General features: G+C 45.2%; 66 protein-coding genes and 3 pseudogenes (2 of these 69 cut by a window edge). 52 read left to right on the forward strand and 17 right to left on the reverse strand.

Features of this window, described 5'->3' with window-relative positions; genetic code table 11:
* A protein-coding gene (gene lgt / locus BUC01_RS05300; protein ID WP_025830846.1) for a prolipoprotein diacylglyceryl transferase crosses the window boundary here: on the forward strand, window positions 1-476 show its 3' portion. 367 nt of this gene lie to the left of the window's left edge; only the last 476 of its 843 coding nucleotides appear in the window; the start codon falls outside the window, past its left edge; the stop codon is at window positions 474-476.
* A gap of 34 nt (window positions 477-510) precedes the next feature.
* Window positions 511-1,344, forward strand: a complete 834-nt coding sequence (lgt, locus tag BUC01_RS05305) for a prolipoprotein diacylglyceryl transferase (protein WP_369862861.1) — start codon at window positions 511-513, stop codon at window positions 1,342-1,344.
* A 51-nt stretch (window positions 1,345-1,395) separates the two neighbouring features.
* On the opposite strand, the gene BUC01_RS05310 is transcribed toward lgt (BUC01_RS05305), so the two are convergent.
* Window positions 1,396-2,937 (reverse strand): hypothetical protein, encoded by a 1,542-nt coding sequence (locus BUC01_RS05310; protein ID WP_073312947.1) that lies wholly within the window; start codon window positions 2,935-2,937, stop codon window positions 1,396-1,398.
* 298 nt (window positions 2,938-3,235) lie between these two features.
* Between BUC01_RS05310 and rbsK the strand changes: the two genes are divergently transcribed.
* The 17 genes from rbsK to BUC01_RS05400 all read left to right on the forward strand — a co-directional run bounded on the left by rbsK (window position 3,236) and on the right by BUC01_RS05400 (window position 31,437).
* A complete protein-coding gene (gene rbsK / locus BUC01_RS05315; protein WP_073312950.1) occupies window positions 3,236-4,144 on the forward strand; it encodes a ribokinase in 909 nt (302 codons plus the stop codon).
* A 24-nt stretch (window positions 4,145-4,168) separates the two neighbouring features.
* Complete coding sequence (locus BUC01_RS05320) at window positions 4,169-5,173, forward strand: GRP family sugar transporter (protein ID WP_025830845.1); 1,005 nt, start codon at window positions 4,169-4,171, stop codon at window positions 5,171-5,173.
* Window positions 5,174-5,289: 116 nt separating this feature from the next.
* Complete coding sequence (locus tag BUC01_RS05325) at window positions 5,290-8,301, forward strand: SusC/RagA family TonB-linked outer membrane protein (protein WP_073312952.1); 3,012 nt, start codon at window positions 5,290-5,292, stop codon at window positions 8,299-8,301.
* Window positions 8,302-8,312: 11 nt separating this feature from the next.
* Complete coding sequence (locus BUC01_RS05330) at window positions 8,313-9,881, forward strand: RagB/SusD family nutrient uptake outer membrane protein (protein ID WP_025830844.1); 1,569 nt, start codon at window positions 8,313-8,315, stop codon at window positions 9,879-9,881.
* A 17-nt stretch (window positions 9,882-9,898) separates the two neighbouring features.
* Window positions 9,899-10,888, forward strand: a complete 990-nt coding sequence (locus tag BUC01_RS05335; RefSeq protein WP_025830843.1) for a BACON domain-containing protein — start codon at window positions 9,899-9,901, stop codon at window positions 10,886-10,888.
* A gap of 37 nt (window positions 10,889-10,925) precedes the next feature.
* Window positions 10,926-11,960 carry a glycoside hydrolase family protein gene (locus BUC01_RS05340; protein WP_073312954.1) on the forward strand — a complete coding sequence of 345 codons (1,035 nt, stop codon included), beginning with the start codon at window positions 10,926-10,928 and terminating at the stop codon, window positions 11,958-11,960.
* On the forward strand, window positions 11,957-13,153 hold the full coding sequence (locus BUC01_RS05345; protein ID WP_073312956.1) for a nucleoside hydrolase: 1,197 nt from the start codon (window positions 11,957-11,959) through the stop codon (window positions 13,151-13,153). Before BUC01_RS05340 ends, BUC01_RS05345 begins: the two co-directional genes overlap by 4 nt.
* A gap of 18 nt (window positions 13,154-13,171) precedes the next feature.
* Complete coding sequence (locus tag BUC01_RS05350; protein ID WP_025830842.1) at window positions 13,172-14,224, forward strand: nucleoside hydrolase; 1,053 nt, start codon at window positions 13,172-13,174, stop codon at window positions 14,222-14,224.
* Between the two features lie 8 nt (window positions 14,225-14,232).
* Window positions 14,233-15,378 carry a glycoside hydrolase family protein gene (locus BUC01_RS05355; protein ID WP_025830841.1) on the forward strand — a complete coding sequence of 382 codons (1,146 nt, stop codon included), beginning with the start codon at window positions 14,233-14,235 and terminating at the stop codon, window positions 15,376-15,378.
* 1,135 nt (window positions 15,379-16,513) lie between these two features.
* On the forward strand, window positions 16,514-17,713 hold the full coding sequence (locus BUC01_RS05365; protein ID WP_025830839.1) for a glycoside hydrolase family 76 protein: 1,200 nt from the start codon (window positions 16,514-16,516) through the stop codon (window positions 17,711-17,713).
* A 31-nt stretch (window positions 17,714-17,744) separates the two neighbouring features.
* On the forward strand, window positions 17,745-19,211 hold the full coding sequence (locus tag BUC01_RS05370; protein WP_025830838.1) for a glycoside hydrolase family 125 protein: 1,467 nt from the start codon (window positions 17,745-17,747) through the stop codon (window positions 19,209-19,211).
* 14 nt (window positions 19,212-19,225) lie between these two features.
* A complete protein-coding gene (locus BUC01_RS05375) occupies window positions 19,226-20,347 on the forward strand; it encodes a glycoside hydrolase family 88/105 protein (RefSeq protein ID WP_025830837.1) in 1,122 nt (373 codons plus the stop codon).
* Between the two features lie 21 nt (window positions 20,348-20,368).
* Window positions 20,369-22,315, forward strand: a complete 1,947-nt coding sequence (locus tag BUC01_RS05380; RefSeq protein ID WP_034524015.1) for a glycoside hydrolase family 97 protein — start codon at window positions 20,369-20,371, stop codon at window positions 22,313-22,315.
* A 13-nt stretch (window positions 22,316-22,328) separates the two neighbouring features.
* A complete protein-coding gene (locus tag BUC01_RS05385; RefSeq protein ID WP_025830835.1) occupies window positions 22,329-24,479 on the forward strand; it encodes an alpha-glucuronidase family glycosyl hydrolase in 2,151 nt (716 codons plus the stop codon).
* Window positions 24,480-24,490: 11 nt separating this feature from the next.
* Window positions 24,491-26,419: a hypothetical protein gene (locus BUC01_RS05390; protein WP_073312958.1), complete on the forward strand. Its 1,929-nt coding sequence runs from the start codon at window positions 24,491-24,493 to the stop codon at window positions 26,417-26,419.
* Window positions 26,420-26,488: 69 nt separating this feature from the next.
* Window positions 26,489-29,599 (forward strand): SusC/RagA family TonB-linked outer membrane protein, encoded by a 3,111-nt coding sequence (locus tag BUC01_RS05395; RefSeq protein ID WP_073312960.1) that lies wholly within the window; start codon window positions 26,489-26,491, stop codon window positions 29,597-29,599.
* A gap of 29 nt (window positions 29,600-29,628) precedes the next feature.
* Complete coding sequence (locus BUC01_RS05400) at window positions 29,629-31,437, forward strand: RagB/SusD family nutrient uptake outer membrane protein (protein WP_244895733.1); 1,809 nt, start codon at window positions 29,629-29,631, stop codon at window positions 31,435-31,437.
* Between the two features lie 177 nt (window positions 31,438-31,614).
* Here BUC01_RS05400 and BUC01_RS05405 read toward each other — a convergent pair whose 3' ends face one another.
* Window positions 31,615-32,886, reverse strand: coding sequence for a VapE domain-containing protein (locus BUC01_RS05405; protein ID WP_073312964.1), 1,272 nt, complete (start codon window positions 32,884-32,886; stop codon window positions 31,615-31,617).
* Window positions 32,887-33,225: 339 nt separating this feature from the next.
* Here BUC01_RS05405 and BUC01_RS05410 point away from each other — a divergent pair, with 339 nt between their 5' ends.
* The 4 genes and pseudogenes from BUC01_RS05410 to BUC01_RS05420 all read left to right on the forward strand — a co-directional run.
* The gene (locus BUC01_RS05410) at window positions 33,226-33,864 is read left to right on the forward strand and encodes an HU family DNA-binding protein (RefSeq protein WP_073312966.1); all 639 of its coding nucleotides are present in this window, start codon (window positions 33,226-33,228) and stop codon (window positions 33,862-33,864) included.
* A gap of 120 nt (window positions 33,865-33,984) precedes the next feature.
* Window positions 33,985-34,185, forward strand: a pseudogene (locus BUC01_RS05415) (AAA family ATPase); the annotation flags it as partial.
* A 335-nt stretch (window positions 34,186-34,520) separates the two neighbouring features.
* Window positions 34,521-34,649: a hypothetical protein gene (locus BUC01_RS26070; RefSeq protein WP_262483980.1), complete on the forward strand. Its 129-nt coding sequence runs from the start codon at window positions 34,521-34,523 to the stop codon at window positions 34,647-34,649.
* A gap of 89 nt (window positions 34,650-34,738) precedes the next feature.
* A pseudogene (locus tag BUC01_RS05420) lies at window positions 34,739-34,944 on the forward strand (acyltransferase); the annotation flags it as partial.
* 94 nt (window positions 34,945-35,038) lie between these two features.
* Here the strand turns inward: BUC01_RS05420 and BUC01_RS05425 are convergent.
* The gene (locus tag BUC01_RS05425; protein ID WP_025830832.1) at window positions 35,039-36,067 is read right to left on the reverse strand and encodes a LacI family DNA-binding transcriptional regulator; all 1,029 of its coding nucleotides are present in this window, start codon (window positions 36,065-36,067) and stop codon (window positions 35,039-35,041) included.
* 219 nt (window positions 36,068-36,286) lie between these two features.
* On the opposite strand from BUC01_RS05425, the gene BUC01_RS05430 reads away from it, so the two are divergent.
* The 16 genes from BUC01_RS05430 to BUC01_RS05500 all read left to right on the forward strand — a co-directional run bounded on the left by BUC01_RS05430 (window position 36,287) and on the right by BUC01_RS05500 (window position 62,996).
* A complete protein-coding gene (locus tag BUC01_RS05430; RefSeq protein ID WP_073312968.1) occupies window positions 36,287-39,502 on the forward strand; it encodes a SusC/RagA family TonB-linked outer membrane protein in 3,216 nt (1,071 codons plus the stop codon).
* A gap of 31 nt (window positions 39,503-39,533) precedes the next feature.
* Window positions 39,534-41,573 (forward strand): RagB/SusD family nutrient uptake outer membrane protein, encoded by a 2,040-nt coding sequence (locus BUC01_RS05435; protein WP_243462293.1) that lies wholly within the window; start codon window positions 39,534-39,536, stop codon window positions 41,571-41,573.
* Between the two features lie 33 nt (window positions 41,574-41,606).
* Window positions 41,607-42,584 (forward strand): DUF5017 domain-containing protein, encoded by a 978-nt coding sequence (locus tag BUC01_RS05440; RefSeq protein WP_025830830.1) that lies wholly within the window; start codon window positions 41,607-41,609, stop codon window positions 42,582-42,584.
* Window positions 42,585-42,603: 19 nt separating this feature from the next.
* On the forward strand, window positions 42,604-45,039 hold the full coding sequence (locus BUC01_RS05445) for a glycoside hydrolase family protein (RefSeq protein WP_073312970.1): 2,436 nt from the start codon (window positions 42,604-42,606) through the stop codon (window positions 45,037-45,039).
* An 8-nt stretch (window positions 45,040-45,047) separates the two neighbouring features.
* Window positions 45,048-45,872: a sialate O-acetylesterase gene (locus BUC01_RS05450; RefSeq protein ID WP_025830829.1), complete on the forward strand. Its 825-nt coding sequence runs from the start codon at window positions 45,048-45,050 to the stop codon at window positions 45,870-45,872.
* A 10-nt stretch (window positions 45,873-45,882) separates the two neighbouring features.
* Window positions 45,883-47,295, forward strand: coding sequence for an alpha-L-fucosidase (locus BUC01_RS05455; protein ID WP_073312972.1), 1,413 nt, complete (start codon window positions 45,883-45,885; stop codon window positions 47,293-47,295).
* 29 nt (window positions 47,296-47,324) lie between these two features.
* The gene (locus tag BUC01_RS05460; RefSeq protein WP_244895734.1) at window positions 47,325-48,578 is read left to right on the forward strand and encodes an alpha/beta hydrolase; all 1,254 of its coding nucleotides are present in this window, start codon (window positions 47,325-47,327) and stop codon (window positions 48,576-48,578) included.
* Window positions 48,579-48,580: 2 nt separating this feature from the next.
* Window positions 48,581-49,537: a hypothetical protein gene (locus BUC01_RS25805; RefSeq protein ID WP_244895735.1), complete on the forward strand. Its 957-nt coding sequence runs from the start codon at window positions 48,581-48,583 to the stop codon at window positions 49,535-49,537.
* Window positions 49,459-50,526, forward strand: coding sequence for a beta-L-arabinofuranosidase domain-containing protein (locus BUC01_RS25810; RefSeq protein ID WP_243462288.1), 1,068 nt, complete (start codon window positions 49,459-49,461; stop codon window positions 50,524-50,526). The genes BUC01_RS25805 and BUC01_RS25810 overlap by 79 nt, the downstream gene beginning before the upstream one ends.
* Window positions 50,527-50,546: 20 nt before the next feature.
* The gene (locus BUC01_RS05470; RefSeq protein ID WP_073313035.1) at window positions 50,547-52,745 is read left to right on the forward strand and encodes a beta-glucosidase family protein; all 2,199 of its coding nucleotides are present in this window, start codon (window positions 50,547-50,549) and stop codon (window positions 52,743-52,745) included.
* A 1-nt stretch (window position 52,746) separates the two neighbouring features.
* A complete protein-coding gene (locus tag BUC01_RS05475; protein ID WP_073312974.1) occupies window positions 52,747-53,571 on the forward strand; it encodes an alpha/beta hydrolase in 825 nt (274 codons plus the stop codon).
* A gap of 12 nt (window positions 53,572-53,583) precedes the next feature.
* Entirely contained in the window at window positions 53,584-54,972 is a 1,389-nt protein-coding gene (locus BUC01_RS05480) for a GDSL-type esterase/lipase family protein (RefSeq protein ID WP_025830827.1), read from the forward strand.
* A 232-nt stretch (window positions 54,973-55,204) separates the two neighbouring features.
* Window positions 55,205-56,593 carry a hypothetical protein gene (locus BUC01_RS05485; RefSeq protein ID WP_073312977.1) on the forward strand — a complete coding sequence of 463 codons (1,389 nt, stop codon included), beginning with the start codon at window positions 55,205-55,207 and terminating at the stop codon, window positions 56,591-56,593.
* A complete protein-coding gene (locus BUC01_RS05490) occupies window positions 56,593-58,923 on the forward strand; it encodes a glycosyl hydrolase family 28-related protein (protein ID WP_025830826.1) in 2,331 nt (776 codons plus the stop codon). The genes BUC01_RS05485 and BUC01_RS05490 overlap by 1 nt, the downstream gene beginning before the upstream one ends.
* 77 nt (window positions 58,924-59,000) lie before the next feature.
* The gene (locus tag BUC01_RS05495) at window positions 59,001-61,289 is read left to right on the forward strand and encodes an FAD-dependent oxidoreductase (protein ID WP_025830825.1); all 2,289 of its coding nucleotides are present in this window, start codon (window positions 59,001-59,003) and stop codon (window positions 61,287-61,289) included.
* A gap of 42 nt (window positions 61,290-61,331) precedes the next feature.
* A complete protein-coding gene (locus BUC01_RS05500) occupies window positions 61,332-62,996 on the forward strand; it encodes a sodium:solute symporter family protein (protein WP_073312980.1) in 1,665 nt (554 codons plus the stop codon).
* 98 nt (window positions 62,997-63,094) lie between these two features.
* Here BUC01_RS05500 and BUC01_RS05505 read toward each other — a convergent pair whose 3' ends face one another.
* Entirely contained in the window at window positions 63,095-66,706 is a 3,612-nt protein-coding gene (locus BUC01_RS05505) for a glycoside hydrolase family 38 N-terminal domain-containing protein (protein ID WP_073312982.1), read from the reverse strand.
* A gap of 218 nt (window positions 66,707-66,924) precedes the next feature.
* Between BUC01_RS05505 and BUC01_RS05510 the strand changes: the two genes are divergently transcribed.
* Window positions 66,925-70,977, forward strand: coding sequence for a hybrid sensor histidine kinase/response regulator transcription factor (locus tag BUC01_RS05510; RefSeq protein ID WP_073312984.1), 4,053 nt, complete (start codon window positions 66,925-66,927; stop codon window positions 70,975-70,977).
* A gap of 85 nt (window positions 70,978-71,062) precedes the next feature.
* Here BUC01_RS05510 and mutS read toward each other — a convergent pair whose 3' ends face one another.
* A complete protein-coding gene (gene mutS / locus BUC01_RS05515) occupies window positions 71,063-73,678 on the reverse strand; it encodes a DNA mismatch repair protein MutS (protein WP_025830824.1) in 2,616 nt (871 codons plus the stop codon).
* Between the two features lie 460 nt (window positions 73,679-74,138).
* Here mutS and BUC01_RS05520 point away from each other — a divergent pair, with 460 nt between their 5' ends.
* Complete coding sequence (locus BUC01_RS05520) at window positions 74,139-75,620, forward strand: glycoside hydrolase family 30 protein (protein WP_073312986.1); 1,482 nt, start codon at window positions 74,139-74,141, stop codon at window positions 75,618-75,620.
* Window positions 75,621-75,772: 152 nt separating this feature from the next.
* Entirely contained in the window at window positions 75,773-76,207 is a 435-nt protein-coding gene (locus tag BUC01_RS05525; RefSeq protein ID WP_025830823.1) for a DUF6078 family protein, read from the forward strand.
* Between the two features lie 250 nt (window positions 76,208-76,457).
* Here the strand turns inward: BUC01_RS05525 and BUC01_RS05530 are convergent, their stop codons facing one another.
* Window positions 76,458-77,789 carry a hypothetical protein gene (locus BUC01_RS05530; RefSeq protein WP_139261812.1) on the reverse strand — a complete coding sequence of 444 codons (1,332 nt, stop codon included), beginning with the start codon at window positions 77,787-77,789 and terminating at the stop codon, window positions 76,458-76,460.
* 120 nt (window positions 77,790-77,909) lie between these two features.
* Entirely contained in the window at window positions 77,910-78,425 is a 516-nt protein-coding gene (locus BUC01_RS05535; protein WP_025830822.1) for a hypothetical protein, read from the reverse strand.
* Window positions 78,426-78,567: 142 nt separating this feature from the next.
* Here BUC01_RS05535 and BUC01_RS25815 point away from each other — a divergent pair.
* Window positions 78,568-78,862 (forward strand): annotated as a pseudogene (locus BUC01_RS25815) (IS982 family transposase); the annotation flags it as partial.
* A gap of 31 nt (window positions 78,863-78,893) precedes the next feature.
* On the opposite strand, the gene BUC01_RS05545 reads toward BUC01_RS25815, so the two are convergent.
* On the reverse strand, window positions 78,894-82,934 hold the full coding sequence (locus BUC01_RS05545) for a hybrid sensor histidine kinase/response regulator transcription factor (RefSeq protein WP_073312990.1): 4,041 nt from the start codon (window positions 82,932-82,934) through the stop codon (window positions 78,894-78,896).
* 201 nt (window positions 82,935-83,135) lie between these two features.
* Here BUC01_RS05545 and BUC01_RS05550 point away from each other — a divergent pair, with 201 nt between their 5' ends.
* The 6 genes from BUC01_RS05550 to BUC01_RS05575 all read left to right on the forward strand — a co-directional run bounded on the left by BUC01_RS05550 (window position 83,136) and on the right by BUC01_RS05575 (window position 95,148).
* The gene (locus BUC01_RS05550; RefSeq protein WP_025830817.1) at window positions 83,136-84,647 is read left to right on the forward strand and encodes a cadherin repeat domain-containing protein; all 1,512 of its coding nucleotides are present in this window, start codon (window positions 83,136-83,138) and stop codon (window positions 84,645-84,647) included.
* A gap of 19 nt (window positions 84,648-84,666) precedes the next feature.
* On the forward strand, window positions 84,667-87,717 hold the full coding sequence (locus BUC01_RS05555; protein WP_025830816.1) for a SusC/RagA family TonB-linked outer membrane protein: 3,051 nt from the start codon (window positions 84,667-84,669) through the stop codon (window positions 87,715-87,717).
* 13 nt (window positions 87,718-87,730) lie between these two features.
* Window positions 87,731-89,380 (forward strand): RagB/SusD family nutrient uptake outer membrane protein, encoded by a 1,650-nt coding sequence (locus tag BUC01_RS05560; RefSeq protein WP_025830815.1) that lies wholly within the window; start codon window positions 87,731-87,733, stop codon window positions 89,378-89,380.
* Between the two features lie 124 nt (window positions 89,381-89,504).
* Window positions 89,505-91,112, forward strand: coding sequence for a glycoside hydrolase (locus BUC01_RS05565; RefSeq protein WP_025830814.1), 1,608 nt, complete (start codon window positions 89,505-89,507; stop codon window positions 91,110-91,112).
* Between the two features lie 9 nt (window positions 91,113-91,121).
* Complete coding sequence (locus tag BUC01_RS05570) at window positions 91,122-93,557, forward strand: glycoside hydrolase family 2 TIM barrel-domain containing protein (protein WP_025830813.1); 2,436 nt, start codon at window positions 91,122-91,124, stop codon at window positions 93,555-93,557.
* A gap of 19 nt (window positions 93,558-93,576) precedes the next feature.
* On the forward strand, window positions 93,577-95,148 hold the full coding sequence (locus tag BUC01_RS05575) for a glycoside hydrolase (protein WP_025830812.1): 1,572 nt from the start codon (window positions 93,577-93,579) through the stop codon (window positions 95,146-95,148).
* A gap of 129 nt (window positions 95,149-95,277) precedes the next feature.
* Here BUC01_RS05575 and BUC01_RS05580 read toward each other — a convergent pair whose 3' ends face one another.
* From BUC01_RS05580 to BUC01_RS05610, 6 genes are all read right to left on the reverse strand, one after another.
* A complete protein-coding gene (locus tag BUC01_RS05580; RefSeq protein ID WP_073312992.1) occupies window positions 95,278-97,503 on the reverse strand; it encodes a suppressor of fused domain protein in 2,226 nt (741 codons plus the stop codon).
* 34 nt (window positions 97,504-97,537) lie between these two features.
* Entirely contained in the window at window positions 97,538-98,974 is a 1,437-nt protein-coding gene (locus tag BUC01_RS05585; RefSeq protein ID WP_025830809.1) for a tetratricopeptide repeat protein, read from the reverse strand.
* A gap of 711 nt (window positions 98,975-99,685) precedes the next feature.
* Window positions 99,686-99,880, reverse strand: a complete 195-nt coding sequence (locus BUC01_RS25820) for a helix-turn-helix domain-containing protein (RefSeq protein ID WP_081795746.1) — start codon at window positions 99,878-99,880, stop codon at window positions 99,686-99,688.
* A 192-nt stretch (window positions 99,881-100,072) separates the two neighbouring features.
* Window positions 100,073-100,498: a DUF3836 domain-containing protein gene (locus BUC01_RS05595; RefSeq protein WP_025830808.1), complete on the reverse strand. Its 426-nt coding sequence runs from the start codon at window positions 100,496-100,498 to the stop codon at window positions 100,073-100,075.
* Window positions 100,499-101,733: 1,235 nt separating this feature from the next.
* Entirely contained in the window at window positions 101,734-103,185 is a 1,452-nt protein-coding gene (locus BUC01_RS05605) for a TlpA family protein disulfide reductase (protein WP_025830806.1), read from the reverse strand.
* 364 nt (window positions 103,186-103,549) lie between these two features.
* Window positions 103,550-109,177, reverse strand: coding sequence for an alpha-2-macroglobulin family protein (locus BUC01_RS05610; protein WP_073313036.1), 5,628 nt, complete (start codon window positions 109,175-109,177; stop codon window positions 103,550-103,552).
* Between the two features lie 334 nt (window positions 109,178-109,511).
* Here BUC01_RS05610 and BUC01_RS05615 point away from each other — a divergent pair, with 334 nt between their 5' ends.
* The gene (locus tag BUC01_RS05615) at window positions 109,512-110,759 is read left to right on the forward strand and encodes a S41 family peptidase (RefSeq protein WP_139261814.1); all 1,248 of its coding nucleotides are present in this window, start codon (window positions 109,512-109,514) and stop codon (window positions 110,757-110,759) included.
* A gap of 107 nt (window positions 110,760-110,866) precedes the next feature.
* Here the strand turns inward: BUC01_RS05615 and BUC01_RS05620 are convergent, their stop codons facing one another.
* Complete coding sequence (locus tag BUC01_RS05620) at window positions 110,867-111,292, reverse strand: DUF3836 domain-containing protein (protein WP_025831431.1); 426 nt, start codon at window positions 111,290-111,292, stop codon at window positions 110,867-110,869.
* A gap of 258 nt (window positions 111,293-111,550) precedes the next feature.
* On the opposite strand from BUC01_RS05620, the gene BUC01_RS05625 reads away from it, so the two are divergent.
* Both BUC01_RS05625 and BUC01_RS05630 read left to right on the forward strand, forming a co-directional pair.
* Window positions 111,551-112,231, forward strand: a complete 681-nt coding sequence (locus tag BUC01_RS05625; protein ID WP_025831430.1) for an RNA polymerase sigma factor — start codon at window positions 111,551-111,553, stop codon at window positions 112,229-112,231.
* Between the two features lie 459 nt (window positions 112,232-112,690).
* Window positions 112,691-113,209, forward strand: coding sequence for a DinB family protein (locus BUC01_RS05630; protein ID WP_025831429.1), 519 nt, complete (start codon window positions 112,691-112,693; stop codon window positions 113,207-113,209).
* Between the two features lie 6 nt (window positions 113,210-113,215).
* On the opposite strand, the gene BUC01_RS05635 is transcribed toward BUC01_RS05630, so the two are convergent.
* Complete coding sequence (locus BUC01_RS05635; protein WP_025831428.1) at window positions 113,216-113,746, reverse strand: GNAT family N-acetyltransferase; 531 nt, start codon at window positions 113,744-113,746, stop codon at window positions 113,216-113,218.
* Between the two features lie 127 nt (window positions 113,747-113,873).
* Window positions 113,874-115,343: the 3' portion of a tetratricopeptide repeat protein gene (locus BUC01_RS05640; RefSeq protein WP_025831427.1), read on the reverse strand. Its footprint extends 171 nt past the window's final position; the window shows 1,470 of its 1,641 coding nt (coding positions 172-1,641); its start codon lies beyond the right edge, outside the window; the stop codon is at window positions 113,874-113,876.

The following is a 115,343-nucleotide window of genomic DNA, read 5'->3' on the forward strand; positions in this document are numbered from 1 at the left end:
CCTTGTGGCTCTATTGCCGCAAAACCAAGATGCACTACATGGACGTGCTGGACATGATAGCCGTAGCCACCCCCATCTGCGCCTGCTGCATCCGCCTTGCCAACCTGATGAACTCCGAAATCATCGGCAAGCCCACTGATATGCCTTGGGCTTTTGTGTTCGAACGGATAGACATGCTACCCCGCCATCCGGCACAGCTTTACGAAGCCATCGCCTACTTCATCTTCTTTCTGGGAATGGTTTACTTATATAAGAAATCAGATCACGGCACAAAGCTGTACCGCGGCTTCTTCTTCGGACTTTGCCTGACAGAGATATTCACCTTCCGCTTCTTCGTGGAATTCCTCAAGGAAAACCAAGTGAATTTTGAGAATACAATGACTCTCAACATGGGACAATGGCTCAGTGTTCCGTTCATTATCATCGGAATATACTTCATGCTCTTTTACGGGAGAAAGCAAACGATAAAAAAGTAAATAAACTTATCTATAAACCAATATAATTGAAAATATGCTCTCATTATTAACCATCAACTGGAACCCCAACCCCGAACTGTTCAACCTCTTCGGTCATGTACCCGTTCGTTACTACGGTCTGTTGTGGGTCATTGGCATCGCATGCTCCTATTTCGTAGTCCGCTACCAGTACAGAGACAAAAAAATCGGCGATGACAAGTTCGAACCGCTGTTCTTCTATTGCTTCTTCGGCATCCTCATCGGAGCACGCCTGGGACATTGCCTGTTCTATCAGCCGGAATACTATCTTCATCATTTCTGGGAGATGATATTGCCTATACAGTTCCTGCCCGATGGAGGCTGGAAATGGACCGGCTATGCAGGTCTCGCCAGTCATGGAGGCACGCTGGGGCTGATGATAGCCCTGTGGATGTACTGCCGCAAGATGAAAATGCACTATATGGACGTATTGGACATGATTGCCGTGGCAACTCCTATCTGCGCCTGCTTCATCCGTCTTGCCAATCTGATGAATTCTGAAATTATCGGTAAAGCAACCGATGTGCCTTGGGCATTTGTATTCGAACGGGTAGATATGCTTCCCCGGCATCCGGCACAGCTTTACGAGGCAATCGCCTACTTCATCTTCTTCCTGCTGATGATTTTCCTGTATAAGAATTACGGCAAGAAGCTACATCGTGGTTTCTTCTTCGGACTCTGTCTGACAGAAATATTTGTATTCCGCTTCTTCGTGGAGTTCTTGAAAGAGAACCAAGTAGATTTCGAGAATAGCATGTCACTGAATATGGGACAATGGCTCAGTGTTCCGTTTGTAATCATAGGAGTGTATTTCATGTTCTTCTACGGAAAGAAGAAAGCACAGAAATAAAAAGAAGAATGAGGATGTATCAGACACGATTCTGATGCATCCTCATTCACACTATTTACGTTGCCACTTACTCTTCGAGGCATGCTCCCGCTTCAGAATATCACTTAGGGGAACTTCAAATATCTTGGCCTCAACCCATGCCACAAAGTCAAACTTACGCAAAATCTGAGTCTCATATTTATCCGCATACAAAGCGTGAACTTCCTCCGCCATACTTTCCCATATTTTCGCTCGTTTTTTCCGGTCTGTATCAACAAAAGAGTAATTCAAGAATTTAAGCAGAAAAGATTCTACCTTCAGATTATACCCTTTATTTTTGGACATTTCCCGCTTGATAGAGCGAACTTCGGACTGGATATAGTCTACATCCCCCAACTCATAATGAATCATCACATTCACGATCCTAATGGTGCGAAACAGCGGCAGAGAATATAAGTGTCCTCGCCCGATAGTCGTACTCAACCGTTTCCGGGCTTTCCTGTACTCTCCGTTCCCCAAATGAATCAAGGCGACATACAAGGACATTTCCGCCTGTTGCTGTTCTTTTAATAAGGCCATTTTGTCAATCAGCGAAGCCTGATGTTCAGCAATCCATAAACCAGCCTGCTCAAACTCTCCCCTATCGATATAGGAGAATAACCTGTATATGAATATCACATAAGTTACATTCAACTGAAAACTCGATGACGGCGAAGACAGTTTCTCCAACTTCCCTATAAAGTAATCCATACCCTCATAATTGTGCATGATGCGAAGACTCTCTAACATTCCTTCCACCGCCATCAGATAATATACCGGAGGATTATTCCAAAGATGGGTGTTCTCTTCAAACAACTTGTTCAGTTCCACAAACGAATTGAACGCAGCTCTGTAATCTCCCACCGTCACAAAGTAATTGGCCTGGAAAAGCTGGTGATTCTTCTTTATCTCAAAGTTCTCGACGCCTGCACTGGCCACGATACTTATCTCACTGGTCACCAGGTCATCCAGTTTCTGAGTCTCCTCCAATGATCGTGAAGCTCCCCTATTAAGCATTCTCAACTTCAATAACTCATACAATGAAGACTGTTCATTCAGCTGCCTGATATTCTTTAGGGTATTATTCATCTTATATTGCTTGTTCAGGAGCTTCTTTTCATCCACCTCTTCAAAATCCAGTGTCAAGAGATAATTCAGTTCCAGCCTTTGCGCCACAAGCAGTGCAAAATGATTCTCATAATAGACAGCTTTTTCCTTCACTTTTTTCAGTACCTGGAAGCACTCCTGATACATTGATTTCTCATACAACACCCTGGCATGCAGCAGCTCATTGAACAGCAGATAATAGCTATCCTGCTCTGTCCGTAACTCCGTCAATATCTCTATCAGCAGATCGAACAGGTAAATAACCACTGTATTGAAAGAAGAAGTGGGCTTTGCCTTCAGGAAACACTGTTTCAGTTCTTCAGGGTCACTGATCTTCTTGTCATCAATCAATCTGAAAAGGAAGATATAGTCTTTCTCCGGCTTATTGGATATATAGATAGAGAATTCTTTCTTCTCTTGTTTCGTGAGACTATTTATCAGTTGGATAAGCGATTCGGACTTTAGCATAGCATTAGTAGATTTTGAAATAACGAAAGCAAGGTAGAGAAAAAAACAAAAGGAAACAATCTTTTCGCGGAATAATATAAGCTTTAGCTATATTACAAATATTAAAACTACGCATATACATATACACAAAATTCATTATATATCAATCAATTAACACTTACATCAACGATATTATATAAATTTACCAGTATTATATTTGTGCACATTTTGTTTGCTTATGAATTATCTATCGCATACATTTGGCGTAGAAAAAGAAAGCACAGTTCCGAATTATTTAATCTTAAACTAATTAATAGCCATGAGCAAGAATATCATTGTAATAGGTAGTTGTAATACAGATATGGTCATCAAAGCCGACCGCCTCCCCGTTCCCGGAGAAACAGTAATGGGCGGCAGTTTCATGATGAACCCCGGAGGTAAAGGGGCCAACCAGGCTGTAGCCGCTGCCCGATTAAAAGGAAATGTGTACTTCATAGCCAAGACCGGCAACGATCTATTCGGCAAACGTTCCATAGAGCAGTACGAAGACGAAGGAATCCACGTTGAAAATATCTATTCAGACCCCACCCTCCCTTCCGGAGTGGCACTGATTATGGTAGACGTGAACGGAGAAAACAGTATCGCTGTCGCCTCCGGAGCCAATGGTTCACTGAGTCCTGAAGATATCCGGAAAGCACAGCCCGTCATCGAGAAAGGAGATATCCTGCTGATGCAACTGGAAATTCCCATAGAAACAGTGGAATACGCAGCCCAGATAGCAAGCGAACAGGGCATCAAGGTTATCCTGAACCCGGCACCCGCCCGCGCGCTCTCTAACAAGCTGCTGCAAAACCTGTATATGATTATCCCCAACGAAACGGAAGCCGAAATCCTTTCGGGAATCAAAGTGACCGACTGGGAAAGCGCCCGGAAAGCTGCGGATATCATCAGTGCCAAAGGAGTGGACATTGTCGTGATTACAATGGGTTCCAAAGGAGCCCTGATTAAAGAAAACAACGAATACCACGAGGTTTCCGTCCCCAAAGTGAAAGCAGTGGATACCACGGCTGCCGGAGACACCTTCTGCGGGTCCCTGTGCGTTGCTTTATCCGAAGATATGAATGTGCTGGATGCCGTGAAGTTTGCCAACAAGTGCGCTTCCATCACAGTGACCCGCATGGGAGCACAGTCCGCCCTGCCCTATCGCAAAGAAATAGATGTTTTATAAATAATAACTTTAAATTCTGATACCATGTTTATTGTAGACAGTTACTCATTAGCCGTTATTTTCTGCGTTATCACGATGCTCTGTTGGGGTTCGTGGGGTAATACACAGAAACTTGCCGGGAAGACCTGGCGTTACGAATTGTTCTACTGGGATTACGTTATCGGTATCCTGGTCTTCTCCCTCCTTTTAGGATTCACGCTGGGCAGTACGGGAGATGCCGGACGCGGTTTCGTTGAAGATTTGAAACAGATCAGTATGGAGAACTATGCAAGCGCTTTTGCAGGAGGGGTTATATTCAACCTATCCAATATCCTGCTGTCAGCTTCCGTCTCGATGGCCGGGCTTACGGTAGCATTCCCTCTGGGAGTTGGCATAGCATTGGTATTAGGGGTTTTCGTCAACTACTTTGGCGAGCCCAAAGGTGATGCGGTAATCCTTTTCAGTGGTGTGGCGCTGGTGGTACTGGCCATTATTTTCAATGCCATAGCTGCCGGAAAGATGAATAAGAAAGGAAGCAGTACGAATAAGAAAGGAATTCTTATCGCCATCATAGCAGGTGTACTGATGTCCTTCTTCTACCGGTTCGTTGCCGCTGCCATGGACTTAAATAACTTTGAGTCGCCTACTCCCGCAATGGCTACTCCGTATTCGGCATTCTTTATATTCGCAATAGGTATCTTCATAAGCAATTTCATTATCAACACCATCGTGATGAAGAAGCCGTTTGTAGGTACTCCGGTAAGCTATAAAGAGTACTTCCAAGGCAAATTCAGCACACATATGGTCGGAGTGCTGGGAGGAGCCATCTGGGGATTAGGTACGGCTCTGAGTTACATTGCAGCAGGGAAAGCCGGGGCGGCCATCTCGTATGCACTGGGACAGGGAGCGCCTATGATTGCAGCTTTGTGGGGCATATTCATCTGGAAAGAGTTCAAAGGCTCTTCACGGACGGTAAATATCCTTCTGGCTTGCATGTTCGTTCTGTTTATATCCGGTTTAGGAGCAATTATCATCTCCGGAGCCAATTAATCCGGCTCTCACTCGATCTCATAAATTAATGCTTTCTTTTTCTACCTTTCATCGAGTGAAAGAGGAAATTGCCTGAACTAAATATACATTTTCGTTCAACCTAAAATTTTTAATACATGAGACTAATTAAAGCAATATTATTCTGTCTATGCATGTGTTCGTTCGACTTGTATGCACAAGTCAATGTCACAGGTATTGTAAATGATAACACCGGGGAGACACTTCCCGGAGTATCTATCCTGGCAAAAGACGGCGACCGTACTTACGGTACCACCACCGATATGAATGGCAAATACCAGATTAAAGTCAATCAAGGCACTACCCTTGAGTTCAGTTTCATCGGCTTTGCCACACAAAAGGTGAAAGTGGGCACCGGCAACGTCATCAACATCACTCTGGAGCCCGAAAACAAACTACTGGACGAAGTAGTGGTCATCGGTTACGGTACTGTAAAGAAGAAAGATTTGCTGGGTTCCATATCTACCGTCAAGGAAGATGCTCTGGCCGAACGCGTTTCGGGCAATGTAGTGGAATCTATGCGTGGTCTGACTTCCGGTGTAAAGATTACGAGCAGCGGTCAGCCCGGCTCCAATGCCAACATCACAATCCGCGGTTTAGGCAGTCTGACGAACAATAACCCGCTGTTCATCATCGACGGTGCCTATGGCGGCAGCGACTTGGGTGTCAATGTGGAAGATATCGAATCCATCCAGGTGTTGAAAGATGCCTCATCAGCGGCCATCTACGGATCGCGTGCAGCCAACGGCGTTGTAATCATCACCACCAAACAGGGTAAAGAAGGTGAGTTGAAGGTAAAATTCGACTCCCAACTGACGCTGAGCTGGCTGCCCCGTTACGACCTGATGGATGCCGAGACATATAAAATCTACAACGACCGCGCCTACGACGAAGCCATACTGGCAGGCGTCTCAGGCATTACCAAACGTCAGAACCACTACGACGGGAATACCGACTGGCAGGATGAAATGCTGAGCACCGGCGTTTTGCAGAACTACAACGTCTCTCTGTCCGGTGGTTCCAAAACGGTGAAGTACTACGCCTCACTGAACCGCATGGTCGACGACGGCGCCCTATTGAATACCAAGTATGACAAATACGGCTTCCGCATCAACACAAGCGGCCAGAAGGGTATCTTCTCCTATGGAGAGAACTTCTACTACACCAAGTCGGACCGGAAAAACCTGAATGGTAATCCATGGAGTGACTTTATCGGCATAGCCCCGACGATTCCGGTATATGATGAATCACATCCCGGAGGCTACGGATATGGTGACGTAGACCGCGCGAACACATACGGCCTCAACCCCGTAGCCATGCAAAACCTGTATGTGCAGAACAACGAAGAAGAGTACCTGACAGGAAATATCTACGGACAGATATCACTCTTCGGGATGTTCGACGCCAAACTGAATGTTGCCTACAAGAGTTATATGGGTATCACCAACTCATTGCGCAAGAAAGGAAGCTGGACAATGGGACAAGGAGACGATGCGGCACACTTAGGTTACGACAGTGCCAAGAATCATGACATACTGATTGAGCAAACCTATAACTTCAAGCATAAATTCGGTAAGCACGATGTGAATGCTCTGTTCGGTATCACCTACAACAAATTCCACGAAGAAAAGCGCTGGATAACGAAATTAGACCCGCTGATGGTAGGCGACAAATACATCACTTCACTCGACGCCGCCACCGGCAACACCACCGCAGGCGGTAATTATGGTGAATCTGCCCTGATTTCCTACCTCGGAAGAATCAACTATTCGTATGCCGACAAATATCTGGCACAGGTGACCGCCCGCCGCGACGGCACTTCTCGTCTGCCCAAAAACGACCGTTGGGGAAACTTCCTCTCCGTTTCACTGGGTTGGCGTATCAGTGGAGAGAAATTCTTCCAGGTGCCCTGGATTGACGATTTGAAGATACGTGCCAACTACGGTACACTCGGCAACAGCAGTATCGGCTACTGGGACTACCAATCGGTCATCAACACCGCTCCGCGTGCAGTGATCGGCAGCCCCGAAAACATCCTGATTGGTATGACGCAATCACAGTTGAGCAACAACGACCTTGTCTGGGAGAAGAAGACAACCGCCAACGTAGGTTTCGACTTAGTCGCCCTCAACAACCGCCTCCGCTTCACGGCCGAATATTTCTACTCCAAAAGCGAAGACCTGCTTGTCTACCTGCCCATCCTGATGAGTTCAGGTAACGAAGGCGGTGCACCGGCTGTCAATGCCGGCAGTCTGGAGAACAGAGGAGTCGAGTTTGAAGTAGGCTGGAATGATAAGGTCGGTGAATTTGAATACTCAGCCTCATTAAACATCTCCCACTTGAAGAACAAAGTTATCGATCTGGGATATGGGAAACAGAATAAGAAGATTCCTACATATACCACGCTCGCAATAACCGAAGTCGGACAGCCTCTCGGTATGTGGTACCTCTACAAGATGCTCGGCATCTTCCAGTCCGAAGAAGAGATACAGAACTATGTAAACTCCGAAGGCAAAGTCATTCAGCCGAATGCCCGCCCCGGTGATATCAAATACGATGATTACAACGGCGATGGAATCATTTCATCCGAAGACCGCCAGAAAGTGGGTAATCCGTGGCCTAAGCTCGAACTCGGCTTAAATCTTGGTGCTTCCTATAAAGGTTTCGACCTGAGCATCAGCGGTTACGGCCGCTTCGGACAGGAAGTATGGAACGGCTCGGCAGCCGCAGCCGGTGACTTCGCCAACAACCAGAACAACTTCAACGGCATTATTCCCTGGACACAGGAACACCCGGTGAACGACCGTCCGCGCATCGTATACGGAGATTCCCGCAACAGCCGAAGCGACCAGGACCGCTGGTTGGAGAACGGTTCGTTCTTCCGTCTGAGCGACATTACCTTAGGATATACGGTTCCTGCCCGTTACATCAAGAAAATCGGTCTGGAAAGACTCCGTGCGTCAGTCACCCTGCAGAACATGGTTACTTTCACCGGATATTCCGGACTTGACCCTGAATTTGCAGACAGCGGCATCTTCACTATGGGAGCAGACTATTGCTCGTTCCCCAACCCGCGTGCCGTACAGTTTGCCTTATCATTCACATTCTAAATACTGCCGATATGAAAAAGATAGCTCTATATATATTATGCGGCGCAGCAGCGCTGTTCACGTCGTGCGACCCTTCCCTGCTCGACCTGCAAAATGAGAACACCCTCAGTACGGGCGTATACTGGAAGACGGAATCCGACATTGAGGCCGGTGTAATATCCGTATATGGCATGTTCTATCGCCAGGGAACATGGACCCGCAATATCTATACACAGATGATAGGCATGGCCGACGAAGGCGTCAGCTATGCCGGATGGACGGAACTGAACGAGTACACCAAGTTCATCTTTACCGATTATAACTTCGGAGAGGCAAATACCAAGATCTACCGGGAACACTACACCGCCATCTTCCGTGCCAATCAGGTGCTGGACAACATCGATAATGTTACGTTTGCCGACGAAACGCACAAAAACGACCTGATAGGCCAGACCAAGTTTCTGCGTTCTTTCTACTACTTCTATCTGACCACCCTTTGGGATAACATTCCCATCGTCCTGAAGACTTCTTCAGCCGCCGACAAGCCCATGCAAGCCAGTGCGGACGAAATGCTCACCCAGATAGAAACCGACCTGGAAGATGCCGTCACCAAACTGCCCGCCACCCGCGACGCCAATAACTACGGCCGCCCGACAAAAGGTGCCGCCTACGGACTACTGGCGAAAGCCTATGCACAGCACCATAAATGGGAAGATGCCCGCAGATGTCTCGAATGGCTCATCGACGGTGAAGGAAAGCGGTACTACGACCTCGTCCCCAACTGGGCTGACAACTTCAGTAACCAGACGGAAGACAACAAGGAGTCGCTATATGAAATCCACTTCTCACTGACCAACCGGGTAGGCTTCGACCAAACAGACAACTACCTGGACCCGAACGCACAGTTGGGCACACAGATTGAGATGAACCAGGCCCCCACCGGAATCGGTTGGAACAACATCGAAGCAAGACGTTGGCTGGTGGACTACTACAAACGCGAACAAACCACAGACGGGAAGAATGACATCCGCCTGTTCTACACCCTTTGGTACGACGGAGCCGCATCCGACTTCCCCGAATATGCGAACCAGCTGATTTACGGCAAGCCCTGGAACAGCGATTGGGGTAACCGCGTGTTTATCAAAAAGTACAGCACCGATGCCTCCCCGCTGTATTACTGGAACGACAACAACTTCCGTTCATTGCGATATGCCGACATGCTGTTGCTTTACGCCGAAGCACTCAACGAACTGGGTGCCACCCCGTCTGCCAAAGCTATCGAATGCCTCAATCGCGTGCGCAACCGTGTAAACCTGCCCGACATAGAAGACAGTTCTTTCTACAATGGCAGCCAGATAACAGGCAATAAAGACGCTTTCCGCGAACATCTGAAGATTGAACGCGCCCTTGAGCTTGCCATGGAATGTGTACGCTGGGTTGACTTGAAACGCTGGGGCATCAATGACACCAACACTCTGAACGAGTTGAAAGCCCGCGACAGCGACTTCAACAACTTCATCATCGGCAAGTCCATCCGCATGCCTTTACCGCAAAGCGAAGTGGATAACAATCCGAATCTGAAACAAAATGACCAATATTAACCGAAGACATCTGAGTTATGACTAAAACAAGATATTTATTGATAGGAGCAGTCATATCACTGCTGACTTTATGGGGATGCGACGATAATTCCGACTATGTGATCGGAAGCAATCCCAATGAATTTGCCATCAATCCGGTAGCCATACCGGTAAGCGCGGATGGCGGAACCTACGAGCTGACAGTCACCGGCAATGAGTCCTGGACGGCCAAATTAACCGAATCCAACAGTTCGGCACAAGACTGGTGCACACTGAGTGCAACATCGGGCACAGGCAAGACGGTAATCACGCTCACCGTGAAGCCGAGTACCTCGTTCGTAAAAAACCGTTCCCTCCTCATCGAAGTAAGCGGCGGCAACAAGACGCTGAAGTCCAGAGTGCTGCAAGAAACGATGGTACTGGGCGAAGACGAAATACTGATAAACGGTATGGTATGGTCTACCAAGAACATAGGCTCTCCCGGAACATTCGTAAGCTCTCCCGACGAGATAGGACAGTTGTATCAGTTCAACCGCAAAGTGGGTTATCCCACCGGCCCGCAGGACGACCCCGCACCGGCCAACTGGCCCGCCGACTATACGAACGACAACACCAACTGGCTGACGGAGAACGATCCTTCACCCGAAGGCTGGCGCGTGCCCACCACACAAGAAATGGCAGCCCTATGGGAAAAAGGAGCAACATGGGTGACAGCCGCCCAAACCGGCTTCAAGGTTGACGGAATCATTATCGGAGTAGATGAAGCCACCGCCAAACGTGCCACCAAGGACAACCTGAAACAACTAGGCTGCCTCTTCCTGCCCCAAAGCGGCTGGAGAAGTGAAAGCGGAATGATGGACCGCACATGGCTCTGTGCCGTGCGCAGTGCCAATTCATTGAGCGCCACACATGGCGGAATGTCATTGGGAGACTCAGGCGGTTACCGGGACACATGGGGCTGGGGCGATGGTCAAAAGGCCCGCGCAGCCATGATACGCCCTGTCAAAAACATACAAGTTGAGGATTGATTTGTAACTCATTCATTAACAAACTAATTCTAAGAAGATGAACAGCTACAAGACCTATATATGCCTTGCCCTGCTCGCCCTTTCCGGCTGTAAGAACAATGACGGCAACAGCCCGCAGACACTCACACCGCAAATCCGGTATGAGTTCAGCGGTGGCGCAGGACACTATAATTATGCTCCGAGCATCATCCAGGACCAATACGGCATCCGCTACGGGTTCATTTGCGAGAACCGCGACCCGTTCAAGATAGTGGACTATGTTTATCTGTATAAAGGCATCCCTACGGAGAAAGGCTACGTATGGCAACCCGGCACACAGATTATCGAACCCTCTGAAAGCGGCTGGGACAACTGCCACATCTGCGACCCCGACGTCCGCGAATTCAAAACGACCTACAAAGGGGAAACCTACAACTGGATTATGACCTACCTCGGCGTAGACCGTTGGGACTGCAACCATAACCAGATAGGACTCGCCATCTCCAAGAACATTGAAGGCCCTTATATCAAGTTCGACAAAAACCCATTGGTTGCCTATCAGGACACCACCAAATGGGGTGTAGGACAAAGCACCACCATCGTCAAGGACTCCGCCACCATACAGTTGTTCTATCACTCCACCACGGAGAACGGCCCCTTTTGCATGCGCGAGATAAAGCTGAACGATCTGGATAACATCGTATTGGGCGAGGAACAGTCAATCCCCTTCCTGAGCGCCAACAGTTATCCCGCCATGTCCGACAAGTACATCTATATGGTGTCCGAAACCCGCGTATCTCCCATCAAGGAAATACCCACCTGGGTAGGCGATGTATGCCGTCTGGCGTACAAGCCGAGAACTGAAGACCTGGCCGGAGACAAGGACGGTTGGATAGAGATAGGACATGCCGGACCGGAAGAGACAGGATTCCCGCGAAACCACAACCCGGGCATCCTGACGGACACGAAAGGTTATATGCTCAGTGATGACGAACTGGTGATGTACTTCACCCCCGCCATGACAGGAGAGAACTGGTTATGGTCTTATGACCTGTATTCGGCTACGTTCAATCTGAAAAGTTACTTCAAATGAGAAAGACAGCGCTACAAACAGTATGGCTCGCCCTGCTGCTCCTTGCCCTCCCCTGCGGGCAAGCGGCAGGGCAGCAGCAGAAGACTCCCGTGATAGTAATCACCGACCTGTATCACCCCTACCAAGACCCGGGGGATAATATGGATCTGATTATGGGCTTCGGCCTGCCCGACGTAGATCTGAAAGCCGTACTTCTGGACATCACCGACGCTTTCCGTAAAGATACCGCCGATCACCCTACCCTATGGCGGGATTCGCGCGGACCGAGGGAGGCAGGTATCATCCCGGTGGAGCAATTGAGCTATATCTTCAACAAGAAAGTCCCCTACGGTATAGGACCATTGTCCATGATGAAATCGGAAGAGGACAAGATGGAATACCTTCCCGACTATGAACAGGAAGCCATCCGGTTGCTGGCTGACGTGCTGAAAGCAAGTAAAGAGCCGGTAGAAGTCCTCTCTTTCGGTTCGGCAAGGCTACTGGCGGTTGCCTACAACCGCAACCCCGCACTACTGAAAAAGAAGATACGCAAGATTCACCTCAGTGCAGGCACGGCAAGCAAGAACCACGAACTGGGAAGCGACGCCGGAGCCAACGCCATCCCCGGCGGAGAATGGAATGTAGCGCTGGATGTATTTGCCTTCACAAGAATACTGAAGTCGGACCTTCCGGTAGCCATCTATCCCTGCGCAGGCAAAGACGGTGGCTTCGTGAAGGACTGCAACAACACCTACTGGCAACTGCCCGATATGGAGTTTACGCGCAAAATGCATCCCCGGTTGCAGCGGTATCTGGATTTTGCCTTTAACCGGAAACTGCAATACGACTTCCTCCGCGCAATGGATGCCGGATATCCGGCAAATATGGACATCAGCCGCTACCCTAAACCTTTTCATGTATGGGAAAGCGCCATCTGGCTGAAAGCCACAGGAAGGGAGGTGGTCTGTACGCCCGAAGGGGAATACCGCCTCGTCAGAAAGGGAGAGACAAAACAAGGCGACCGGCTCATTAAGAACGAGTTGCGCCCTTGCCGTCTGGATGAGATAAGAGATGACGGGCGTTTTCAATTCTCATACACCGGAAAGCAGTCCGGCAATAAAGAGATATATTACCGCCCAGACCCCAATGAGAACGAGAAAGCACTTCAAGCAGTGATTCCCGAACTCTACATTTCCATTTCACCGAATAATTAACTTCTAAAACATAATGTTATGACCAAGAACAAACTTTATCTATTAGGCTTATTTCTACTGGCCTTGTCGAGCTGCACCTCCTCCGGGAAACAGCAGAAAACGGAAGTTGCTTCAAGCGCGGAAAAGATTATCCTGGAAACGGACATCGGCAATGATGTGGACGATGCCCTGGCACTGGATATGCTCTACAAATATCTGGATGCGGGAGACATCGACTTATTGGGTATCATGATAAACAAGGAGGGCACTTACCCGGCCGAATACACAGACATCATGAACACTTGGTACGGTTATCCCCAAATTCCCATCGGCATCCTGCACAATGGGGCGAACTGCGAGAATGACGCCACAAACTATGCCAAAGCCGTATGTCTGATACAGGATGAAAACAGCAAACCGACATTCAAACGTTCGCTGAAAGGTGGTTACGACCAACTGCCGGAAGCTCCCGCCCTCTATCGCAAGCTGCTGGCACAACAACCGGACAGTTCCGTCACGATCATCTCCGTAGGTTTCTCTACCAACCTTGTACGCCTGCTGGACACTCCGGCCGACGAATACTCATCGTTGACGGGCAAAGAGCTGGTTGCCAAGAAAGTGAAACTGCTATGCACTATGGCAGGATGTTTCAACAATCCCGAATTGTACGAATACAACGTTGTGAAAGATATTCCGGCAGCAAAGAAAGTGTTTACGGAATGGCCCACCACGCTGGTGACTTCGCCTTTCGAGGTAGGTATCGCCATCAACTATCCTGCCACCAGCATCGAGAACGATTTCCAATGGGCACCGATGCATCCGATGGTGGAAGCGTACAAGAGTTATCAAAAAATGCCATACGACCGTCCGACATGGGATTTGACCTCAGTACTCTATTCTGTTGAAGGACCTTCCTACTTCACGGTTTCGCCCGCAGGCAAGATAAGCGTAACGGACAAAGGGGCTACGGAATTTACTCCCGATGCAACCGGAAACCGCTACTACCTCACGGTAGATGCCGCCCAGGCTGAGAATATCAAACAACATTTTGTCAAACTGGTTAGCAAACAACCGGCTCACTTCACTAAATAATCAATGTCATGACTAAGTATCTATTCTATATTATCGGTTTATGCCTGTTCTGCTCCTGTTCGGACAGCACACCGGGAGAAGAACCGCCCGTTACCCCTCCCGAACCGACTCCTACCATAACCATCAGCAAACCGGAATTCGTCTTCGGTTTCACGGGAGAGAGTAAATATTCTTATTGTCCAAGCGCACTGAAACAAGAGGACGGCAGTGTGCACCTGTTCTTCTGCGGCAACCCGGAGAACCAGATTATGGTTGATAACATCTTCCATATAAAAATCAATCCGGACGGTTCGCAAACTGCTCCCAAAAGTGTGCTGCAACCGGGCATCGCAGGCACATGGGACGACCATCACACCTGCGACCCTTCCGTCATCGAGGGCAGTTTCAGCTGGAACAACGTGACTTACAAATATGCCATGTTCTTCCTGAGCAATATGTACGGAGTGTATTACAATGAAATCGGTGTGGCATTCAGTAACAGCCTGGATGCCGATAGTTGGGTGAAATATCCGAAACAGATTGTAAGAAAGACATGGTCGGACGACGGTGACCAGGAAATTGGCGGCGGTGGAAAATCGTGGGGAGTAGGCCAGCCATCCGTAGTATCTCTCGACAAGAAAGGGAAGGTACTGCTGACTTACACCATCGGTGACATTGGCGGCACGCGGATAGCGTGGGCCGAAGCTGACTTCAGCAACATGGATAGCTATACCATCAGCACTCCCATGACCATCGTTCAAAGCGGCTTGCTGGCTATTGACAACCAATCGAGGGATTATACCTGCAATTCCGAGTTCGCCATCAACCAGGATGCGGATAAAATAGTCATGATACGCCCTGTGCAACCTATGCCCAACGATTACCCCGCTTATCTGAACAGCGCGCTGGAAATAGACTACATGAACCTCTCCGACTTCATGAACCAAAGCGGCAGTTGGACACCCATATACCGGATTACTCCCGACGATACGGGTTACCCGAGAAATCATAACGCAACTTTATTACGGGATAACTTCGGGCACTTACAGGATTGGGAAGAACCGGCTTTCTACTTTACAGTCAGCAAGGCGGCACCTGACGTACAACCTTCGGGCAGCAGCCATGCCGAATGGACATATCATATCTGGAAGAGCAAGGTGGTGAAAAGCAAATAATGTCAATCTGACAATTTGATAATCCCATCACGCGAGAATGCCTTCTTTCCGCCCGAAGATAAGGAAGGAAGAAAAAAACGCAAGGATTTCATTTTGCAGAAACGCAGGAAGAAGGGGAAAAGCACTTTTGAAAGAACATCATGGAAAGATTTATCCTCTTTTAGTGTTTTAAAGCCCGATATCGGGCGGAATGCTGACAAAAGGTGGGATTGCCGGTTATCACGTCATCCGTTCAACCAGAAGAAAATAAAACATGTTTCCGGTAAGGCTACACCCTTTCATCCACATGGTATCACCCTTTCAGGGAAATGGCTACACCCTTTTTGGGAAAAGGTGTAGCCCTACCGAAAAACAGATGGTGTATTTTACCTGAATACATCATCTGTTTTGTCTGAAAAGACCATCCGTTCAAGGCAAATAGATGGTGTATTGCAGACAAAAAGATGATTTATCTCCCGAAAAGAGACGATGGATTGCGCTAAAAGGAGTAATTCAATCCAAAGCTACGTCAACAGAATATACGAAATTACATCTTTATGTCAGCAAAACAGCAATATCTTTATCCTTGAAGCAGACTGAAAAGCACTCAGCAATATTTCACAAGTCTTATTCTCTCAGCTACCCGGTTACCCCTACTTTATTACAAAATACCTGCAAAGTTACCCCCACTTTATTACAAATAACAGGGAATCATCCCCCCATTTCATTACAAAATCATTATCTTTATACTGAAAAATAAACACTTAAGCTTTTATGATAGAACGTAGACTTTTATCCTCCTTGACCGAATGGAAAAACAGTAAAAACAGAAAGCATGAGGAACAGCCCCGCAGAAACATAACGGGCTGTTCCTCTTCTTTTTACGGTTTTGTGACATATCTATCTGTATTTATGACATTGCCTGCATCCATACATTAATGTCGCGAATTCATATACCTCTTCCCACATTTGCGCATACCTTTGCAAGCAGAAAAAGATTTCATTTGTATCCTTGATTGAAGAGATAGGTAAGATAAAAACATAGGTAAGAAAGATTTCAGAACAGGAAAACAAAAACAGGTAGTCGCAGCTACTACCTGTTTTTCTAAAAGAGAAAAAAGAGAAACATACAATATAACAATCAAAATTAAGAATGATGAATTCAAAACAAGCGCTTTTCAGTCTATTAATATGCGTACTGGCAATAACAGGTTGTGATACGCAAAAACAAGCCCTCGTAGGCAATGAACTTGCCCTGACACGAGCCAAGCAAACGTTGGATTCCTTGTACCAGAATTATTCAGTCTCCGGCACATGCCTGTTGCGTGAAAATTATCCTTCCAACATAGGCGATTATACTGCAACCTACCTGGCATCCGAAGAGCAGAAGAATATGCCTAACCTGTATTCCTATTTATGGCCCTATTCCGGAACCTTCTCTGCCGTAAACGCTTTACTGGAGACAACAAGCGATGCAAACTACAAATCGCTGCTCGATAATAAAGTATTAGTAGGACTGGAAGAATATTTCGACACCCGGAGAACTCCCGAAGCCTACGCTTCATACATCAACAGCGCAGCGCAATCCGACCGTTTCTATGATGACAATGTCTGGTTGGGCATCGACTTTACCGATGTTTACACGCTTACCAAAGAAGCAAAATATCTCCAGAAAGCACAACTTATCTGGAACTTCATAGAAAGCGGTATGGACAGTAACCTGGGAGGCGGCATCTACTGGTGCGAGCAAAAGAAAGAATCCAAAAACACCTGCTCGAATGCTCCCGGTTCGGTCCTCGCACTGAAACTCTTCAAAGCCACAAAGGACAGCACCTATTTCGTAAAAGGGCAGCACCTTTATGAATGGACCAAAGCGAACCTGCAGGATTCCACCGATTACCTGTACTTCGATAACATCGCCCTAGACGGAAAAATAGGTAAAGCCAAATTTGCCTATAACAGTGGTCAGATGATGCAGTCAGCCGCCCTACTCTACCAACTGACAGGTGACAAAAACTATCTGACCGACGCTCAGAACATCGCCCGGGCATGTCACAACTATTTCTTCATGGATTATGCAACAGAGCAGGGCAAAACCATCAAACTCCTGAAGAAAGGCGATATCTGGTTCACCGCAGTCATGCTCAGAGGTTTTATCGAGCTGTACCAGGCAGACCGGAACAAAGCCTATCTGGATTCCTTCAACCAAAGTCTGGACTATGCCTGGGAACATGCACGGGATGAGAAAGGATTATTCAGCACCGATCTCAGCGGAAATACCCACGACAACCGGAAATGGTTGCTGACCCAAGCCGCCATGGTTGAAATGTATGCCCGCCTTGCGGCCGTCAAATAATAAATGAGAATATACTAATACCTTTTAAAACATGAAAAAGAGAAATATCGGTCTATGCGCCGTAGCCTTGTTATGTATGCACAACAATGCCAAAGCAATGGAACCAACTTTAAAACAAGACAACACCAAAGTTGTGAACCATGCCCAGGTGACTGCCGCTTACAAGACCAACCGCCCTGCCGTAAAAAACAGACTGTACGTTTCGAAAGCCGTAGAAGCCGAAATCCTGCGGGTAAAGAAACTGCTGACCAACCAGAAACTGGCGTGGATGTTCGAGAATTGTTTTCCGAACACGCTGGATACAACCGTACACTACCGATTGCTGGACGGCAAGCCCGACACATTTGTCTATACCGGTGATATTCATGCCATGTGGCTGCGCGATTCCGGTGCACAGGTTTGGCCCTACGTGCAACTGGCACACAAAGACCCTGAACTGAAAAAGATGCTGGAAGGTGTCATCCGCCGCCAGTTCCTATGTATCAACATCGACCCATACGCCAACGGCTATAACGATGGTCCCACAGGCGGCGACTGGATGTCTGACAATACAGATATGAAGCCCGAACTGCACGAACGTAAATGGGAGATAGACTCTCTCTGTTACCCTCTCCGACTGGCTTATCAATATTGGAAGGAAACCGGTGACGCCAGCGTCTTCGATGAAGCATGGCTGGAAGCTATCACAAACATACTGAAGACATTCAAAGAGCAACAACGTAAAGACGGTGTCGGCCCTTACAAATTCCAACGCAAGACGGAACGTGCTCTCGACACACTGAACAATAATGGTTTAGGTTCCCCTGTCAACCCTGTCGGACTGATTGTTTCCTGTTTCCGCCCTTCAGACGATGCAACGACATTTCAGTTCCTGATTCCATCGAACTTCTTTGCCGTATCTTCTTTAAGAAAAGCTGCGGAAATTCTTTCGACAGTGAATCAAAATGGAGCTCTGGCTCAAGAGTGCACAACACTGGCTGACGAGGTAGAGACTGCCCTACAGAAATACGCTACCTACAATCACCCGAAATACGGCACCATCTATGCTTTCGAAGTAGATGGTTTCGGCAACCACATGCTGATGGACGACGCCAACGTACCGAGCCTCCTCGCCATGCCTTATCTGGGAGATGTGGATGTAAACGATCCTATCTACCAGAATACCCGTCGCTTCGTATGGAGCCAGGACAATCCGTATTTCTTCAAAGGGAAAGCCGGTGAAGGAATAGGTGGCCCACATATCGGATATGATATGGTATGGCCCATGAGCATCATGATGAAAGCTTTCACCAGTCAGGATGATCAAGAGATTAAAGAATGTATCAAGATGCTGATGGATACGGATGCAGGAACCGGATTCATGCACGAATCTTTCCATAAAGATGATCCGGCAAACTTTACCCGCGCCTGGTTTGCCTGGCAAAACACACTATTCGGAGAGCTGATTCTGAAACTGGTGAATGAAGGGAAACTTGAATTATTGAACAACATCAAATAAGAGGAGAAACAAATATGCGTAAATTAATAATAGTGGGTTTAATGACTTTTGTACCCATCTGTCTGTCGGCACAAAAAGCTTTTAAGAATTGGCCTGAAGGCGTATCTCCTAAAGCAGTGGGTGAACTGGTTAGTAAGCGCTTTGTTGAAGTTCCGCACCCCAATTTTAATGGTAATCCGGCTCCCCCTAATGAAATCACTTATCCTGAAACATGTGCTTGGTTTGGTGCTTTGCGCTATGCGGACATAACCCATAATAAGAAACTACTCCGACTATTAGAAGAGCGCTTCTTGCCCATCTTCGGTCCGGAACGCCGTTTGCAGCCGTTACCCGACCATGTAGACCATACCGTATTCGGAACGATACCTTTGCAATTGTATGCACAGACGGGTAAGGAGATTTATTATCATATGGGAATCTGGTACGCCGACGAACAATGGAAAATGCCCCGTAACACCAAACATAAAGAAGAATATCAAGCCTTGCTGGACAAAGGTTTATCGTGGCAGACACGCTATTGGATTGACGATATGTTTATGATATCAGCCATTCAGTCTCAAGCCTTTTTCGTAACCAAAGACCGCCGGTATATAGACCGTGCTGCCGCGGAAATGGTGGTTTACCTTGATAAAATACAGCGACCGAACGGATTATTCTATCATGCAGAAGATGTTCCATTCTTCTGGGGGCGCGGTAATGGATGGATGGCAGCCGGAATGACGGAACTTCTCGGACTCTTGCCTGAGGACAATCCGAACCGGACCCGCATCTTGGAATCATACCGGAAAATGATGGATACCTTAAGCAAATATCAAAAAGAAGATGGCTTGTGGGGACAATTAGTAGATGATAAAACAACTTGGACGGAAACATCCGGTTCGGCCATGTTCATTTATGCAATGATAAAAGGCGTAAAACAGGGGTGGCTGGATGAGGCTGTCTACACTCCCATAGTTCGGAAAGCCTGGATTGCTTTAGTGGGACATATTGACGAAAAGGGAGATATTGCCGGCGTGTGCGAAGGCACCAACAAGACGAACGATCGTCAATTCTATTTGAACCGCCGTACTTTATCGGGCAATATGCATGGACAAGCTCCGGTATTGTGGTGTGTGAATGCATTTTTGGAAAAATAACCTTATAATGATAGAAAAACAATGATACATAAGTATTTTATGCATGTACTGATAGCACTGTTGTGCATGTACGGAGGAAAAGTTTCTGCCAAGGAAATCAGTGTACAGTCACCCGACGGCAAACTAAGAGTGAACATAGAATTAAAAGATAAGGTATATTACTCCGTATATTCAGGCAATGACTTATTACTGGATAATTGTTCTTTGACTATGACATTAGGCAATGAAGTACTAGGAGAGCAACCGAAACTGAGAAGTTTGAAACGTGGCAAGATTGATGAAAGCATAAGACGGGAAATCCCATTGAAAAATGCAATCGTTAAGAATCATTGCAATACGTTACGCATGAATATGGCAGGTAATTACGCCATCGAATTTCGGGTCTTTGATAATGGAATGGCGTACCGTTTTGTAACAGACAAGAAAGGTGAGGTTGAAGTAAAGGGAGAAGATTTCATAATCAATTTCCCGGCTGACTATATGGCTCACATGTCTCAGCCGAACAGCTTTAAAACGTCCTACGAATATCCATATACGCATATACAAACTAAAGAATACAAAGCAACAGACCGTATGACCTATCTGCCTGTACTATTAGAGACAGATAAACAATACAAGATATTAATATCGGAAGCCGATTTGCAGGATTATCCATGTATGTTCCTGAAAAGTACCGGTAACAATGGAATGCAATCGCTTTTCCCGAAGTGTCCGCTGGAATTTGGTGAGGACGGTGACCGTAGCATGAAAATATTGAAAGAGGCCGATTATATAGCCAAGACTTCCGGCAAAAGGAGTTTTCCGTGGCGTTTCTTTGTGATTTCCGATGATGACAGGGATATTATTTCCAATGAGATGGTATATAACCTTTCTTCTCCTTGCGAACTGGAAGACTATAGTTGGATTAAGCCGGGCCAGGTAAGCTGGGAGTGGTGGCATGATGCCCGTTTGTATGGAGTTGATTTCCGCTCCGGTTACAACATGGATTCCTACAAATATTATATTGATTTCGCTTCATCTTTTGGCATTCCTTACATCATCATGGACGAAGGCTGGGCAAAAAGCACCCGTGACCCGTTTACACCGAATCCTACGATTGACCTGCAAGAACTGATTAAATATGGCAAGGAACGTAATGTGAAAATTGTATTGTGGCTAACTTGGCTGACGGTAGAAAATCATTTTAACCTGTTCAAGACATTTGCCGATTGGGGAATTGCCGGAGTGAAGATAGACTTCATGGATCGTAGCGATCAATGGATGGTAAACTACTACGAGCGTGTTGCCAAGGAAGCTGCCAAATACAAATTATTTGTAGATTTCCATGGCTCATTCAAGCCGACAGGTTTGGAACGCAGATATCCGAATGTTCTTTCATATGAAGGAGTACTGGGTATGGAGCAAGGTGGCAACTGTAAACCGGCAAATTCAATATATCTGCCGTTCATGCGCAATGCCGTAGGCCCCATGGATTTTACCCCCGGCTCTATGCTTTCCGCCCAGCCCGAGGACAATCGTTCTACTCGCGCCAATGCAATGGGATCGGGAACTCGTGCTTACCAAATGGCTCTGTTTGTTGTGTTTGAGAGTGGCTTGCAGATGCTCGCCGACAACCCTGTGTATTATTACCGTGAACGTCCTTGTACAGAATTCATAGCCAGTGTTCCTGTTGTGTGGGATGAAACTAAAGTATTAGATGCCAAAGTAGGAGAATATGTTGTTATTGCCCGTCGTAGCGGAGAAAAATGGTTTATCGGCGCTATCACCAACAATACCGGACGTGAACTTGAGATAGATTTAAATTTCCTGCCGGAAAGCAAAAAACTACATCTTACTTATTTTGAAGATGGCATCAATGCAGACCGCCAGGCTATGGACTATAAAAAGAGAGAAGCAGAAGTTACAAATTCTACCAAATTGACGATGAGACTGGTTCGTAATGGTGGTTGGGCCGGTATTATCGAATAAGAAAAACAATACTATGAATTTGAAAAATATATACCTGATTTTCTTGCTGTGTTGTGCGCTAGGGCTACATGCAGAGAACGGTTATGAGCTATGGCTACGTTATAAGCCGGTAAACAAAGGAAATCTTTGCGAGTCCTACTGCTTGAAAAGCCGTAAAATTATGTTCCCGGGAGAAACAGAAAGCCTGATTGCTGCAAAGAAAGAACTACAGGTCGGTCTGTCCGGATTATTAAATATGCCTTATACAGAAGCGGAGACTTTAGAAGATAACATGCTGGTGGTTGGTACACCTCAGTCTGTATCATTGTTTAAGAAGCAAGATTTCTATGCCGAAATTAACGGATTGTCCGACGAAGGCTATCTAATTCTGGACTGTACCATAGAAGGGAAAAAGGCTATAGCTATAGCAGCCCGGACAGATGTCGGAGTACTATATGGCGTTTTCCATTATCTCAGGTTGATACAGACCAATCAGTCTTTGGATAAACTATATATTCAGGAAAATCCGAAACTGAAGTATCGTGTATTAAATCATTGGGATAACCTGAACGGAACAGTAGAACGTGGTTATGCAGGGTATAGTATCTGGAATTGGGAAAGGCTTCCATCTTATAAGGAACAGCGCTATACGGATTATGCACGTGCCAATGCCTCCATCGGTATCAACGGAACAGTACTCAACAATGTGAATGCACAAGCTAAAAGTTTGCGGACAGATTGGCTGGTAAAAGCTTCCGGACTGGCAGATGTATTCCGCCCTTATGGTATAAAAGTGTATCTGACAGCAAAGTTTAGCGCACCCAAAGAAATAGGCGGACTGAATACGGCTGACCCTAAAGATCCTCAGGTGCGAAAATGGTGGAAAGAGAAAGTGAAAGAAATATATTCTTTAATTCCCGATTTTGGTGGTTTTCTGGTAAAGGCAAACTCAGAAGGTCAACCCGGACCACAAGATTACGGCTGTTCTCATGCCGATGGTGCGAATATGCTTGCCGAGGCTTTGGAACCTTATGGGGGGATTGTATTTTGGAGAGCATTTGTCTATCAGAATGAACGTCATGTAGATCGTGTGATAAACGGGTACAATGAGTTTAAACCGCAGGATGGTAAATTTGCAAAAAATGTCTTTGTACAACCCAAGAACGGCCCCATAGACTTTCAGCCGCGTGAACCTTTTCACCCTTTATTCGGTGGTATGCCCGATACGCCGCTGTCTTTAGAGTTTCAGATAACACAGGAGAATCTTGGGCATGCAGGACATCTGGTATATTTGGGCACTCTGTTTGAAGAAACCCTTCAATCAGATACTTATGAGAATGGAAAAGGCTCTACCGTTTCAAAGGTTTTGCAAAACTACGGGGAATCTCATGGAATTTCAGCCATCGCCGGTGTTCCTAATATTGGTACAGACCTTAATTGGACAGGACATTTGTTCGGACAAGCCAACTGGTATGCCTTCGGTCGTCTGGCATGGAATCCGGATACAAGCTCAGGCGAAATAGCGGAAGACTGGGCGAGAATGACCTTCTCCAATGACAAAAGCGTAATCTCTCCGGTACTGAAAATTATGATGATATCCCGTGAAACCTATGTCAACTATACCATGCCCCTCGGATTGAATCATATCATGAACTATGATACACATAACGGGCCTGAACCTTGGCATAACGATCCGGTATGGACTGCTTTCGACTATCATAAAATAACCAGAGACAGTATCGGTGTAAACAGAACTGCCAAGGGGACGGGAGCTACCGGACAATATCATAATCCGATCAGTGAAATGTTTGATGATATCAGGAAGTGCCCTCAGGAATATCTTCTGTGGTTTCATCGGGTTCCTTGGAACTATAAGATGGCTTCGGGAAGGACTTTATGGGATGAACTAATTTATCATTACTACAAAGGCGTGGACGAAGTTCGGCAGATGCAGACAATTTGGAACGAACTGGATGGTAAGATAGACCGTGAACGTTTTAATCATGTCGCATCTCTATTGAAGTATCAGGAACAAGAAGCTATCTGGTGGCGAGACGGCTGTCTACTTTTCTTTCAGGACTATTCAAGATTGCCTATCCCTGCAAATCTGGAACAGCCCAAACATTCATTGAAATATTATAAAACCATTCCTTTCCCGCATGATTGGAAAGGACGCTACGAATAAATAAAGAATTTATGAAAAACATGATGCTTACAATGTTGTTGGTGTGGTTAGTTGCCATGCCAACCCAGGCACGTCAGCCTGATGAATATTGGAATTCTCCCCGTGGTACATATGAAGAACGCCGTGCTCTATTTTTAGATTACTACTCAGAGAATGGAGGCGGACACCCTCTTTACGGTGTCTTCCGCCAGGCAGCGCGTGCCGCTTCCGGTCGTCCTTTGGAGATGGACAAGATGAGGGAGGTGATTTCCGTTATCAAATCGAACCGTGATTGCAATGACTTTACACTCAATTGTCTGCTTCGCATGGTTTATCTGGACAAGAGGCAACCTTTCTTTCCGGAAGAAATAAAAGGAAGCATTGAAGAGTGTATTCTGGACTTTAAATATTGGTGGGACGACGGCCGCCGTGATACAACCTATCGTTGTTATCATACGGAAAACCATCAGGCACTTTATCATACCGCAGAATTACTGGCAGGTCAACTCTATAAAAAAACAAAATTCACCAATGGAATGAACGGCAAACAACACATGGCGCACGCCAAAGAAAGGCTGATGAAATGGCTGGAATACCGTTTCCGCTTCGGATTCAGTGAATGGATGTCCACCTATTACGAAGTGGAAGTATTGCTGCTGGCCAATTTATATGATTTTGCCGAGGACAAGGATATTCGTTCCAAAGCCGGCATGGTACTAGATTTACTCATGTTTGATGTAGCGCTGAATAATTATGAAGGTTTCCTTGGTTCGGCAAGTGGACGTAATTATGCCAATTCTATCATTATGGGAGCCCACAATACGGCTCCATTAGCCAAATTGGTATTCGGCGTGGGGACTTATGACCGGGATGAAGTGATAGCCCCCGTAGCTCTCTCTACCAGTTCGTACCGTTGCCCGGAAGTTATCCGAAAAATAGCAGTGGATTATAAGACTCCTTTATTAAACCGTCAACGGGTAAGTATAAACGTAGAAGATGCTCCCGCCTATGGCATTTCGTATGATAAGGAGCTGGATTGTCACCTCTTCTGGGGCATGCAGGAGTTCATACATCCTATGGCTATTCGTATGTCTAAACAGATTTCAGAAAAATACGACGTATGGCCCTATCGGAACTATGACGAGTACATTAAAAAATATGATGCGCAGATAGCCGAACATGGTAAACTTGTGGATATGCATCTGGATCGATTTGCACTTTCAGAGGCCAATATAGAGACCTACCGTACTAAGGACTATATGTTGAGTTGTGCGTTGGACTACCGAAAAGGTGCTCCGGGCTATCAGCAACATATATGGCAGGCAACATTGGGTAATAAAGCTTTGGTATATACCAATCACCCCGGTGGAAAGAATCTGCGTTGGTCGCCTAACTATTGGGCCGGTAACGAAATTCTGCCCCGTGCTGTTCAAAGCAAGAATGTGGTAATCTGCATCTATAACATACCGGTCAATCAAAAGAATGATTTTTCCCATGCTTATTTCCCAGTGAAAGCTTTTGATGAAGTACATATTTCCGGTTCCTGGATATTTGGACGTAAAGAAGATGGCTATGTGGCTTTATATTCAAGAAATACGGCAGATTTAAGAGCCGATGACAGAGGGGAAGTCTGTGACCTACTGGCAAAGGGCCGGCAGAATATCTGGATTTGTGAGACAGGTTCAAAATCACAATGGGGAAGCTTCTCAAAGTTTATAGAAGCCATATCTGCCGCATCGGTTCATGATAACGGATTAGACATCAGTTATGAATCTCCGTCCGAAGGTGCGATTTCATACGGTTGGGACAGTCCTTTCTATGTGAAAGGCAAGGAAATGCTATTGCGTTGGCAGTATAGATATGATAATCCTTATTGCAAAGCCCTGTTCAATTCTACCTGTATAGAGATAGAAAAGGATGGAGAAAAGATAATCCTGGATTACAATAAGACAAAAAGGTGACATTAGGTCAGGATATATAGAATATAAACTATAATTAAATAACAAATCGTTTAATTTAAATTGTATATTATGAAGTTACGAAAAACACATTTATTATGGATACCTTTAGTGGTATGCCTATTTCTCGTAAATAGTGTAAATGTCATGGCGGCTATAGAGCAAGCCATCCATGTAAGAGGGCAGGTTGTAGACTCTGCCGGTGAGCCCGTGATTGGAGCCAATATCGTAGTGAAAGGCACTACTACCGGAGTGATTTCGGATATAGACGGCAACTTTGCCATTGATGCGCCGAAGAATGCGGTACTGCTTATTTCCTTTATCGGATATAAGTCGGAAGAAGTGAAAGTGACAGGACCTTCGGTGAAAATAGTATTGAAGGATGATACCGAGATGCTGAACGAAGTGGTAGTTGTCGGTTACGGTTCGCAGAAGAAGTCGGACATCACCGGAGCGATGGTGAACGTAAAGAGCGAAGCACTGCAACAGGCACCCGTAGGAAACATCGGAACGGCATTGCAAGGTCTTGCTGCCGGTGTGGACGTGCAGATGGCAGGCGGAAATACGCATCCGGGAGCTTCTCCGCAGATTCGTGTGCGTGGAGAGCGTTCGCTCAATGGAGGTAATGATGTCTTGATTATTGTGGACGGGATTCCTTTCTCCGGCGGACTGAACGAAATCAATAACGATGACGTAGAAAGTATCAGTGTACTGAAAGATGCTTCGGCGACAGCCATTTATGGTTCCCGCGGTGCCAACGGCGTACTCCTAATCACGACCAAACGTGGAAACAAGGGAAAAATCAACGTTAGTTACAGCGGCTATTACGGTATCACAACTGCCATCAAGGAATATGATGTGATGAACAGTTCCGAATATATACAACTGAAAAAATGGGCTACCTATAATGCCAATCCGGATGCCTACACCGGAATTGATGATCCAAACCTGATGCGCGTGGGTGATGTCTTCCGTGACCAAGAAGAAATGGAAGGCTATTTGGCAGGAAACGATACGGACTGGCAGGGCATGATATTCCGAAACGGCATGACGACGAATCATCAGGTGGCTATCAATGGCGGTAATGACCGTACTACTTATAGTGCTTCCGTTGGTTACTATAAAGGACAGAATAACTATGAGGCACATAGTTTCGAACGTATGACGGCCAAGCTTTCTCTCGACACGGAGATAACCAGCTTCCTGAAAGTAGGTCTTTCTACTTTAAACACTTACATCATCAATAAAGGCCAGGACACCAATCCAATGGAAATGGCTTTACGTGCTTCTCCTTTCACCACTCCGTACAAAGAAGACGGTTCTCTGCGTACTTACTTGCCCGGTAGCGGACAAAATGTATGGAATCCCCTACTGGATACACAAAAGAATAGTGTGATAGACGACCGCAAAAGTCTGTCAACCTTCACGACCGGTTACATTGACGTGAAGTTGCCTTTCGGCATCAAGTATCGTTTCAACGGTGGTATAAACCTGAAATATTATTCAATCGGTCAATTCCAAGCCAGCAATACAACTAAGCGCATGGGAGCTCTCGATTGGTCGTTTGGAGAATACCAGCACAGCGTAGACTATACACTTGAAAATATCTTGACTTGGGACTACTCTTTCAACGACATTCATAATTTTAACGTAACCGGATTGTTTTCCGCACAAGAGAGAGAGTTCACAAAGAACAACGTGTCCGGCAATGATTATTACGATGACAATATCCAGTATTATAATCCGGGACTTGCACAAGGCAATGTGACTGGTGGCGGTAGCTACGAAAAATGGGGCTTGCTCTCTTATATGGGACGTCTGAACTATAATTACAAAGAGAAGTACCTGTTGACGGCAACCGTGAGATACGACGGCTCATCCCGCTTGGCCAAAGGCAACAAGTGGCATGCATTCCCCTCAGTTGCTTTGGGATGGAACTTGATGCGTGAAAACTTTATGCAGAATGTCAATACGGATGTTCTTTCTGGCATGAAACTTAGAGCCAGTTGGGGTAATGTGGGTAGTACGGCTATCAGTGCTTATCAGACAATGTCAAGACTGGATACCGGCAGCAAGTACTTGTTAGGAACAAACGGCGTGATGGGCGTTCGTCCGGGTTCTGTACCGGATAAATCCTTAGGATGGGAAAATACCGAAACCTGGAATGTGGGTGTAGACTTCGGCTTCTTGAATAATCGTATCACAGGTACTATCGAGTGGTATCAGCAGAATACTACGGATTTGTTGTTGGGCGTGAACCTGCCTTCTACTTCCGGTTACTCCAATTCTTACCTGACCAATCGCGGTGCTACCCGAAACCGTGGTCTGGAGTTCAATGTGACTACAGTGAATATCGAAGGCGACGGACAGGACAAGCTCTCTTGGTCAACCGACTTAAACATCTTCGGAAATCGCAACAAAATCATGGATCTTGGCGAAGGAGTAGAATTTGACAAGGATGCAGGATTCTTCCTGGGGCAAGACAGCTACGTGATTTACTCATACGAGCACGACGGCCTGTGGCAGGATACTCCCGAAGACCGTGCATTGGCCGAGTCATTCGGCTATGCGACTTCCGGTGCCAATTCCGTAATCGGTACTGTCAAGATCAAAAACCACCATATCGATTATGAGGAAGACGGTGTCACTCCGAAAGCCAAACAGATAATCAACGAAGATGACAAAGTATTCATCGGTCGCCGTGCCCCGAAGTTCGAGGGAGGTATCAACAACCGTTTTGCCTGGAAGGGCTTCGACCTTTCGTTCTTGTGGACATTCCGTTGTGGTGGAACTATTACCTCTGACATGCACAACGGCTGGATGAATACATTGCAGGGAGGTTACAACAACCTGAATGTGGATTACTGGACGCCGGACAATACAACAGCCCGCTGGCCGAAACCGACTACCGCTACAGTTTCCAACAAAGGACTGCTGGCCCGTTATGACGGCTCTTACCTGAAACTGAGAAATATCACGTTAGGATATAATATCCCCAAGACATTCCTTTCCAAATTAAACGTGCAAACAGCCCGCGTATATGCTACAGGCTCAAACCTCTTCACTTGGTTTAGCAAAGAATACCGTAAAGATGGCGGCATAGATCCGGAGACTACAAGTACCATCAACTTAAAGACTCCTCCTACACGCACATTTGTGTTTGGCTTGAATTTAACTTTCTAAATTAGTAATTGAATAATAGCAGAATGAATATGAAAAAGATATTATCAACACTTGCCTTGTCATCACTTGTTTTGTTGGCAACCGGTTGTTCCGATTTTCTGGAGGAAGAGAATCACTCGAATGTAATGCAGGATTTCATGGCAACACCTTCCGGCTTTGGCATGGCCCTAAACTCTGTTTATGCCAATGTACGTTCCACTTATAGTGCCGAAGAAGGCATTCACGGACTGATGAATCCGGGCACGGATGAATTGAAGAACAATATCGGAGGAAGCAACCGTTGCGCCGATCTTGCAAACTACGATTTAGAGAAATATAATGCAAACAATGAATACCCAAGGAAATTGTGGAACGATGCCTATATCCACATCAACACCTTGAACTATATGATTGAAAATGCCGATAAAGTAGATATTACCACCACTGTGCTGACTGCTGCAAAGCGTGACCAGTACTTGGGCGAAGCTTATTTTATGCGAGCTTACAATTACTTTCATTTGGTGGAACAATTCGGTGACGTTACACTGACTACCACCTATAATGCATCCCCAAGCACTTCGGCCGAACGCCATGATATGGTGCGTGTTTATGAAGAGGTCATTATCCCTGATTTATTGAATGCCATCAGGCTCTGTTCACCCAGTCCGCAACTCAATAATCTGGAGTCAGGCCGCGCTTCTGCCGCAGCTGCCCGCCACTTGTTGTCACGCGTTTATCTGACATTAGCCTGGGTATTCGATAAAGATCCTGCCAATCCATCTTATAAAGGAAATACGCAGACGAAGTACTATAACACCACCAAGGCTAAGGAATATTATCAGAAAGCGTTTGATATGGCAACCGGATTAATCACGGATGCCCCTTCTTTGGGATTGAAGCTGATGGATAATTATGCAGATGTTTTTGATGAAGCCAATGATGCCCCTTCAGGCAAGAACAAGGAAGAACTGTTTGTAGCCCGTATGGACTGGGATGATGACAACACTTTTGGCGGACGCAGCACGCTGAATCATTACTTTGTGAATGGTTATGACCAGTATTTGGGTGAGCGTAACATCAATGACGGACGTTGTTACTCTTGGATTAATCCTACCGGCTATACCTATAATGCTTTCAACAACCGTGATAAAGACACACGTTATAAAGCTACTTTCCAGACAGTGTGGTATGCCACTAAAACGCAAAAAGGTGGTGTTGTCAATTATGTCATTGACGGCAAGGACGAAAGCTTCAACTGGGACTATACCGTTGTTGGCGATACTGCCATGTACTATCCGGGATATTATATGTCCGCTGAGGAAATCAGAGCTAAAACTCAGAACCGTGAAGGTAATCACTATCTGATTTTTACCCCTGACGCTTACAATGGTCGCGCTATTTTCCCCACTATCATGAAGTTTCTGGACAGAACGCGTGCTATTCCTAATGACAATACAGATCGCTCTTACATCATTTATCGTTTAGCCGAAACTTATTTGCTGGCTGCTGAGGCCGCTTTCAAATTGGGTGACAATACGAATGCGGCTAAATATATAAATGTGATCAGGGAGCGTGCCCGTGATAAGCAAATCGGTGAAATTGGTGCATTGGACATCGCTCCAAGTGATGTTACGCTCGACTTCATTCTTGAAGAACGTACCCGTGAGTTACTTGCAGAACATTGCCGATGGGCAGATTTAGCCCGTACAGGGACATTAATAGACCGTATACGCAAGTATGACGATGGTAAAGCTAATACGAATATTACGGAAGACAGACATTGGTTGCGCCCTGTTCCACAACAAATGATTGACCGCGTGACAACCGGTGAACGTTATCCGCAGAATCAAGGATGGTAATAAATTTAAAAGTTTTTTAATAGAGGGCGGGTACGACACAACTTCAGTACATCTCAAATGCGTTCAGCTCTTTCAGTACCTGTCTTCTCCCCTATTCATCGGCTTTTACGCTGAAAGCATTCCTTCAGAGGATGCTTTCAGCTTTCAGCCATTACCATAGGAACATACCCCGCCTCATTACCTCCTCACCACCTGATACACATTCCCATACTCCGTGTGCCGACGCACCGCCCCTGCTTTCAGCAGCACCTGACCGAAGCGCATGGGATTGACACTGCGCATGGCAGCGGAATTCTTTTGCTGAAGCTCCCTGAAAATCTGGGCAGCCGTAAGGTCAAGACTCTTCTCACCGGGACTTGCCACACGAAAATAACTATGAAAAACATCCTCTGCGGGACAAACACGGTAGAACGCCGCATTCTGCGCCTGCAACACCTGCTCCTCTTCTTTGGTGAACCAATCACGCCTCCCCGCAAGCAGTTCCGCCTTCAGTTGCGCATAAATCTGGTCGTGCTCTATGTGGGTACAGTCTATCGTCCGCTTCACTTCCACACAAAGGAAACGACGGCTTCCCGTAGGATCGGTGAGCAAGTCGAAACGGTTGCTGGTACCGATGAACGAGGCAACACGGGGCAATTGGCGGAAACTCTGCTGATAAGCTTTACGAATATTCAAATCAGACATCTGCATCAGGTTTTTCAGCAACGGCATTTTATTCTCGGTATACTTGTCGAACTCATCCATGTTCAGCAAACCCATTTCCGCCAAAAGACGTTCCGCCTGCCCTTGCGAGGTAAGCTTCAGATTATCCAGATAATATCGCCGTAAGACCGTAGGCATCAACGATTTGCAAAATGTAGACTTCTGCCGCCCCTGCTCCTGACTGACAAGAACAGGTGCCACACTGTTAGCATGTATACCTGCCAGCCCCGACCACTGCGCAGCAAGCCCCAGCATCCAGGTGTGAAATCCCTGCACCCAGTGTGGACAATCGGAAACCCGCAAGGCAAGTTGTGTCAGGCGGTCAACACCGTCCCATTGTGGCAATTCCTCCATATAGAGATGGAAGGGGTGATAGTCGGAAATATAAGTGGAATAGACATAGCGGCTCAAGTCCTTATCCCAGCAAGGGATGCCCTCGGCGTGAGCTTCAATGCAGAAAGTATTCAGATTCCGTTTGCCGATGGGCATGAAAGCGACTTCACGCCGTCCGGCAGGACGGAATTCGGTCTCTTCCGTCAACAGATTATAGCGGAAATCATAACGTTTCGTCAGGAAATCCATGACCTGCCGCGTCAGTCGGACGGTCGTATTCGTGCTGTCACCGGACTCTGATCTATCCGGTGCCTTTTTCTGTTTCTTCGCTTTCTGTTTTTCCGAGAAAGCCAGCAACCGTTGCGCTTCGCACAGCAAGCGGTGTTGCTCCAATGTCATTAATCTCTTTTTCATAATTGTTTCTTCGTTCTAATAGTTAATTGGTTTCGTTTTGCAAGTACCGACGTCTCAAATTTACTATAGCGGGAAAGCGTTTTGCAAGCATCTCACCAACTATTTTTCCTAAAACATGGTTAGAAAGAAAGTAAGGGTTTTTATAGGTAAATCCTACTAATATCACTACCTTTGTGTGCTGACTTTGAAACGACCGACTGTAGTTGTTCATTCGAATGACTCCAGTCATTCATTCGACCAACTCCAGTCATTCGCCCGAACAACTCCAGTAGTTCATTTTCAAGACAGCACCTTCGGGCCAACAAGCATATACATTTAAAGCATTAAAATACAAGCATTATGGCAATAGTTTACGACTGGTACGAGAACCCCAACGCAGAAGGGGAACCGGAAGAAAGAGGGCTGCATCCCCGCCCGTTACTCAACGGCAAAGTAAGCATGGAGAAACTGTATTATCGGATACACGAACGCAGTTCGCTCACCGTAGGTGATGTAAAAAGTGCAATAGACACTTTGACCCAGCTTTGCGGTGAAGAATTGCGCGAAGGCCGGGAGGTACACATCGAGGGATTGGGCTACTTCGCCCCTACCCTGGAGGCCACGCAGAAAGTGACCCGCAAAACCAAGAACAAGCATTTGAAACTACGTCTGAAAGGCATCAGCTTCCGCCCGGACATCCGCCTGAAAGCTGCGCTGGCAGGCGTTACCGCCACCCAAAGCAAATACACGCGCCACTCCCTGCGACTCTCCGAAGTAGAGATCGATATGCGCCTGAAAGAGTATTTTGCGGAACATGACCTGCTGCTTCGCATCGACTTTCAGGAATTGTGCGGCATGGCTCGCACCACCGCCAACAACCATCTGCAACGGTTGCAGAAAGAAGGTAAACTGATGAACGTGGGAAGACGCGCACAACCCATCTATCGGCCTATGCCGGGATATTACGGAATGTCAAGGGATGCAGCACCCAAAAGATAAATCTGAAGTGCTTCTTAAAATATGAAGTAACTCATCATCCCTATAAGAACTTTTAGTATCGTTGTATGACAAGGCAACAGATTAAAAAATAATAGCAGGAGGGCAGAATATGGCTCCATTATTCTCCAAAGTCTGATGAGCCAGGGATACATCATCGGGGAGTTACAGGAAGGATTCTCTCCTACCAACATCACCAACCCGAATAATTTTGTGAACCTACTCTACTACTTCGGCATGCTTACCATCAGTGGCAAATATCAAGGAAGAATCAGGCTGACCATCCCTAACTTAGCGGTACAGGAACAACTTTATACCTTTCTACAGTCAGTTAACTATCCTATAATGGCGATTACGGCACAAGATTGTAGTGGTATATAAAGGGATGGAAATGCGGGTGTGCGAGGAAGTGATTTGATTCGCCTGAAAGAACTTCCTCGTCTTTCAGTCGGTAGTTTCAGCGGAAAAGCCGATAAATAAGACAAGTATGAAAGATGAAAGAACTTTGCAGATAATCAATGCATGCTGAATTATCTGCAAAGTTCTTTTAATTGTCACGCAAGAAGACATATACGTCACAAATACATAACACACAAATCGCTATAAACCACCATATTTGCAGAAAATATGATATCAACAAATCCAGTAACATGAAACATATGAAAAGAAAAAGAGCACTTTGGTTCATGTGCCTGCTGTTATGCGCGGGTACGCTTCTGGCACAAGAGTACAGAATGGATAAGACTATCAGTTATCGTCCCGATAGCAAAGATGAGTATGTACAGTAGCGTAGAAGAATCACTCACACCAGTAGTAGCCCTGAAATACTCTACCATATCTAACAATTACAACCAATTGCTATTAAAGTTCAAAGGAAATTATTCTACTGAATTTCGTACATTCAACGAAAAACTTTTACGGCGCCATTGGAGCTTCTGACATGGCAGGTCCGCAGTCTTATCTTGCAAGCGAGGCCGACCGACTTTGGGTATCCGTATACGACGGTTTCTCACGTATGGTAGTACCCTTATTTAGATTGTCTCCGCCTATCTTCTTGTACCGATGAAGAAAGAGCAAACCAGCTGACAATTCTACCGGCAGCGCTTTATCCGCAATCAATGGCGGTTTTCTTTTCAAAGAATGCTCAATCTCTCCTACGTCAAAAGCATTGCCTTTATCATAATTGTGTGTTTTTATGCGATGATTCCCTGATATTCAATTTGGCATCCAATACAATTTTTTTATTGAGCAGTCTATTTGTGCGAATCTTGTCCAGCATGTAGTTCGCTGAGATTTCTCCGATTTCGGCACGCGGCTGTTCTATGGACGTCAGATAAGGTTCGACGACAGTGGCCATATCCGATTCTGAGAAGCCGACAAAAGCGACATCATCCGGTATCTTCAATCCGTGTCGTTTCAGGGCTTTCATCGCTCCGATAGCGACAGGGTCGTTAAATGCAAATACAGCATCCGGTTTTTCACCGTTTCCGGACAGTATCTTTTCCATAATCTGTTCTCCATCACGAATAAAAATACCGGAATGAATGATGGCAGAGTCTGATATAGGGAGATTGGCATCCTGCATGGCCTCTATATATCCATTCATGCGTTCTTTCGTGATATCCAGCTTTTCCGGACCTGCAAAATGAAATATTTTCCGGTATCCCTCATCTATAAGATGAGTCACTGCCGAATAAGCCATTTTCTTATCATCAATAATGATTTTTGTAGTATCAATATTGGAAGGCACCCTGTTAAAAAACACAAGGGGAATCCCGTTATCCTGCAAGCTTTTATACACATCAGAGTTGACTAAACTGTCAGATGTCGTAGATATTATTATTCCATCCACCATGTGTTGTTCCAGAAGAATCAGATTGGCACGCTCTGTTTCAGCGGATTCATTGGATTGGGTGATAAGTATCTGATAGCCCTCATGCATCAGTATTTTTTGTATCCCGGATATAATCATTGGAAAAAATGAAGTGACCAATTCCGGCACAACGATTCCGATAGTATAACTTTTCTTTGTGACCAACCCCTTTGCCTGCGTGTTCGGATGATAGTTCAGTTCGGCAGCAGTCTTGATAACCAGTTCCTTGGTTTCTTTCTTTATTTCCCAACTATCCGATAATGCCCTGGAAACTGTGGACGTGGATAACCCAAGTTTTTTTGCTATGTCTTTTATTGTAATTGGCTTTTCCATAATATAAATGATTGCAGGTTTATCTGCAAACTTACAACTTTTTCGACATTCTGCAAAATTCAAACGTTCCCGGGAACGTTTCCGTTGATTTTTGAGGCATTATGCTATTAGAATTGATTGTAGTTATATAAATTTGCTCACGTTGAAGGCCACTATAATAGCCTGAATAGAAATATTTCTTTTCATACATTAACTCTAATCGTTTTATAATGCCAAAGTATGTTAACATTAAATCAAATTCAATCAAATTCAGGAAAACAGATTGCTTTTTTCCTGATGTGCCTGTTGATTTCATTTGCAGGCACCATGCCAGTTCGATCACAGGAAAAAACTGAGATGGTTACCGTTGAAGGAACTGTCGTTGATGAAACCGAAACTCCTGTCATAGGAGCTAACGTCTATATCAAAGGCAGTACCAAGGGTGTCTCCACGAATGTAGATGGAAATTTCAGTTTTACAGGAGTGCCTGTCGGACAGACTATTACTGTCTCTTTCATTGGTTACAAAGATTATCAAGTACGGGTCACAAAAGGAGGAAAGAAATTGAGAATCTCTCTTGAACCTGATGCGACAATGCTCGAGGAAGTGGTGGTAGTTCCATACGGTGGTCCGGTAGCAAGAAAGGATCTTACCGGTTCCGTTGCTTCTGTCAACGTTGAGGATATGAAAGCTCTTCAGGCAGTAACGTTTGAAAATGCTATTGCCGGCAAGGTCGCCGGTGTACAGGTCAATGTCGGGGACGGACAACCTGGAGGTCTCCCGGACATTCTGATCAGGGGTAGCAATTCCGTGACCCAGAGCAATGCTCCGCTTTATGTAGTAGACGGTATTCCGCTTGAGTCTCCCGACAACTCGTCAATCCCTACGCAGAACATTAAGAGTATCGAGATTCTCAAAGATGCATCGGCGACAGCCATATATGGTGCGCGCGGTGCCAATGGTGTGATTGTTATCACTACCGACTCCGGTTCGAAAGGTGCTCCGAAAATTAATTTCGAGTACCGCTATAGCTTGTCGAAAGACTATAACAGGTATGAAATGATGTCGCCTTATGAATTTGTCAGACTTCAGAACGAACTTGATGCGGCTTACGGATCCATGTATCTCGACGGTAGGGATCCTCATCCGGATGGAACTCCATGGACCCTCGATGACTACAAGAATGTGAAACCCATTGACTGGCAAGATAAGATTAGTCAACTCGGACAGATGCACGAATACAGCGTAAGCGCATCTGGTGGTAGTGAGAAGACCACATATATGGCTTCATTCAATTATGCCAATCAGAAGGGTATCATTCTCAATACCGGTATGAAAAATTATGTTGGCAGCATGAACATTACCCAGAAGATAGGTAATCGCATGCAGCTTGTCATGAGAGCGAATTATGCGGAGAAGGAAAGAACCGGTATGCAAGTCAACTATGGACAGGGATCTTCCGCTTATATGTATAAAGTGTGGTCATACAGACCTATTTCCACAAACGGTGTAGACTTGACCCATGAGCTTGAAGATCCTGAAAGACCGGAGAGCGGAGTACCGATGTTCAACCCATTGCTCCAGACCCAAAATACTGATCAGAAATATATCACAAGACAGTTGAGAACCAGTGCCATGTTCAATTGGAATATTCTCAAATGTCTGAAATTCACTACTTCGATTTCTTATACGAGCACTGAATCTCAGACTGATATATTCAATAACTCCAAAACAGAGGCCGGAAGTACACTTCCAGGGAGAAATGACGGAATTAACGGTTCAAGGAGAATAAGCAGGACCAGCAATATTTTGAATGAGAATACTTTGAATTTCAACAAAAAGTTTGATAATATTCATGACCTTGCCGTAACTGTCGGTTGTACCCAGCAGAAAAATGTTACGGATATCTTTGAAGCAAAAGCCACACAGATTCCTATTACGTCAGAGTGGAGAGGAATAGAGGCACTTGATGAAGGTCTGTCTCAGAAAATCATGTCCAAGAAGTTGACGGAATGGGCGATGCAGTCTGTCATTTTCAGATCGAATTACAACTATGACAGAAAATACTACCTCACGTTCACGGTACGTGCGGACGGTTCTTCAAAATTTGCACATGACAATAGGTGGGGCAAATTCTATTCAGGAGCTGTTCGGTGGAGATTCTCAGAGGAGGATTTTGTCAAGAACAATATCGGATCATGGTTTAGCGAAGGATCGCTTAACTTGAGCTATGGCTCTACAGGTAATAACGGTATCGGAGAATACGCTTATCTTCCGCAGATGGGATTTTCTTCCGGAGGGACATATTATGACTATTCATTCAATGATGAATATCCTACAACGGGAGCAATTGTCTCATCAATAGGTAATTCTAAATTAAAATGGGAGACCACATACACCTTTAATGCCAGAATGGATTTGGGCTTCTTCGACAACAGGATATACTTGACCGCCGAGTATTATAAAAAAGATACTAAGGATCTTCTGATCAATGCCACACTGCCTGCTCATATCGGCTATGGTTCAGCGTATAGGAATATAGGCCGGGTAGAGAACAAAGGTTTCGAATTGTCTCTCAACACTGTTAATATAAAGAAAAGGTATTTCAATTGGACTACCGACTTCAATATTTCATTTAACAGGAACAAGGTGCTTGCACTTGCCAACAACCAGAGTGTGCTTCCTGCTGATAATCTGAAGATTCCGAATGGAGCTGCATTGTACATTGCGAAGGTGGGCCAGCCTATCGGTATGATGTACGGAGCCCTTACAGACGGTCTTTACCAATATGAAGATTTCCGCAAGGGAAGTGATGGCAGCTGGATACTGAGAGATGACGTGGTTGCACAGTCAACTCATGCAAACAGAAAGGGAGTCTTTCCCGGATATCAGAAATTCAAGGATTTGAATGGCGATCTCCAGATAACCCAAGAAGACTTGACGATTATAGGTAACCCCAATCCTGATTTTACGGGCGGTATAACAAATACTTTCAGATTCTATAATTTCGATATGTCATTGTTCTTCACATTCAGTTACGGCAACGATATCCTTAATATGAACCGTTATTATCTGGAAGAAGGCAGATCATTGAGTTCCAATCAGTTCGCTTCGTATGCCGACAGATGGACCGTGGACAATCCAAATGGAAAACTTCCGCGTGCAAGATCCGCAAACAATACGGCTTGGGGTAGTGACCGTTATGTGGAAGACGGCTCATATTTGAGACTGAAAAACTTGAATATAGGATATACTCTGCCTATTAAGGTGAGCCAGAGATTTTTTGTTAGCAACATGAGGATTTATTTATCTGCCCAGAATCTGTTTACAGTGACAGGATATTCGGGACAGGACCCTACCGTCAGCACTATGTCGAATGCAAGAACTCCAGGTTATGACTATTCGGCATACCCTGTACCACGTACATTCATATTTGGTGCGCAAATTTCGTTTTAATGTGATATAATGTTTCTCAATTTATATGGATATGAATAAGATTATTAAAAATATATTGTTCGGAATCGCATTTTTTTCTCTAACAGGCTGCTTCTCTAACTTGGATTTGCATCCGATAGATTCGGACATTCCGAGTACATTTTTCAAGGATAGTGCGGCATGTGCAAAGGTTTTAGTGGGTTGTTATGACGCTCTTAGCGTACCGGGAGGCGGACTTTTCGATGGAAGCATGAACTCTCAGTTCGTTATTTGGAATGTGACGGATGAAATGTATAATGCAGCAGCCGGAACAGGTCCTAAGGTGTATAGCTATACTTCCGGATATGCTCCTAATGCTACTATGTACAAGAACCTTTATGCAGCGATTCAGCGTTGCTGCCAGTTCCTTCATTATCTTCCCGATGCCAAGATAGCAACAGAAACAAAGCTCGTCATGGAAGGTGAAGCGCAATTTATAAGGGCGTTCTGTTATTTCAATCTTGTGCAGAATTATGGAAGGGTCCCACTTATAACAGAGGCATCTTCGGATGTCAACAATACTTCTGCAAAGCAGGCAGAGGAAGCCGATATATACGATTTTGTAATTCGCGAAATGGAAGAAGCGGAGAGCAAAGTCTTCCCGATTACCAAATTCAACTTCGGAGGAAGAATCAACAAGTCTGCTATCAGGGGAGTATTGGCAAGGGTCTGCCTTTTCAATGCCGGATTCCCTTGCTACAATACCGAAAGGTACAAAGATGCATACAAGTGGGCAAAAATGGTCATTGACGATCCTACTCACAGTTTGATTCCTAATTTCGCAGAAGCATTCATTCCGCTTATTCAGGACAAGTATGATATACGTGAAAATCTATGGGAGATAGAAGCGTATTGTAAAAGTACGTCTGACGGACTGAAAGAATATTTTCCTTCATTGTCGACCACGCTCGGTACCAATTGCAGCAAAGCTGTAACAAACGTTTCCTTTATGGTTAATAATACAATGAAGATCACCAAGAGAATGTTCTCATATTATGAGCAAGACACTGAGGCATTGTTAGGTTCTTATGATGAAAGACGTAACTGGGCTATCGCTCCGTTCACCAATGCTCCTACGAAACTTGATGGTGCTGAGCGTCTTGTCCTTACTTATTTCGGTTCGCATAAGGATCCTGATAATGACAGATTGGTTTATGATCGTCAGATCAACAAGTTCAACCGTCAGTATGCAAAGATTTGGCCTGCATATCAAAGTAATGCAGGAACCAACCTTTGTATAGTACGCTATTCCGACGTATTGCTTATGGCAGCCGAAGCATTGTGTCAGATACATAACGGTCCGACACCTGAGGCTATAGGCTATGTCAACGCAGTGAGAAAAAGGGCATATGGACAGATGGATGGCCGTAAGTTTATTGACCATATAGAACTTACCAATCCGGGAGAAAATTACACCATCGGTGAAGTTTGTGTGGAAATTGTCGATGCCACCGACAATACTTCTTCTGTCACATGCACAACGGAAGAGGATAAATCTCCCAAGGCATATCGTGTCGGAGACGTCAAGGGCCCTCTCACAATTGCTACTGCCAAGTTGCCTGAGATTCTTGGTTCCGACGGAAAACCGGACACTAAAACCACCAGACCTATTGAGTCAATCGTATTGCTCGACAGAGGGCATGCCTACAGTGCGACTCCAAAGGTGGTAATCAGGTCACTTGAAGGCGGCAAAGGCCCCAAGGGCAGCGGTGCTACGGCAATCGCAGTAATGAAGGATGAGAATCCGTCTTATGAATTGTCTGCCGAAGCTACGGGCTCAAAGGAGGCATTCCTCCAAACTATTATGGATGAAAGAGCGAGAGAGTTGTGCTTTGAAGGCTGGAGACGTTTAGACCTCAAACGTTGGCACAATCTTGTGGAGATACTTCAGGCTACGAGGGATGACGGCAGAAATGCAAAAGGAGTCAATGGAGCGCAGCTTGATTATATCATGACTCCTGGAAACAACGTGTCCGATGTTCATTATTACCTTCCGATTCCTTCCGGAGAAATAATGCTTAATCCTGAATTAAAACAGAATGAAGGCTGGTAATTGTAGATTTAACATTATTAAAAGTATAAGACAATGAGAAAAAATATAATTAAAATCCTGTTTCCCGCTTTAGTCGCAGCTTCAGCCGTTGTGTCCTGTCAGGTTGACACCGTGACCGAGTCAACTGTCGTGACCACGCTTGAGAAGAATGTATATGAAGTTGGAGAGAATGTCCGTTTCCACTTTTCGGGAGAAGCAGATTTCGTGACGATTTTTACCGGAGTTGATAATTATGATGGCGGAACGATGGGAGGAACGATAAAAGGTTCGCGCTATATCTATAGAAATCGCGGAAGCGAAAATGGTTCTCCGATCCTGTCTTTCAATTGCAAAAAAGATGGAGACAACTTGGAGAAGTATGCTGAAATCAAGCTCCTTCTTTCTACTGACTTTGACGGTGATATCACCATGGAGGGAATAAAACGTGCCACTTGGTTGGATATCTCCGAAAAAGCAAAATGGCCTGTGGAGGGGACTAAAAAAGGTACTAATATTAATTCCGGAGCCATAGATTTGTCAGAATGGAACGGACAAGATATACATCTTGCTTTCCGTTATACCGCGAAAAAAGGACAAAAACAGGAAGGATATACAATATCCTCATTCAATCTTAAAAATACGGTTGAAACGGATGCTCTTCCTTATACGATATGGACAAATGCTTCTTTTGCAAAATGCGGTACGACTACGAATAAGCTGCAGGAAGATGGAACCGGTGCTATTTTCCCTGCTTATCAGTGGACACTCGGAACGTCGCTTACTTGTGCAGGCATGCCTGACGGTAAGGAGGATTTCGAAAGCTGGGTAATCACTTCCCCGGTCGATCCGAGCCAAGTGATTCCTGATTATGGTACGCTTATTAAGTCATACAGTGAGGTGGTTCCGAAATTCTATGATTACACATATTACAAACCAGGTAAGTTTACAGTGACTGTAGTGTCTCGTAATACTACCGCTTTCGGAACTGAAGAATCTGTGCAAAATATAGAACTAGAAATAGTTGAAAAATAATTTTCTAAAAAATACGTTTATGAAATATTTGTTTTCTACGTTACTCATTGCTTGTGTGAGTGTACTGATGTCCGCCCAGCCCAAACTGAATCTCAATACGGGCAGTGTCGATATTGAATGGCAACAGGAGGAGGATGGCTGGCATATCTCGTGCATTAAAATCGACGGGAAGCAGATTCCTTCCCCCAAGGGATATTACACGATTCTGTATCTGGATCGTAATCCGGCAAAGGATCTGGTCGATCAGGATCTTGAAGGAAAGGATTTTACATTCTATCCGTCAAAAGCAGAAATGCTTCCCGATGGTGCTTTGAAATTTTCTCACAGTCTACGTTTCGGGGACGTTGAAGCAATATGGAAGGTAGACCCATCATTTCCGTCTGATATAAAGGTCGATATGAAGGTCAGACTGTCGACGAACGGTTCCGTATCCATCGCCACCCCTACGATTGCCGTTTTCGAAGAGAACAATATATCATGGGCGATGATTCCGGGTAACTGGTATGGCAAGGAAATCCAGTATGATCTGAACATGGCAAAAACTTACAGCATGGGTATTCCTTGTGTCCCGATGCTTGCCCAAGAACGCAATACGATGACTCTGTGTCCGTTGTATTCATCGAAGGATGGCTATACCTTGGCTGTTGTTCCGGATCCGGGGACGGAAACTGACCCGATAGCCGGCAAAGCTCCGGATAAGAGTCCCAATTCCTTGGGATTGAGTTTAGCGAACAGACATAATGAACTTACTCCAGTGGTTTATCATCCTGTACTCGGGCAGGTGGGGGCCAAGAACAAAGCCGGAGATGAAGTGTCGTTCGGATTCCGTTACACTCTGAAGAATTCGGGCTGGTTCGATGTATTCCAGCATGCCGTGAACGATGTTTTCGCTTTGCCATCATCCCTGGATTTGCTTACCAACAAGATGTCTTTGTCCGAACGCGTGAACCGACTTCAGAAATTCCTGCGCAAAGATAAAGAGTCGAGTTGGAAAACATGGCAGAGCAGAGGCGAGACGATAGGTGCCAACGGCTCCAAGATTGCTGATGCTGGTACTATGTTCATGATCGCACGAAACGGGCAGGATTCCGTAATGAACAGCCGTCTTCACTATGTGAGGAATTATAAAATGATTCAGCAGCAGACAGAACCAGGATATTTTTGCGGTGCTGCTCTCGGAGAATACGCGGATATAGACGGTGTGGAGTCGGAAAGGGGCAATTGGATAGAACCTTTACACACGACCTATTATACTATGGTCGATTTCGGAAATATGCTTCTATTCAATCCTGACGACAAGGAATTGCTCGAAAGGTTGAGGATGGCAGGTGACAGATTGCTTGCATGGCAGAAAGGTGACGGAAGTTTTGAGGTCGGCTATGACAGATTTTCCATGAAACCATCTTTCCCGGATCTTAAGGATTACAGACCAACCTGGTATGGATTGTACATAGCATATAAGCACTTGAATGACAAGAAATACCTTGATGCAGCATGTAAGGGCGCAGACTGGCAACAGAAAAACGGAGTAGATAAAGGATATTATCTCGGTGTATGTGGCGATGGACGCAATATCTGGGATTTCTGTACGGCACAGACATCTCGTGCCTATATGGACTTATATGAAATAACGGGTAACGAGGCATATAAACAGGCGTCTATAGATGCCGCAATGATTTACGCGACGTCTATATTCACCAATCCGGTAATGACTGATAAAACGAAATACATCGGCGAACAGGCATATAAAGACTGGGAACTAAATCAGACAGGTCTTGGTGTAGAGCATATACGAGGTACAGCAGTAAACGGACCGATTCTGATATCAAGTTACGCAGGTTTGTTCGTGAAGATGTACGAATGGACGAAAGAACCGGTCTTCCTTACCATGGCAAGAGCCGCGTCAATTGGAAGAAATGCTTTTGTCGATCAGGAAAGCGGATGTGCAGTCTATTACTGGCACGGAATGAATGAGTTGAAAAAATATTCCACAATGTTCCCGTGGCATGCATACTGGCAGATTGGCTGGATTGTAGATTACCTGATTGCGGAAGCTGATTTACGTTCGGACAGCAATATTTCGTTCCCATATGGCTACATGACTCCTAAGGTCGGTCCACATGTCACATATGGATTTGCACCCGGTAATATTTACGGCAAAAAAGCGGATCTTCTGTTCAGACCAGATATGGTCAGTTGCGACAATCCGGAGATTGAATTCCTTACCGCTTTGTCGGAGAACGGCAAGAAGTTGTACCTGATTGCAATGTGTCAGTCCAATGACAGCCATTCATGTACTGTGACTTTGGATTTGTCGCAGTTAGTTGCAAATAAGACAGGTTTCCGTTCTGCCAAGGCTCTTCAAGGTAAAATTATCAGATCGGTAGGAAAGAAAGGGCAGATCAATCTTGATTTTGCTCCATGGGGTATGAATGTTATTGAAATTTCACTGTAAACGATTATATGGAACGTTTTTATATATTGTTGATTTTAGCGGGGCTGTCCATTTCAGGATTTGCCCAAAAGAGTATGTGGCTCATAGCGGGACAGAGCAATGCTTCCGGAATGGGTGATAGGAGAACTTCGATGAAATACTATAGCAAAGAATGTTTCGACTATGTACAGTCCGGAGATTCGTTGAAAATACTGCAGGACCCAGTAGGTGAGAACGGCAAGTATTTCGGCAAGGCGAACAGCGGCAGCATCTGCCCTTCGTTTGCGTGGAACCTCAATAAAATGACAGGTGATTCGGTTGTAGTGGTATCTGCGGCGAGGGGAGGAAGCGCATGCTCCACTACTGGAGAGACAATCTACGGTACTTGGGCGGAAAAGGGCGTCTTGCCCTTGCTCGATGCAGCGATAACTAAATGCAATTCTGCGATTGCCGTTACAGGATTGAAATTCAGTGGGGTGATCTGGCTTCAAGGAGAACGTGACGCAAATGCTATCAATGACGGGAAAATGAATGGTGAGGATTACGAAGCGGCGCTTCGTAACCTCATACTCCGGTTCAGAAAGCATCTCCATGATGCCGACCTTCCTTTCTATATAGTCCTCACAGGACAGTATGTCGACCGTCCGCAAAAGGGCTATCATCAAGTCCGTGCGGCACAGCGCAGACTGTCTGAAAAAATGCGTGGAGTTCATCTTGTAGCTGCGGACCCTTGGCTTTTTCCACAGATGAATATGATGACGGATGACATCCATTACAGCCAGTATGCATACAATCTTATCGGGGAGACTATAGCCCGCCAGATTTACGAAGCAAGAAGTATTGATTCTAAGTAAAATAAGAAAAATGAAAAAAAAAGTAATAGCAGCGCTTTTCGCCATGTTTATCGGAGGAATTACGGCATCTGCACAGGATCCGATGGTAGAAAAAAAGAATACCGACCGTAAGCCCCCTTATATCTATCCGGAGGAAAGCATCGTAAGGGACAATATAGAAAAATGGCAGGATATGAAATTCGGTATGTTTATTCATTGGGGAACATACAGCCAGTGGGGTATAGTGGAGTCCTGGTCCATTTGTCCGGAAGCATACAAATTCTGTATGGTGAGACCGGAAGGAATGAACTATTTTGACTATGTGCGGAAGTATGAAGATTTGAAAAAAACATTCAATCCTGTGAAATTCAACCCTGAAAAATGGGCTGAAGCGGCAGAATATGCTGGAATGAAATATATGGTTTTCACAACCAAGCATCATGACGGATTCAACATGTACGATACTCAGTACAGCAATTATAAGATAACCGATGCCGAGTGTCCGTTCCATACAGATACAAATGCTGACATTGCAAAGGGAATTTTCGACGCATTTCGTGGCAAAGGTATGATGGCAGGTGCTTACTATTCCATAGCGGATTGGAACAATAACGACTATTGGTGGGATTATTTCCCTCCAAAAGACAGGAATGTAAACTATCCTCCTGAAATGTTTCCGGAAAAATGGCAGAATCTGAATGATTTTATCAACAATCAGTTGGATGAGCTGACCGGAGGAAAGTACGGTAAGCTCGGCATGCTGTGGTTCGACCTGTGCGATGCTTCTCCTGAAAAACACCCGCAATGGGAAAGATTCGCAAAGACGGTAAGGACCAATCAACCTGGAATCATGATGGTGGCAAGACATACGAATAGCATCTATGAAAATTACAGGACTCCGGAACAGAAAATACCGGATCGTGCTTTAGACTATCCTTGGGAGGCTTGTATGACTATGGCCACTCAATGGTCATACAAACCGGATGATATTTACAAATCCACCCATGATATCCTGACCACCCTTGTACAGATTGTTTCACGTGGAGGGAACTTTCTGCTGAATGTCGGACCGGGTCCTGACGGAGAACTTGCTCCGGAGGCATATCAGCGACTTAAGGAAATCGGAGACTGGATGCAGGTCAACTCAGAAGGTATCTATGGAACGAAAGCGATTGCTCCTTACAAAGAGGACAGGATAGCGTTTACTTCAAAAGATAACAACGTATATGCCTTTTACCTGAATGCCAAGGGTGAGCATATGCCATCTGTGGTGAAAATCAAATCATTCGTTCCGGTTTCTGCCAAATCGGTATTTTTGATGGGATATAATCGCCCCCTCAAATGGAAAAAAACCGGAGATGGAATAGAAATCGTCATACCGGAGTCTGTCAGAAAGAATCCTCCTTGCGATTTGGTCTGGGGTTTTAAATTGAAGGTCAAATAGAGTATTTCGAATATTAATTCCATTTTGAGATGAAAATTCTTTTCTTTGTTATTTGGGCTGCAATGACTTTCTGCCCGGTATGGTCTAGTACCGGGAAACTGCCGGATGTGCCGTCCGTGCTGTTTCTCGGAGTAGATTTCCCTGAAGAAAATGCCACCTATATTGAAAACCAAATCGCTTCCGGGCTGAAAATACTGGATTTAACAGACAGCCCGGAAGTAGCCTACCGTCGTGTAGGGGGAATAAAGGAAGCAGCGGAGGTCATATCTACGGAGAAAACGGGAAGATATAGAGTGTTTGTCATACAATGCAGAGATTTGAAAACTAATGAAAATACTTTCCGTAAGATTTGCTTAATGGCTGCCAGACAAAATACCGACATATTATGGATGACATCTGATACAGTCCAAATCGTTTCCAAGAATTGTGATTTTGCCGATTATGAGGGCTTTTGTGCCAATCTGAAAAGTTATGACTGGAAGCGGTGCACATCATATATCGCAGATGCCGTGTCTCAATGGTGGACTGGCATGGCAAAAGGAAATAGAGGAATTGAAAGGCTGCCTGTATGGCAGGGCAAAATTCCCGATTATGAATATTCCGGGCCGGAATATATCAACTCAATAGCACGTATTGACAGGATTTCCGAACCGGAATTGGAAGTCTTCCTTCCTCGGCAGTCGAAGAAGTCCCCGGTGGTAATCTTTTTCCCGGGAGGAGGATTGAGTTATACCGGTTTTATCAGAAATGCACGTGAGGCGGCAGAACTGCTGAGGCCATATGGAGTTGCGGTAATCGGTGTAAAATACAGGGTGAAACGTGGACTTGACGTAGCTTTGGAAGATGCAAAACAAGCCGTAAGGACAGTCAGAGAAAGAGCCTTCGAGTGGAATATAGATGAAAATGCAATCGGAGTAGCAGGACAGTCGGCAGGCGCACTGATTGTATTGAAGTTGGCTTCAGCCGATTGCCCAGACACCTCTTCGCGCCCTGACTATGTGATTCCACTTACGAGCTGGTACTACGGGAAACAGAAATGCCCGTTCAGATTCGATGCCGAGACTCCTCCTTTTTTTATGCGTCATGCAACTAATGACAGTGGTTACGGTCTTGCACTTAGTGTCAGGGAAAAACTCTTGGAAGCTGGAGTCTCGTTAGATTGGAAGACTGTCGATGACGGAGGACACGGGGCCTTTGAAATCACTGTCGACGGCTATGGACACAACTGGACCGCCGAACTCGTAGAATGGATGAGAAAAAATGAAATATTGAAAAACCGATAATCATGAAAAAGAAGTTGATTAAATTGTTTATTACGGTTGGTCTTGTCTTGGAGCTTGGCTCATGTACGGATGTGACTGACACTCCTGAATATTACGGAGTATATAAAGAAGCGGATATAGAAAATATACAGCCGTCCTCGTGGTTAAGAGAAATATTGCAGAGGCAGAGAGACGGACTCGGACTTAACCGTAAGGAGTCAGGTTATCCTTATAACACATGTCTGTGGAATGGAATAATCCCGAAGGGAGGAAATCTGATCGCGAAAGGCTGGTGGCCTTATGAACAATCGGGATATATGACTGACGGTCTGTATAGGTGTGGAATATTCTTAAGAGACAGTGTACTTATGCAACTCGGTTGCGACAATGCCAGATATGTCTTATCCCATCCCCGGGCGAACGGAATGCTGGGTCCGGAAACCCTCGGTGAGAGCCAGTGGGCATTTTCGGTATTTGCGCGGACGCTACTTGCGTATTACGACTATACTGGAGACGACAGGGTTCCGGTTCTGCTGAAAAAACATTTTTCCGCACTAAATGATACTCTGACTAACAGACAGACTTGTATCATAGAAAGCATGTGCAAAATATATTCATATACGGGCAACAAGGAAATCCTGCAGAAAGCCAGACATATTTGGGATCTGTTCAGTATGAACGGAGGAACAAAAGACAATGAAGTGTTCATCCATGAAGATATGGTCTCTTCAAAGCCGATTGACGTACATGGGGTGACAGCCGCCGAAGTTTCCAAACAGCCGCTGATTCTGTATCTCTACACCGGCAAGCAGGAATATCTCGATGCCGCACTTGGTTTTTACTCTTCCGTGGAGCGGGAAAACGAACTTCCGGATGGGGGATACCGGCTTCATATGAAAGCTTGTTTCCTAAGCATGCAGAAGCGCTGCATGAGACCTGTGATATCAGTGACTTCATATGGAGTTACGGTTACATGCTGATGGCAACCGGAGATGTCAAGTGGGCGGATAAGATGGAATCGGCTGTGTACAATGCAGCCTTGGGAGCTATTAATAAGGATTTCAAGGCTCTGCAATACTTCTCGTCTCCGAATCAGTTGTTGGCAACTGAAAAAAGTTCCATGGCTCCATACGGTGAAGAAGGCTTGTCACGTCAGGCTTACAGACCGGGATTTGATGTCGAATGTTGTTCCGGCAATGTCCACAGGATGTTCCCGAACTATATCTCAAGGATGTGGATGAATGGTGACGAGCATGAGATAGTTGCCGCTTTGTACGGTCCATCGGAATATAGGACAGAGATTAATGGCACAAACGTATGCATAACGGAAGATACTTCTTATCCTTTCTCCGGGAAAATAACATTCAGGTTTGCTCTCGATGGCGCTCCAGTCAAAATACCGTTTACAGTGAGAATTCCATCATGGGCAGTGAATGCGAAGCTGACTGTCAATGCGGAGCAGCCGAAAGAATATCATGCAGGAGGATTCAGTACGATAGAAAGACGGTTTAAGGATGGGGATGTCGTAGAGTTGGACATCGATATGAAACCGAGGACAGAGAAAAGAGCTGATACCGAAATGAATGTATATATGGGGCCGCTACTGTATTCTGTAAATATCGATGAGAATGTCGAGATCATAAAGGACCAGTTCAAGACATCAGTAGCTTTTCCTGCATATAACGTGACTCCTGCTTCTAAGTGGAATTTCGGTCTGCCTGAAAATCCTGAAATAACTGTGGTTAGCACAGGGAAGAATGGATTCCCGTGGACACCAGATTCAACCCCTGTCAAGCTTAAAGTAACTGCATTTGAAATTCCGGAATGGCGACTTCTGGGCAATACGACTCCCGGACTACCCGGCGAGAAAATTCAGGTTTCATCAAAATGTGAAGAAATAGAAATGGTACCGTCCGGATGTACAAGGATAAGAATGACGACACTTCCGATAGTGGAATCTTGCAAATGAAATTTAAAATTAAATTAATTATGAGTAGAATTACGATGACTGTACTGTCTGTCCTTGTTTTGATGTCTGCGTGTACATCAGGACCCAAAACGAGAACAGACAGACAATTGCCCGTTTATCTTGATGAATCAAAAACGATAGACGAGAGAGTGGAAGATATTATCCCACGTCTTACACTGGAAGAAAAGGTGGCATTGTGTCATGCCCAGTCCAAATTCAGTTCTCCCGGAGTGCAACGACTCGGTATTCCTGAGTTGTGGATGAATGACGGGCCGTTCGGTGTAAGGAGCGAAGTCCTTTACAACAGTTGGACAAAAGCGGAAACTACCAATGATTCCTGCACAGCATTTCCAGCTCTTACGGTTCTTGCATCCAGCTGGAATACGGAACTTGCGTCTCAATATGGACAGGCTCTCAGTGAAGAGGCGAACTATCGGGAGAAAGACGTTCAGCTTGCTCCGGGAGTAAATATCGCAAGGACACCTCTTAACGGAAGAAACTTCGAGTATATGGGTGAAGATCCTTTTTTGGTCTCGAAAATTGCTGTTCCGTATATCAAAGCCATTCAGGATAACGGTATTGCCGTATGCGTGAAGCACTTTGCACTTAATAATCAGGAGTATCAGAGAGATACTGTTAATGTAGAAGTGTCCGAAAGGGCATTGCGAGAGATTTATCTTCCTGCCTTTAAGGCTGCAGTAACAGAGGCCGGGGCATGGTCTGTAATGGGAGCATATAATAAACTCAGAGGACAATACTGCTGCCACAATAGTTATCTCATCAACGATATTCTTAAAGGAGAATGGAAATTTGACGGGGCAGTCATCTCGGACTGGAGTGGAACAAAGAATGCGTATGAGGCTGCAATGAACGGACTTGATATAGAAATGGGAACTTTAAAACCGTATAATAAATATTATATGGCCGATTCTCTCCTATATTTTGTCCGTAACGGCAAAGTACCTATGGAAAAACTTGACGATAAGGTCAGACGTGTTCTTAAACTTAATCTAAGAACGGCAATGAACCGCAATCGTCCTTGGGGAAGTTTCAATACGAAAGAACATACTGACTTGGCACGCCATATCGCAGAGCAAGGGATTGTATTGTTGAAAAATCGCAATAATATTCTTCCTGTAAATACTGAAAAATGCAGGAAAATAGCTGTAATAGGAGAAAATGCCGTCAGAACCCATGCCAGCAATGGAGGTGCTGCTGCTCTTAAACCAAGATATGAAATTACTCCGCTTGCGGGCATCGAATCGCGTTTCGGAAAAGAAGTGGAAGTGTCTTTTGCAAGGGGATACAGCGCTTACACTCCAACGATAGACGGAAAGATCGCTCCTCCGGCTTATGACAACACACGATTGGCGACAGAAGCAGTAAAACTTGCTGGAGAAAGTGATCTTGTTATATTTGTGGGAGGTCTTAATCATAACTGGAGGCAGGACAGCGAAGGATATGACAGAGAATCGTACAGTCTTCCTTATGGACAGCCGGAACTCATACGTAGAATCCTCGAAGTGAACAGCAATGTCGTGTTGGTTCTTGTTTCCGGAAATGCCGTGGATTTGCGTTTTGCTGAAAATGTCCCATCCATTGTACAAGCATGGTACTGCGGTTCCGAGTCTGGCCATGCCATAGCTTCCGTGTTGTCCGGAGATGTCAATCCGTCCGGCAAATTACCTATCTCATTCCCTGCGGCTCTTGAAGACTGCGGAGCGCATGCATTTGGCCCCGAAACATATCCGGGAGTTAATGAAACCGTGACATATTCAGAAGGTATCTATGTCGGATACAGATGGTTTGATTCAAAGAATATTACCCCTATGTATGCTTTTGGACATGGTTTGAGCTATACTTCCTATGAATATTCAAATGCAAAAACCGATAGGTCCGTTTACAGCCCTGGTGACAAAGTAAAAGTGTCGTTCTGTGTGAAAAATACGGGAGCACGTGACGGTGATGAAATATCTCAGGTTTATGTTTCTCAAATCAATCCGTCTTCTGAACGCCCGGTAAAGGAACTTAAAGGATTTGCACGCACCTCTTTGAAATCAGGTGAGTCCAAAGTAGTTGAAGTGGAACTTCCTGTTGATGACTGGGCATTTTGGGATGAACAGTTGGATGGATGGAAATTGGAAAAGGGCAAATATAACATAAGCATAGCAGCCGCTTCCGATGATATCAAATATGTAGTTAGTGTTGAAATCAAATAGTATGCGAAAATTATTCTTAATCATTTTAATAATACTGAGTTCTATGCTTGTCAATGCACAGAACTTGGTTCTACCACTATATGGCAAAGCCGAATTTGAGACGATTGCTTCTCTTGATGATGAAATGCCTGAATTACATGTGTACCTTACGGACAGACCGAGTAGACAGGCAGTCGTGGTTTGTCCCGGTGGTGGATACAAAGGACTTTCTTTCGGTTCGGAAGGAGTCGCTGTAGCAAAATGGCTAAACAAAAACGGCATTGCAGCCTTTGTCGTCAAATACAGGATGCCAGCAGGAAGGCAAGAAGTGCCTGTCAAAGACTTGACAAGAGCTTTTGAAATCGTGATGGCCAATGCAGGTAAATGGAATCTTGATTCCTGCAAAATCGGCCTGATGGGCTTTTCCGCAGGAGGACATCTTGCGGCAACAGCTCTTGTGACGTTGAGGGGTGAATTGAAACCTGATTTCGGAATCTTGGTCTATCCGGTAATATCTATGAAAAAAGATATTACTCACCAGTTCTCAAGATTTAATCTTATAGGGAAAAAACCATCCGAAGATACTGTAATTAAATTCTCTACGGAAGAGCAAGTTGCTGAAGATACCCCTGCAACCATTCTTTTTCACTGTTCAGATGACCCAGCGGTAAAACCGGAAAATTCCATCGTATTCTATCAGGCGTTACTGAAGAATGCCGTTCCTGCTGAAATGCACATCTATCCGAAAGGCAGACATGGTTGGGGCTTTATCGAGGGGGCTCCTTTTCCTTATTTCAATGAATTCAAAACTACTGTTCTGAGGTGGATTGCAGAACAGAACAACTAAATATTTATAAATATGATTAGAACTCTGTTATTGGCAGTTTGGCTTATGTTTATGATTGCCCCTGCCGGTCTTGCAGTAGAAAAAGGAAAAATCAAGGTTGCCTGTATTGGCAACAGCATCACTTTCGGTGCAGGTCTATCCAATCAGGCAAGAGACAGCTATCCTGCGGTGCTAGGGCAAATGCTCGGTTCCGGCTATGACGTGAGAAACTTCGGAGTTAGTGGCACTACTGTGCTTTCTTCCGGAGACAACCCCTACATAAAAACCCGCGTGTATAAACAGGTGTTTGAATTTCAGCCAGATATAATATTTATTAAATTCGGCACCAATGATTCAAAGGGTGGTAATTGGAAACATAAGGATGAGTTTAAGGGAGATATGCAGGCTATGATTGACGTGTTCTCGGGTATGGATTCTAAACCCAAAATTTATTTGTGCCTCCCGGCTACATGTTATATTGAAAAAGGCCCTATTAAAGATAGTGTTATAGTTCACGGTGTAATCCCTCGCATCAGGGAGGTTGCAGAGAAAAACCGTCTTGAAATAGTCGACATGCATGCCGCTACTTCCGGAATGCGAGAACATTTCCCTGATAAACTACATCCGGACAGAGTAGCATCTTTGGAGATGGCAAAGTGTGCGTATGGGGTGATGAACGGAAATTCCAAAGAATTCCAACTTCAAGATTTCCCCGGAGTCAAGACCAAATGGAAAGGTTATGATAAATATGATTTCGAGTTCAACGGGAGAAAGGCTAATATAGTAGCTCCCTCCAAGCCTCTTCCTGGTAAGCCTTGGATTTGGAGACCTGCTTTTTTCGGGGCTTTCCCTGCTGTAGATATCGCAATGCTGGCATTGGGCTACCATGTAGTGCATTATGACCTGGCATTCCTTTATGGCAGCCCGAGGTCTCAGGAACTCGGAACCCAGTTTTACAATGCCATGATTAAGTATTATGGCTTCTCGGAAAAAGTTGTCCTGGAGGGATTCAGTAGAGGCGGACTCTTTGCAGTCGATTGGGCAGCGGCAAATCCGGAGAAAGTATCGTGTATCTATCTTGATGCCCCGGTATGCGATATTACGAGCTGGCCCGGTCGTGAAAGGGCTGACTTATGGCAGGAGTTTCTGCAGGAGTGGAATATCAAAGAAGAGGATATGAAAAATTTCAAGGGCAATCCTATCGACAATCTGAAACCTTTGGCAAAAGCAAAGATTCCGATTATAGCTGTAGCAGGAGACAGTGATAAAACCGTGCCGTATGACGAGAATCTTGAAATCTTGGCGGCACGTTATAAAAAACTTCGGGGAGAGATTGAGGTAATCGTCAAAGAAGGCTGCGATCATCATCCTCACAGTCTTGACGCGCCAGCTCCTGTTATCAAATTTATATTGAATCACTAAAAAATTGTCCCACGTTGCATGTAAGCGGAATCTGGTCGTTCCCGACTAGATTCCGCTTATTTGTAAACCAGTATATTTCTGTTCTTTACGTATTAAAACGTTCCCGGGAACGTTTGCGATGATTTATACTATAAAATGCTTGTGTATTGATACTTATGAGCATATATTTGTACGTGCTCAGTGAGTGCAAAAGACATAATATATAACCAATCATTAATAATTAAACCCCAAAATGACATTGATTAACATTACATGGAAACAGCTTATCATGCTTACAGCCTTAACCTTTGTCGGAACTCTGCACGCAGCGGATAAGACCGGACAGGATGAATGGCGATTTGCAAGCTACGGAAAAGATGCTAAGGGATCCATTACCGTGGATTCCAACACTATGACAATTAAGACAGAGAACACAAAAAATGCCTTTTTTGAATCTGATGAGTACAGTTTTGCATATAAAGAACAGCCATTTTTGCATGACGATTGTTCAAAATCTGTGATAACGGTGAAAATTGACGATATAAAGAAAGGTTCTGCTGGTATTATGATGAGATCCACTGATAGCCAAAGCTCACCGAATGTACATCTTGAAGCAACTGCTACCGGAGATTTGTTCGTTTTTTTTAGACAGCAGGAAGGAGGCAGTACCTCTTACAGACGAGTGGGGTATATCGGTTTTCCTGTTGAGATAAGGCTTACGAGACAAGGAAATTCTTTTTTGAGTCATTATAAAAATGCCGCTGATGAGTGGGTTAAAGGCCCTGCTGTTTTTGTCAATCTTGGAGAAAAGCATTTGTCCGGTTTTTATGCCTGCTCCGGAAATGACAATCAAATAGGCTATGATGTGAATTCTTTTCGTAAAATGCAGGTGACATTCAGAGATTGGGCTATCGAATACAGCGATAATTTTATCCCTGCGGAAGATAATTTTGTCGACAAGGAACCGATTGCGCCGAATACCCTTTTGAGAGAGAATTTTGCAGACGGCAGTTTATGCAATGTACCTGCAAGTATTGTGAATCCGATATGGAACGGCATCAAATTTGCAGAATTGCCTTATGCAGAAGACGGCAGCAGATATTGGAGAAAACGCGGTGATGGCATATACTATTTAGGAGACAAGAAATGGGCTGACTATGAAATTGCCGTCCGTCTTTCTTTTCCAGAGCCGACTGTGAGCACTTCTGAATTTTCAGTGCAGATGCGCTATCAGAATATAGCAATGTATTCAAAAATGCTGAAATATTACGGGGTAAGCCTGAAAAACGGTAATGAAATCACTCTGAATAAATACAAGTCGGGTGGAAATACTATAGAGCCGCTCCAAAAAGTGAAAGTAGATTCGTATAATGATAGAAACATACACGAACTCAAAATCCGTGTAATGGATAAGAATTACGAAGTTTTGTGGGACGGCGAAAGCATCATAAAAGGAACAGATACCAAAGAACCTATAACCTATGGGAATATAGGCTTGAAATTCACGGACTGTGATATAAACATATACCGCATAGAAGTGATTGAGATAAAAGATGAAATCAACGGAAATCTCGATAACTATTTGCTGGATTATTACGACACGAAAATCCCCGATTATATTATTAAACAATATTTGAAATAATGGAATTGAATAAAATATTATTATTTGGATTAACCTTTTTATGGGTTTGTTCCAGCAATGGTTATTCTGCCGATAGGCAAGATGGTAAATTCGAACCTAAGTTGTTTCAGGTAACAACTGCAGAGACAAGGCCTAATGATGCGGTACTTATCAGGGGTGAATATCTTGACAAGATAAAGACAATAAAAGTTTTTACTCTGGATAATGGAAACGTCGGCAATGCCGAACCTGCGTATGTTCCGCTCCCTGCAGAGGACAGGCTGCCCGATACAAATGGTACCGACCTTCGTACCGGGCCGTTGGCATCCTATAAGGCTAAAACGGTGGACTTGCTACAGCAAAAGGAACAGTCTCTTAAGTTTATTGTGCCCGAGGATTTGAAGAATGGGGTTTTCAGTGTTGAAATGACAGATGTCAATAATGAAAAGGCTTATTTTTATCTGAACGTTCCGATTGTCCGTTGGGCTTTGAGCGAGGATGGTGAATGTGCGGTTGCCGGAGATTATCTCAGGGTTCAAGGAAAGAATCTTTTACGGGATAAGGACAAGGCGCATGCTGTACTTGTTCCGCTAAAAGGCGGAAAAAATGTAAGATGCAAGGTTACGGATTTTTTCGACGACTTTTCCGTTAGTGTTGATATTCCGGACAACACGCCATTAGGCACATATTATTTGTATTACCATAACGGAATGGGAGGAAAGACAGCATGGAGCGAACCTTTGCGGATAGATGTGGTGTCCAAATCTCCTGACTGGTGGGGTGTGAAAGTATTCAATGTGATGGACTACGGTGCCGTGGGCGATGGCGTCCATAATGAAACCGCAGCTTTCCGTGCAGCTCTTCATGCTGCCGAACAAAATGGTGGCGGTAAGGTATATGTGCCGAGAGGCAGATATATGCTTACGGGTGAGCTCATTCTTTCTCCAAATACATTGATCGAGGGAGAATCAAAAGAATTAACTCATATATTCTGGAATCCTCTCAATTGGGATTTGTATGAATTGCCTAACAGCCTTATTAGCGGAACTCACCACTTCGGCTTGAGAAATTTAGTAATGTGGTCTTCACGTGCATGGGGTGTCATCATGTCTACGGGACCCGTGGAAGAACAAGGAACGGTATTGCTCGAAAACCTAATTGTACGCCAGACAGGACAGCTCAGTGGTATGATATATCAAGTGAAGTCGAATAGGGATCAAGTCGAAGCGGAATTTCACAGCAGATGGAGCAAAACAGGTATCATTCTTCGTGGTAAGAATCTTAAAATAAGGAATTGCGTCTTCAATTCAGCCGGCATGTACACTTTCTATGCGGCGGGAGGATTTGTCCAAAATTGTCGTTTCGAGAGACATACCACAGGTACTAATCAGCCATATATGCTGGTACATCCAAAGGGGCTGATATTCGAGGATTGTTACAAGCAGGGAGATGGTTTCGGGTATGCCTCAAGTATCGATGAAAGCAGGAATCTTTATGAAGCGCGTAATTATATTCCGTTCGATTATACCAATGACCGCGAGTGTATGACCCTTGATGGCGGCAGCGGCGGATATTACGGACCGATAAAATCTGTCGAAGGTAATATAATTACTATCCCGGAAGATGCGGAAACAAACCAATGGACTGAAAACCACTGGAACGGTGGAGGAGTCTATATTATCAACGGGACGGGAGCAGGACAGTTCAGACGTATCCGCAGCCATACTCTGACAAAAATTGAGTTGGATCAGCCGTTTCTTGTGCAACCGGATGCCACATCTGAAATAAGTATTACCACCGTAAGGCATCATTTGTATTTCATCAATAACGAGGCAGTCGACGTAGGAGCTTATCAGTTGTATGGTTCTGTACAGAATTGTGTGATTTCCGGCATGACGATGACACGGTGTAACGGAATTGTAGGCAGAGGTTCGCTACTGTATCGGGGAAAACAGCCTGAATGGTATATCGATATCGTCAATTGCCGTCTTAAAGAGGGTAATTATAGTCATTGGTTCGGTATTGATGACAGAGGGCATTCCGGTCACCAGAGTATAAATCTTATCGGCAGTGGAGGAACTGGCATGAGCATAGGCACTGTTATCAGGAGGAATATGCTTAGTGAATATAGCTATATCCGTACTTCCCCGGGGGCCAATCCGGATGCGGTAACGGATGTTATAATCGAAGACAACTCGTTTGATATTGCCAAGAATGCCGTATTGTTGGGTGGAAACGCCACTAACACGTCTGGCGTTCTGATTCATAACAACAGATACAATGAGGTAGATAAAAGGTTAGAAACTAATGTAGCCAAAGATAGTTACCTTGTCATCGATGACAACCCTTGAGGATATTTTTCCGATACAGACACGTTTGAGGATAACAAAGTTTCTAATCGGGGTCCGATAATACGAAAATATAGATTATGATAACAAAGAATATAGAGAAAAACAGAGCTTTTACAAAAGTCGTATTGAATGCGGACTATGTCGTAGCTGGAGGTGGACTTACGGGTGTATGCAGCGCAATTGCTGCCGCCCGTGAAGGACTCCGGGCTGTCCTTATACAGGATCGTCCTGTACTTGGAGGCAATGCTTCCAGCGAAGTTCGTCTTTGGGCATTAGGTGCCACTTCACACATGGGTAACAACAACCGGTGGTCGCGTGAAGGAGGAATCATCGATGAAATCCTTGTGGAAAATGTCTACCGCAATAAGGAGGGGAATCCTGTGCTTTTTGACATGGTGCTGATGGATAAGGTGTTGGCAGAGAAAAATATCACCTTGCTTCTTAACACGACCTTGTATAAGGTTGATAAAGGCAATGATCGGAACATATCTTCTGTCACAGCTATAAACTCGCAGAACGGAACTGAATATTCTATTTCAGGGCAGATGTTTGCAGACTGTACCGGAGATGGTACGCTAGGTTATCTTGCCGGGGCATCATTCAGAATGGGGGCGGAAGGCAGAGCCGTGTACGGTGAAGAATTTGCACCGGACAAGCAAGAGTATGGAGAATTGCTCGGACACAGCATATTGTTCTATACTAAGGACATTGGCAAGCCAGTGGAATATATCGCTCCAAATTTTGCGTTAAAGAATGTCGAAACATTAATACCAAAGTTACAGAATCCCAATTATTTCAATGTCAATCAATTGGGGTGTAAATATTGGTGGCTTGAGTACGGCGGACGCCTCAATACTATTTTAGATACAGAAGAAATCAAATACGAATTATGGAAAGTTGTCTATGGCGTCTGGGACTATATAAAGAATTCTGGAAAATTTCCTCAGGCAAAGACTTTGACACTTGAATGGGTAGGACTTTTTCCGGGTAAACGCGAAAGCCGCAGGTTCAACGGTCTTTATACTCTGACGCAGCAGGATGTTATCAATCAGTCAACCCACTATGATGCAGTAGCATATGGTGGATGGGCAATCGATCTTCATCCTGCCGATGGTGTGTATGCTGAAGGAAATGGCTGTCATCAGTGGCACAGCAAAGGTGTCTATCAGATTCCTTACCGTTGCTATGTAACTCCGGATCTTGACAATCTTTTCGTGGGCGGGCGTATCATTTCCTCAAGCCACGTGGCAAACGGTACTACCCGTGTCATGTGTACGGCAGCTCTCGGTGGAGAAGTCATTGGACGTGCCGCATCGATTTGCCTTTCAAAAGGATATAAGCCGATAGACCTCGTTGATAAAGACAAGATAGGTCTGTTGCAATCCCTCCTTGTTAAAAATGGGAATTTTATACCGGGTATTGCTGTTGCGATTGAGGATAATCTTGTCTACTCTGCGGAAATATCAGTGTCATCTGTGCTCGAACTTGACGATTTGCCGGCCGATGGAACCTGGTTCGGATTAGACTATCCTGTTGCTCAACTCATACCGGTAAATGGTAAAGTACCGGTGATCAGGATGAATATAAAGGCTAATAACGCAACAAGACTTGTAATGGAGTTGAGAAGTTCATCCAAGAGTGAGAACTACACTCCTGACACTGTTGATGCAGTTATAGAATTCGATTTAAAAAAAGGTGAAAATGAGATTATTGCAGATTTTTCCTACTCATACACGGCTCCGCGTTACGCTTTTATCTGTCTGATGAAAAATTCTGAAATTTCAGTGCCGATGAGCGGGCGGCTGGTTACAGGATTGACTACTGTGTATAATTACATCAACCCTGCAGTGTCGAATTTTGGGAAGCAGATTCCGCCTGAAGGAATAGGTGTGGAGGAATTTGAATTTTGGTGTCCGAAACGCCGTCCGGAAAACAAGAATATAGCAATGTCATTTGTCCCAGCCCTTACACCTTTCGGCTCGAAAAATTTAAGGAGTTCTTATTATCGCCCATATATAGGTACTAATGCCTGGGTAGCAGCTTTCGATGATGCAAGACCTGAAGTATGTCTCAAGTGGAATGAGAGGAAACAAATTAAATCAATTATCCTGTATTTCGATACCGATACAGATCAGGCAATGGAGACCGTCCAGATGGGACATTTCGATGCCTGTGTTCCGACTTGCTACAGAGAGTACATAGTCCGTGATTCAGAGGGCAAGGAACTTTGTCATATTACTGACAATCATCAGACGGTCAATGTGCTCGAACTAGATAAGCCAGTGATGACCGATACCATTTATGTCAACTTTGCTCGTCCTTACGACAATGTATGTCCAGGACTTATGGGAATATATGTATGTTAAGGTAACGGAACCAGTATAAATATTGATAATAAACAAACTGAAATGAATATACTTGATTACATAACCATCATCCTATTTTCAATAGGAGTGTTGATTACAGGAGTGTCTTTTTCTAAGACAGGAAAGGATATGAAAAGTTTTTTCTCAGGTGGCGGCAACGTACCATGGGGAATGAGTGGACTTTCATTGTTCATGGGATTTTTCTCGGCAGGTACTTTCGTCGTGTGGGGGTCAATAGCTTATTCGTATGGAATGGTATCAATCGTTATCCAGCTTACAATGGCTATTGCCGGATATGCCGTAGGCACATGGATTGCTCCCCGATGGCATCGTACCCACAGTCTCACGGCTGCCGAATACATTACGAACCGTCTTGGCGTCAAGACACAAAAGACATATACTTATATTTTTTTGGCCGTGTCGATTTTCACTATGGGTTCATTTCTTTATCCCGTAGCTAAAATAGTCGAAGTTACTACGGGTATTCCTCTAACCACAGCTATCCTCGTTTTAGGAGCATTCAGCATGGTTTATGTTGCTCTCGGAGGTTTGAGAGGAGTGGTTGTGACTGATGTCCTTCAGTTCGTAATTCTTTTTGCGGCAGTAGTGATAGCTGTTCCGCTTGCTTTCGACAAGATTGGTGGAGTCGGTGCATTTTTCGAAAAGGCGCCGGACAGATTTTTCGGACTCTTTGAAGGAGAGTATACTCCCGGATTCGTGATAGCCTTTGCTGTCTATAATATGTTTTTCCTCGGAGGTAACTGGGCATATGTTCAGAGATATACTTCTGTAAAGACGGAAAGGGATTCAAGAAAAACAGGTTGGCTTTTCGGTGTGCTCTACACAATCAGTCCGATTCTGTGGATGTTGATACCCATGATTTACCGAATCTATAATCCATCATTACCAGGCCTTGAAAACGAAGGAGCCTATCTTCTTATGTGCAAGGAGGCTATGCCTGACGGATTACTTGGTCTAATGCTCGGGGGAATGATTTTCGCAACGGCAAGTTCTCTCAATGCCACTCTGAACATATCGGCAGGTGTGGTTACCAACGACATATTCAAAAGAATGCGCCCTAATACTTCTGAAAAGACATTAATGAATGTGGCAAGGATTTCCACATGGGGGTTCGGAATAACAGCTATTATTATAGCGCTTCTGATACGTTCTATGGGAGGTATTGTAAACGTTGTAATCAGTGTGGCGGCATTGACGGGAGTTCCGATTTACCTTCCTGTTATATGGTCTTTGTTCTCAAAGCGGCAAACTGCGCGCACGATACTTTCAGTGACATTTATAAGCCTTACCATCAACTTGATATTCAAGTTTGTGACTCCACATTTAGGATTGGCTCTTGATAGGGCATGGGAAATGATAGTCGGTACCGCCGTTCCTGTGATACTGCTTGCCGGGATTGAGATGGTGCTGAAAGCAAAAGAATTCATCGCTCCGGAATATATAGCCTATATTTCAGGACGGAATGCAAGGATGCGTCAGGAAGACGCAGGCGATACTGAAGAATCTAGACAGACTAACAGATTTACACAGAAAGTGTTGGGCATTGGTCTCGGACTGTCCGGTGTGCTTATCACAGTTCTCGGTTTCATCGCGAAAGAAAACATTGTCGTACCTGTCGCTGTCGGATTAGTTGTGACATTGATAGGAATATATTTGCTTATTTTATCATTACGCCGTCCGCTTTAGAAGCCTTTTAGTACTTCTTCCTTAATAACGTGAGTTCGATGAAAATCACTTCGTTTAATTCATCGAACTTACGTTAGTTAGATTACTATTAAATAAGTTTATTCGTAAACAGCAAACTCATAAATCCGCGTATCTTTCCCATTAGGAGCCTGTACCGGCTGAGTAACCAGCAGACGTAAATAACGTACCTTCTCAGTCTTACCCAAAGAACGGTTAATTACATTCTGCTTATTTCCGGTTACAAAATCCAGTGTACACCATGCCTCATTCGGGTTGTTCCGACCTTGCAGGAAGCAGTTGCTTGTTATATAAGAGTGACTTTCCTGAGCAGCATTCACCATCTTCCAGCCACTTATCTCCTTTTCCGTTCCCAGGTCGAAATCAACGTAATTAGGAAGCATGGAGATGTCACACCATTTTGTGTTCTCTTTTCCGTCGACAAGGAATGCAGGCTTCTCATTATCATTGGTATATCCCGACCAGGCAACGATCTGTTCCGGTTTCAGCAGATTAACCTTCGGCTCCGCTATTTCTTGCAGACAAGCATTATCTTTATTGGCAGTACGGAACAAGGTAGACACAGCCTCAACAGGCGCATAAGGTTCCTCTACAAGCGTAGCGGCAAAGATGACCACATCCTTATTGTCCGGCAGAACAATTTCAGTGGCTTTAGCCGGAATATCAATGGCCAACTTGAACATATAAGTAAACTCATAAGCATGATCTCCCTCGGCAGAGTGGCGATGTGTACCGGTATAGGCTACTTCTGCATCCTTCAAATAGCCTTGCGTATGTCCCGTATGTCCCCACTGACCGATAAAACCGGTATAAGACGGAACAACAAGCTCCTGCAAACTCTTACCGGCGCGGAATGTTCCCTTCGCATCTTTCTCGGAAGTAGCCGCTGCAGCAAGGATGTACAAACGATTATAAGTATGTCCGGCAGGCAATTGCAAAGTCCCCCCGGTACATGACATACCATTCTTCTCTTCTTTCGTTTCCAGACGGAAAGGAATGCGATTAACAGTCAGCTCCGCAGGAATCAGCTCTGCAGCGTATGAATAACCGGACTCAAAGTCAGCTTCCCAACGGAATTCATTCCAGCTAAAGCATTTCCGGTCATAATTCAGAGGCAGCTGTTCATACTTCAGCTTCTCTTCTCCGGTAGTATTCAGGCGGATTTTATAGGTTTTGATACTATTGGGTTGTACGGAAACCTCTAATTGACGACCTTTGAAAGCCGCACTACCGATACTCTTTTCCGTACCGTCCGCTTCATTAGCGCTCAGAATGTTCCCGGCAAATGTCAGCACAGCATTTTGCAAGGCTTTACCACCGGTCTCATATACACGCACCACATACTCATCAGAGCTTTCTGCTTTCTTCAAAGCCTTAATTACTACATTATTGTTGTTTGAAGAAACCAAAGAAAAAGTCTTACCCAACGTTCCTGTATGCTTCTCCGTTCTGAAAGCTTTCACACGCTGGTTCAGCACTTCAGCATCCATAGCGGCCTGCGCCTTATCCAAAGCACCGGCATGTGGAACCAAACTATAGGTAAATGTATGATAACCTAAGTCCTGACGGTCCTGATAGGAATAATTGTTCTTTGTGGCCGGCGTATGGAGTAAAGTCAGGCGGAGGGTATTGTTATCCGGTTTATCCCAGCCATATTTACTGTCATTCAGAATAGAAACACCATAGCTGCCGCTGCGGTCGGTCAGGTCTGCCCATTGTTGGGCGTAAACTTCATAAGCAGTCAGTACATTATTACCTCTCTGGACGCTGCCGATACCAAGGTCGTATGTAGCTTTCTCGTTATCAAGATTCAAAGGGAACTCGGCTTTCAGAAGGGCATTGGTAGACTGCCAGTCTATTTCATTATAGAAATCGATACGTCCGGCCAACTCACCTTCGTAAAGGCGGATATACTGACGGAACAATGACTTGCCATGACGTTTTTCCACGCAAATGGTTTTGCGCAGTTCTCCGTCTTCATTCAAAGTCATTCTGACATCTTCCGTGATGGAAACAGGCGTACTGTCAACCGTCTTCTTCATAATCTCCCAGGCAGGCCAGTTGTAAGAGGGATTGTCAGTAAAGAGGGCCAAACGGATCTGCCTACCGCTTTTAACAAGTTCCTTATCGTTTATCTTATCATACAGAGAGGTGATGTCGCCCTGTTCATTCAACGAAATCTTATACACGGAATTCTCTATTGTCGCCTTTGCAACGGATGAGGCCGTTTGTTGTTGATTTCCGGAGAGACGGATATCATAAACCGCATATCCCGCAGCAGGCACAGTAGCTTCTACCAGCAAGTGTACCTTCCCGTCTTTATAAGACAGGATTTGAGAAGCTACTTTTTTCCCTTCCGCATTGTATGCGCTAATACCCCTGGGAAATTTGGGAGCTTCAACCGCAATTTCCACTACATCCGTTACCGGAAAACCCAACGCATTGTAGAATACAACAGGGATTCCCTTGACACGAGTATCCAATTTCTCGGAAACCGCCCCGACAGAAGCAGTCAATATACCGGAGAATTGCTTCAATGAAAGAAGTTCGTCATTCCATGAAAATTCGTATGCACGCGGAATACTGGTACCGGTAAGGTCATCGTGGAACTGATGGAAGATAAAACGCTGCCATGACTCTGTCAGACTTTTACCCGGATAACTGGCCGCACCCATCCAATCCGCCGCAACAGCAGCCCGTTCGGCAGCATCGCCCAACAGTTCATTCTGCCGGTTGTAGAGTTTCATGGCAGCTTGTGAAGTATAGCACCCTGTTCCATGCACATCCATCAGAAGTTCACCGTTGAATACGGGCAATTCGGGATGTTTGTCGTATGGCAGATAATCCTTAAACAACTGGTCGCTTGTAGCACTGATAATCTTCAACGGCCCGTTTCCTTTGATACCTTTCTCCACAGAGCTGACAGAACCCAGAGTAGGGGAACCTCCCGTATCACCCGTACCGTAATAGCGATATACGGTATTCAACGGAGTGCGTTTAGCCAGTTCCTGCAATTCTTTATCTTCCGACAGGTCGATGTTTTTCCAACGCTTACCATAATCATAACCGTGGGCAAGCATAATGGAGGAACCGTCTACTCCTTGCCATAATCCAATTGTGAAAGGATGCTTGCTTTTACCGTAAAAAGGATTGGTACGCCAGTCCAGTTTTTGTGAAGAAAAGCCGATGAGACCGCAGTGTTTGGCAATTGTAGGCAATGTCCAGCCAAAACCGAAGCAATCGGGAAGGAAGATATCGGTACTCTCCACTCCGAATTCCTGCCTGTAGTATTCCTGCCCAAGCAAGATGTTACGGATGGAAGATTCGACAGAAGGGACCAGCACGTCCGAGGCTTCCCAACTGCTGCCGCTAATGTGCCAGCGTCCCGAACGGACAAATGCTTTAAGCTGCTCATATTCGCTGGGATAATATTCCTTCATCCATGCATATTTGACACCTCCCTCAAAATTGAAAACATAGTCGGGATACTTCTTCAGCAAAAGCAGGTTGCGTGACAGGGTATTCCAGACATACTCCTTAATGGTGGTCTGTATATCCCAGTTCCATTGGGTATCCAAGTGGGCATCCGCCACCGCATAAACTTTCGCTTGTTTCTCTTGCTCCGTATTTTGTGCGTATGAACCACCCGAGCAAAACAGCATAGATGCTAATAAGATAATCGGTAATTTCATGGTTAACTATTTAAGTGAATAATCAAGATAGACACAAAAGTAAGCATATTTACCTGAAAGCTTATACACATTTACGACATAAGAGTCCCACAATGCAGTCATGGCAGGAGAATGAACAAAAAAGTCAGAAAAGTATTACTCTATTTTTTAAGTATTCCTGCCATATCCTCCCATTATTCTCTATCTTTGCAATAACCAATTAGTCCGATATATAGAATATGAAAAACAGACACTACCTTTTCGGAATTTCATTACTGACCTGCATCTTATGCTGCCTTTCACATCAGGCCCGCGCATACAGCTTACGACAATTCTCCAATAAGGATGGACTGTCCAACAGCGCCATCCTGTCTCTTTATCAAGATCACCAAGGCATCATCTGGATTGGTTCGTGTGACGGTCTGAACGTCTTCGACGGCAAAAGCCTGCATGTATACAGCCCTGTCAACTCTTCTAAAACATTGCTGTCCGGCAACCTGATCAACAGCATCATGGAAACCGAAAGAGACGTATTGTGGATCCAGACCAACTACGGACTCGACCGGCTGGACACCAAGCAGCAGACCTGCCGGAGTTTCGCCGAGTTCAAGGACAAAAACTACATGGCTAAAAGTGACGATAATGACCTGTTCATCGTAAAAGATGACGGATATCTCTACTACTTTCAGCGGGAAAAACAAGCTTTTCAGAAGTTGGACGTTCCCCAGATCTCATTCGGGCATGTGCTGTCCGTCACCGTCGATGCGAATAATATATTGTGGGTTTTCACCTCCGATAATGACACCCGCAGCTATCAGATAAACAAGACGGCAGAAAGCGTAACCTTAACCTCCAACAACCTCTTCAAGCACCAGGAGAAACTGTTATGGGCCTTCTCGGAAGAACGTTTAGTGTATTTCATTGATGAAACCTACTCACTCTACGAATATGATTTCAACAACCAGCAGCAATACTTCATCGCAGATCTCAAAGCGGAAATCGAAGCGCGCGGTGAAGTCTCTTCCATCATCAAACAGCAGAACGATTACTACATCGGCTTCAAAAGCAGCGGTTTAATCGTACTCAAATACATGTCCGACCAAAAAATCAAATACCAGATACAGCCCACTGAGATTCATTCCGGCATCTTCTGCCTGATGCAAGACAAATTCCAGGACATTGTCTGGATAGGAACGGACGGGCAAGGAGTATATATGTATTTCAACGATGCTTTTTCCATCACCAATACCTTGCTGGATACCCCGGTATATCAGATAAACAATCCTGTACGCGCCCTGTACTATGACCAGGAGCAGACACTATGGATAGGAACCAAAGGGGGAGGAATACTGCGTATCCGGAATTATTCTCCCGAAAGCAGTGCACCGGAATCTTTCGACCGTATTTCCGTCAGCAACAGTACACTGACTGATAACTCTGTCTACTGCTTTGCTCCCGGTTCCACTGACAAACTATGGATAGGTACGGAAAATGGACTCAACTACTATTCCTATAAAAGTAAACAGGTAAGAGAGTTCCCGGTGACAGCCAACGGAGAAAAGCTGAAATATGTACATTCCATTAACGAACTGAATGATTCTACCCTATGGGTGGCTACTGTAGGTGAAGGTATTGTGAAGATTGTTCTGGGTGGGAACAGTGCTTCTCCTACCGTAAAATCAGCCACCAGGATAGTATTGGATGACGGACGCATGGCTTCCAACTATTTCTTTACCTCTTTCCAGGAAAATGATTCTGTCTTGTGGTTTGGAAACCGTGGCTACGGAGCTTACAAGCTGAATACCCATACCGGTAAACTAACTCCATATAGTTTCGATGACGTAGTGAACAGCCAGACAGCCAATGATATTTTTGCCATTTACAAGAATAAAAAGGGGTATTGGCTGGGAACCAGTTCGGGGCTGCTTCATTTCAACCAGGATAATTCGCACTATCATGACAGGGCTGACCTGTTTTTGAACAACACCGTACATGGCATTCTGGAAGACCAGCAGGCTAATCTCTGGATCAGCACCAATCAAGGACTGGTAAGATTCAATCCCCAAACCAATACCGGGCAAACCTATAACCGGGAAAACGGACTGGCCGTTACCGAATTCAGCGATGGCGCTTTCTACCAGGACAAACGGACGGGCACATTGCTTTTTGGTGGTACAAACGGGTTTGTGACCGTTAAGTCCAATACATACACTATGGAAGATTATATGCCCCAGATACACCTGAAAGGCCTGACCATCTTCGGAAAGGATCACAATATCTACGATTTCTTCTCAGAGGAGAAAGGGACGCCTGCACTTCAACTGGATTACAGCCAGAACTTCTTCTGTATCAACTTTATGGCTGTCGACTACATCAACGGCAATAACTACTCCTACTCTTATAAACTGGAAGAAGTAAGTGAGCATTGGATAGAGAGCGGAACGTCGGCCAGCGCCATATTCTCCAACCTCTCACCCGGAAAGTACACTTTGTTAGTGAAATACAAGAATAACATTAACGGACAGGAAAGCCAGCCTCAGACCTTGTTCATCTACATCACTCCGCCCTGGTATCTGAGTTACTGGGCTTACGGAATTTATTTCATCCTGTTCGCTTCTCTCTGCATCCTGCTGGTTTATCAGTTCATTCAAAGATATCGCCGCAAGCAACACCACATGATTGAGAAAATGAACCGGGAGAAGAAAGAGGAAATCTACGAATCGAAACTACGCTTCTTCACTAACATTACGCATGAATTCTGTACTCCCCTGACACTGATTTATGGTCCGTGTGAGAAGATACTGGCTTACCCGAATGCCGATTCATACATTCGCAAATACGGACAAATGATACGGCAGAATACGGAAAGGTTGAATAGCTTGATTTTAGAATTACTTGAATTCCGCAGACTGGAAACCGGCAACAAGGCTCTGTCAATCCAGCGGCTATCCGTATCGGATAAGATAAGGAATATAGCAGAGTCATTCGGTGAATTGGCTGAAAATCGCAATTTGGACTACCGTTTGGACATACAGCCTGACGTTTTATGGAACACGGATATCAGTTGTTTTAATAAGATAACCAACAATCTGGTATCTAATGCTTTCAAGTATACACCGGAAAAAGGGAGTATCACCGTTGAACTGAAAACAGAAGACAAACACCTTACTCTCCGTATCTCCAATTCCGGTAAGGGAATAGCCAAAGAGAACCTTGCAAAGATATTCGACCGCTACAAGATACTGGATTCTTTCGAGATGAACGGAACCAATTCGCGGAACGGTCTCGGACTGGCTATATGCAAGAGCATGACCAATCTGCTGAATGGACAGATCAGCGTTGACAGTGTGCCCAACGAGTTAACGACATTCACAGTTACTTTACCGGAACTAACACTGACAGAGCAGGAAACACCGCAGGAAGTGTATGAAAACACTCCATTGAATATCCATGAGGAACCCATAGAACTGGAAAAGACTGTTGCGGATTTCGATGTGTCCAAAGAAACAATCATGATTATCGACGATGACCCTTCCATGTTGTGGTTCGTTTCGGAAATATTTGTAGAGAAGTATAATGTATTATCCTTCAACAATGTCAGGGAGGCTTTAGACAGTCTGGAGCTAAAGCAACCGGATTTAATCATCTCCGATGTGATGATGCCCGAAATCGACGGACTCTCTTTCGCCCAACAGATAAAGCAGAATAAATTGTGGAGCCACATACCGTTGATTCTATTGTCCGCCCTCCACAATGAGGACGAGCAGGTGAAGGGTATCGAATCGGGGGCGGAAGCTTACGTCACCAAGCCTTTCAATGTGAAATATCTGGAGAAGATAGTCTACCGGCTGATAAAACGGAAATTAGACTTAAAAGAGTATTATAGCTCCATATTCAGTTCCTTCAAGATAGAAAACGGCAATTGCATACATAAAGAAGAACAGGAGTTTCTGGATAAGGTAATAGAGACCATAGAGAAGAACATCAGTAATCCCGACTTATCCGTCGAACTATTGAGCAGCGACTTAGGTTATAGTACCCGCCAGTTCTACCGGAAACTGAAGCCAATAACCGAAAAGTCACCGGCCGACATCATCAAGGAGTATCGCCTTACCATGGCAGAACGGTTACTGTTGACCAAGAATCTCACCATTGATGAGATTATGGACCAGACAGGGTTCAATAACCGAGGTACCTTCTACAAGCTGTTTACTGCACGCTTCGGTATGCCGCCGCGGCAGTATAGGGAACAGCAAAAGGATAACGTCATGATAGAGAAGTCTTTATTATAAAAGCACAATCTAAAATTTATCCTGATCGTTTTCCTGATATCAGGAAAACGATCAGAAAGTTATTCTAAAGCGTACCGGAAAATATCTATTTCCCTTTCACAATCCGCTTGATGTCATTCAGCTTATTCAGTGCTTCCAGCGGCGTCAGGTTATTCACATCCAGCGTCAGTATCTCGTCACGTATCTGACAGAGTACCGGATCTTCCAACTGGAAGAAACTGAGCTGCATACCGCCGCGTGTCTCTCCCACTTCCACCATTGGCTTACTGGCGATGCCTTGCTGGCGATTATCCGTTTCCAGTTGCTTCAGGATGTCATTCGCACGTTTTACGATACTTTTCGGCATACCCGCCATCTTCGCCACATGAATACCGAAAGAGTGCTCACTGCCGCCACGCTCCAACTTACGCAGGAAGATGACTTTGTTTTCCACTTCCTTGACGGAAACATTATAGTTCTTGATACGCTTGAAGCTTTTCTCCATTTCGTTCAGTTCGTGGTAGTGCGTGGCAAACAATGTACGCGCCTTTGCCCTGGGGTGCTCATGGATATGCTCTACAATCGCCCAGGCGATGGAAATACCGTCATAGGTAGAAGTTCCCCGTCCCAGCTCATCAAAAAGCACCAGACTGCGCGGTGACAGGTTGTTCAGAATATCAGCCGCCTCATTCATTTCCACCATAAAGGTAGATTCACCGACGGAGATATTATCGCTGGCACCCACACGGGTAAATATCTTATCCACCAATCCGATATGCGCACTCTCGGCAGGCACGAAGCTGCCAATCTGTGCCAGCAACGTTATCAGTGCCGTCTGCCTCAACAATGCGGACTTACCTGCCATGTTCGGACCGGTAATAATAATAATCTGTTGCGAACTGCTATCCAGCATCACATCGTTGGCGATATACTTCTCGCCTATCGGCAACTGTTTCTCGATTACCGGATGACGCCCCTGACGGATATCCAGCACATCATTATCTTCAATAACAGGACGGATATAATTATTCTCACGCGCCACATTGGCAAAGGAAAGCAGACAGTCCAGGCGGGCTATCTGGGTCGCATTGACCTGAATGGCGGGAATGAACTCACTTAAAGCCTGCACCAGCTCCGTATAAAGCTGCGTTTCCAGTATCAATATCTTGTCTTCGGCACCCAGGATTTTCTCTTCATATTCTTTAAGTTCCTGCGTGATGTACCTTTCGGCATTTGCCAAAGTCTGCTTACGTATCCACTCCTGCGGCACTTTATCCTTATGCGTATTGCGCACCTCGATATAATAGCCGAATACATTGTTGTAACCGATCTTCAAGCTGGGGATTTCCGTCAGTTCACTTTCGCGCTGCTGTATTTGCAGCAGGTAATCCTTACCGGAGTAAGCAATCTGCCGCAGTTCGTCCAGTTCGGCATTAACGCCCGATTTGATGACACCGCCTTTATTTATCAGCAGCGGAGGGTCATTATTGATTTCTTTGGCTATGCGGTCACGTACAGACTGGCAGATGTTCAGTTGCTCACCGATACGGCTCAGACTGGCATTGTCCGCTTCCATACAAGCCTCCTTGATGGGCTCAATAGCTTGAAGCGCCACTTTCAGCGCTACCACTTCACGCGGAGAGACACGTCCTACGGCTACTTTGGAAATGATACGTTCCAAGTCGCCTATCAGATGTAACTGTTCCTCAATCAACTCCTTGAAGTCCGGCTGACGGAAAAAATACTCCACCACGTTAAGGCGCTCGTTGATAGGCAACACATCCTTCAACGGAAACACCAGCCAGCGTTTCAGCAAACGGGCTCCCATAGGGCTGATGGTCTTATCAATCACATTTAGCAGACTACTGCCGCCATCGTTCATGCTGCCTATCAGTTCAAGACTGCGTACGGTGAACTTATCGAGACGGACATACTTATCCTCTTCAATACGTGCCAGCGAAGTGATGTGCCCTATCTGGGTGTGCTGCGTCATGATGAGATATTGCAGGATAGCACCCGAAGCAATGATACCATTCTTAAGGTGTTCCACACCGAATCCCTTCAGGTTTTTCGTTTCAAAATGCTTCAAAAGCTTTTCACGGGCTGTGGTCTCTGTAAACACCCAGTCGTCCAGTTCGAAAGTAAAGAACTTGTTTCCGAAGTTCCCCTCGAACATGCCGCGCTTGCCACGCTCAAAAAGCACTTCTTTGGGGGCGAAGTTATTCAAGAGCTTATCCACATAGTCGAAAGGACCTTCCGCCGTAAGGAATTCACCCGTGGAGATATCGAGAAACGCCACACCGCACATTCCCTTGCCGAAATGAACTGCGGCGAGAAAGTTATTTTCCCGGTAGTTCAGTATGTTGTCGTTAATGGAAACACCGGGAGTCACCAGTTCCGTGATACCGCGCTTCACTAATTTTTTGGTCAGTTTGGGGTCCTCCAACTGGTCGCAGATAGCCACGCGCTTGCCTGCACGTACCAGCTTGGGCAGATATGTATCCAGCGCATGATGAGGGAAACCGGCCATTTCAACGGTTTTTCCTTTACCGTTGGCACGCTTGGTCAGAGTGATTCCCAGGATTTCGGCCGCAACGACAGCATCGGTAGAATAAGTTTCGTAGAAGTCACCGCAACGAAACAGCATAACGGCATCCGGATGCTTGGCTTTCAAGTCCAGGAACTGCTTCATCATCGGGGTGAGGACAATATCTTCGTTCATGCAGATTTATCTTTATCGAACACAGAGGCACGGAGGTACAGAGTATTTCACTGATATAAAAATTATAAAAGAGAACTCTATGTCTCTGTGCCTCTGTGTTCATTAATTAATGAGACAAAGATAATTCTTTTTTAGAAAATAAGCGTGGAGAGGGTTCAAATCCTTAGTAAGCCTTAACAAAAGCGTTCGTTTCGCTAAAACATGTTATAAAACACACTTTTTTATTTGTTTTATTTGGAGATATCCCGAAAGTCCGTACCTTTGCAATGTGTTTTTCATAGTATTAGATTTAAGGTTAACAAAGGTTGGAGTACAGCGGTACTCCTTTTTTTATGCCCATACGTAACGTCATACAGTAAAATAATCTCCATTTGAACTGATTTGTCCCCTTTTTTGCGCCTTTTGTACACCTGGTAATAGCAACTATTTCGCTTAATTTGCATCCAAAAGACATATTACCATGAAAAACAAGAAAATGAAAAAAGTACTCCTTTATTGCCTGGCAACCATCTTTGCCACCGGAGCCTATGCCCAAACTTACAACTGGGTGAGCAGCACGGAAGACAACATCTGGCAACAGTCCAAAGTAAAGTTACAACCGAACACCGCTCAGACCCCGCTCTTAGAAGTCAGCGGAACCGAAGAAGGCACTACCTTCAAAGCATGGGGCACCACCTTCAACGAACTGTGCTGGGATGCCCTGAACATGCTCACCCGCGATGAACAGGATGACCTTCTGGAAAGAATGTTTTCTCCACAAGGAGATTTACGCTTCACAAGAGGAAGAATTTCGATGAATGCGAACGATTATGCACGCGACTGGTACAGTTGCGACGAAGTATCGGGCGACTTCCAGTTGAAGTATTTCAACATCAACCGTGATAAGCTGGCAATCATTCCTTTCGTCCGTGCGGCACAAAAGTATAATCCTGAAATGACATTCTGGATTTCCCCCTGGTCTCCTCCCAGCTGGATGAAAATCAACCACGATTACCCGGTGCGTAGCGACAAGACCAATAAAATGTCTCCGGAATCGAGCATAGCCCTCTACGAAGACCATACCGAGAAACGTGAAGACGTCTTCCCCAAACAGCTGGCCGTGAACGACTATATGATACAAGACCCCCGCTATCTGCAGACGTATGCCAACTATTTCTGCAAATTCATTGATGCCTACAAAGAACAGGGAATTCCCGTCGATATGGTCATGTATCAGAACGAAGCATACAGCTACACTCCCTATCCCGGTTGTGCCTGGACCGCCGAAGGCACCGTGCGCTTCAATGTAGAATATCTGGCTCCTACGCTGAAAAAGCATCACCCGGAAGTGAAACTATACCTCGGCACCTTCAACACGAACCGCTACGACTACGTCGACAAGATACTCTCCGACCCGCGTATGCCGCAAAGCATCGAAGGCATAGGTTTCCAGTGGGAAGGCGGACAGATATTGCCGAAAATCCGCGGGAAATATCCCCAATATAAGTATGTACAGAGTGAAAGCGAATGTGGCTGGGGCAGTTTCGACTGGAAGGCCGGAGAACATACTTTCCATCTGATCAACCATTACCTGGGCAATGGTTGCGAAGAATACACTTTCTGGAACAATACGCTCTGCGATAACGGCGAGAGTCCCTGGGGCTGGAAGCAGAATGCGCTGATACATGTGGACTCTAAAACCCGCAAGGCAACGCTGACGCCCGAGTATTACGCCGTGAAGCATTACAGCCAATTCGTCTCTCCCGGCTCACGCATCATAGCCTATAAACCGCAGAAAGAAGATAAAACGCCCGTCATGGTAGTGGAAACCCCACAAAAGAAGAAGATAGTCATAGCCGGCAATTTCAACAATGAAGCCAAAGAAATAACCCTGAAATTGGGCAACCGCTATCTGAATGTAGAGCTCCGGCCACATTCGTTCAATACGTTCGAAGAGAAATAAATTGATAAAAGTAATCGTTATCCGGACAATCATATCCGAATAATGATTACTTTTGCCGTGAAATTCAATCGTAGTCATCGCAAAAGAAACACTGAGCTTCTATTTTGAATAAGGATAACTGCCTTGGAAACAACAACAAACAACCCACAGTCATGAAAGAAGAACATTATTTTCCGAACGTACCCCACAACTATCCCTTATGCCTCAACCGCCAATGTCCCAAAGCATCTACCTGCCTGCGGCAACTGGTAGAGCAAGAAGTGGCGGATAACGTGGAATACTGGGTAATCATCAGCCCCAAATACCAGGCCAAACTGAAGGGTGCATGTCCCCACTATCGCTCCAGTAAAAAAGTGCAATACGCCAAAGGCTGCATAAATATCCTTGATAACCTGCCCCACAGACAAAGGCAACATGCCATGAGCGGTCTGGTGGAATACTTCAGCCGAAGAACCTATTACCGCGTCCGCAAAGGCGAACGCCTTCTCAGCCCTGCCGAACAAAGGGACGTACAGAAGATTTTCAAACAGTGCGGTGCAACCGGGAAACAGGAGTTTGACGCTTACGTAGAAGACTACGAATGGTAACAATCACCCCCATCTACAGGTTAGCTACATCCCATCTATAGATCCATGCTTTTGCCATGCCTATGGCACAACTTTGCCATCGCATTGGCACAACATTGCCATGCCTATGGCACGACTGTGCCAAAGCGATGGCAAGAATCGGGCATAACTCTACGGTTTCGGCAACGCCGCAGTCCCGGCAGATTAAAGCTGCAAGGCAGCAAAATGATCAGGCAGCTAAGATTATTCTGATATTATATCGAACTCACTCTTAAATAAGAGTATCTCTGGAAACAGAGGTTTCTGGTGACCAATTCCACGGTTCCATAATTCCAGTCTGTTTATTGACTAAACGTTCATCCTGTTTTATCTTCTGAATTAGTCTGGTTAAATTCGGCAAGTTATAACAATCATTTGCTTCAATGTCTTTGAGTAATTCATGATCGTCAAAAAAAGCACTCCAAAAACAATCTACAATTCCAATATTATATTTATCCAAATGCCCATAACCATCCTGCCCATTATATTTTTCATACAGAGGTTGAAGCGTATTGACTACATAAGCAATCATTTTATGACGTTCTTCAAGCGTCATACCTTCCAGCTGAGAATATTCTTTTTGCTTCTCATCTTCACGTTCAAGAATATATGCAATTTGTTCCACAAATGTACTTGCTTTTACAAAATAGTCACTATGATTTTCGTCAGATAACCGCTCTACGAAGCGTAGTATTCCTTCATGAATTTTGGGCTTTCCATAAATGTCACGTCCCATGAATTTATCCATTATAGACAGATTGTCATCGTTCAATACCAATTCATTTATTTTATCATCCTTGTCATATCCAAAATTGACTAGCAAATCTTTCAATTCCTTTTCTTTTCCATTATTTAACAACCAGGCTAAACTAATCTTATTGTCATTCAGCACATAATTATTCCAGTGATAATCAATAGAATCTCCGCAAACATTTATATTATCTTTATTTGTATTCTCGTCCATTTCTATTAATAGAACAGATGGCATCTGCACAGTGCAGAGATTGAACTTCTTAAAAAAATACAGATGCTCTCTGTATGGATAAAACTCTTTGCTTAGTATATTGTCCTCGCTATCAATATTAGACATTGGATTTAAAGCTACAATGTAGTCTTTATAGCTTATAAATTTGTTTTTATTTAAAGTATCAAGATGATTATAATCAATTCCAAAAACATATTTTATGCGTTCTACATATTCATTGTCCGGTAAAAACTGATAGCCTTGCTGCTTCAATTTATAATATAGCATCATTCCTCCCAACGAAACATCATTAGACGTTGCTATTCCGGATAGGTTTACATATAGACTACCTTCGTAATCATCTCCACTCATTATTTCATCCAAAGCATTCACTAACTTATCATAACTCGACTTTACCTCCAGCCACTCTTTATCCGTCAATTTCATGGCCGTAAGCATAAGTGTGTCACTTCTTACGTCTTCCACTTGTTGCATCTCTTCTTTTGTAGACACAACATCTTCTTTTGTTTTCTTCGCATTTTCACAACCCACAATAATAATGGCTATAAATAATAATTTGATAAAAGTTTGCCGTTTCATTTTCATTCGTTTTTATTTCTTAATATTACAGAGAAAGGTATTGAATATTCGCTCACTTTACAATCGTCCAATATCTTATTTATCATTTATAATAATATATGCATCCGCAGCTTAAATTTTCTACCTTTGTTCTTTTTCAATTAATCCAAAGAGTTTGGATATCGATATTGCATCCTTATCAACACCGGTAAGAGGTACTTTACAACGTTTATCAAAGAAATCGACATAAACGGTGTCATTTACTATTCGCCATTCAAATGACAGAATGCGTTTATCAAAATGGTCGTATATAATATCCGAGCCATTTGCTTCTTCCCGATAGTCTTTATTAAGGATTATACTTCTTCTGAAAAAGCTTCGGCAATAGCTATCAGGATATTTTTTTATTGAGTCTAACCGGATAGTTCTATCATTGAAAGCAATGATACTATCTATAAGGGTTTGTTCACTTTTACATAAGTGATTATAAACTACATAATTTTCCTCTTTCTGTGTGGAACTGGGACCCATCCATATTTTACGTTCCCAAGCATCTATCGGCATTAAGTAAAATCTTACTGGCATAAAATAGAATCCCAAATAAATAGCTGTACATATAATCAGCGTACAAACCAATATATGCTTTGTTTTCTTCATAATATCCTATATGAATCATCCTTTATGGATTCTGTTTAAACCGTATTTAACGTGAGTTCGATATAAGTGATAACTTGCGATTAGCAATAAAAGCAGTAAATTTATAGTACTAAAATATAACATTCACTAGACTTTTACCGCTATGTTCACCAAAAGCAAAATTACAGAAATATATTGTTTGGCAAATGATTTCTGCAAAGAATTTACCAAGCAACAAGAAAAATATATGTTGGAAGACCAAGTTGAAGGTCATAACCACCGAAATGAGCCTAATCGTATATGTGTGTAAGCATTCATCCCATTGGTTTCCGGTCCGAGTTTCCTATAACCGCTTTGTGGAATTAGAAAAGGAGATTCTTCTCCCATTGACTATCTTTATCAGACAGGTACTCTTGGGGCAATGTACAGGAATTAGTTTTGCAAATCAAACTTGTTTGATAACATTATATCATTACCACCTGCACCCCTTTACGGCTGTTTCAGATAATCCGAAGGCAACACTCCGAACTCCTCTTTAAAGCATTGCCGGAAGTAAACCACGCTATTTATACCTACTTTGAACGCAACCTCGGATATATTATACCTGCCCTCCAGCAACAACCGTTCGGCATACCGCATCTTTATCTTACGGACATACTCATTAGTGGAAAGTCCCGTCAGCGCTTTCATCTTACGGTAAAGCGTAGATTTACTCATATACATATTGTCAGACAAGTAGCCGATATCAATCTTCTCGGACGACAGCCGGTCTTCTATCAGCTTGTTTATCTTCTCAAGAAATTCATTATCCAGCTTATTCATGGACTCTGCCAACTGGGCACGCTTCTCATCCAGACTGTGATGAGACGTCGAACCGGCAAAGCGTTCCGCCAGCAGCTTGCGCGATTCAAGCAGATTATTGATGCGGCTATGCAGGAGGGTAGCGCTGAAAGGCTTGGTCAGATAAGAGTCCGCTCCCACCTGATACCCTTCTTCTTTATCTTGCAGAGAGTCTTTAGCAGTCAGCAGGATGATGGGGATATGACTGGTGCGCACGTCTTCTTTCAGCTGCTTACACATCGTTATTCCGTTCATCACGGGCATCATGATATCGCTCACGATGATGTCGGGGATGCAACTCAACGCTTGCTCTATTCCCAGTTCGCCGTTGGCGGCGGTCTTCACTTCAAAATCGTCGGAGAAGGACTCGACGATATAGTTGCAAATGTCCTCATTGTCCTCCACAATCAGCAGAATACGCTTTCCGCCGGACACTGATTCCGGAATCTCTTCCTTTTCCTCCTTTTCATCGGCCGGTTTCTCCGGTGAGTCGGTATGCAACACGTGGGGATAAGTATTGTCCGTCAGCAAGCTGAAGTAGAACGTGCTGCCTACGCCCAAAGTGCTTTCCGCCCTTATCTCCCCTTCATGAAGGGCAACCAGATTCTTCACCAACGCCAGACCGATGCCCGTACCGGAAGCCTGGTGGTCGCCGCCCTCCTGATAATAACGGTTAAAGATATGGGGCAATGAATCGGGAGTGATACCATAACCGGTATCACTGACCTTAATCTCGGTATAGTCGATGTTGTTCCGCACCACGTGATACAGGCCCAGTGTAATGATACCCTTTTCGGTATATTTAATCGCATTGGAGATCAGATTGTCCAGGATAATGGTCACCACTTCCTTGTCAAAGTACAGGGACATATCCTCCCTTTCCAGTTCGATGTGGAACTCTATATCCGGTTTGCGGTTCAGTTCCTTGTATTTGAGGCCGACTTCATGCACCAGATTAGCGATATTGTCATGAGCCACACAGAGTTTCTTATTCTGCGTTTCCGTCTTTCTGAATTCCAGTATCTGATTTATCAGGTTCAGCAACCGGATGGCACTCTGATGAATCACCGATATCTTCTGGGAATCTTTGTTTGACAATGAGTTGCTTTTCTGCATATCTTCCAATGGTCCCAGTATCAGTGTCAGCGGTGTGCGGAGTTCATGCGTGATGTTAGTGTAGAAACGAAGACGCTCCTGATTCAGTTCCTGCTCCTGCTCATGGTTCTTCTTTTCCAGGTCGTAGAGAACTTCCACATCGAGCTTCCTCTTATAGGCATGGAGAATAAGAAACAGGATTACCGCACTCAGCAATATATAGGACAGTTTGGCCCACCAGGTCAGCCACAAGGGAGGTACGATGTGAATGTCCAGTGCAGTCACGTTGTCCGACCATTCCTGGTTTCTGATACGGGTCTTTATCTGGAAGCGGTAGTCGCCGGGAGGAATATTACGGAAAGTGACGTTATTAACGTCCTTCACCGTGTACCAGGCGTCTTCCAGACCTTTCAGCATATAGGCATACTCTACTTGGTTGGCCAGTGCATAGTTCCGGATGTTGAAGGTGATACCAAAGCTGTTCTGCATATATCCCAGCTTCACCTTCGACTGGCTGTCGATACTGACCACTTCCTCGTTACTACCCGGACTGCCCAAAGGGGCGAATATCTTCATTTCCGTGATAACGGCCGCAGGAGACTCACGCTTTGCCAGAACAAAATCCGGATTGAAATGGCACAAACCATTGATGGAACCGAAGTATATCTCTCCATCCTGTCCCTTAGCCACACTCCCGCTCATGAAGTTTCCCATCGGCACCCGGTCCCAATGGTCGTAATTGTAGAAAATGCCTTTATCCCTTACCAGGCAACTGATTCCCTTGTTCGTACTCACCCAGATATTACCGTTACCGTCTTCGGTTATCGCGCGTATATGCGTATTGTTCAGCCCCTCCTCGCGGCGGTATGCCTTGTAAGTCCATTCAGGGAATGAGGAAAAGCACACTAATCCCTCTCCCGTACCGACCCATACGTTTTTCCGGCTATCTTCATAGATAGCATTCACGGTGTTGGAAGGGAACTGATTTTCAATATTGAAAAGCTTGATATCCTGCAAGTTTCCGTTACCTACACCCAGTCCGCTGCCAAACGAGCCAATCCACAGATATCCCCGTGAGTCTTTCAAAACGCATCTCACCAGGTTGTTTTCAAACTCATAATGCCCGGCAAGTTTCTTCGTGGCAAGGTCAACCTTATAAATACCGTTGCTGGTACCAATCCATAATATACGCTGATTATCCTCATAGAAGGAGCGTACATCCTCATGTTCTATCTCTTTCAGAAAATTCCGGTGAAACACTTTTCTTCTGGTATCATAGTAATTCACTCCATCCATGAACAGACCGAACCACAGATTACCTTCCGAATCACGCAACGAAGCCTGCACGGAGTTTCCTCCCATATCTTCAGTCTCTTCCTGATAGACAGCTACCCGCGTACCATTGTCAAAGACATTGATTCCTCCTCCATCCGTACCAATCCACAACCTGCCCCGGCCGTCTACACAAACGCTGCTTGCAGTCTTATTATTCAAACGGCTCATGGAGTCATGGTTCGACGAATAGTAATAGCCGCTGAACAAGGGAGGTTCGTAACTGAGAAAGTTTATGCCGCCACCCCAGACCCCCGCCCAGATGTTCTTGAATGAATCCTGAAAAATACATCTTGTACTCGAATTTGACAGACTATATCCGTCATCCCCTTCCTTTATATAATGGAACTGGGTCTGTTCCGGCAACAGAAACAGCCGTTGGGACAAATCCATGATAGCTACTCCACCGAATTCCATCGCTATCCATAGCTTATTCCCGTCGAGCTGACGGATATCATAGATGTAATGCGAAAGATTGCCATCTGAATTAAACTGAATGAAGTTCATTGATTCCGGATTGAACAGGGCCAGTCCCTTATTTGTCCCTACCCAAATGTTATCGTTCGTATCCTTATACACGCATCTTACTTCATTACCCGGCAGGCTGTTCTTGTCATCAGGGTCATGGACAAAATTTTTCACCCGCTTGTCTTTAATGGAAAGGATGCTGAAACCGTGATGCACATGCCCGATATATAACTTGCCATTTCCTCCGTCGGCCACTGTCCAGATATTGTCACTTGCCAGACCGGGTATATTTTCTGTATTATAATGGAAAAAGTGCCCGGACTTCTTATCAAAATATTCTATTCCTTTCCAATAAGTAGTGACCCAAAGGTTGCCGTCGGCGGCAGCCACGATATTGGTCACATCATCGGTTATGATACTTTCCGGAACCGAATCATTATGCCGGTAAAACGTAAAGGTGTCATTCGCATAGTCATAAGCATTCAGTCCGGCCCTCTGCGTACCAATCCACAGAACAGAGTCTTCCGGGTCATCCAGCAAGCAATTCAGTTCGTTTCCCGTGATTCCATATCCGTTTTCAGTCTCATTCTTATAATAAGTGATAAAACGGGTTCCATCAAACTTATTCAGGCCTTCTTCCGTAGCAAACCAAAGAAATCCCTGCTTATCCTGAGCAATACTGACCACATAATTGTTGGATAGTCCCTTCTCAATACTGAGTTGCCTGACAGCATATGGTTGTGCCGACAAAAGGAAAGGTAACCACAAGAAGTAAAGTAAAAATCTGCTTTTCATTATATCAGTTTTTTATTCTAATCCAAAAATACGAATAAATTCTGTATTCAAGGTACACAAATCATTCAATGCATGATTTGTATACCTTCACTGCACGATTTACACAGTCCTCGAATGCCAATATAGCATACATTTGCATTGACTAAAAGTGATATTTTAGTAAAGAGTGTATCTAATTGTTTAACTTTAAAAGTAATATTTATGAAGAAGCATTTCTTTAATGCCACCTTACTCTGGGCATTTTTATCGCTGGCTTTATGGACTACAGGATGTAGCGACGACGATGGCTATCCTGATGTGGATGGACAAGCTCCTTCGATAGCATTAACTGCCGACCACATTCAGACTGCAGCAGGTCGCACGTTCACGCTTGAAGGAACCATCACCGATGCTGATGGCATTTCAACCATTCAGCTACAGTGTGCCGACCTGTACCTCAACAAAACAATCGATTTAATCGAGATTTACGACAAGCCGCTGGAGACTTACAAGTTGAGTTACAACTTCGAAATCCAACCTAACGAAATCGGTGAACAATTCACAGTGAAAGTAACGGTGACAGACGTAGGCGGACGTAGCGTTTCACAAGACGTGCGCATAACGCTGGACGGAGACTTCGAGAATCCCATTTTCGTCATTGCCCCTACTAATGGAAGCATGGTCACTGCATTGTTGAGAGAAGGCGAAATTCCTAAATTCACCATGAACATTTCAGTAACTGACGACCGCGCATTGGATTATCTTATTCTTAATATTGAAGGTATCGAAGAATACACAAATCTGAGAGTGGATGCCGATGGCGGCAAAGCCTTTGAACAAGCATTCGACATCACAATGCCTGCCGAAAAGAAAGACTATCCCATGACTATCAGCGTTTACGACAAGACGGGCAAAAGCTCAACTATCGAGTGCACCGTATCCGTAACCGATGTTCAGGACTTTGAAAAGATGTATCTTGCTGACGTAGCAACCGAAGCGGAACTGAACAGCGACGTATTCGGCGTGCCGATGCGAATCGATCATGTGGGCGAATACCAATACCAGGCTCTCTATTACTGCCGGAACGCCAATACGGAAATCTTCTTCCTGCCGCAGAAGACAAGCTTCTCTCCTGTTTGTTATGGTCTCGACCCCGAAAATGAAGACATGCTTACTGACGATCCGTCAACAGCCAAACCTATTGTACTGACCCATGCAAATGTGTACTACAAAATCAATTTCAACATCTTACAGAAGACATACGAAATAGACTTCTATTCGGTTGAAGACGCCATAGATCCCTGGCCTGCAAGCATGACATACGGACTTCCGACTATGGATAAATGGAATGACGGCGGTTCTACAATGATGGACTTTACCTTTGGTATGACATCAACTAATCCGACTGAAGTTGTTTCCTTAAAGCAAGATGCCACCAACCCGCATCTCTTCTATTATGATCCGATGTCGCTGACGGGAGGAGAATCCATGAACTTCATCATCCACAATTATCACACAGACCAGTGGTGGAACTTTGTACGCTGGTGCAGCGATACAGAGGATAATCCCGAAGTCTTCGGTTATTATAACGGAAGTTCAATGAAGAATGCGGCTTACACCGGACCTACAACAACGCAAGATGTTTGGTCTAAACCCAGAGTAACGGCTACCGGTTCCTACCAGTTCTGGTTTGATTCCCACTTGGGTAGAGCAAAATTAGTAAGAGTAAATTAACCTGATAATAGTCTGACAAATGAGAAAGCAACTATTAATAGCATGTCTTTTGTTACTGTCAATATGCAGTTATGCACAACAGATAACAATAAAAGGTATAGTGACTTCTGCTACCGACAAGGAACCCCTGATCGGAGCAACAGTTCAAGTGAAAGGTACCGGTAGTGGTACGATTACCGGCATTAACGGTGATTATTCACTATCCAATGTAGAAAAGAATGCCGTATTGGTATTCTCTTCCATCGGTTTTGAATCTCAAGAAATTGCAGTAGGAAGCCAAACCACAATCAATGTAGTACTGAAAGAAGCTACCGAACTGTTGGATGAAGTGGTAGTTATCGGTTATGGTGCTGTAAAGAAGAGCGACTTAACCAGCTCCATCGCTACAGTAAAAGGTGAAGAAATCACCGAAACCGTGACAGGTAATGCCATGGATGCCTTGCAAGGCAAGGTAAATGGCGTGCAAGTTACCAGCGGCGGTGGCCCGGGCGCCAGTCCGAAGGTGTTGATTCGTGGTGTAACTACAGCCAATGGTACAAACCCGCTGTATGTTGTAGACGGCATGCCGGTGGGTGACAATATCAACTTCCTGAACAGCAACGACATCGCTTCCATGGAAGTGTTGAAGGATGCTTCGGCTGCCGCTATCTACGGTACACGTGCATCAAACGGTGTTATCCTGATTACCACAAAGAAAGGCAAGACGGGCAAAGCCCGCATCAACTGGACTACCTCCGTAGGTTTCCAAACCGTAGCCAAACCTGATATTGCCGGTCCGGCCGAATATAAGGAAGTGTTTAATACCCGCTACACAAACGATAACGCGGGTTCCATTTGGAAGGATAACGGTGCAACAACCAATCCGGGTGGTACAGACTGGTGGGACACCGTGGTCAATAAAACCGCCTTGGTGCAGAACCACTCACTCAGTGTGGCCGGTGGCTCCGAACAGTTTGTCTATAATTTCAGCGTGGGCTACTATCGCAACAACTCCCAATTTGATGTGGGTTACTGGGACAAAATCAATATCCGCCTGAATACCGAATACACATTCAATAAGTATGTGAAGCTGGGCGTTGACATTGCTCCGCGTGTAGAATCGTGGGATGATACTCCGAATGTCTTTTCGGCAGCGATGGCTATGGACCCTACAACTCCGGTATTCCGTCCTCAGGATCAATGGGAAGACAATGAATTCAACAACTACCAACGTTCCTATAACAATCAGGAATGGAATCCGGCAGGTACGGTAGCCCGTCAAAACGCGCACTCCCGCGAAATGGGGGCTATCTTGAATACTTACTTGCAGGTGAATCCGATAGAAAAGCTGACCTTGCGTACCCAGTTTGGTGCCAATGCGCACTATCGTCGTTCCGACACGTTCATTCCTGAATTTAGCATGGACCCGCTGGAACAACAAACATTGAGCGAAATTACCCGTCGTAATCAGGAATGGTTTGACTGGAACTGGACGAATACAGCCACTTATATGGATACGTTTGCCGGGAAGCACAACCTGAACGTTATGGCCGGTTTTACCGCTGAACGTTTTGCATGGTACAACACGCAAGCCCGACGTGACAATGTTCCCAACAATCTGGACCAGATGCAAGAGGTGAATGCCGGACAGCAGGGTACGGACGAGGCCAACGGTGAGACTACTTATAATACATTAGTCTCTTTCCTGGGACGCGTCATGTATAACTATGATAATCGTTACTACATCTCTGCCTCTCTTCGTGCCGATGGCTCTTCCCGTTTCCCGAAAGGTAACAAGTACGCCCTCTTCCCTTCCGTATCTGCTTCCTGGCGTGTCATCAGCGAAGGATTCATGCAGGATCAGGAAATCTTCAGCGACTTGAAACTCCGTGGCGGCTGGGGACGCGTAGGTAACCAGAGCATCGACAACAATGCTACCCTAACCTTATTGAGCGAAACTCAATATTATTTTGGCAATACGCTGACAAACGGTTATTACGTGTCTACAGTAGGCAACAAAGAATTGAAGTGGGAGACCGTAGAAGACTGGAACGTGGGTGTGGATATGTCCTTCCTTAATTCACGTCTGGGCGTGACATTCGAATACTTCCAAAAAAAGTCCATGGATATGCTCTATCAGAAACAGAACATCCTGGCTCTGGGTTATAACAACTGGAACAGCCAGATTTGGATGAACATCGGCAGCATGCAGGCCCGCGGTTGGGAATTGGGACTTACCTGGCGCGATGAAATCGGCAAGGACTTCTCTTATGATCTTGGTCTGAATCTTTCTGCCGTGCGCAATAAGGCTATCAAATTCTCAGGTGACGGTCCTATGAGCGTCGGTGGCTTCAACAGCGATCAGATTATCCGCAATGAAGACGGTGGCCTCATCTCCCGCTTCTATGGTTATGTAGCCGACGGCTTGTTCCAGAACTGGGAAGAAGTATATGCACATACCGATGAACACGGAACAAAGATTCAGCCTGACGCGAAGCCGGGAGATATCCGCTTCAAAGACTTAGACCACAACGGTGTGCTTGATGCCAATGACAAAGCTTATATCGGTAATCCTTATCCCGACCTGATGATGGGTCTGAACATCGGCATGCGTTATAAGAATATTGACTTTGCCGCCAACTTCTATGGTACGTTCGGTAATGATATCTACAATATTACCAAAGGCAGATATTCCGGTGCCGGCGGACAGAATGTCTGGGCAGGTACATTGGAAAAAGCATGGCATGGCGAAGGCACCAGCAACGATATTCCCCGCTTGTCGAGCAACGATTTGAATTTGAACTATAACCGTGTATCCAGCTTCTACGTGGAAGACGGTTCTTACATGCGCTGCAAGTTATTACAAATAGGTTATACACTTCCTAAAAAATGGGTCGGTGGTGCCGATTTACGTCTCTCTTTCTCCGCGCAGAACCCGTTTACCATTACCGGCTATTCCGGTATGGATCCTGAGCGTCCGATGGTTGACGGTACTACCGACCAATCTGGTAGTGCTATCAATACCGGTATCGACAACGTGGCTTATCCTAATCCGAGAACATTCCTATTCGGCATTGACTTTAAATTTTAATCCTTGATTACTCATGAAACGAATATTTACAATAGTAGTTTTGATTGCTTCGCTGATGTTTACCTCTTGTGAGGACTTCCTGACCGAAGACGCACGCGGGCAGTTGAACGTGGACACTTATTACAAGTCCATAGAAGAATGTGAATCCGCCGTTACGAGCTGCTATCAGGCTCTTACTTATGGAGGATGGTGGCAAATAAATACAGTGTGGCTGCTTTCTGAAATGTGCAGTGACGATGCCTGGATGGGCAATACGACACAAAGCCAGAGTGACTATATTTCATTAGCCCACTATCAGGGAAACGGTGCCAGCAACGGTCCTATTTCCAACTTCTGGCAATACCGTTACAAAGGTATCTTGCGATGCAACATTGCCATAGACCGTATTTCGGCTCTTGAAACTCCGGATACTGAATCCCGGGACCGTCTGGTAGCAGAAGCTCGTTTCCTGCGTGCTTACTATTACTTCGAACTGGTGAGAAATTTTGGAGGGGTACCTTTGATGACCAGTTTCCAGATGCCGGAAGAAGTGGCAGGAACCGAACGTGCAACAGAAGAAGCTGTCTACAAATTTATTGAAGACGACTTGGTGGCTGCTGCCGGAGTATTGCCACGACGCAATGCAGCTGAAGTAGGGCATGCCACCCGTGGTACTGCTCTGGGACTATTGGGTAAGGTTTATCTCTATCAAGAGAAGTGGCAGGATGCCCGTGAAGCATTGAAGACCGTGATTGACGAAGGAGAATATAAATTGCTCCCTGACTTTGGTGATGTATGGAGTTTGGCTTATGACAACAGTGAAGAGAGCCTTTTTGAAATCCAATACGAGTATCATGCAACATTAGGCTTAGGTGGTTCGCTTGCTACCATCACCGGTGCCCGTAACGGCCCGGGCGACGGTTGGAGCTGGTGCCAACCTACAGCCAATCTGGAACAGGCTTATATTGATGCCGGTGATACGGAGCGGTTGAAGTGGACTATCATTAAATCCGGTTGTACGGAAATTGCCGGAGAAGATCAATTCACAGAGTTTGTAGAAACAAGTAAAGCCTTGAACAAATATCAGGAATACATTGATAAGTATGGTTGGGACCCCGATTGTTATATCGTTGATCCTGCGCAGCACAAATCTGCCCGTCTCATCCGCAAGTATTTCCTGCCGCTGAAAGATCGCCCGGCAATATACAATACGGACAAGAGCCCTTTGAACCATCGTATTTTGCGTTATGCCGATGTCCTTCTGATGTATGCTGAGGCTTGCAACGAATTGAATGATGATGAATCTGCACGCGATGCCCTCAACCAAGTACGTAAACGCGCAAAGCTGGATAACATTACAGCAAGCGGAACAGAGTTACAGAATGCCATTCGACTGGAACGGCGCCTTGAACTGGCATTTGAGCAAAACCGCCTGTACGACATCCGTCGCTGGAACGATGACAACGGAAAGAAAGTTATTTGCAACCTAATGGGTTCGAACGGAACATTCGTGAAATGGAATACCGATGAAGCAACCCGCGATGCCCTCGAATGGGAAAACCAGGGTGAAGCAAGCAACAAAGGTATCAGCTTTAATGAAAACCGTGACATGGTATTCCCGATTCCTTTATATGAAATTACAATGTCTAACGGTTCTATCACTCAGAATCCAGGTTGGAATTAACCCGGCCCGGACTCAGGTAACAGATTGTTATAGAAGTTAATCACTCAATAGGTTAATACTATATTTTCTGCCGCGGGTAGTCCACAGGATTATTCGCGGCAGTTTTTTTATAAATACGAATATCATGAAATTCAAGCATTATCTTTTTTCTTCCCTGTTACTCGCCCTTGCGGCTTGCAGTGACGACAATGCCCCCGACTCTCCGGGCACCGAACCGGAACAGCCCGGCACAAGCGTAGAGAAATTAGTTACCATCAACGCCGGACGCACTTACCAGACCATTGCCGGATTCGGAGCATCCGACTGTTGGACACCGTCCTACGTAGGCAAATACTGGACCGGAAGCCGTGACCGAATCACCGAACTGCTCTTCTCGTCCGAAATAGAAGCAGGTAGTCCCAAAGGCATCGGTCTTTCGATGTGGCGCGTGAATCTGGGCGGCGGAAGTGCCGGACAAGGTGACGCAAGCGGGATCACCGACAAGTCACGCCGTGCAGAATCCTATCTGACCGACGACTTACAACTCGACTGGACGCGATGTGAAGGACAACGCTATTTCCTGAACCGCGCCAAAGGATTCGGTTGCGAGAGTATCGTACTCTTCAGCAATACCCCACCCGTACAATACACCTACAACGGCAAAGGCTTCTCCAACCGAGGAGGAGTATCCAACCTGAAAACAGAACATTATACCGACTTCGCCGACTACATGGCCGACGTAGCGCAACATTACATCACCGAAGGATATCCCGTGACACACATCTCTCCCGTCAACGAACCGCAGTACAACTGGGACGGCGGACAGGAGGGAAGCGGATGGACCAACGATGAAGTAGCCGCACTGGCACGCGAACTGAACCGGTCACTCACCGAAAGAAATCTGACCACCGACATCTTGCTCGGTGAATCGGGTGACTGGGAATACCTCTACAAAGCCAAAGATGATGCCAACCGGAGCAATGTGATATCGGCTTTCTTCACTCCCGGAACCTCCTCCTATGTGGGAGACCTGAATCACGTAAAAAATCTCATCTGCGGACACAGTTATTGGACTGACGGCACTTGGGATGGCATGCGCAGTGTTCGCAGACAAGTGGCACAGGCCGCACAGAAACAGGGTGTCGATGTATGGCAAAGTGAATGGAGCATGCTGGGAGACAACTATAGTAACACCGAATTTGTAGGATACGACAACGCCACTGAAATGGATATCGCATTCTATATGTCCAGAGTAATACACAACGATCTCACCGTGGCGGGAGTGTCTTCGTGGAGCTACTGGACTTCTATGGATGTAACCCGCTGGGGACACAAGAACCGTTTTCTGCTGATATCTCTGGTACCGGGCGGCGGAGTCGATGATAATAACGCTAATATTGAACAGGAAGGTACCTTCCAGCCTACCGCCACGCTTTGGGTGCTGGGCAACTATAGCCGTTTTATCCGTCCCGGATACCAACGCATCAACATGACGCTGACAGAATCCCTCAACTTCTTCGGGTCAGCATGGATTTCACCACAAGGCGATAAAATAGTAGCCGTCTTCACCAATATGTCCGATAAGAACGTCCGCCTGAGCGAAACTCATGAAGGATGGAGCAGCGAGGCCACCTCTATCAATACCTACACCACCACCGGAAGCAAAAACTTAGTAGAAACTACTATATCCGGCGGAGAATCTGTAATTTTGGAGGCAAAGAGTGTAACCACAGTCGTGTATAATCTAAAATAACATGTCTATATGAAGAACGCTATACTTGTAACAGTCATTTTCATAACAACCTTGTTCACCGCTATCCCGATAAAAGCACAGGTTTCGTTTGGTGATGCCGTGAAGTTCAATGACGGATGGTTATTCCGTCTGGATGATGATTCCGCCGCCACTGAGGCATCTTATGATGACAGCCAATGGCGCAAACTGACATTGCCGCACGACTGGTCTATAGAAGGGCAATTATCACCTTCGTTGGCCAGCTGCACCGGTTATCTGCCGGGAGGCATAGGCTGGTATCGTAAACATTTCAATATTACGGATGACGCGGCACGCCATTATATCTATTTCGAAGGAGTATATAACCGCAGTGAGGTCTATCTGAACGGGCATCTGCTCGGCAAGCGTCCCAATGGCTACATATCATTCCTTTATGACATGACTCCCTATCTGAAAGAGGGTGACAATGTACTGAGCGTACGCGTAGACCATAGCCGTTACGCCGATTCACGCTGGTATACAGGATCGGGCATCTATCGCGATGTATGGTTGGTGGCCGCTCCCGAAGTACATTTTGCCCAATGGGGCATAGGATGGAAAGCAACTTCGCTCACCAACCGGCAGGCTACTGTGTCCGTCGATATGGAAGTGCAAAAACATCTGCCTGCCACCGATAAGATTGAACTGACCGCCGCATTGTTCAATGCCGAAGGGAAACAGGTAGCACAGCGCCGCGTTCGTCTCTCGGATGGCAAGGAAGGGATTAGCAAAGAAAATCTCACCTTAAAGTTAACCAATCCCCAGCGTTGGAGTCTTGACAACCCCTATCTATATACCCTGAAAACCGAACTGATCAGTAACGGGCAACGCCTGGATGGTTGCGAGACCAAAGTGGGACTTCGTACACTGGACTTCAACCCCGACAAAGGGTTCGCGCTCAATGGCAAATGGATGAAAATCAAAGGGGTATGCCTGCATCACGATGCCGGTGTGCTGGGTGCAGTGGTTCCTCCCGAGGTATGGGAACGCCGCCTGAAAAATCTGAAAGAAATCGGAGTTAATGCCATCCGCATGAGCCACAATCCGCAAGCTCCGGTCGTTTATGATTTGTGCGACCGCCTGGGACTGCTCGTCATGGATGAAGCCTCCGACGAATGGGAGTTCCCGAAACGTAAGTGGGTGAAAGGCTGGAACAAAGGCGAGCCAAGCTTCGACGGTACTTTTGACTTCTTCGAAGAATGGATTGAACGGGATGTAACCGACATGGTGCGCCGTGACCGCAATCACCCCTCCATCTTCCTGTGGAGTATCGGCAATGAGGTGGATTATCCGAATGATCCCTATTCCCATCCCATCCTCGACGGTTCCACTATCAACCAGCCGATGTTCGGCGGTTATAAACCGGATGCTCCCGATGCCATGCGCATCGGAAAGATAGCCAAACGCCTGGCTGCCTGTGTGCGCGCCGTAGATACTTCACGCCCGGTGACCGGTGCCCTGGCAGGCGTGGTAATGTCCAACCAGACAGAATATCCCGAAGCCGTTGACGTGGTAGGATATAACTATACGGAAGACCGCTATGACGAAGACCATGCCACCTATCCCAAACGTGTAATTTACGGAAGTGAAAACGGTTCGGGACTTGATGCATGGTATGCAGTGAAAAACAAAGAGTTTATCTTCGGCCAGTTCATATGGACGGGCACAGACTACCTGGGCGAATCGGGAGCATGGCCTTCGCGCGGGCTCTACACCGGCTTACTTGATTTCGGCAGTTTTCCCAAGCCTCGCGGACATTTCCGTGCCTCGCTGTGGAGTGAGAAACCTGTCACTTATCTGGGTACCTATCCGGTACAGCCCAGATTTAAAAACTCCAAACGCCTCTATCTGTCACCCGATGCATGGGACATCTGGAATTATGAGCCAGGACAGGAGATACGTATAGTTTGCTACACCAATGCCCCGCAGGCACGTCTGTTATTGGACGGGAAAGTAGTGGGTGAGATGAAACCATACGATGAAAAAACTGGTATTATCTACTGGGACATTCCCTATCAACCCGGCGAATTAAAGGCGGAAGGATGTGACAAGGATGGGAATGCCATGTCGGACTATTCAATAAAAACCTCCGGTCGGCCTTATGCGCTCCGCGTCAGTGCAGACCGTACTTCCTTATCCAAAGACCGGGCTACGGCACACCTCACAGTAGAAATCATTGATGAAAGCGGTACGGTTGTGAAACTTGGCGACAATGACGTCACCTGCGTCATCGAAGGTCCGGCACGGTTGTTAGGTCTCGAAGGCTCCGATAACAGTGATATGAGCGACTACACCGATAACCATCATCGTGCTTATCACGGCCGCTTGCTGGGTTATGTGCAGACTACCGGCGAGAAAGGACAGGTTCGTGTGAAGTTTACCTCACCTCTCCTGCAAGGAAGTGAGATTCTTTTGAATGTTGAATAATCCCCAATAACAGATATTTATGAGATACAAAGTATTATTACTCGCTTTAGTTGCAATAACTACTTCGTGTTCACCTCAAGCAGATATAAACTATCGGATAGTTGCCGAACAACCTTTACAGGTCATGGAACACTTCGGCGCTTCGGACGCCTGGAGCATGCACATCATTGGTCAATGGCCTCAGGAAAGGCAGAACCAGGTGGCCGACTGGCTGTTCAGCACAGAGAATGACGCCAACGGCAAACCTAAAGGAATCGGCCTCTCCTTATGGCGGTTCAATGTGGGTGCAGGCAGCACGGAACAGGGTGAGGCAAGTCAGATAGGCTCTCTCTGGATGCGTACCGAGTGTTTCTTAAAGCCGGACGGAAGCTATGACTGGGACAAACAACCGGGACAGCGTAACTTCCTCCGCTTAGCCAAAGAACGCGGAGTCAGCAAATTCCTTGCTTTTCTGAATTCACCTCCCGTTTATTATACTCAAAACGGACTGGCTACCAATACCGGGCGTGACGGTACGCTCAATCTGAAAGAGGAACATTATGAAGACTTCGCCCGCTTCCTGGCAAACATGATTAAAGGAGTGGAGAAGAAAGACGGTATCAAGTTCGATTACCTCTCCCCTTTCAATGAACCCGACGGACACTGGAATTGGATAGGCCCTAAACAGGAAGGCACTCCGGCCACAAAGAAAGAAATAGCCCGTGCCGTGCGCCTCATCAGTAAAGAGTTTGTAAAAGAAGGCATTGATACGGAAATTGCCATCTGCGAAGCATCGGACTATCGCTGTATGTTTGCCACCCACATGACGAATCATGAACGGGGATACGAAATCCAGTCTTTCTTCTGTCCCGATAGTGTGGATACTTATCTGGGGAATACCCCCAAAGTACTTCCCCTCATCTCAGGACACAGTTACTGGACGACTACTCCGCTGAATATGCTACGCGATTATCGCCGTCAATTACGTGACACGCTGGATAAATACAAGGTCGGTTTCTGGCAGACGGAAACCTGCATTATGGGGAACGATGAAGAAATCGGTGGCGGTCACGGATTCGACCATACGATGAAAACGGCACTTTATGTGGCACGTATCATTCATCATGACATTGTCTATGCAGGAGCACGAAGCTGGCAATGGTGGCGTGCCATAGGAGGCGACTACAAGGATGGACTGATACGCGAATACGCCAATCCCGACTTGCGCGACGGCAAAGTGAAAGATTCAAAGCTGATGTGGGTATTAGGTAACTACAGTCGCTTTATCCGTCCGGGAGCTGTACGCATGTCCATTCAGACGACTGACAAGAACGGGCAGGTTATCCCGGAAGGAGATACCGATCAGAAAGGACTTATGTGCACCGCTTACCGAAATACAAACGGGCAATGGGTGATAGTAGTCATCAACTATGCCGAGCAGGAACAAAACTTCACGTTCAATGTAGACGATTCGAAGGTGAAGTCATGGCAAGGCTATCGTACATCGGATATAGCCGGTGAAGACTTGCTCCCTATCCATAAATTGAAAAAAGGACAGTTGGCAGTTATCCCTGCACGTTCGGTAATTACGTTTATTTCTGTGCAGAAATGAATTATTTCACCACAGATTACACAGATTAGCACAGATTTAATTTATTAATAATCAGAGATATCTTCCCTAATCTGTGTAAATCTGTGTAATCTGTGGTGCATCAAAACCGTGCAAAGAGAAAGAAAAACCTTACCTCCTGCGTTTTGGCAACTTGAACCCAGCGCAGACATTCGCTCTATTGATGTCCACCACCGCATTTACTCCACCCATCTTTCCTAATAAAGCTTCCGCTCCCTTCGCTATCTTGAAATTCATCTCCTCTTCATAGAGTGGAATCACCTGATAGAAATTCACTTCTTCACCATTAGGCAACTGGCAAACGGCAGCTCCATCTTCCACATCCTCCGGATTAATCAGCAATACACCGGAGAGCAACGTATTCTCTGCAAACGGCCCGCCATTGGGCACCGTATGTCCCCAGCCTAACCAGGTATCCTGCTCCAAAGGCAAGCGGGCAAGTATCTTGAGCCAGCGCAAGGGCCAATAATACTTTTCATCATCGCCTTGGATATCCCAGTCGGCAGGCAAGTATATCAGCAACTCTGCACGTTCCAACTTATATTCAGCTAATTCATAAGGTACATTCATCCAGTGCGCACCCATTCCCAAAGTAACCAACGTATAATAATTCCTCTCGGCTGTCGGTTCAATAATATAAATATCCACATGGATATCCGGTGAGACTATCTCATGAAAAACATGATCCGAATGCCCGAAGAACTTCTCAAGATGAGCATTAAGAGCATCCTTCTCTTCCTCTTCGTACAGCTCCATACGATAAGGAGATACCCCATTCTTACAATTCTCAATATACTCTTTCGCATCTTCATCATCCGGATCCAGTTCCAACGAACGTTCAAAAGCTTCCTGAGCTTTATCCAGCTGATTCAAATAATAATGAGCATAGCCCACCCGATAGAACCAAAGTGCATCTTCCTTACACTCCTCTTCTATCGTAGAAAGGCAGTTGAGAGCTTCCTGAAAACTTCCCAGGTTATTGTAAGCACGTGCCAGAAGACCGGTCAGTTCCGTTTCCCGTTCTCCTTCCGGAATCTCCAAGATGGCATCAATTATCTTCTGCTCCTCATCCTCTTCATTCCACTGCTCTATCTTTTTGAACAACTCGTCATGGTTACTCATTTTCGTGGCTTCCAAATGCTCTATAAACTCAGCAGAGAAAACTGTCGCCTCATTCTTTCCTTTGCACGAAATGGTGAAAAGGGAGAATTGGTGCTCAGTGATAGCCTGACATTGGAACACATATTCATCACTATCTTTGCCTCTACCCAGGTTATAAAGCCTGCATTTACCATTCTTGAAGTTCTTTTCTTTCACCAACACAGGCGCATCTTCCTCCATATAGCTCACCTCATCATCAGGAACGGAACATGCCAACAGGCGCACAATATGCCAGTCCTCATTCTCTCCGTCATAATAACCGCGGAAGTCGTCCTCTTCAAAATAAAGGTAGTTGCCCGGAAGGGAAAATTTCAGATTGCCCAAAGTATACGTCACCCAGCCTTTGCGATAACCTATCGAAAATTCACATACGTAGTCCGGCAATGCAGAGACATCTATCGGCTCTTTTTCGGCTAGACGGCAAAGTTGCAGATAATCTTCTTTCGGGAAAGGCAGAGAAGCATCCATCCCGGCTGCCGTCTCCAGATTCTTTATAATGAACGAATTAATTTCCTCATCTTCATCACTGCGTGCGGAAGGCATGAAGTAACAGTCCTCCCACAAAGCACTTAATGCCGTATTCCGGTAAAACAACGCATCACGTTCCTTATTATTCCACATGAGGAATTCATTTGCCAGGGCTTCGATGCCTTCGGTCTTTATCCGTTCAACAAAATGTTCCGGACGTATGCGTCCAAAGGGGGACACAACCGTTCCTTCCACTTCCCGAGGCATATATTTATGGCAATCCCAGCAGATGGCATACATACTTCCATCCTTACTCATACGCTCCTGGCAGAGTTCTACAATTGCATTCAGCCAATGATAAAAATGCTCGGAACGCATCCGCTCAAAGTCCCTGTGCTCATAATATTCCGTATCGTCTTCCACCTCGAAAGGGAAGTCCCTCAGCTCCATCACTTCGTCAACGATGTCTATTGCAGCCTTATGGAAACCCGCTCCTAACAGGTTAGTCTGGCAATCGCCTATGATAACCGTTTCATCCTCTGTCGGCTCATAATTGAAGAATATATTTCCTAAACGGCAAACAGATAATTCCGAATAATCCTCCGTATGACTAACAGATACCTCATGCCGGGCAGCCACCACATCCAACAGCTTCTGGAATGAAGAAACATTTTTGCACTTCGTTGTCAATCTGAAACCTATACTCATGGTTGTGACATATTAATTGTTAGCGATTTATTTTTTATTCCTCCGTCTCGTCATCTTCTGTTTCATACAATCTGCACAAGTCACTCCCCTGACGGAAATCAGAGAGATAGAAGCGATACTGGGGATAGTCTTTCAGGAATGGGACAATTTTCTCCATGAAAGCCGGCTCATCAAACAACAGGAGGTCTATGTAGCAAGTACCTGTTCCGACAGCACCACCCAGCAAAAGTCCCAGCCCTTCCGGCGCAAGCAATTCTTCCGACAAGCGGTCTTCCAACTCATATCGGAAATCCAGTGCCTTCTTCCCATCTCCTTCTTCATTGTTCTCATACGGGAAAGCGATAAATACCGCTTGTGCACCGAACCTGTTCAACCGGTTGAACAACTCCTCCGACCCATTATAATAATCGGCAACCAGAGGCTGGAAACAAGAGCTGCCTGCAACAACATCAAAACGCAACTCTTCGCTCTCCTGAGGTTCAAAACGGTAACCGGTATACACTTGTTGAGGATTATCAAATATTTCCTTATCATGAGCTTTTAGCGTATCTGTAATATATGCTTTAAGTTCGGGAAGCTTCATGCTGTTTTCAAGCGGAGCATCCGCCTTTTCCACACTACCGACGTACTGGTATGAAAGTCCTTCACCAAGCATAATTTCCATCATGATATAATATGCATTATAACTCTGGGCTTCTTCCAGCGAACACAACTGCTCTTCGTAAAAGTTGATATTAAAGGCGTTGATGTCTTCCTGATAGGCGGCGGACACCTGCACCTGAGCCATATCCACATTCACCCCGTACATGCCAAAGCTAAAGCTCGCATCCGTTCCCTGATTGAAAGGGAAGAAATGCCATTTGTCCCTGAACTGTGCAGGCAACTGCGACACCACATACGGATAAAGGTAGAATAAGTGTGTGCTGCCCTCCACCGAGAAAGTAAATTCATAATCTCCGCCCAAGTTGAAGTGCACATCCTCGTTTATCAGATTGGTCCCGGCTGTCACAAACTCAACTGCATCACCGCTCTCAAGCTGACCACGGTTTTCGACTATCCGTGCCAGTCCTTCTTCGTTGTCAGTAAACCATTTCCAGAAGTCCTGCACCCTTTTTCTGAAAGGCAGGTGGCTATTGCAACTACGGATGAAATCAAGAGTGTCCTCGTCGTCCGGAGTCAGCTCATCTGCTTTATTAAAGCAAGCCAAGGCCTCTTTGTATCTGTCCAGAAAGTAAAGCGCATACCCTTTTCTGAAATTCCAGTTCGTATCCTCAGTCCCTTCCTCACCGGTCGAATCGAGCAATTCCAGAGCTTTTTCATACTCACCCAAGTTATTGTATGCACGTGCCAGCAGACCTGCCTCTTCAAAGTCTCTGTCTTCAGACTGAATTCGCCCTAACACATCAATAACTTTATCATGCTCGTCAGCTTCTGTCCAAGCATCAATCTGTCCTCTTAATGTTTCATCCATTGTTTTCTACAGTTTAATCTTGTCCAAAGATAGGAAAAGTCAGTTTATTCCTTCAATAATTAGCCATAAAAAGTTACAATTGCATCACACCTATTCAAAGGGTGACCTGACAAAATGCAAATTACAAACTGTCATTTTGTATTTTTAAAGGGTCTCTGAGTGCTGCATTTTCGGGAAAAGGACAGAATAAACAGAAAAAACGCAGCCAAATTCATCAAACAGGGAGCAAGAGGATAGGAATAAATACGAACTATCGACAGAAGAGAACAATGAATTCTTATTTTTAAGAAAAAGGAAACAAAATAAGGCAATCCACCAATCAAAATAATAGTTTCATGTTTAACAGAAAACATTAGCTAAAAAAACTCTAAAGGGCATCTTTACTCTACTAATTCTGTTCATCGTAGAGTTTGGCACAGTTTCCCGTAGAGCAAGCAGGTGCCCATCTACGATAAAGTTAACTTCTTGTCGACAGGAAATTAAGAGTTTGTCAACAAGAAGTTAAGAGTCTGCCTGCATAACATTGACATTTTTAGCTTAATTAGCGTATAAATATCGCATATTATACAGTAATCAGTGTTGATTATTCGACTATTTATGCAACAAATATCTATTTTGCACATATTGGCAAAAATACAGGTTAGCAAAATCACGAATGTGCTATCTTTATGAAACAAAACAGAAATAAATACGCACAAAAAGGTATATAGGTTAAGACCTGCTATACTCACCTGGAGAGACTCCTTTATTGCTCTTAAATACCCGATTGAAATACGGAACATTGTTAAATCCGGCATAATAACATATTTCAGAAACAGACATTTTCTTCTGCTTCAAAAGTTGGCAGGCAATCTCTGTCCGGTACTCGTTCAGGTAAGTGATATTTCTCTTTAAACCGGAGTATATGCCCGCTTAATTCGGGAAAGGAGTCGGAGCAATGTTTCAGGAAGTCATTCGCTGTTGCTTTCCCGCATCAATAAATTGGTAAAGATAAAAAGAGGTTTCTGATGAAGACGAAAGCATAAAACAAAACAGAACCGGCTATCAGAAAAAGACATACTTTCTGATAGCCGGTTTGGTTTAATTCTTTAAGTTAGCTTACTTTGTACTTGCCAGCATCAAAGTTGCATTGGCATCGTTCAATGCGTAAACGCTCTTTTGGATGTTGCTGTCGTAAGCGTTGCTCTTGGAGTTCCAACGGGCGTAATTTATTGCAATTTCATTGTTACTGTACTCTACATTCATTTTGAAGTAAGGAACCCAGGCTTCTTTTACGCTGTCCCATTTGGAAGCTTCCTTGCTGGTTACGCGGTTTTCGTTATCGTAAGTATACGTGTAATGGAGGTGGCGGAACAGGTGACCGTCTTCGTTCTTGAAGATAGTCTTCGCGGTCATCAGTTCACCGGTCATCTCTTCATTCTTTACGTACTGGGTAGGATTACTTGCACTTGCAGAGAAGTTCATTACACTTGCCATTACTACTACCATCATTATCACTGCTTTAGAAATTAAGTTCGTTTTCATAATCGTTATTTTTTTATTGTTATTACTTCTTGATTTTGGAAAGGAAGTTTTTGTCAACCGCCTTCGACTATATATAGTCAATTGCTGTGCCAAAACAATAAACCACTGATTATCAACGATTATTCACTTTTAAGTAGTGTTCATTAACGGACATGTGTCCGCACAAAAGCGGACAATAAATCACTCAATCAAGCAGAAAGAAAAAAGTGTTCTTATTGTCCTTCACTCCTTTCATCTCTCGTCAACTACCCTGTCCATCGGCTTTCCGGCTGAAAGTATCTCCTGAAGAAAGAATTTTTCTACTTTCAGTCTTCAGTCAATATTACAAGCACGGGACGTTTCATGTTTAATAAATGCTATTCCATATAGAAACTTTTGTGCCGGAAAGTTCACATGTTTCACGGTGTTGGAGATATAGACCGTATGTGTAGGATATATAGATGGAAGGCGTTGGATATAGAGATGGGAGACATTGGATATATAGATGGGAAACGTTGGATATATAGATGCGTTATCCAATCTTATTAAGTAGTATTTATCAATCAATATCATTGCTTGTTTTGGGGTAAAAGAAGCAATGATAACCATTAAAACATTGCTTCTTTTCTTGTATGTGTTTACACAAGAACTGCCCCCTTGCCAACTAATCCGTTGTTTATCAAAAGGTGCTGACTGAAAGCAAAAAACATTCCTTCAGGCGGCACTTTCAGCCGGAAAGCCGATGAACAGGACAGTTGACGAGAGATGAAAGAACTGCAAGATAAGAAATGACTTTTCTCCCTAAACATTTAAATGATTAGGATAATGTATTGACGAAGCCAGGAGAAGACATAAAAAGATGCACGGTTCTTATTTTTTTATTTGCACAAAATCGTGGATAGCCCCAAAAGCCGGATACCCGAGAAATGCGTTCTCCGTATCCGGCTTTTAACAATGTGTGTATACTTATTTTGCACTTGCCATTACTACTACCATCATTACCACTGCTTTTGAAAGTAAGTTCGTTTTCATAATCGTTATTTTTTTATTGTTATTACTTCTTGAGTTTGGAAAGGAAGTCTTTGTCAACCACCTTCGACAATATATAGTCTATTGCCGTGCTAAAACAATAAAACACTGATTATCAGCGAATATTCATTTTCAGAGAGTGTTCATAAACGGACAAGTGTCCGCACAAAAGCGAACAATAAATTATTTATATCGCCTGATATACCTATCCCTACCCGATTCTCCCCTTACTTCAATAGAGCATCAATCTTTGTCGCCGTCTTCGGATAACTGGGTCTCAATGCAGTGCCATAATCCACTATAACCCCATCACGGTTAATCAGAAGGAATTGTGGTATGCTGTTCATGCCCCAATGTTTCATAATACGGCGATAGTCATCGGAGGTCGCCCAATCTTCCGAATAGACGCACTCAATATTCTTCCCCTGCAGAGAGAAGCGCTCCAGCACCTTATGATATGCCTCCCTGTCTCTACTTCCACAGATACTCACCATTACCACATCTTCGGGAGAATATCGCTTACGTAATTCCTTCAAAGGCTCCATTTCTGCCAGACAAGGGGGACAAGTCACTCCCCAGAAATCAACATAAATCACCTTGCCTGCATACTTTTCCAGAAGATTATATACGGGAATCATAAACGGCATGTCCTTCCTGGCAGCCGCCTCATCAGCATTATTGCCATAGAGCATCTGGTGGGATACCTTTCCGGGGGCTTTCAGATAATCTGCTTTATCCTCATATAATTCAAGTATGGGTTGCCTCAAATGGGGAGCCTGCACTATAGAGTCGAACTGAAGCCTGTAATCAGCCAGACAAAGCGTATCGTTGTGGCATAAAGGAACGGCCACATGTTGGAGATATAAATAGGGCAGGATAGCATTATCCTTGCAATCCTTCATAAGATCCGCTAACTCAAAATCGCTATATTTTTTTCTGGTGTGATTGTAATAGAGGAAAAAATTCACCGTTTCAGCAAGCGGAAACAGACCGGCAAAGACGGTTTTCCCCGAAAAGAGAGGGTTAAGTTTTAACATCAATGCCATATACAGACTAACGTCCTTACCCTCCAACGCCTGTGACGCAGCATATCTAAAGAGTGCATTATAATAATCTATCCACAGCAAATCCGCCGTATATTCTTCAACCTCAGCACCCGGAGAATGTTCTTTCAGGAAGTCGGCACGACGTTCCCAACGACTGGTATGCTCTTCTCCCAATTCCTTTTCAAATTCTTCGAAAGTACTCCTTGGATTACAATAATAAGGGCCACGATAATATCCACCTAAAACGAAAAGAGCCATATATTGATTCAGTGTACCGGAAGTTCCCGTAATCTTGGGAGACAGCAAATCACTGAAATCAATCTCTACAAACAGACTATCACCCGGATGTACAAACAAGTGCTCCGCATAATTGCGAAGAACAATTTCGCGAACGGGAGCGTAAGGACTAAAACGGAAACTGAAAGTACCGTCATCCGCTATGGGAGAAGTATAGACAGTCTCCATTTCAGACAGATAAGGTATCACAAGCGTCACCTCCTTTTCCTTCGGATAGACCTCCCTATTCAAGACACGGCCCGAGATTATCACCTCCTTTGTCAAATCCTCATTATCCTTCTGAGCCTTACAGCTAAGGAAAGATAAAAAAGCAATCAATAAGCATAGATGCTTCATACGCATTTTATGATTAATGCGAATCAGGAGTTGAAATTGGTTTGTTATTGAGCGGATATGAATGAAATGGGTGATTATTGCGCAGCTCAAGGCTGAAAGGCTTTCATCTTATAGCCCGGGGCAACGCCCTGGGAATTGAGTTATGTTTATCCCTGCGCCCTGTAAGGGCATAACAGCACACATCAGCTTTTGCCCTTACAGGGCGTAAGATTGTGGGGACGATTCATTCCCAGGGCGTTGCCCTGGGCTATAAGATGAAAGCCTTTCAGGCTTAGGCTGCGCTAAATTATCATTTGCTTCATTGTATACCGTTATACGCCAAATTCAGCTACTGATTCGTATGATTAATAAATGAATAATAATTTCAACGCACCGTTACAGACAGACTCTTTGTATGTCCGGCAAACTCGGGTGCATAAGCCGATTGCACGGTGGCAATACCGGTCTGATAAGTTCCCGGACGGTCTATATAGACTTTGTATTCTATCTGAACAATGCCCTTCCTTAGTTTGTCAATAAAGAATTCGGCAGAAGCATCACGCATCACCTGATAATAGCCGATAGCATCGGAATGACGATATCCCGACAACGCTTCCTTTGGCTCCATGCAGGCGGCACGCGTATCTTTTATCTGAATGAAATCCATATCCCGGTCTGCTTTCACTGTCAGCCGGACGGTGAGTTCGTCCCCCACATGCAAATCTGTTTTTGAAGAAACTTCCTTGCCATCTCTATAATAAGTACGGGTGATTTTCAAACCGTTACCTTTTGCGGATTGCAATTGATCCATATCTTCCAGATATTGGGCATATACAGCCCCCCAACCTATCCCTGCACCCGTGTGCGCTACTTCTATTTGCCGGGTTTCAGCCTCATCACCGGAGAACGAACGGCGGGCATAACCTAATGCATCATCGGGAGTCACCACTTCTGTTCCGGATATTTCCGCTTTCATAGCGCTGCTCTCTGCCAACTGATTATCATCTCTACCCAGGAAAGCATACACAGCATCGGCAGTAGCTACCGGATTGTTCCAGGCCTGCACTTGCTTCTGTTTAAGCAACCATTGCTTCATTTCGGCAACCGCCAACGGTTCTTTCAGAATGTCGGACAAGGCTTCGATGGCGGCCACTTGCGTCGGAATTCTATAACTGTTTCGGGGATAGCGGGCTTTCGGAGTATCGAAATAACGTCCCATCCCGGATGTGGCAACGGAATATTCCAGAATGGAGCGGGCAAGTTCGTTCGCTTTGGTCGTTTTACCTGCTTTATGCAGTAGGGTAGCGATAAGCGCCCTGTCATAAATGGCATCAGCCGGAGGGGCTGCCTCCAGTTTGCCAATCATATACGAGTAAGCTGTTTTATCGGCACGCTTCGCAACTTGCGCATCCAAAGCACAGATATACAGGTAATGCAGGGATTGCTCGCCGGGCAATCTATCCTTATCGCCCTTCTTTTCACTTTCCTTCATCTGTCTGTATTCATCCAGCCATTGGGTATGGAGATAATTCACCGCCTTTTCATACATTCCCTGTAGCGGAGCGACAGACGCACCCATCGTCCGGAGCCGTGCCAGCATTTCTACAATCCGGGTGGTGACGTAGCGGTTGCCCGACATCCCTTTATACCAACTCCAGGAGCCGTCGGGGAGTTGCAATGTTTCCAGACGGGATGCTGCAACCTGATTACGGTTGCCCATTGTGTTCAGGTCGAACAGAAGCGCTATGCTTCTTTTCTGCTCCGTCTCATTGAGGGCATCCGCCAGCCAGGGAGTTTCTTTAAGCAGCAGGTCTTTCAGGTCTTCTTTATCACTGAGATTGCCTGATGATGAACCGCCCTGCGCTTTCCAGCTTTCGAACACCTGCCGGATGCGGGGATGAGTATTGATAATGGTTGTGGACAATGAATTGGCATAGTAAGCACCTGCCCACGACAAGGCATCTTCATTCAAAGGATTGCCAATGACGGGCAAAGCCTGTATGGCATACCAATCGGGATTGGCAGTCAGTTCCACCGTCAGGCGTTTGTCGGTAGCGGTTTTGCTTCCGTCATTAAACAAGCCGTCCAATGCAACCGATTTACTTTCCGCACCGTTCAATTGCACGGGTATTGCTTCAGTCACCCACTGTTTATCAGACAGAACCGGAAGATAATGCTGTTCGCCATCACTGAAATTGCCTCCCTCGGCAATAATCCGGCAAATCCAGACCGTAGCTTCATCCGGGGTTTCCAGATCAAAAGATACGGAAACGGTTGCTCCGGCAGCCGCACTGAATTCGTGTTCGCGGGTTGAAAGAATCCGGTTTGTTTGCGGGTCAACCAGTTCCATTCGGGCTGTTCCCCGGATGTTTTCTTCCGACAGGTTGATTATTCCTGTACTGATGACCGGTTTATCGTTCACACGGATAAAACGGGGCATATTGGGTTGCACCATAAACGGCTTGACAGCTTTTGCCCGGGCTGTTATCTGCCCGTAATCCATACCCCGGGTATGGGCAAGCCCCATGAACTTCCATTCGGTCAGGCTTTCGGGCAAGGTGAAAGACAGGCTTACGACTCCATTTCTATCCGTACGGAGGGCGGGATAGAAGAAAGCTGTTTCTGCAAAGTTTTGCCGGAGAGGGACGTATGGAGAACCATCGTCCAATGCCACAGCGTCAGAGCATTCAAACACTGCTTCAATGGAGCTTCCGTCTTCTACTTCAAAACCGTCATCAGACAGAGTTTCAGCATCAAGGCTGATAGCTGCGGGCTTCATCATCCTGCTATCCTGCTTTACACGGAAACCGTTCTCCGGATGCGGAACCCGCCAGAACGGAGCATTCAGAGTGCTATACACATCCCACCAACGAAGACCACGCAGAGTGCTGCCCGCATAGGGGAAGTTACTGTACATCCAGATGAAATGACCTGAGAATATCAGGTTTGCACGGACACCGGGAGTGGAACGGGGAAAGTTCAGGTTGAAAGCCCAGTCATTGACGTACAGTTTATCAAGGGAAGCGTCATAAAGAGTGGCGAGTAGTTGCGCATCGGCCGCTTTCTTGTCGGGATGCGTGATTTGGAGTTGCCATTCTTCTTTCCCCCCCGGTTGCAGCTTATCACGGAAAGTAATCCATTTCAGTTGCAGGCTCTTATCCGGGCGGGGACGGGCTATCTGCACTTGCTTGGTGTATAGTTTGCTCTCGCGCATAAAGGCGAAGTTCACGGTGATGCCGTCTCCATATTCCGGTTTATAGGGATAGGTGAACTGCCGGATTTCATTATTGAGAACCATCCGTTTGGATTCAATGCGCTTGTCGCCACAGAAGACATCGTACAACAGATAGACATCTTTCTCACTGCTACCCACATACAGGCTGACGGGATGCCCGTCATTAAACTCTGTCCCGTCCTGATAGAACCACTCCGGTGAATGTACCGGCAGGTGACGGTCTGCCAACGAAAAGAGAATGAAATCCTGCCGTGCCGTGCAGGTTCTTCCCTGCCCGTCGAGGGCTGACACTTCCATAGTGTAACGTCCCGGAGTAAGGGCCAGTATATCGTCCGGAACAAAAGACCGGCGGGTTTCTACTGTACGGCGGCATACCTCATTGCCTTTGTTTCCTTTTTCGTCCAAAGCATACACCACGCAAGTGGCTTGAAGCGTCACGGGCTGCCGGCTTAGATTCATAGCCAGCACCTGTATGGACTCCCGTTTCTCGCGAGCCACCTTTGGGCGCAGACCTTTAATCTGCAAGGCTACGGACTGTTGCCCTACCGGTAACGACAAAGTACCGCTTTCCACCTCTCCGGTCAGGTTGATGACCTCAGCCGTTATTTTATAGGTGTAGTAACGCCCCGGTCGGTCGGGCTTGAAATCATCCGGTTTGCGCAGAAAGACCGGGAAGCGGAAGTTACCGGCTGCATCAGTCTGCACTTCACCTACTGCCAGAACAGTTTCATGGTCCGAAATCCTCCAGAATTCATTCTCCGAACGGGTGAGTTTATAATTGAGTCTGCACAGTCCTACCGGAACGCCTGCAAATGTTTTTGCTTCGCCGCTAACTAATACGGTATCTCCCACGTTATAAGTGGCCTGATAAGGATGGAAGACTACATCAAACGTCGGACGCTTGTATTCATCCACACGGATATAACGGTTTTCACCGCTTTCTACCGACAGTTCAAACTCTCCCGGAAGAAGTGTTTCGGGAAGCACGAAGTCACCGTAAAAAGCCCCGAATTCGTCTGTAGCAAGAGATAGTTTGCCAATCTCCTGCCGGTTGGCATCCCGCAGCACCACATCCTTGCGGACTCTTGAGAAGATGCGTATCGAATCACCCGATTGCTCATACGCTATTCCCGAAACATGCACCACCTGTCCGGGACGGTATAAAGCCCGGTCGGTGAAGAGGGAGACATGCTTTTCCCACTTCCGGGAGGCGGGCGCATTATATCCCCCAACCGAGAAACCGGCATAGCTGATTTCCATATAATCGGCACCCGGCTTACGGACGTTTATCCCCAGCCAGTTTCTTTCATCGGGCGGGGTAAGGGTAACAGTTCCTTTGCTATCTGCAGGGTATGCTTTGACCAAACGATAACCTTCTCTCTGCGACACACGGTAATAAGCTACTTCCGTGCCTGCCACCGGATGTCCCGTCAGGCGGTCGATAATATTGATTTCCTGTTTTCCGCCGGGCAATCCCAAGAATATGGCTTGCAGGGAGGAAGCATAAGCTTTTCCGTATGCTGTATACTTGCGATGGCCGTCGGGAATAGATTTTAATATGTAAATGCCTTCGGTGGGAAACTTATAACGCAGCAAGGTATCTGTTTCCATATAATCCGGGGTGGCTGCCAGTTGGTAATGACGGGTGCCGACCAATTTGCCGTATCGACTTACGGTGGAAGCTGTTATTTCCTCTTTCAGAATATTACTTGTGACGGGCAGATTCATCCGGTAAAGTTCTATGGTCAGCCCGGTCAGATTGCGATATTTTACTTTCAAATCCACTTCCCTTGCCGGATAGGCAAAGGGGATTTCTACCACCAGACGGGGAGTGAGCACTTCTGCCACTTGTTCCTTCAGATCATTGACAGAGGGTGATTGGGGGTATTTTTCAAGTCCGGTTTGGGCGGCATGCAGTTTGGCGGTATAATCCTGCATTCTGTCGTAGCGCTCTGCCAGTTGGCAATATACCTCTCCGCAAAGCGGGGAAGCGGAGAACTCTTCGGCCCATTGTTTCAGGAGGGTTATTACTTGTTCGTCGGTCAGCCTCAGATTTTCATTTACACCGCCGCGACTGATGTCATTCTCTTGGTAATTCAGTTTATCGAGCATTAGCAATAGGCGGGCATCCGTCATGCCTTGCTGTTGGTAAAAGTCAATCAGCCCGTCATAAATAGACAATATTTCGGTTTGTATTTTCTCGGCTAACACGGGATTGACAATGAAATAACCACTCAGCCGCGAGATGGCCTGCCGGGCAAGCAACTGATACATATTGTCGCCGCAATACTTCCCGCTCAGCTCTTTGCTGACAGTCATCGGGCGGTAATCCGCAGCGGACTTCCGGGAAAGCAGGTCTTTATCTTGCAGTGAAAGGCGGAAATAAGCAATGGCAGCGTCTATGGCAGCCCCATCCCTCTTGCCGGTACCAAAGGTGTAGTATCCCAGCAGATGATTCAGTATAGCTTTATACACCGGGTCTTTTTCTTCCGCCACCCAGGTTTTCAGTCCGGATAATTCACGGTCCAGACTATCGGGGGTGATGTCGATAGATAAGGATGCCTTTGTCAGATGGGCTTTCATCATCTGGGGCATGTTCTTTTCCTGTTTGGCGTGCTCGTAAATCTTTTGCACTTCTTTGATTGCAGATTCAGGTAACTTCTTTTGTTCCAGAGCTTCAACCTGTTTCCACATTTGTTCGTACGACTGAGCGGAAACCCGAAGCGGCAGGCAGATAAGAATGCTTATGATGCCAGCCCAATAAAACATATTTTTCATCTGTGTTTTGATTAATGTCCGACAATTAACAGGTTCATTCACAAAGATATATTTTTTATCCATAGGGTAGCGAGGCTGTTCAGACTTAATAACATAACAAATGCCAATAACATGTGTCCGCATAAAAGCGAACAAAGAAATTTACTACAGTCTCAATGAAGGAATACTCGTTTTATTTCCGGAGAATGATTTGCATAATGTATAATATAATAAGATAGAAAAGGTTATCTGTGTTTCAACATATAGAAGCAAAAGGTTACCTTTGCAGCACAAAAGAGCCATAAATAAGAGTTCTAAAGAAACAACCGATATGTATAACAAAATTCTATAGAGTATGAAACATTTAAAAATTGCATTTATCGTAATAGCCGTATGCGCCGTTGCCTGGTGCGGATTACGCATTTATGCCAAGCATTTTTACAACAAAGAACCTCAAGCGGAGTATTTCTATCTTTCGGAAATACCTGTGAAACCTTCGCAGTTTGAGGCTGATTTTGAGGAGATACACCAGATAGTAATGGAAAACTATTCACTATACCAAGCCAAACATCTGAATATGGATTCATTATACCAGACATACATTACCCGTGTCCGCCAGGCACAAACCACCACAGACTATGGATTGGCAGTACAAGAGTACATTTCCGCCTTACAGTGCAGTCATGCCATTTCCTGCTTCAGGACGTACACGGCGAGACAATTTCCGGTCCTCATACAAGATTCCTTATACATCAACAAGCCCAATGCCTATCTGACACAATACGGATTCAAGGATAAAGACTGCATCATAGCCATCAATGAAGTTCCTTATAAAGAGTGGATTAATCAGTACGAAAAATATGCCGAGGCATCTACTGACGCATGGAGGCATCTGAAATCAGCCCGTTACGCATTCACCAGCTATGCCGACACCCTCCGAGACTATACGTTACTGAGAAAGGGCGATACACTGACAATCTCTTTACCCTTGAAACGAAGAGACTACTTCTCTGATGAAAAAGAGGTAACCGTAGAAACCAGAGTTTTGCAAGACAGCATCGGCTATCTGGCCATCAACACCATGATGTCCCCCGTGCTGGAAGATTTCAAAACAGCCTATCCTCAAATAAAAGACCTTCCCTATCTCATTATAGACATCCGCCAAAACGGAGGAGGCAACAGCGGCAACGGGCGGGATATTTGCAAATATTTTATCCGGAAAGAGCAACCGCATTGCGTCAGCAGGCAACAGATAATGCAACCCGAAGCAGATGCTTATAAAGGGAAAATCTATCTGCTGACCGGCACTTTCACCTGCTCTGCCGCCGAAAGTTTCACAATAGATATGAAAGAAAGCGGAAACGTAACACTTGTCGGTGAAGCCACTGGAGGAGACACCGGCAATGGTCCCCGCACATTCAGAACAAAACACGGTACTTATTTGCGAATACCCACCCGTCAACCGGATTTATCACCAAAAGGATTTCCTATGGAAGGGATGGGAATTCCTCCCCATCATCAAGTATCACAAACAATTGCCGACTTCATGAACGATGAAGACACCGCTTTGAAATATACCTGCGGGCTTATAACCAAAAGATAAGCTTCTTTCTCTATACAGATAGTGGAGGAGCATAGTGAAAAATAACAAAAAGCCGGATATCCGAGAAATACATTCTCCGTATCCGGCTTTCAATAGTGCTTGTATACTTATTTTGTACTTGCCAGCATCAAAGTCGCATTGGTATCGTTCAATTCGTAAACACTTTTTTGGATGTTGCTGTCGTAAGCGTTGCTCTTGGAGTTCCAACGGGCGTAGTTCACTTCTATTTCATTATTGCTATATTCCATATTCATTTTGAAGTAAGGAACCCAAGCTTCTTTTACGCTGTCCCATTTGGAAGCTTCCTTGCTGGTTACGCGATTTTCGTTATCGTAAGTATACGTGTAACGGAGGTGGCGGAACAGACGTCCGTCTTCGTTCTTGAAGATAGTCTTCGCGGTCATCAGTTCACCGGTCATCTCTTCGTTCTTTACGTACTGGGTAGGATTGCTTGCACTTGCAGAGAAGTTCATTACACTTGCCATAACTACTACCATCATTACCACTGCTTTAGAAATTAAGTTCGTTTTCATAATCGTTATTTTTTTATTGTTATTACTTCTTGGTTTTTGAAGGGAAGTCTTTGTCAACCGCCTTCGACAATATATAGTCAATTGCCGTGCCAAAACAATAAAACATTGATTATCAGCGGATATTCATTTTCAGAGAGTGTTCATAAACGGACAGGTGTCCGCACAAAAGCGAACAGAACAAGAATAAAAAGCGCAGGAAGAGCAGGATAAAACAAATTAGTTACATTTGCAAACTCAACATAGCCCAATACTTAGAATATGCAACCGGACTTAAAGGAAATCGTAGAACAATATGGCGTCATGGTATCTTCCATAGCACACCGCATGATACAAAACAAGGAAATCGCTAAAGAAGCGGCTCAGGAAGTCTGGTACGAAATCATCAAAAGCATAGACTCGTTCAACGGGGAATCCGGGTTATCGACATGGATATACACAATATGCAAACGCACCATACTGCGATATGCCCGGAACGAAAGAATAGCCACAATGAATGAGTTGAGAGAATTTCGCGAACTTCCTGCCATTGATTATAACGGGCAGGACCGGAACGAACAGGAATGGATAAAAGCATGCTGCGACTGGTGTCTGACAGCCCAGAACCATTGCCTGACGAACGATGCCCGGCTGATATTCATATTCAAAATAAACCTCAACCTGCCGTACAAGCAAATCAGTGAAATCATGGGCATGACGGAAGAGAGCGTCCGTCAGATTTCCTCCCGTTCCATCCGGAAGATTACTCATTTTATGAATGACACCTGTCCACTATACAACCCGCAGGGAACCTGCAAATGCCGGATATGCAAGCAAGTCACCTCGCTCAATCTGGAGAAAGAATATACCGCCATAAAGAAGATTATCCGCCTCGTCGACGTTTACCAACGGCTCGAAAAGGAACTTCCCAGAAAGAACTACTGGGAAAAATTTATTCCCTGAGCTGTCACAGAATGGAAAGCTTGCTCACTAACTACTATGTAACTTGTTGACGGAATTGGTTTATATCTGATAAGTAATGAGTTTTCACCACAGAGTAACACAGAGTCTCACGGAGTTCCATTCTTTTGATTTCAAATTGATTAAACTCTGTGAGACTCTGTGTCCTCTGTGGTGAAAAGAATCATAACTGAAAAGACATGAAGCAAATGATAAGCGATACTATCTCCATTCTCCTCCTCCTGGGAGGAGGAGTACCCGTAGGGGGAGGTGGTAGGTAAAACAATAAAATACCTATTAATAAGAACATTAAGGACTTCTTTGCTCACCTACCACCCCGCCCTTTGGGCACCCCTCCTCCAACTGGAGGAGGGGAATTGAAATAGTCCATTTGATTCAAAACCGTTACAGAAACGAATTAACTCCGCCAACGGTACTATGTATAACTTAAATAAACTAATTATGAGCAAGATTGATTTTTTAAAAGAACAGATTATTGAATCGCGGAATTTCGTGAATCGTTTAGTATCGGAACTTCCTGAAAACCTATGGTACACCATCCCCGAAGGCACTGACTCCAACTTCGCATGGCAAATCGGACATCTGATTATCAGTCAGAACTTTCATGCCATCGTCTGCATCACCGGAAGGAATGAAACCGTCAGCAAACTTATTCCGGTAATTGATTACGTGAAGGTTTTCAATGGAATGGGTACATTGCATCGCTCCGCCGAAAAGAATTTAATTCCTGTAGCAGAGCTAAAAAAACAACTGGATGCTGTTCATGAGATATGTATCAGCAGCCTGTCCCGCCTGGACGACCGTATTCTATCAGAAGATTTAGAGCCTATTCCCTTCAAACATCCGGTTGCCAATAATAAGTATGAAGCCCTTGCCTGGTGCTTCAAGCATGAGATGTGGCACAGTGCCGAGATGGAAGCGATAAAACAGGCATTGGGGCATCCTATCAAATGGATGTAAACATACTCAATCAACCAATGTCTCTTTCAATAATTCAAAATAGTGCGCATCACAAAATGCATCATTCTTATAAATGGATTTATGCATGATACCTATTTTGTTGAATCCGGCCTTTTCTAATACACGCATTGAAGGAAGATTATATTCGAATACAAAAGCAAACACTCTGATTATAGGAGTATGCGCAAAATAGTAACGGATGGCTTCTTTCAATGCGTCAGTAACAATACCCTGCCCCCAATATGGTTCACCGATAAGATAGCCTACTTCAGCATTGAAGCGCTGCACATCACTTTCGGGCATGAAGCCGATATTGCCTACAGCTTTTCCATTCACTTCAATACAAAAATCATGAATACCTTCTTTCTTGCCGATAATTTCCAGTATAGCCTGTGCATTTTCTAACTTATAAGGATGCGGAAGGGCATCCCGGCAATTATCCCATACCTTTTTGTTATTGAGTTGAACCGCTAATGACTCGGCATCAGATGCCTCCCAGGTACGAAGGATATAATTTTCTTTTTGAGCAATAATCATAATTGTATTGTTTTATTTCATCATCTGCAAAGTAAGCATAATGCCCTTACAGTTCCTAAAGATTCTCATAAAACCTCTGATAACTCAAGGATATTTTACAGACAAAAGCCAGAGAGCCTTTCAGCCTCTAAAAGTTATACAGCAGTTCTTCCAATGTAATGCCACTATCCGCCCCCATCTTCTCCATACGGATACGTTTCAGGCGTTTCTTCACCGAATCCTTCTCCAGATGCATCACCTGCGCCATGCCCGACTGGGATAATTGCATCTTCACCATACAGCAATAGCGCAGATCATCTTTATTCAGACTCGGATAGGTCTGTTGCAGGCGTTTCGTGAAGTTATTGAAGATGATGTCGGCATTCTGCACAATATCGTCCCAGTCTTCATCGGAAAGAATCACATTTCCGCCTCTTTCTATCTCCTGCACCACCTTCTGGCTGAGTCTCCTGAAGAAAGTTTCCTTCAGCTTAGCTTCCTTCTGCTCCAGCTCCACCATACGCCGGAGGTTTTCGGAAGTGATCTCACGTTGCTGCGCCAATTCTTTTTCCTTTTTTACAAGCTGATGCTGCTGCGCCATCAGATGGTTGCGGTTACGGCGATAGATGAAATATACCGCACTTGCCACCCAAACCAACAGCAAAGAGATTGTAGTCATCCAATACACATTACGCTGCCTTTCCGCGGCCCGGGTGCGCCAATACAGGTTTTCCACCGAAAGCTGTTCGTGTTTGTAAAGCTCTTGCAATGCAATGGCTTCCTCAGTATGACGATACTTGCGTATGGTATCGGATAATTCAATGAAACGTTGTAGCATAGGATAGGCATCTGAAGCACGGCCCATCTTATGATATATTTTCGCCATATTATTATAGGCATCGGCCACCGAAGAAGGATTTGGACTGGAGATAACTTTCTGAAAATAGTGATATGCCGAATCATATTGTCCCAGTTTCCCAAACAACTCCAACTTTGCCCCATAGAGCGAAAGAATTCTCACAGTATCCTTAGCCGGACGAAGGCTTATAGACTTATTAATGTAGTCCAGCGCCTTGGCGGGTTCTCCCTTCTGGGAATAGATACTACCCAGATTTGTATAGATGAAAGGAAGCTGCCGAGGAACAGAATCGGCTAAAGCCGCCTCATAGGCCGCCTGAGCATAATAAAGGGCGCTATCCAATTGATTCAGAAACAAATATCCGGTAGAAATATCGCACAAGGCCATATTCTTATAGAACATATTTCCCAAATCCAAAGCCGCTTTCAAGGCTTCTTTGGAATAACGCACCTTGCCGGAATATTCTTCCTGATTCAGGCAGACAACTCCCAACCAGGTATTCACCCGGTAGAGCTGCTCATGATTACCACTATTTTGCAGGAAAAGCAGAGCTTTCAGAAAAGATTGCATGGCATCCCTCATCCGGTTAAGCCGTCTGTCCAGGTGTGCTTTGCAGTAAAGGGCCCGTTCGGCATAAAGAGAATCGCCCGATTGGCTGAAATATTTAATAGCCGGTAGCAGCAGGGTATCTGTAGCTGCATTCAACTGTTGCTTCCTGTGGACAGCCTCGGACATCAGTAAGGCATAAAGTGCATAATC

This window comes from Bacteroides stercorirosoris (genome assembly GCF_900142015.1).
Classification (GTDB): domain Bacteria; phylum Bacteroidota; class Bacteroidia; order Bacteroidales; family Bacteroidaceae; genus Bacteroides; species Bacteroides stercorirosoris.

Excerpts from the sequence above, each read along its gene's own strand:
- BUC01_RS05505 (WP_073312982.1), bottom strand. The coding sequence starts at position 66,706 with ATGAAATTACCGATTATCTTATTAGCATCTATGCTGTTTTGCTCGGGT.
- BUC01_RS05385 (WP_025830835.1), top strand. The coding sequence starts at position 22,329 with ATGAATTTGAAAAATATATACCTGATTTTCTTGCTGTGTTGTGCGCTA.
- mutS (WP_025830824.1), bottom strand. The coding sequence starts at position 73,678 with ATGAACGAAGATATTGTCCTCACCCCGATGATGAAGCAGTTCCTGGAC.
- BUC01_RS05375 (WP_025830837.1), top strand. The coding sequence starts at position 19,226 with ATGCGTAAATTAATAATAGTGGGTTTAATGACTTTTGTACCCATCTGT.
- BUC01_RS05400 (WP_244895733.1), top strand. The coding sequence starts at position 29,629 with ATGAAAAAGATATTATCAACACTTGCCTTGTCATCACTTGTTTTGTTG.
- BUC01_RS05340 (WP_073312954.1), top strand. The coding sequence starts at position 10,926 with ATGAACAGCTACAAGACCTATATATGCCTTGCCCTGCTCGCCCTTTCC.
- BUC01_RS05575 (WP_025830812.1), top strand. The coding sequence starts at position 93,577 with ATGAGATACAAAGTATTATTACTCGCTTTAGTTGCAATAACTACTTCG.
- rbsK (WP_073312950.1), top strand. The coding sequence starts at position 3,236 with ATGAGCAAGAATATCATTGTAATAGGTAGTTGTAATACAGATATGGTC.
- BUC01_RS05450 (WP_025830829.1), top strand. The coding sequence starts at position 45,048 with ATGGAACGTTTTTATATATTGTTGATTTTAGCGGGGCTGTCCATTTCA.
- BUC01_RS05635 (WP_025831428.1), bottom strand. The coding sequence starts at position 113,746 with ATGATTATTGCTCAAAAAGAAAATTATATCCTTCGTACCTGGGAGGCA.
- BUC01_RS05410 (WP_073312966.1), top strand. The coding sequence starts at position 33,226 with ATGGCAATAGTTTACGACTGGTACGAGAACCCCAACGCAGAAGGGGAA.
- BUC01_RS05630 (WP_025831429.1), top strand. The coding sequence starts at position 112,691 with ATGAGCAAGATTGATTTTTTAAAAGAACAGATTATTGAATCGCGGAAT.
- BUC01_RS05470 (WP_073313035.1), top strand. The coding sequence starts at position 50,547 with ATGAGTAGAATTACGATGACTGTACTGTCTGTCCTTGTTTTGATGTCT.
- BUC01_RS05325 (WP_073312952.1), top strand. The coding sequence starts at position 5,290 with ATGAGACTAATTAAAGCAATATTATTCTGTCTATGCATGTGTTCGTTC.
- BUC01_RS05605 (WP_025830806.1), bottom strand. The coding sequence starts at position 103,185 with ATGAAGCATCTATGCTTATTGATTGCTTTTTTATCTTTCCTTAGCTGT.
- BUC01_RS05560 (WP_025830815.1), top strand. The coding sequence starts at position 87,731 with ATGAAACGAATATTTACAATAGTAGTTTTGATTGCTTCGCTGATGTTT.
- BUC01_RS05625 (WP_025831430.1), top strand. The coding sequence starts at position 111,551 with ATGCAACCGGACTTAAAGGAAATCGTAGAACAATATGGCGTCATGGTA.
- BUC01_RS05530 (WP_139261812.1), bottom strand. The coding sequence starts at position 77,789 with ATGAAACGGCAAACTTTTATCAAATTATTATTTATAGCCATTATTATT.
- BUC01_RS05595 (WP_025830808.1), bottom strand. The coding sequence starts at position 100,498 with ATGAAAACGAACTTAATTTCTAAAGCAGTGATAATGATGGTAGTAGTA.
- BUC01_RS05345 (WP_073312956.1), top strand. The coding sequence starts at position 11,957 with ATGAGAAAGACAGCGCTACAAACAGTATGGCTCGCCCTGCTGCTCCTT.
- BUC01_RS05435 (WP_243462293.1), top strand. The coding sequence starts at position 39,534 with ATGAATAAGATTATTAAAAATATATTGTTCGGAATCGCATTTTTTTCT.
- BUC01_RS05350 (WP_025830842.1), top strand. The coding sequence starts at position 13,172 with ATGACCAAGAACAAACTTTATCTATTAGGCTTATTTCTACTGGCCTTG.
- BUC01_RS05395 (WP_073312960.1), top strand. The coding sequence starts at position 26,489 with ATGAAGTTACGAAAAACACATTTATTATGGATACCTTTAGTGGTATGC.
- BUC01_RS05525 (WP_025830823.1), top strand. The coding sequence starts at position 75,773 with ATGAAAGAAGAACATTATTTTCCGAACGTACCCCACAACTATCCCTTA.
- BUC01_RS05310 (WP_073312947.1), bottom strand. The coding sequence starts at position 2,937 with ATGCTAAAGTCCGAATCGCTTATCCAACTGATAAATAGTCTCACGAAA.
- BUC01_RS26070 (WP_262483980.1), top strand. The coding sequence starts at position 34,521 with ATGAAAAGAAAAAGAGCACTTTGGTTCATGTGCCTGCTGTTATGCGCG.
- BUC01_RS05365 (WP_025830839.1), top strand. The coding sequence starts at position 16,514 with ATGAATTCAAAACAAGCGCTTTTCAGTCTATTAATATGCGTACTGGCA.
- BUC01_RS05335 (WP_025830843.1), top strand. The coding sequence starts at position 9,899 with ATGACTAAAACAAGATATTTATTGATAGGAGCAGTCATATCACTGCTG.
- BUC01_RS05620 (WP_025831431.1), bottom strand. The coding sequence starts at position 111,292 with ATGAAAACGAACTTAATTTCTAAAGCAGTGGTAATGATGGTAGTAGTT.
- BUC01_RS05355 (WP_025830841.1), top strand. The coding sequence starts at position 14,233 with ATGACTAAGTATCTATTCTATATTATCGGTTTATGCCTGTTCTGCTCC.
- BUC01_RS05545 (WP_073312990.1), bottom strand. The coding sequence starts at position 82,934 with ATGAAAAGCAGATTTTTACTTTACTTCTTGTGGTTACCTTTCCTTTTG.
- BUC01_RS05320 (WP_025830845.1), top strand. The coding sequence starts at position 4,169 with ATGTTTATTGTAGACAGTTACTCATTAGCCGTTATTTTCTGCGTTATC.
- BUC01_RS05370 (WP_025830838.1), top strand. The coding sequence starts at position 17,745 with ATGAAAAAGAGAAATATCGGTCTATGCGCCGTAGCCTTGTTATGTATG.
- BUC01_RS25805 (WP_244895735.1), top strand. The coding sequence starts at position 48,581 with ATGAAAAAGAAGTTGATTAAATTGTTTATTACGGTTGGTCTTGTCTTG.
- BUC01_RS05565 (WP_025830814.1), top strand. The coding sequence starts at position 89,505 with ATGAAATTCAAGCATTATCTTTTTTCTTCCCTGTTACTCGCCCTTGCG.
- BUC01_RS05425 (WP_025830832.1), bottom strand. The coding sequence starts at position 36,067 with ATGGAAAAGCCAATTACAATAAAAGACATAGCAAAAAAACTTGGGTTA.
- BUC01_RS05610 (WP_073313036.1), bottom strand. The coding sequence starts at position 109,177 with ATGAAAAATATGTTTTATTGGGCTGGCATCATAAGCATTCTTATCTGC.
- BUC01_RS05495 (WP_025830825.1), top strand. The coding sequence starts at position 59,001 with ATGATAACAAAGAATATAGAGAAAAACAGAGCTTTTACAAAAGTCGTA.
- BUC01_RS05485 (WP_073312977.1), top strand. The coding sequence starts at position 55,205 with ATGACATTGATTAACATTACATGGAAACAGCTTATCATGCTTACAGCC.
- BUC01_RS05440 (WP_025830830.1), top strand. The coding sequence starts at position 41,607 with ATGAGAAAAAATATAATTAAAATCCTGTTTCCCGCTTTAGTCGCAGCT.
- BUC01_RS05330 (WP_025830844.1), top strand. The coding sequence starts at position 8,313 with ATGAAAAAGATAGCTCTATATATATTATGCGGCGCAGCAGCGCTGTTC.
- BUC01_RS05500 (WP_073312980.1), top strand. The coding sequence starts at position 61,332 with ATGAATATACTTGATTACATAACCATCATCCTATTTTCAATAGGAGTG.
- BUC01_RS05405 (WP_073312964.1), bottom strand. The coding sequence starts at position 32,886 with ATGAAAAAGAGATTAATGACATTGGAGCAACACCGCTTGCTGTGCGAA.
- BUC01_RS05580 (WP_073312992.1), bottom strand. The coding sequence starts at position 97,503 with ATGAGTATAGGTTTCAGATTGACAACGAAGTGCAAAAATGTTTCTTCA.
- BUC01_RS05445 (WP_073312970.1), top strand. The coding sequence starts at position 42,604 with ATGAAATATTTGTTTTCTACGTTACTCATTGCTTGTGTGAGTGTACTG.
- BUC01_RS05480 (WP_025830827.1), top strand. The coding sequence starts at position 53,584 with ATGATTAGAACTCTGTTATTGGCAGTTTGGCTTATGTTTATGATTGCC.
- lgt (WP_369862861.1), top strand. The coding sequence starts at position 511 with ATGCTCTCATTATTAACCATCAACTGGAACCCCAACCCCGAACTGTTC.
- BUC01_RS05570 (WP_025830813.1), top strand. The coding sequence starts at position 91,122 with ATGAAGAACGCTATACTTGTAACAGTCATTTTCATAACAACCTTGTTC.
- BUC01_RS05430 (WP_073312968.1), top strand. The coding sequence starts at position 36,287 with ATGTTAACATTAAATCAAATTCAATCAAATTCAGGAAAACAGATTGCT.
- BUC01_RS05475 (WP_073312974.1), top strand. The coding sequence starts at position 52,747 with ATGCGAAAATTATTCTTAATCATTTTAATAATACTGAGTTCTATGCTT.
- BUC01_RS05455 (WP_073312972.1), top strand. The coding sequence starts at position 45,883 with ATGAAAAAAAAAGTAATAGCAGCGCTTTTCGCCATGTTTATCGGAGGA.
- BUC01_RS05535 (WP_025830822.1), bottom strand. The coding sequence starts at position 78,425 with ATGAAGAAAACAAAGCATATATTGGTTTGTACGCTGATTATATGTACA.
- BUC01_RS05615 (WP_139261814.1), top strand. The coding sequence starts at position 109,512 with ATGAAACATTTAAAAATTGCATTTATCGTAATAGCCGTATGCGCCGTT.
- BUC01_RS05550 (WP_025830817.1), top strand. The coding sequence starts at position 83,136 with ATGAAGAAGCATTTCTTTAATGCCACCTTACTCTGGGCATTTTTATCG.
- BUC01_RS05585 (WP_025830809.1), bottom strand. The coding sequence starts at position 98,974 with ATGGATGAAACATTAAGAGGACAGATTGATGCTTGGACAGAAGCTGAC.
- BUC01_RS05490 (WP_025830826.1), top strand. The coding sequence starts at position 56,593 with ATGGAATTGAATAAAATATTATTATTTGGATTAACCTTTTTATGGGTT.
- BUC01_RS05460 (WP_244895734.1), top strand. The coding sequence starts at position 47,325 with ATGAAAATTCTTTTCTTTGTTATTTGGGCTGCAATGACTTTCTGCCCG.
- BUC01_RS05510 (WP_073312984.1), top strand. The coding sequence starts at position 66,925 with ATGAAAAACAGACACTACCTTTTCGGAATTTCATTACTGACCTGCATC.
- BUC01_RS05520 (WP_073312986.1), top strand. The coding sequence starts at position 74,139 with ATGAAAAACAAGAAAATGAAAAAAGTACTCCTTTATTGCCTGGCAACC.
- BUC01_RS05380 (WP_034524015.1), top strand. The coding sequence starts at position 20,369 with ATGATACATAAGTATTTTATGCATGTACTGATAGCACTGTTGTGCATG.
- BUC01_RS05390 (WP_073312958.1), top strand. The coding sequence starts at position 24,491 with ATGAAAAACATGATGCTTACAATGTTGTTGGTGTGGTTAGTTGCCATG.
- BUC01_RS05555 (WP_025830816.1), top strand. The coding sequence starts at position 84,667 with ATGAGAAAGCAACTATTAATAGCATGTCTTTTGTTACTGTCAATATGC.